This window comes from Agrobacterium salinitolerans (genome assembly GCF_027498475.1).
In the GTDB taxonomy this organism is placed as follows: Bacteria; Pseudomonadota; Alphaproteobacteria; order Rhizobiales; family Rhizobiaceae; genus Agrobacterium; species Agrobacterium salinitolerans.
Window position 1 is genome coordinate 283,876 of record NZ_JAPZLN010000003.1, and the last position, 113,844, is coordinate 397,719.

Genomic DNA, 113,844 nt, shown 5'->3' on the forward strand with positions numbered 1-113,844 from the left:
GCCAATTCGCTGCTGAAACATAAGATGCTGTTCGGATCGGACTGGCCGGCGATGACGCCGGAGCGCTGGCTCAACGATTTCGCCAATATTCCGATAAAAGACGAGGTTCGTCCGCTGATCCTCAAGGAAAACGCAAAAAGGCTGCTGAAGCTCTAGACCTTAAGGACTACTGTCATTTTATGGGCCTCGGTTTTGAACCGGGGCTATCGTTTGCACGAATAAGCGCTCGGAAGGCGTCGGCAATCATCGCCAAAAGACAAAGGCCCACCGTTTCCGGCAGGCCTTCTTCATGAGCTCAAGCGTTTCCAACGAAAAAACTGGAAGCCTCACGGCTCCATCTCTTTGTCCGCGTCCTCGGGCTGCAAAAGCCACTGACGCGCGTTTACCGGCCCTTCGCCGGGTCCCGCCGCGTCATCTGCACGGCGCAACCCGAACCTGTCAGGACGCTTTTTTGGTACGCCAGCTGTCCGCGTAATTGTCACGTGCTTCGGCCGCATAAGGCGTCGGCGAGACGCGGACACGGATTTCTTTCTGCTTGTGGCGCTCCGTCGAGGTCTTGCCAGAACCGCCGTTCGGCTCTCCCCATACAAGGGTGAGAACGTCGCCGACCTGAATATCGTTATCGACGATACCAAGCGAGAGCATGCAGCGCTCATTATACGAGTAGCCGGTGAACATCGACATGCCGACCTGCTTGCCCCCCTTCAAGATGATATCTGCTCCGGTCGAAGCGTAATTGGCCTGCGGGAAGTCGATCCATTTGTAATGGTCTTCGCCCGGACGGAACGCGGATGCGATGACATCCACCACATCTTCGGCGTTCCACTCGAAGGTGACCTTCTTTCGCTGCGTCTTACCTTTCATGACCTCCAGCGCCGACTTGCCGATGAAGTCGTCTTTTTTCCAACCAATATAGAAGTCGTAACCCAGCTCGAACGGGTTAACGTAATAATCCTCGATATTATCGGAAACGAAGCTGCCGCCGATCGCACCCGTCGCCTCATAGCTGTCGGCGCCCAGCCAGTCGCGATAGTCCTTCAACATGCCGTCGCCGGTGTAGATGCCCGGCAGTGGCGACGGGATCCAGCCCGATTCAAGCGTGTTGGTGGAATAGGCGCGGCTGCCGCAACGCACGAGATTGACGCCGGCTTCGTTGGCCGCGGCCAGAATGCAGGAGAGGATGTAGCTCTTGTCCTCATAGGGTCCCCAGACCTCGAGGCCTGGCGCGCCAGACATGCCGTGGCGCAACGCCTGCACCTTCTTGGAGCCGATATTGATCCAGTCGACGTGGAAGAACTTGATGTCCGGGATAGGGCCGCGGTTCAATTTCTCGAAAACTTTCGGCGCATCGGGGCCCTGTATCTGATAGCGGTAATGGGTGCGCAGCACGCGCTCGCCTTCCGGCCGCGACGGGGACCTAGGATCGTGTTTGATGCGAACGTTCCACTTGCCATAGGCCGCGCAGAACATCAGCCAGCTGGAGGTCGGCGCACGGCCAACGAGAATGAACTTATCCTGGCGCTCACGGAAAATGATGTGGTCGCCGATGACGTGGCCATCAGGCGTGACCGGCACGAAGTGCTTGGCGCGATTGAGATCGAAATTCGAGAAAGAGTTGATGCCGTGATGGGCGAGAAATTTTTCGGCGTCGGGGCCTTCGACGATCAGCTCATCCATATGATGGGACTGGTCAAACAGGACCGCGCCATCGCGCCAGGCAGCCTGCTCGGAGCGCCAGTTGCTGAACTCTCCGGCAACGACAGGGTATACATACATGCCAATTTTTGAGTTTCGAAGCATTTCAACCGGGTTCGAATATTGCTTCAAAACCTCGGTCAGACTGGAATTCGCCATTCTAATCTCCTCCCTGGAAATCACGCCGATGTATACATGAAACGCCGGGCATTGATAAATTGCAAGCGGAAAATTTCGTCCTTTACGAGCGCATCGGCAAAAATAAAGGCGGCTCCGCAAGGGGCCGCCCTCATAATTCCCGCGCTCTCCGGGGCTTAGTCGCTGATCAGCGCCAGACCCGGCATCTGCGCGATCAATTCAGGCGCTTCGCGGATCATGTATTCAAGATTGGTGCGCGCTGTGCGGGAATGCTCCCGCGCGATCGCCTCCGCACGTGCGCCCTCCCGCGCAGCAATGGCCGCCACGATTGCCTTGTGCTGCTCCTGCGCACCCCTTAGCGAACGGCGAAACGCGCCGATATTCGCCTTGTCGGGGAGAAAAGCGGAGGGGGAAGCAAAAGGCAGCGAACTTGCCCGTTCCACCTCACGGCGAATCATCTCGCTGCCGCAGAGCGCCGCAAGCTGATGGTGAAACACCTGATTGAGCGCGGAATAGCGATCGAAATCGACGTCATCGACACGGTCGCCGAAGCACAGATCCAGCTCGCGTATCGTGTGGCCAATCTCCTCAAGTGCCCCCCTGGAGGCGCCACGTTCCGCAGCCAGCCGGGCCGCCGTGCCCTCCATAACACCTCGAATTTCAATGGCATCCACGACGTCCGCAAAACCGAACCGACGCACGACAAACCCGCCGCCCGGCAGACGGTTGAGCAACCCTTCCTCCGTCAGGCGTGAAAGCGCTTCGCGTACGGGCGTGCGGGAAATATCCAGAAGTTCGGCGGTCGGCACCTCAAAGAGCCGCATACCTCCTGGAAGCTCGCCACTCAGGATCTTCTCCCTGAGTTCGATCACCGCCCGACCGCCATGTGTTGCCGCATCGCCCTGCTTCATGCCACCCCTCCAACCTGCCGCCATCGCGTCGCAGCACCTGTTCTGCGATGTATACACCGCCTCCCGATCGTTGCGAGACACAATCTTCGCCATGGGTCTCAATCAAACAGGACAGCACAAGGTTTTCATTAAGCGATTGGAATCCCGCTACAGACCCGATAAGTGTATTCATTTACAATAATCAACGAAGCGGAGAAGATCAATATTTTGGGTATTTGGCAAATTTTCGATTGAAACAGCAAACCTCATGTATACATAATCAGACCTCGCTAAGGGAGAAAGCGATGGGATGGTCAAGTTTCTGGGAGAATCAGGCTTCGGTGGAACACACGGTTACGGCCGGCGACATAGTGAGCGGCTGGTCAATCGAGGTCATGCCACGCACGGCTGCAAAGATCGGCAACTTCAGAGATATTCTGCCTGAGGGAACGCTGGTTTATATCGCCCACATAGAGGGCACGCCGATTGCCGACATGATATCGACCGCAAAACGCCTGCACCATGAAGGCTTTCCGGTCATGCCGCACATTCCGACCCGGGGCATCGGGGGGAAAAGCGATCTGGAGGAATGGCTGAAGCGCTATCGGGGCGAGGCCGGCGTGACGCAGGCCCTGCTGCTCGGCGGCGGCCAGAAAGAAGCGATCGGAAGCTTCTCGAGCTCGATCGACATGATCGAAACCGGCCTTTTTGACGAGATGGGCTTCACGCACCTTCATCTGGCCGGTCATCCCGAGGGCAATCGCGACATCGATCCCGACGGCTCATCCCGCGCTGTCGATCAAGCCCTGCTGTGGAAGCAGAATTTTGCCGACCGAACAGACGCCCGGCTCGCTTTGACCACGCAGTTCGCCTTCGATGCCGATGTCGTCACGGAATGGGCGACGCGGATCCGCGCGATGGGCGTCACGATCCCGATCCATGTCGGCGTTGCCGGCCCGACCAAGCTGCAGACGTTGATCAAATTCGCCGTCGCCTGCGGTGTTGGGCCGTCCCTGAAGGTGCTGCAGAAGCGAGCGCTCGATCTTTCGAGGCTTTTCGTTCCCTATGAGCCGACCGATGTCATCGCGGGGCTCGTTGCCCATAAGGCGGCTCATCCGGACAGCCTGATCGAGCAGGTTCATATCTTCCCGCTGGGTGGCATTACACCTGCCGCTGAGTGGATGAAGAAGCATACATCATCAAGGACTTTCGCCCATGTCGCCTGAGAAAACATCTCTTCAGGCGACATTGCCCTGTTGCGACGTGATCGCCCTTTCGAACAGATCAGGCCGTCGCATCCGGCGCTTTCAGCCTCGTAGCACGCTTTTCAAGGAAGGCGCGCAGGCGCTCCTCGGCTTCGGGGCTGGCTGCCGTGAAAGAGGAAATGAAGGATTCCACGAACAATCCGTCTTCCTTGGCCATATCCTGGATACGGGGAAGCGCATTGATTACCGCATAGTTCGACAGCGGCGCATTGGACGCGGCCGCGGTGGCCAGCTGGTGCGCCCTGACTAATGCCTCACCGCGCGGCACCACATATTGCACGAGGTTCCATCGCTCGGCTTCGACAGGCGAGGCAACGCGGCCCGTCAGCATTATGTCGCTCATGCGGGCAACGCCCATCAGTCGGGCGATGCGCACCGACCCGCCGCCTCCGACGAAAATGCCGCGCTGCCCCTCTGGAAGGGCAAAAAAGGCGCTCTCATCGGCAACGCGCAGATGGGTGGAGGCCGCAAGCTCCAGTCCGCCGCCGACCACGGCGCCGTGCAGCGCCGACACCCAGGGAATGGTGCCATGTTCGATCTGCGAGAAGACGGCATGCCAGCGGCGCGAGCCGCGCACACCTTCAATCGGCGTCTTGGAAATATGCTCGCCAAGATCGAGCCCGGCGCAAAAATGATCGCCATGCCCGAAGATAACGGCAGCGCGCGCTTCATTTTCCGCCCTCGCCGCGGCACCGGCAATGGCTTCAACGAAACGGTCGCTGATGGCGTTGCGTTTTTGCGGCCGGTTCAGCCCCACAATGGCGATGTCGCCGCGCAATTCATAGGTGACGAATTCGTTTGTCGTTTTTTCGCTCATGGCGACGTCTCCGATAGTCCAGGCAAATGTACAATTAACTTTCCGCATTTTGTTTACAAGGATATTATTTTCTTGTAATCATTTTTTTGACAAAAGATTATTTGCATGGTCGCGTGAATGACGTCTGGGAGGAGGTCGTGACGATGAAGGTGAAGCTTTGGTCGCCCGATGTCGCATGGGAGAAGCGGCCGAACGGCGAGATCATGATCTGGCGGAACGATCCGCTTGGCCCCTACCCGCGCAAACTCAATGAGCGCCTCATTCACTGGGCGGTGACAACGCCTGATCGCACCTGGATGGCGGATCGACAGGGGCGTGAGCCGTGGCGCGAGGTCAGCTATGCGCAGGCCCTCGACAAGGTCCGCCGTATCGCCCAGTTCCTGCTCGACAAGGATCTCTCGGTCGAAAAGCCGCTTCTGGTGCTTTCGGAAAACTCCATCGAGCATGCGCTGATGGTGCTTGCGGCCCAGCATGTCGGCATTGCCTCGGCGGCGATCACCCCGGCCTATGCAACCTCGTCCGATCTCGGCAAGCTTCACGATATCCGCAGGCAGATCACACCCGGAATGTTTTTTGCCGAGGATGCGGCACCGTTCCACCGCGCGCTGCAAGAGGTGTTCGATGACGGCACGCCGCTCGTCGGCCTCAGCAATCTGCCGGAAGATCGTCCCAACACATTTCGGTTCGACGCGTTGCTCGAGACCGTACCCACGCAGACGGTGGATCACGCCTTCGATTCGGTCGGCCCGGATACCGTCGCCAAATTCCTTTTCACATCAGGCACCACCGGTTCGCCCAAAGCCGTCATCCAGACACAGCGGATGCTGTGCTCCAATCAGGAGATGATTGCCGACTGTTATGCCTATTTTCGCGATGAGCCGCCCGTGGTCGTTGACTGGGCGCCGTGGAACCATACGGCGGCCGGCAACAAGGTTTTCAACCTCGTCATCTATAATGGCGGCACCTATTACATCGACCGCGGCAAGCCGAGCCCTGCCCTGATCGGCCAGACCATCGATAATCTGCACGACGTTTCTCCTACCTGGTATTTCAACGTTCCCGCTGGCCACGAGATGCTGGTTCAGGCGATGCGTAAGGACGAGGCGCTGTGCCGCACCTTCTTTCGTGACCTGAAATTGCTGATGTATGCCGGCGCCGGCATGGCCCAGCACACCTGGGATGCGCTGATCGAGCTTTCGGTTGCGACGGTCGGCCATGCGGTTCCGATGGGTGCCGGCCTCGGCTCGACGGAAACCGCCCCCTTCTCGCTGTTCTGCACCGAACCGCAGGATGAACCCGGCAATATCGGCATCCCGGCGCAGGGCGTGACAATGAAGCTCGTCCCGGTCGATGATCGATATGAGCTGAGGCTGAAAGGCCCCAATATCACGCCGGGTTACTGGCGTAACGCCGAACTGACGGCAGCCGCTTTTGATAAGGAGGGCTTCTACCGCATCGGCGATACCGTGAAGTTCGCAGTTCCTGACGATCCGCGCCGGGGGTTTTATTTCGATGGCCGCATGGCCGAGAATTTCAAGCTACAGACAGGCACCTGGGTTGCGGTCGGGCCTTTGCGTGCTCAATTCGTCAACATGTTTTCGGGCCTCATCCGTGACGCCGTCATAACCGGCGAAAACCGCTCTGAACTGGGGGCGCTCGTCGTTCCCTTCATGCCGGCCTTGCGCGAGCTTGTTCCGGGCTCGCATCAGTTGTCCGATGCAGAGATCATCCAGCATCCCAATGTCAGGATCCAGATTGCCGCAAGGCTTTCCGCTCACCAGAAACAGGCAAGCGGTTCGGCAAGTCGCATCATGCGCCTTCTGGTCATCGAAGACCCGCTTCGCTTCGAAAAGGGTGAGGTGACCGACAAGGGGTCGATCAACCAGCGTGCCGTGCTTCTGCATCGCAGGGATTTGGTCGACGCACTCTACGGCGATACGCCCCAGGTCATCACGGTCAGCAAAGAGGTGGCAGCATGAACATCGAAGGCGCAGGCGCTCTTGTGACAGGCGCGGCATCGGGCCTTGGCGCGGCAGTGGCCAGAATGCTCGCGGCGCGCGGGGCTGCGGTCACCATCTTTGACCGTAACGGCGAAGCCGGCCAGAAACTGGCGACGGAAATCGGCGCTACGGCCGTTCAGGGCGATGTGGCAAGCGATGCCGATGCGCAGCTCGCGATCGACGCGGCAGCCTCCGCCAAGGGCGGGCTTCGCATTCTCGTCAATTGTGCGGGGGTGGGCACGGCCGGCCGCATTCTCGGGCGCGAAGGCCCTCAGACGCTTGGTGATTTCGAAAAGGTTATCCGCGTCAACCTGATCGGTACGTTCAATATGATGCGGCTTGCTGCCGCCCGTATGGCGCAGACCGAGCCGATGGACGGCGCAGACAACGGCGTGATCGTCAATACCGCCTCGGTTGCCGCCTTCGAAGGTCAGGTGGGACAGGCAGCCTATGCGGCATCGAAAGGCGGCATCGTTTCACTGGCCTTGCCCGCGGCGCGTGAACTTGCCCGCTTCCGCATTCGGGTCAACACCGTCGCGCCGGGCATTTTTATGACGCCCCTGCTTCAGGGTTTGCCACAGGAAGTTCAGGAAAGCCTTGCGAGCCAGATACCCCATCCGTCCCGGCTCGGCGATCCCGCCGAATTCGCCGACGCGGTCCGGTTTCTTATCGAAAACGATTACATGAACGGCGAAGTCATCCGTCTGGATGGCGCGATCCGCATGCAGCCGCGGTGATGCGATGAGTTTTTCAACGCAGGCGACAAGCACATTAGAGCTTCTGAAAGCAACGCCGGGCTGGCGTCGTATCCAGTCGATTCGCGGCGATTGTGACGATGCTCTCGTAGAGGCCGTTCTCGATGAAGCGGCGCGCTTTGCTGAAACCGTTCTTGCGCCGCTGAACACAGCGGCTGATCGTCAGGGCTGTACTGTCGTCGATGGCCGCGTTCTTGTTCCCGACGGTTTCGGTGATGCTTTCAGCCAGCATGCAGGCAATGGCTGGCTCGCCATGGACGTGCCGGAACGCTTCGGTGGCCAGGGCCTGCCGCTTTCGATCCAGACCGCCTGTGCACCGCTTTTCGAACGCGGCTGTGTGGCGTTGATGATGGCCTCCGGGTCTACCCGTGCGGCCTGCCATTTGATCGCCGAGGTGGCGGATTATGCCGTTGCGAAGGAATGGGTTCCGTATCTTGCACGCGGCGAATGGGCGGCGACCATCTGCATCTCCGAGCCGGATGCCGGTTCTGATCTCGCGCGGCTGCGCAGCCGCGCTGCCTTGAGAGACGGTGCGTGGCGCATCACCGGTTCGAAAATCTGGATATCTTTCGGCGATCACGACATGGCGACCCGTATCTGCCACTGTCTGCTTGCCCGTACAGGTGAGGAAACCGGGACACGCGGCCTCAGCCTGTTTCTTGTGCCCGATGAAATCGACGGGCAACGTAACGGCATCAGCGTTGACCGCATCGAGGAAAAGATGGGCCTGCACGGCTCGCCCACCTGCGCCCTGCGCTTTGAAGCTGCGCGCGGCATTTTACTCGGCGAGGAGGGACGCGGTCTTGCCCAGCTGTTTGCAATGATCGAGTTGATGCGCCTGCAAACGGGATGTCAGGGGCTGGGACTCGCCTCCGCCGCCATCGACATTGCGGAGACCTACGCGCAGGAGCGTCACCAGGGTGGCGATCCGGCAAAACCGGCCATCCCGATCGCACACCATCCCGATGTCCGCCGCCAGCTCGAAGAGGCACGGCTGCGCACGGAAACCCTGCGTGCTGCAACGCTCGAACTTGCCACCGTCATGGACCTCGCGCGCCTTGAGCCGGACGAGAATTTGCGCGACGATTTGCAGGCGCTGTCGCGCTGGCTCTTGCCGCTCGTCAAGAATTTCGGCGCGGATGCCGGCTTCACAGTCTCCAATCAGGCCATACAGATCTTGGGCGGGGCGGGTTACACGCGGGAATGGCCACTGGAGCAATATCTGCGCGATGCGCGCGTGATGACCATTTACGAAGGCACCACCGGCATGCAGGCCATCGACCTTCTGACCCGCCGGCTGTGGCGAGAAGGCGGAAAAGGCCTCGACGTTTTTCTGAAACGCGCCCGCGAGGATCTCGCCAATTGTCCGGCTGCAACAGCAAGAGCCGCGGAGGCAACGCTTAACGCGTTCGAGGCCGAGAGCCAGCGCACGGCCGCACTCGTGGATCAGCCTGAGGCGGGCCTCTGGCAGGCCAACGCCTATCTGAACGCCGCATGGGACGCTTTCGCCGCCTGGCTGGCTGTTCGGGTGGAGGCCGTTTCAGCGCTGCAGCAATCGACGGCGGGAGAAGCGGCCTGATCTCGACGATATATTGAAATGCATTTTCCGGGCGTTCGTGAACGTCCGCTCATTGGGAGGAGAGACAATGAAAAAGCGTATAATGACATGGGTGGCAACGGCTGTTGCCCTGACGATGACGGCAGGCTCGGCTTTCGCCGATATCACCGTTGGTGTGACCATACCCACGACCGGACCGGGCGCTGCGCTGGGTATACCGCTCAAACAGTCGATCGAATTGTGGCCGTCCGAAATCGACGGTGAAAAGCTGAAGGTCATCCTGCTCGACGATGCCGGTGATCCCTCGGTTGCAACCACCAATGCGCGTCGCTTTGCCAGTGACGACAAGGTGGATGTCATCGTCGGTTCTGCCCTCACGCCGGCCGCGATTGCTGTCGCAGGCGTGGCGAATGAGACGGAAGTGCCGCATTTCGCGCTCTCGCCAATTCCGCCAACGGCCGCGAAGAAATGGAACTTCGTCATGCCGCAGTTCTCAACCGTCCTGGTGAAGAGCATGTTCGCCCGCATGCAGAAGGACGGTATCAAACGTGTCGCCTTTATCGGTTTTGCCGATTCCTACGGCCAGCAGTGGGTCGATGCGCTGAAGACCACGGGTAAGGACTATGGTCTCGAACTGGTTGCGGAGGAGCGTTATGCCCGCGCCGACACCTCTGTTTCCGGCCAGGTACTGAAGTCGCTTGCCGCACGTCCGGATGCCGTCTTCATCGGCGCATCGGGCACGGGTGCTGCCCTGCCCCAGATCGGCGTGCGCGAACGCGGCTTCAAGGGCAAGATTTATGTCGTTTCGGGTGCAGTCACCTTCGATTTCCTGCGGATCGCCGGCAAGGCTGTTGAGAACACCGTGTTTTCCTCTGGCCCGGTCATGGTCGCGGAAGATCAACCGGATAGCTCGCCCACCAAGGAACAGGGCCTTGCCTATCTCAAGGCTCTCGAGGCCAAGTTCGGCGCAAACGCCCGAACCCAGTTCGGCTCGCATGTCTGGGATGTGATGGTGATTCTCAAGAAGGCCGTTCCGGTTGCGCTCAAGAAGGCAAAGCCCGGCACGCCCGAATTCCGCATGGCACTGCGCGATGCCATCGAAACAAACGGGCCGTATAACGCCACGCACGGTGTCTACGAATTCACGGCCGACGATCATTATGGCCTCGACCAGCGGGGCGTCGTGCTGCTGACGGCGAAAGACGGAAAGTTCGTACTGCTGCCCGACGATAAATAATCCGCGGGACTGGAAACACCGTCGGGGAGCCTGTCTCCCCGGCCTACCCCACGAGGGAAAACGCCGCGTGCCGTGGCGAAACCGGCCCCGGATCGCCTGCACTTGAACTATTCGTCACGCCTTACCGAGAGCCAAACCAAAGGGTGCATTTTGGACGCGACTATTGCCACATTCCTGATCCAGGACGGCGTCACCAATGGCGCGATCTACGCGCTGCTGGGGCTCGCTATCGTTCTGGTCTTCGCCGTCACCCGGGTGATCTTCATTCCGCAAGGTGAGTTTGTCGCCCATGGCGCGCTGACGCTGGCGCTGCTCGATGCCGGGCGCGTGCCTGGCACGCTGAAGCTGCTGTTGTGCATGGGCGCTGTGGCCCTCGTTCTCGACCTTTGGGGAATGCGGCGGGGCATGCGCCTTTCGCCGCTGCTGCGCGCGATGGCCATCAACCTTGCGCTCCCGGGTCTGATCTATGGGCTGGTCGCCATTCTGGCACCCATGCAGCTGCCATCGTTCCTGCGCGCTCTCATCACCATCGCCATCATCGCCCCGATGGGATATTACGTCTATCGTATCGCCTACCGACCGCTTGCCGACGCCTCCGTGCTTGTGCTTCTCATCGCTTCCGTTGGCGTGCATCTGGCGCTGATGGGCCTCGGGCTTGCTTTTTTTGGTCCGGAGGGGCTGCGTGCAGCGCCATTGAGCGATGCCGGTTTCACGCTTGGACCGATGCTCGTCAGCGCGCAAAGCATCTTCATCTATCTCGCGACGATCCTCGTGATGGTCGGCCTCTACTTCTTCTTCGAAAAGACGTTGCTTGGCAAGGCCCTGAAAGCGACGGCCATTAACCGGCTCGGCGCGCGACTTGTCGGTGTTCGAACGGAACTGACCGGTGTCACCGCCTTTGTGCTTGCCGCCGCAATCGCGGCCATATCAGGCGTGCTGATCGGTCCAATCACCACCATCTTCTACGACACGGGCTTCCTGATCGGCCTCAAGGGCTTCGTTGCTGCCATTCTCGGTGGCATGGCGAGCTTTCCCGTTACTGCCATTGCCGCGATCGGCGTCGGGCTGATTGAGGCCTTCGCGTCCTTCTTCGCCAGCGATTTCAAGGAAATCATCGTGTTCGGTCTCATCGTGCCGGTGCTGATCTGGCTTTCCTTCGGCGCCAGCCATCATGAGGAAGAGTGATATGACCCTCGGCAGACACCTTTATCCCGCCATTGCCGCGCTTCTTCTCGTCGCCGCCTTCCCGCTGCTGCCGGTTCCACCATTCTGGGTGACGCTCGCCAACAATATTGGGCTTGCATCTCTGGTCGCCATCGGGCTCGTGCTGTTGACCGGCGTTGGTGGCATGACCTCCTTCGGCCAGGCGGCCTTTTGCGGTTTCGGCGCCTATACGACGGCGGTTCTGACCACGGCCTACGGCTTTTCACCCTGGCTCACGCTACCGCTGTCTCTCGTTGTCGGCGTCATCGTGGCCCTGCCGCTAGGGCTGATGACAGTCAGGCTTTCCGGACACTACCTGCCGCTCGGCACCATCGCCTGGGGGCTTGCGATCTATTACCTTTTCGGTCGCATCGAGCTCCTCGGCCGGTATGACGGGATCTCCGGCATTCCACCACTCTCGGTCGGCAACGAACCGCTGATGAGCAGCAGCTCGATCTATTACGTGATCTGGATATTCGTCGTTGCCGTGGCGATCGGCGCGCAGAACCTGCTCGACAGCCGTGTCGGGCGCGGCATTCGCGCCCTGCGTGGCGGCTCGCAGGCAGCGGAGGCGTTCGGCGTGAATATCGAGCGGGCCAAACTGACCGTCTTCGTCTTCGCAGCCGTTGTAGCAGCGCTGTCCGGCTGGCTTTACGCCCATATGCAGCGGTCGATAAACCCGACGCCTTTCGGGCTCGACATGGGCATCACCTATATGCTGATGGCCGTCGTCGGTGGTTCGGGCCGGGTTGTGGGCGCCATCTTCGGCGCAGCCGTGGTGCTGGTGTTGAAAGAGGTGCTGCAACGGGTCCTGCCCGGCCTTGTCGGCACCTCGGTGAATGTAGAAATGATCGTGTTCGGCGTGCTGCTCGTCCTGATCCTGCAGCTCTCCCGAGACGGTCTTTGGCCACTTCTGGAAAAATACCTGCCTGCCCGGCCGCCGCGCGCCATCCGCCGCGACGGCGCCAGTCTTGAAACGCGGGACATGCCTGCGCCCGGCAGTCCGCTGGTCGGGGTCGATCGGGTGCGGAAGACATTTGGCGGACTGACGGCGGTCAACGATGTCAGCTTCGATATCAAGGCCGGGCAGATCGTCGGCCTGATCGGCCCGAACGGCGCCGGCAAGAGCACGACTTTCAATCTCATCACCGGCATCCTCGGCCTTTCCGGCGGCAACGTCACCTATCAGGGACAGAAGCTCTCAGGCCTCAATCCCCGGCTGATCGCCAAACGCGGCATCGCCAGAACCTTTCAGCATGCCAAGGTCCTTCCAACCATGTCGGTGCTCGAAAATGTCGCTCTCGGCGCGCATCTGCGTGGCAATGCCGGCGTTTTCCGGAGCTTCTTACGGCTGGAGCGAAAACAGGAGCGGGCGCTGCTTGCCGAAGCCGCCCATCAGCTCGATCGCGTCGGTCTCGGTGCTCATCGCGACCGTCCCGCCGGCGACCTCGCTCTCGGGCAGATCCGAATTCTGGAAATTGCCCGCGCGCTCTGCCTCAACCCGACGCTTCTGCTGCTCGACGAACCGGCGGCCGGTCTGCGCCACGGCGAAAAGCAGGAGCTCGCCACACTGCTGAAAAAACTGCGGGCCGAGGGCGTGAGCGTGCTGCTCGTCGAGCATGACATGGGTTTCGTCATGGGGCTGGTCGATCACATCGTCGTCCTCGATTTTGGCACCCTGATCGCCGAAGGCAAGCCGGCTGAAATCAGGCAACATCCAGCCGTGATCGCGGCTTATCTTGGGGGTGCAGCGTGAGCGGACATCTACTCGACATCAAAGACATCCACGTTGCCTATGGCCGGGCGGAGGTGGTGCATGGCATCTCGCTTTCCATGACGTCCGGCAGCATCGTCACGGTCATCGGCGCAAACGGGGCGGGCAAGACCACGCTGCTCAACGCCATCATGGGCGTCGTGCCTTCGCGCGGGACCATTCTTTACGACGGCGCGCCAGTGCCCGATACCATCGAGGCCCGGGTTGCCGCTGGCCTTTGCCTTGTGCCGGAAAGGCGCGAATTGTTCGGGTCGATGACCGTCGAGGATAATATCGAGCTCGGCGGATTCCTGCGCTCACGCCAGGAGCGCAACGAAACCCGTGAGGAAATACACGCACTCTTTCCACGCCTTCGCGAGCGCAGCAAGCAGCTTGCCGGAACGCTTTCCGGCGGCGAAAGGCAGATGCTGGCGCTCGCCCGGGCACTAATGAGCCGGCCGAGGCTTTTGCTGCTGGATGAGCCTAGTCTCGGGCTTGCGCCGTTGATCGTCGCCGAAATCCTGCGCATCGTTGCCGAACTGCGTCGTACCGGTGTCTCCATCCTGCTCGTCGAACAGAACGCCCGCGCCGCGCTTGAAATCGCCGACGAGGCCTACCTCGTCGAACTCGGCGAGGTCCGCCGCTCAGGCCCGGCCGCCGAACTCGCCGTCGATCCGGCACTGATGGCGAGCTATCTCGGACCGGGCGAACACGCCCTCTAAGAAAATCCTCGTAACGGATATGAGCGATTTGCCGTCTTAGACGGACGGATCGTCGTACCGGATGCCTGAAACACAGAGCTGCCTTCAATTGCCCACTTCAGACAGCAGTTCCTCCGATTATCAAAATAGTCACCAACCCTACCGGCTCTCGGCAGTTCACGCTTTCGAATATCAAATCACGATCTGAGATGCACCCTTCACGAAATTTTAGGGGATTGCGGAACACATATGGAACATATAGTGTTCGTTCTGTATTTGTTTCGCGACTTCAACGACGATTCTCAAGGGTGTTTTCCTCATGCTCACGCGCAAACAGCAGGAATTGCTTCTCTTCATTCATGAAAGAATGAAAGAGTCCGGCGTGCCGCCCTCCTTCGATGAAATGAAGGACGCACTCGATCTTGCTTCCAAATCCGGCATTCACCGGCTGATTACCGCACTCGAAGAGCGCGGGTTTATTCGCCGGCTACCCAACAGGGCGCGAGCGCTGGAAGTGATAAAATTACCTGAGGCCTATACGCCGGGCGCAAGGCCGCAGCGTGGTTTCTCACCGAGCGTCATCGAAGGCAGCCTGGGCAAGCCGAAGGCGCCGGAGCCGGCCGCGACCCCCAAGGCGCCTGCCAATGATCTCGGCGGTGCCGTCACCGTGCCGGTCATGGGCCGCATCGCCGCCGGTGTGCCGATTTCCGCCATCCAGAACAACACCCATGATGTGGCTGTGCCAGTGGATATGCTGGGTTCGGGCGAACATTACGCTCTGGAGGTCAAGGGTGATTCGATGATCGAGGCCGGCATTTTTGATGGCGATACCGTCATCATCCGCAACGGCAATACGGCCAATCCGGGTGATATCATCGTCGCGCTGGTGGATGATGAAGAAGCGACCCTGAAGCGTTTCCGCCGCAAGGGAGCCTCCATCGCGCTGGAAGCTGCAAACCCGGCCTATGAGACCCGAATTTTCGGGCCTGATCGGGTGAAGATACAGGGCAAGCTGGTTGGGTTGATCCGCAGATATCATTGATGCCGCCGCCGGTTTGGATAAGCCGAAACAGTTAAACGGCGGCATATCTGGCCTGCAAGATGAAGGGCGCGTCATTTCGTTGAATTGATGCGCCTTTTCTTTTTTAAGTGGCAAACGCGCTCGTCGTTGCGAAAATGCGGTTGTGCACGATGGCCCATCCATCAATTGGCGTTATGGGAGCCATGGATTCTTTGCGATATTCCAAGACCATTCGCAGATATAGAAATGCGCATCCTATCGGGGGAAAAACGCCATGTACGATCTTTATATTGCCAACAAGAACTATTCCTCATGGTCGCTGCGGCCCTGGGTTTTGATGCGCACGCTCGGCATCGCCTTTGATGAAAAACTCGTTCCCTTTGGCGAAGGTGTTGCCTTCTCCAGCTTTTCGCCGACGGGCAAGGTGCCGTGCCTTGTTGATGAGGGCGTGACGGTTTGGGAATCGCTGTCGATTGCCGAATATCTGGCCGAGAGACATCAGGGTGTCTGGGCAAGTGACAAGCAGGCACGGGCCTGGTCACGCTCGGCGGCAAGTGAAATGCATGCGGGCTTCTCTTCGCTGCGCAATCTCTATCCCATGTCGGTCGGTATCCGCGTAAAACCGAAGGGCGGCGATGCCGGGCTTGCGGCCGACATAAAACGCATTGATGCGCTGTGGAGCGAAGGCCTCGCAAAATTCGGCGGACCGTTTCTCGCCGGTCAAAAATTCACGGCGGTCGATGCCTTCTTCTGCCCGGTGGCGTTCCGTTTCCAGACCTATGGCGCCGATCTTTCGCCAGCGGCGAAGGCCTATTGTGACAGGCTGCTTGCCCTGCCCGCCATGCGCGAATGGTATGAGGCCGGACTGAAGGAAATCTGGCGCGATCTGCCGCATGAAGAAGAGATCGGCAGCATTGGCGAATTGACCGCGGATCTGCGCGCCAAGGCCTGACAAAACATGCTGACGGCACTCACTGCGATGCCGTCAGCACCTGAGTGACGGCTTCTGGCACATCACGGTCAAAGCGGCCACTCTTCCAGTCGTAATAGCGATGTTCGCTCCACGGCCTGTCGGTGCTGGCGGTTGCCGCGCGCATCCGCCCCACCACCCCCGCCTGTTCGCTGCCGGCGAAATTTATCTCTACCGAGCCGATGCGTCTTAATGTGTCGCGATTGAGCAGCAGGGCGCCCGAGCGGCATTGCGCAAACGAGGTTCTGCGGGAGACGATGACGATATCGGCGATATCACAGGCTTTTCCTGCAAACCGGCCGTCTTCCAGAACTATGATAAATTCGCCGCTTCCCGCGCGCGCCGCACACCAGATGCCTGTTCTGCAGGTGAAGACACCGGGTGCGGCATCTCTCAGCGTCGTTATCATCTCCCGCGCCACGGCCTTCATGTCCTCCGGCGCCAGCTTGGATTTGGTGGTGAGAGCAACGGTTGTTGTCGGAGCCCCCATCTTGAGAAGGACCGGTGGGAGCGGTTTGTCAGGCAACAGCAGCGCCCTCTGCCATTGCTCATAGATGAAGCCCTGCGGCCGCGTTTTTGTGGTGTAGACCCTGCCCTCGTCCAGAAGCGCCACCAGCTTGCCTTCCTCATGGACAAGCAGATCAGGCAGACCGCGTTGGGCGACGGCTCCAGAGAGGCCGAAGGCCAATATCAGAGGTGGCAAACCGAGTAGCGCCAAACGGGTGCGCAGCAATGTCAGCAGCAGAAAACCCACAGAGGCAATGCCGATGAAAGCGCCATGCGGTCTCCCGGTCGCCGCGCTGCCACCCCAGGACGCCACCTCGTCCGCAACCTCGATAACGAGCGCCATGCCGTAACCCATGACCTTCAGGAACGGCGCATCGAGCCCGAAGGGCATCAACAGCATGGCGATGAGGCCGAAGGGCATGACGACCAGCGACATCAGCGGCATGGCTGCCAGATTGGCGAAAAGTCCATAGGTGGTGACACGCTGGAAATGCTCGGCGGAATAGATCGCCGTCGAAAGCCCGCCGATCAGCGATGTGGTGACAACACCGCCGATGACGGCGCCTGCCGTTCCCGCCACCGTCATCCACGCCGGTTTGCGGCCTGTGAACAGACGCTCCCGGTCGCCGCGCCAGCGGCTCCAGGCGGCATAAGCGGCAACAAGCGCGATTGTCGCGGCAAAGGACATCTGGAAGCTCGGCCCCATGATTTCCGAAGGAGAGAGAACAAGGATGACCAGAGCGGACAGCGCAACATTCCTGAGGCTAAGCGACGGCTGATCGAACAGCACCGCGATCAGCATCACCGACATCATCAGCCAGGCGCGTTCGGCAGAGACGGCAAAACCTGATATCAGGTAATAGGCGAGCGTCATCAGCAGCGCCGCAAAAGCGGATATTTTCTTCACCGGCCAGCGCTGGGCAAAGGCCGGAAACAGGCTGAAGGCAAGCCTCAGCCCCACGAAGAATATGCCTGATGCCAACGCCATGTTGAGCCCGGATATGGCAACGATATGGGCAAGGCCGGAAAGCCGCAGGGCTTCCATTGTTTCCGCCGATATGGCCTGTCTCTCATCGGTGACGATAGAGGCGGCAAACGCACCGGCGTCGCCGCCAATGGTGCTGCGGATGCGCTCGGCAATGGCGGTGCGCAGGCCGTAGAGCCGCATATCGGCCCATTCCAGCCAATCATCCTTTGCGTCGATATCAGGGGCAGTGATCGTCTGCGGCGGCTTGTAAAAAAAGCCGGTCGCGCCTATGCCCCTGAAATAGGACGCGAAGGCGAAATCGTTGAGACCGGGCAAAGCCGGACCGGATGGCGGCGAAAGCCGCGCCTTGCCGCGAATTGTCGCACCGAGTGCCACCGGCTTTCCGCCGCCGCGGGCCAGCAGCGAAACCTTTCCAGGCAGGCGTGACAACGCCGGCGCTTCTGTCGCAGCCAGCTGCACCACATAACGCCAATCGCCGCGGGCATCGACCTCTCGGCGCATCACCGTGCCGGTAATAGTGGTGGTAACGGGCGTATCCAGCACCACCGTCCCTGCCCTCCGCGTTTCAAATTCGGCGAAAAGCATGCCCAGCAACAGCAGTGCGACGAGGCTGCACGCCGTGGCCACCAGAGTCGCGTGATATCGGGTGGCGAATGCCAGGCCGGCGGCGAGGAAAAATAGAACAACAAGAAGCGGCAATGAGGGTGCTGCATCAAGGGAAAACCAGAGGATCGCCCCACAGCCGATGAAGACCGGCACGAAAAGAAAATCATGACCGAATGCACGTTCCTCGGCGAGGCAGGTGGTGATTTTCTGGAGAATGGCAGTTTGCGTTTGCGGCTTGTCGGCAAGGGCCGGCAGACCATATGTCGCCAGATCGCCGGTACGGCGCTGCGGAGACAGCATCTCCGTCGTGCGGGGCAATCCGCCCTGCATCGTTTCGGCATATCCGAAATGCTGTTTTTCCCCTTGATCAAGCAATCTGCGCCGCGCCCCTGCCGCACCGGAAACAGGTTTGCAGGTGGACGCGCGGGATTGCAATGCTTTCCTTTAACCCTGCGTTGACCGAGATTGAGTTGCCATGATCGATAAAGCGAAAAGCAACGCAATTGCGTTTGCCGCAATGCACAATTTGACCTTTGGATAGCTTGGCATCTGCGCAAGGATCATATAGCTAATCGGTAGACGCTTAACCGCGGGGTGTGTCTCAACGCCCCCACCCGCATGTTTTCGGAGGATCAGTATGACGGAAAAAAGCGCTACAGTGACACTTGGCGAAAAGCAGGTGGAACTCCCGGTCAGGGAGGGCACGATTGGACCAAGCGTCGTCGATATCGCCACGCTCTACAAGCACACGGGCTCCTTCACCTACGACCCGGGTTTCACGTCGACGGCCTCCTGCGAATCCAAGATCACCTATATCGACGGTGACGAGGGCGTTCTCCTGCACCGTGGTTTCCCCATCGAGCAGCTCGCCGAACAGGGCGACTTCCTGGAAACCTGCTATCTGCTGCTCTACGGTGAGCTGCCAACGGCTGCGCAGAAGAAGGACTTCGACACCCGCGTCACGCGCCACACCATGGTGCATGAGCAGATGAGCCGCTTCTTCACCGGCTATCGTCGCGATGCGCATCCGATGGCCGTCATGTGCGGCACGGTCGGCGCTCTCTCGGCCTTCTACCACGACTCGACCGACATCACCGATCCGCACCAGCGCATGGTCGCTTCGCTGCGCATGATCGCGAAGATGCCGACGATTGCAGCCATGGCCTACAAGTACCATATCGGCCAGCCCTTCGTTTATCCGAAGAACGATCTGGATTACGCCTCCAACTTCCTGCACATGTGTTTTGCCGTGCCTTGCGAGGACTATAAGGTGGATCCGGTTCTGGCCCGCGCCATGGATCGCATCTTCATCCTGCATGCCGATCACGAGCAGAACGCCTCCACCTCCACGGTGCGTCTTGCCGGTTCGTCGGGTGCAAATCCGTTCGCCTGTATCGCGGCTGGTATCGCCTGCCTCTGGGGCCCGGCTCACGGCGGCGCCAACGAAGCGGCGCTCAACATGCTCAACGAAATCGGCACGGTTGACCGTATTCCGGAATATATCGCCCGCGCCAAGGACAAGAACGATCCGTTCCGCCTGATGGGCTTTGGCCACCGCGTCTACAAGAACTACGACCCGCGCGCCAAGATCATGCAGAAGACGATGTACGAAGTGCTGGAAGCCACCGGCAATTCCGACGATCCTATCATGCAGGTCGCGCTGGAACTGGAAAAGATCGCCCTTTCCGACCCCTACTTCGTCGAAAAGAAGCTTTACCCGAATGTCGACTTCTATTCCGGCATCACGCTGAAGGCGCTGGGCTTCCCCACGACCATGTTTACCGTTCTTTTCGCTCTTGCCCGCACCGTCGGCTGGATCGCACAGTGGAACGAGATGATCGAAGATCCGCAGCAGCGTATCGGCCGTCCGCGCCAGCTCTATACGGGCGCCGGCAAGCGCGACTACGTCCCGGTTTCCAAGCGCTAAGCCGCGAAACCCTGTAAAATCAAAGGCCGGCAGGTTTTCACCCGCCGGCCTTTTTTTGTTGTTGGTCCTGATGGTTCTCAGTGGCGCGCCGCAACGCCCAGAAACTGCTTGAGCTCGGGTGTGGAGGGATTAGAGAACACCTCCTCCGGTGGGCCGATTTCATGCACCCTGCCCTCATGCATGAAAACGACGCGTGAGCAGACGTCGCGCGCAAACTTCATCTCATGCGTCACCATCAGCAGCGTCATGCCTTCGCCGGCGAGTTCCCGCACCACCGCCAGCACCTCCGAGACCAGCTCGGGATCGAGCGCCGAGGTGATCTCGTCGCAAAGAAGTGCAATGGGCTGCATCGCGAGTGCGCGGGCAATGGCGACGCGCTGCTGCTGGCCACCGGATAATTCGTCCGGATAGGCGTCGAACTTATGCGCCAGCCCCACCCGCTCAAGCATCTTGCGGGCAACAGCTTCCGCGTCCGGCTTCGGTGTCTTCTTCACCACGGTCTGAGACAGCATGACGTTGCCGCCAACCGTCTGGTGCGGGAAGAGGTTGAACTGCTGGAAGATCATGCCGACCTTCAGCCGCAGGGCTTTCAGATGCAGATCATCGTCGAGAAGCTGCGCGCCGGCAACCGATATGGAACCGGCAGAAATCGTCTCCAGCCCGTTGATGCAGCGAAGCAGCGTCGATTTTCCCGATCCGCTCTTGCCGATGATGGCGATGACCTCACCGGGCTCCACATCGAGATTGATGCCCTTCAGAACCTCGTTGCTGCCATAGCTTTTACGGACTTCAGTGATTTCGATGAGCGACATTGAGCTTCCTTTCGAGGATCTGGCTGCTCTTCGACAGAGGCCAGCACAGCGCGAAATAGATGAGGGCGACGAGGCCATAAACGGTGAAGGGCTGGAAGGTGGCGTTGGTGACGACCGTGCCGGCCTTGGACAGTTCTACGAAGCCGATGATTGAGGTCACCGCCGTTCCCTTGATGACCTGCACGAAGAAACCAACGGTTGGCGGAATGGCGACCCGCATGGCCTGCGGCAGGATGACGTAGCGCATCTGTTGCAGGCGTCCCATGGCAAGGCTTGCCGACGCTTCCCATTGGCCTTTCGCAACGGATTCGACGCATCCACGCCAGATTTCGGTGAGAAAGGCGGCCGCCCAGAGGATCAGCGTCAAGCCCGCCGCCAACCAGGCCGGCACATCGATGCCGACCAGGCCGAGGCCGAAAAAGGCGATGAAAAGCTGCATCAAAAGCGGCGTTCCCTGGAAAAGCTCGACATAATAGCGTGCGAAAGCCCGCATCGATTTTTTGCGGGAAATGCGCATGAACAGCAGAAGCAGCGCCACCAGACCACCGCCGGCAAAGGAGACGAGCGACAGCAGAACGGTCCAGCGCGTGGCGAGCAGCAGGTTTCTGAGAATATCCCAGGTGGAGAATTCAATCATCGGACACTCCTGCGGGGAAAGATGAGGTTGCCGCCCATGACAAGCACCTGCCTCAACAGAATGGCCAGCACGAGATAAATGACGGTGGAGACCATGTAGGCTTCAAAGGCGCGGAAGGTGCGCGACTGAATGAAGTTGGCCGCAAAAGTCAGGTCCTCGGCGGCGATCTGCGACACGACCGACGAGCCGAGCATGACGATTACCACCTGCGAAGATAGCGCTGGCCAGATGCGTTGCAGTGAGGGCACCAGCACCACATGCCGGAAGGTTTCGAAACGGGTCATGGCAAGGCTTGCCCCGGCCTCGAACTGGCCCTTGGGCGTCGCCTGAATGCCGGCACGGATGATCTCGCAGCTATAGGCTCCGAGATTGACCACCATGGCGATATTGGCCGCGCTCAATTCCGACAGTTGCAGGCCAAGCGACGGCAGGCCGAAGAAGATAAAAAACAATTGTATGAGAAATGGCGTATTGCGAATGAGCTCTACATAGGTCGCAACCGGCGGCCTCAGCCATTTGGGGCCAAGCGCGCGTACCCAGGCGCAGAATATGCCGAGCGCAATGCCAAGAACGCCGCCGACGGCGATCAATTCCAGCGTGATGGCAATGCCCTTGGCGATCTGCGGGTAATAATCGAGAAGCCATCCAAAATCGAATGTGTATTTCACCCGATATTTCCTTTCGGGGAGGACAAACCATGCGCCGGGCCGCGATCAGACACGGCCGGCGCATGGATTTGCCAGGTTGGTCAGAGATCCTTCGGAAGATCGGTTTTCAGCCATTTCTGCGCGATCGTGTTCAGCGAACCATCGGTCTTTGCGGTGGCGATAATGGCATTGACCTTTTCAAGAAGGGCCGGCTGTTCCTTGTTCAGGCCGATATAGCAGGGGGAATTCTTGATCAGGAACTTCAGTTCGGGGCGCTTAGGCGGATTCTTCGCAAGAATCGCGGCGGCGACGACATTGCCGGTGGCCACGGCTTCCACCTGGCCCGCGAGGAAGGCGGAGATCGTGCCGTTATTGTCCTCATAACGCTTGATGGTGGTGTCGGCCGGCGCAACCTTGGTCAGCTCCAGATCCTCGACCGCGCCACGGGTGACGCCAACGGTCTTACCGGCCAAATCTTCCGCCTTGGTGACGGCAACCGAATCCGGTGCAAAGACGCCGTTGAAGAAGGGCGCATAGGCGGTCGAGAAGTCGATGACCTTTTCACGGTCCGGGTTCTTGCCGAGGCTCGAGATGACGAGATCGACCTTGTTGGTCTGAAGATAGGGAACGCGGTTGGCACTTGTCACCGGCACGAGTTCAACCTTCACGCCGAGCTTCTCGCCGATCAGATTGGCGACATCAATATCGTAACCCTGCGGCGCCATATCCGTGCCGACGCTGCCGAATGGCGGGAAATCCTGTGGAACCGCAACGCGGATCGTGCCGCGGGACGTGATATCACCGAGCGCATCGGCAAAGGCTGCCGGCGAAAAACCGAGTGTTGCGGAAATTGCGGCGATGGCAAGCAATGAACGTCTGGAAAACATTGGGAATTACTCCTTGAGGCTTGAGGAAAGGGGCTGCATTGAAAGGGAATTGCGAAGCTCGTAGAGCGGGTCCGGCCTGCGGGTGAGATCGAGACCCGTTTCAACTTCGTCGAGATGGCGGATGGCGAGTTCGGCGGCGCCATGGAAATCGGCCGCCTTGATCGCTTCGAAGATACGGCAATGTCCGTCGTGCGACTGCTGCGCATGGAAATCGGACTGGTAGAGCATGGAGATGAGGATGGTTCTGGCGGTCAGGTCGCGCAGCGTTTCGACGATGATATCGTTTCCGGCGATTTCGGCGATACGGATGTGAAAATCACCCATTAGGCAGGTCAGGCGCTGGCGATCGCCCTTGGCAATTGCCGCCTTCTCCTCATCGAGATGATTGGCGAGGATTGCGATGCCTTGCGCGCTGACGCCGGAAAGATTGCGCAACAGTCCGTATTCTATGATTCGCCGCGCCTCATAGACCTTGATGGATTCTTCGGCAGAAGGCTCCACCACGAACCAGCCGCGGCGCGGACTGACTGTGACGATGCCACGCGTCTCCAGCCGCATCATCGCCTCGCGGATGCGCGTGCGTGACACGCCGAAAAGGCTGGCGAGCTGGTTCTCGCTGAGGCGGGTGCCCGGGCGGATGCGCGCGGAAAGAATGCCGGAGATGATGGCGTCTTCCACCGCGCTCTGGGCGCTTTCTGATGTATGGCTATCTTGCATACAAGATTGAAAGCAAGAGGTGTGCCAGATGGAAATTTATGGGCCGGGAGACCTCCGGTGGTCAGCCGTTTGCCGTCCTAACGATCAAATGCAGTAAAATCGCCCCCTCTCCTGCCTGCATCGGCGGCAGGACATCAACCGGTGGAGCGAGAGGGCTATGATTATTGTGAGGGACGAGTTTTGCTCTTCAGGACATCCAGAAGAATGCGCGCGCCGGTTTCCCCCGGCGGCACATCCGTGTGCAAGCGTTGCTGTACAAGTGCATAACCTTCGAGCATCGCCTGCCGCTCGGTGGTGTCGGAAGACAGACGCTCTGCCCAGCGCAGCATCGAACCTGCCCTTACCACCTCGTTGAAATATTCCGGCACGACGGCGTAATCGGCAATCAGGTTCGGCAGCGCGCCCGTCCACGTCTTGACACGCTTGCTCAGCATGGTGAAAATCCAGTCGGTCTTGTAGACCGAGATGGTCGGCACGCCCGCGAGCGCGAGTTCCAGAATGACCGTGCCGGAAGCGGCTATGGCCGCATCGGCTTCAGCAAACGCATTCCATTTGAAGGCGGAATCGATACCGATTTCGGGCCTGATATCCTCCGGCCACGACGCTGCCAGTTCGCGAATGCGTTTTTCCTGACGCGGTACAGTGGGCAACAGGAACCGCGTCGGACCGTTGCGCTCGACAAAAGCTCTCGCCGCCGCCTGAAACGGCTCCATCAGCCGCGTCGTTTCAGTGGAACGAGACCCTGGCAGGAGAAGAATGGCCTTCGGTTCGCCATCCGCCGGCAGAGAGCGTTCCGCTCGCTTCTGTCGCACTGACAGCACATCGGGGTCGACGCTCAGTCGATGACCGACAAAACTTGTCGGCGGGCCGCCGAGACGGCGCATTGCTTCCGGCTCGAAGGGCAGAAGAGCCAGCACATGATCGACATAGGATAGCATCGCGGTGGCGCGATATTCCTTCCAGGCCCAGACACTGGGGCAGACGTAATTGACGACCGGCAGATGCGGTAATTGTTTGCGGACTTTTTTCGCAACGCGATGGGTGAAATCCGGGCTGTCGATGATCAGCAGAATATCGGGCTTTGCGGCAGCGATTGCCTGAGCGGTCTGGTTGATCCGCGCAATGAGCTTCGGCAGTTTTTTCAGAACCTGCGTGAAGCCCATGATGGAGAGCTCGGAATAGTCGAACAGGGAAACCAGTCCCTGCGCTTCCAGCGTTTCGCCGCCCACACCCACCAGCTCGACAGGCCCCGCATATTGGGCCTTGAGCGAGCGAATCAGATCCGCGCCTAAAAGATCGCCGGATACCTCCCCGGCTATGACCGCCACTTTTAATGCCGCCGTCATCCGATCAGGCCTCCCCCATCATATCTCCGCCAAGTGACGTATCGATGCCGCAGACGAATATGCCCGCCTCATCGGCCGCTTTCAACATCGCCTCGCGATCGAGTACCAGCGCCCGCCCGGCTTCGACGGCGATACCTGCCAGCCCGGCCTTTCGCGCATTCTCCACCGTTTCCACACCGATTGTCGGCAGGTCAGCGCGCACATCCTGCTGCGGCTTGCACAGCTTTACGAGCACGCCCTTGCGGCGCGGGGATATCCGTCCCTCCGCACGCAATGCCGCGACGCGCGCCAGCATGGCATCCGTTCCCTCAACGCCTTCCAGCGCGACGATACGGCCACCGACGGCGACCGCGCCCTGCCCCACATCGAGCTTGCCAAGCGCGAGCGCAGCCTCAGCTGCCTTGCGTATATCGCGCAGATCATCCTCGGCAGGTTTTTGCGTACCGAAAGGGCCTATCGCGGCCAGCAGGCCGGGTGCGATTTCGTGGGCGCCGATGACTTTTGCGCCGAGCGTGCCGATGATCTTGATAACCATCTGAAGAACGGCGTCGTCGCCGCTCGACAGCAGCGTCCTGACAATGGACGGCAGTTTGAGCAGGATGCCGACTGTGGGTCGAATCTCCCGCCATTCCGGACGCCGCGCCACGGCGCCGGATAGCACGACACGGTCTACCCGGTTTTCACGGAGCAGACGGCCAAGCCCGGCGACATCGCCGACACTGATCACGGCATTGTCGAAACCGCTCCAGTCGAAACGGGAATCATCGCGCAGGCGCACGATGAAAGGGTTCTCGCCCATCTCACGGGCGGCAGCCGCCACATATAGCGGCAGCTGGCCGCTGCCGGCCACAATGGCGAGACGCCCGCCGCCTGTCACGGCTCACTTGCCCCGGTTGGGCGAGGAGATTGCGCGGTCGCTATCCGCACCGATGAAATCGATGACTTCAAGCGCCTGCGGGCAATCCAGATAGTCGTTACGGTCAATGGCTGCGGCATTGCCGCGGATCGTGCCTTCGGCCTCGAAAATCGCCTTGTAGACGCGTCTGACCTTGTGGATGTCGGCGCGCTCAATGCCGGCACGGGTCATGCCGACGACGTTCAGACCGCCAAGAATGCCGGGATTGCCATTCAGCATGCCATAAGGAATGACATCGTAATTGACCGCCGACAGCCCGCCGATGAAGGCCTGGCGGCCGATGCGCGTGAACTGGTGCACGGCGCAGCCGCCGCCCAGAATCGCGCGGTCCTCGATGGTGACATGGCCCGCCAGCATCACATTGTTCGACAAGATGATATGGCTGCCGAGGCGGCAATCATGCGCCACATGCGAATTGGCGAGGAAAAGATTATCGTCGCCGATAACGGTCTTGCCGCTGCCATCGGAACTGCCGGCGTTCATCGTCACGCCTTCACGCATGATGCAGCGCTCACCGATCTCGAGCGTCGTTTCCGAACCGTCGTGGCGAACCGCCTGCGGCGCGCCGCCGATGACCGCCATGGGATGGACAACCGAGCCACGGCCGATCACGGTCAGGCCGGAAACAACGGCGTGATTGTGCAGCTGGACATCGTCATGCAGCGTGACTTTTGCACCGACATAGCTCAGCGCACCGATGACGACGTTTTCACCGATCACCGCACCGTTTTCGATCACGGCGCTTGGATGAATTCTGGCCGAGGCGGCAATCGTGCTCATTGCTGATCCTCGGGGATCATCATGGCGCCGACATCAGCCTCCGCCACCAGCGCGCCGTCCACCTTCGCTTCGCAATGGAATTTGAAGACATTGCCGCGCTGGCGCTGCTTGACGACGTGAATTTCCAGACGATCACCGGGGACCACGGGTTTGCGGAAACGCGCATTGTCGATTGTCATGAAATAGACTAGGTGACCGCCCTCACCCTGGCTGCGAGCACAGATCGCACCCGCCGTCTGGGCCATGGCCTCAACGATCAGAACGCCGGGCATGATCGGCCGGTCCGGGAAATGACCGGTGAAATGCGGTTCGTTGACAGTAACGTTCTTGATGCCGATCGCCGAATTGTTACCATCGATCTCAATGATCTTGTCGATCAGCAGGAACGGGTAACGATGCGGCAGAAGCTTCATGACTTCCAGAATGTCAGCCGCGCCGAGCGCCGTCTTCGTTTCTTCAGTCATTTTTTTTCTCTCCTGTTTTTTTATCACGCCCTTCAGCGCGCGCCAGAATTTCGGCCATGTCGCGCAGGAAATATTTCATCGGACGCGCAGGCGTGCCGCCATAACGGGCGCCTGCCGGCACGTCCGCCACAACACCGCTCATGGCCGCGATCTGTACGCCGTCGCCAATGTTGATATGGCCATTGATTCCGGCCGCACCGCCAATCATCACACCGTCGCCTATGCGGGTGCTGCCCGCGATGCCGACCTTGCTGACGATGCCGCAATGGCGGCCGATGCGCACGTTGTGGCCGATCTGGACCTGATTGTCGATCTTGGTGCCTTCGCCGATGACCGTGTCATCCATGGTGCCGCGATCGATCGTAGTGTTGGCGCCAATCTCGACATTGTCCTGAATGATGACCCGGCCGATCTGCACGATCTTCAGCATGCCGCGCGGACCGGGCGCATAACCGAAACCATCCTGACCGATGCGCGCGCCGTTATGGATAATCACATTATTACCGATGAGGGCCGCAAGAACGCTTGCGCCGCCGGCAATGGTGCAATCGCGCCCGATCTGCACATCCTGCCCGATGATGACCCCAGGACCGATGCGCGTACCCGCGCCAATATGGGCGCCAGCTCCAATCACGGCGAGCGACTCGACGATGACGCCCGCCTCCAGCTTCGCGGATGGATCGACATGCGCAGCATGGGAAATTTCAGCGTCCATACGCGCAATCGGACCAGGACGCATGGCGGAAGGATGCAGCAAGGCACCAACCTGCGCAAACAGCGTGTGCGGGTTTTTCGATATCAGCGCAGGGGTGTGAGACGGAAGCATGTCCACAAGTGCGGCGTCACAAATGACGGCGCCAGCGTCGCAGGTCTGCAGCTCGTCGCGGTTCTTGCGCGAAAGAATATAGCAGAGCTGATCGGGTTTTGCCCGGTAGACCGGCGCGACGGAGCGAATGATCCGCTCCCCCGCCGCGTCATCAGACAGTTCCGCCCCAAGACGGTCTGCGATATCTTTCAATCGCAGTCCCTCGTGGGGCGGAAAAAAGGCGTTGTATTCCATCAGCCGGAAACTCCAGAACGTTCAAAGTTGCAGTTCTGGACTGCCGATATCAGAAAGTGTTGGACATGCCAAACCGGAAACGCTGTTCCTCGTCGTAGTCTTCCTTGGCGAAAGGCACGGCGTAGTCGACACGGATCGGACCGAAGGGCGACGCCCACATCACACCGACACCGGCGGATGCGCGGATGGAGTTGTCGTCCTTCACACCTGCGCTGTTGGCAACCTTGTTGCCATACAGCGTGCCTGCATCCACGAAGCCAGCAAGGCGCAGGCCGAAATCTTCCGGAACCCCAGGCATCGGAGCCGAGACTTCAGCAGAAGCGGCGAAATAGGTCGTGCCGCCGATGGAGTCGGAACCGATGCGCGGACCGATACCATCGTTCTTGAAGCCCCGAACCTGACGACCGCCGAACTTGAACTGATCGAACACAAGCAGATTGTCGCCTGTCGGCACCACGTGACCGGCCTGGCCGGTCAGAGAGCCGATGACATCGTACTCATCGGAAAGCGTGTAGAAGAAGCGAGCCTTGGCGTAAATCTTGTAATATTCGGAATCGCCGCCGAGACCTGCAAATTCGTTCGTCAGAGCAGCCTGCCAGCCTTCGCGCGGCATGTTGCGGTCGTCGAGCGTATTGTAGTTCAGCGTGTTCGAAATGATGGACTGTGTCCAGTCACCGCCACGGATCAGGTCCTTGTAGGGAGCGGCAAGGTTGCTGCCGGTTTCCCAGTCGCCTTCGCCGTCATAATTGAGCTGCTTGTAGGTGTACTTGAACGTCGTTGAGAGGTCTTCGGTGATCGGCGCGGTCACGCGCAGCGAGAAGCCCTGCTCGTCGTAGTCATAATAGTCTTCGCTGCGGCTCTGGCTCTTGAACAGGTCGAAACCTGCGGCAAGACGGTAGCCGAGGAAATAGGGTTCCGTGAAGGACAGCGTATAGCTGCGTGCATCGTCTTCACCCGCACCAGCGGCGAGACGGATGTACTGGCCGCGACCGAGGAAGTTCTTTTCTTCGATGGAAGCTTCGAGCAGAACGCCGTCGTTCTGCGAGTAGCCCGCGCCGATACCGAACGAACCCGTCGACTGATCTTCAACGTCAACCACGATCACGACACGGTCAGGCGCGCTGCCTCCGGCGGTCGAAATATTGACCTTCGAGAAATAGCCGAGCGCTTCGAGACGACGCTTCGCAGCGGTGATGACTGTCTGGTTGAACGCATCGCCTTCGGAAATATCGAATTCGCGACGAATGACATAGTCACGCGTGCGGGTGTTGCCACGGATTTCGATACGCTCGACATAGGCGCGCTCGCCCTGGTCGACGATGTAGGTCACACCGATGGTGTTGCCAGCCATATCGCGGTCGCCGCGCGGCGTTACGCGGGCAAAGGGATAACCCTCGCCGGCCACGCGCTTGGAAATCGCCTCCATGCTCTGCTGAACTTCCTTGGCGCTGTAGCTTGCACCCTGGCGGGTTTCAACGAGACCCTGCAATTCCGCACCATCAACACCCGGAACGGTCGATTCGACAACGACGTTGCCGAAATCGTATTTCTTGCCTTCATCGACCGTGATCGAGATGGTGTATTCGTTCTTGGATTCGTCCAGCACCGCGTCGGACGATACGACCCGGAAGTCGGCATAACCGCGGTTATAGTAGAACTGGCGCAGCGCCTCTTCGTCGGCGCGCAGCTTGTCCTCGTTATAAACGTCCTTACGCGTCAGGAAGGACAGCATGTTGGACTTCTTGGTATTGATGACGGCGGCCAGACGACCATCGCTATAGGCATTGTTGCCGACGAAATCGATGCGACCGATCTTCGTGCGCTCGCCTTCATTGATGACGAAAGCAATGTTCACCCGGCCCTGACCGACGGAAACGGTCTGCGTGGTGATTTCGACATCGCTGCGGCCAATGGCTGCGTAAGCTTCCTTGATACGAGCGATATCCGCCGTCACGATTGCCTGATTGAACGGACCCATCGACTGGGTCTGCACGATGCCGGCGAGCTTGTCGTCCTTGATCTTGCGGTTGCCGTTGAAGACCACCTGATTGACGAGCTGGTTCTCGTCGACCGTCACGACCAGCGTGCTGCCGGAAACGCGCATGGAGACATTCGAGAAATAACCTGTGGCGTAAAGACGCTTCACCGATTCATCGATGTCCGAATTGGAAAAGTTCTTACCCGGCGCAATGGTGATGTTGGAACGCACGGAGTCCGCGCCCGACCTTTCGGCCCCGCGAACATCGATCCTGCTGATGACGGCTGCATGTGCAACGCCAACAGAGGCAAGCACACCAAGGCCCGCAACCGAAGAAACACCGGCAGACAGAGCAACCGCCGACACAGCGTTCAAAAATCTTGAACCAGCCTTCATTTCAATTCTTACCTTTTTACGTTGTCCCTCAGCGGGCGGAACCCGACTCCGGCCATGTGCGTCGTTTTACCTGCTTTTCCCCTACAAGCAAGCGTGAACGTTAAATTCTGTTTACTTCGTGCTTCAGAGTGGCTCATTCGCCACTTCGGCATATAAACACGGTAAACAAGTCACTAACAAAACCGTTAAAACACAATCATCAGCCGATCAAGCTGCTGATATCGTTCCATGTTGCAAAAACCATCAGGCCCAAAATCATCATCATTCCGATACGGAACGCGACTTCCTGCGCGCCCGCACCGAGCGGCCTGCCGCGAATGGCCTCGATGGCGTAGAACACAAGGTGCCCGCCGTCCAGAACCGGCACAGGCATCAGGTTCAAAAGACCGATGGAGACGGAAAGAACGGCGGCAAGCTGGATAACGGCGGAAATACCGAGTGTCGCCATCTGGCCGGACGCCTGCGCCACCCGGACCGGACCACCAAGCTGATCGGCATTCATGCGCCCAGTCACGAGATTGCCGATATAATTGAAGGTGCCGGTGATAACGTGGCCGGTTTCGCGCACACCTTCGGCCAGCGCCTCAGACGGTGAATATTCAATATAGCGAAAGTTACCGCTGGTCTGGTCGGTGACGATGCCGATAATACCCATTTCCAACTTGTTGCCGAACTGGTCCGTTGTCTCCGTGCGGGTCGGAACCATCGGCAGCTTCAGCTCCTCGCCCGCCCTTTCAACCGTTACGGTGATCGGCGTGCCCGGGCGGATGCCGACATAACGGCGGACGTCCTCGAAGGTCATCACTTTTTCGCCATCGATCGCCACCAGCCTGTCACCGGGTTGAACGCCGGCTGCGGCAGCAGCACTGTTTTCGCGGACTTCCGCCACGACCGGATCGGCGATCATCCGGCCATAAATGCCAAAGAGCACCGCAAAGATGAGAATCGCGAGAATGAAATTCGCGATCGGGCCTGCGGCAACCGTGGCCGCCCTCTTCCACAGCTTAGCACCGGAAAGCGTCTGCGCCCTCTCCTCCAGCGACATATGCGACAGGCCGGAACTATCCGGCTTGCTCGCCGCATCCTCATCGCCGAAGAACTTGACGTAACCGCCGAGCGGAATCGCCGAAATTTTCCATCGCGTGCCGCGCTTGTCGGTGAAACCGATCAGCTCCGGGCCGAAACCGATGGAAAACGCGGTGGAGCGGATTCCGCACCAGCGACCAACAAGATAGTGGCCCATCTCATGCACAAAAACGAGCAGCGACAGCACCAGGATGAAGGGCACGATATAGCCGGTCAGAAAACCGGTCGCCGCCATTACTGTGTTCATGACAATCTGCCCTTTGTGTCGTGACCTTTCGCGCCGCTCAGAAACCCGGCAACAGACCGCCGCCCGATCCGGGCACGTCGCCGGTCGCCGCCGCATGCACGAAAGCTATGAGGAATACCGCAAAGCAGGCGAAAACAAGACCGTCAACTCGGTCCATGAAGCCGCCATGGCCTGGAATGAGATGGCTGGAATCCTTGACCTGGAAACGCCGTTTCACGAAGGATTCGAAGAGATCGCCTATCTGGCTGAATACCGAAAGAATAAGAGCGAGCACCAGCACCAGCACGCTGATCCTGCCGTGATAGGCCATAGACACCGCGCCGCCGCCGATCACGGCCGCCACCGCCCCGCCGATGGCGCCAGACCAGGTCTTGCCGGGCGAGATCGAAGGTGCGAGCTTCGGCCCGCCAATGGCGCGCCCTACGAAATAGGCAAGAATATCCGTCGACCAGACGACGGCGAAGATGAACAGGATGGACACGAAGCCCGTCAGCTCGTCACCACGGATAGCCGAGAGCGATATGCCGCTCAGGCCCGCATAAAAAATACCACCCACCAGCCACCAATTTTTGCCGCGCAGGATCGGAAACAGCGCAGCGGTCAGCGTGAAGCCGGATAATAGAGGCAGATCGAGCGAGGATTCGCCGAAGATCGTGTTACCGGCGATGACGGCAACCGCGAACCAGCCCCAGGCGTTGCCTGTCGGGTTCGACTCCGACAGCCGGCTAATCGTCGACCATTCATAATAGATGAGGATCGCCAGAAGGCCCGCAACGATGCGGAACAGAATGCCGCCATACCAGGTCGCGGCCAGAATGACCGCCGCCATGACGATTGCGGACACAATCCGCAGTCTGAGTTCACGGCTCATCAGGCGCCTGCCACGGCAACCTGCTCGGTGAGTGCGCCGAAGCGGCGGTCACGCGTTGCATATTGCTCGATTGCGGAGAAGAATCGCTGGCGGTCGAAGTCCGGCCAATATTCGGGAACGAACAGAAACTCGGAATAAGCAGCCTGCCAGAGAAGGAAGTTCGACAGGCGCTCTTCGCCGCTGGTGCGGATAATGAGATCCGGATCGGGCATACCGGACGTGTCTAGTCTGGCCGAAATCATCTCCGGCGTAATGGATTCGGCATTAATCCTGCCTTCGGCGACATCGCGCGCAATCGCCGCTGTCGCACGCGCAATCTCGTCGCGGCTGCCGTAATTGAAAGCGATCACCAGCGTCAGCTTGGTATTGTCCGCCGTCGTCTGCTCCGCCTCTTCGAGGAGCGCACGTATGTCCTGCTTCAGCCCTTGCCGGTCGCCGATGATCCGCACGCGGACATTTTCGCGGTGCAGTTCCGCAAGATCACGCCGGATGAAGGCTTTCAAAAGCCCCATCAGATCGCTCACCTCGGATTCGGGTCTACGCCAGTTTTCCGAGGAGAAGGCAAAGAGCGTGAGATAGTGTATTCCGCAGTCGCCGGCCGCGCGAACGGTCTCGCGCACGGCCTCCACACCGCGGCGATGCCCCATCACGCGCGGAAGACCGCGCTGCTTTGCCCAGCGTCCATTGCCATCCATGATGATGGCAACGTGCTCGGGAATGGAGGAACGTGTCGTCGTCGGCATATCGATCCAGTAACAGGGCAGCGCGGAATTAAAACGAATAAAATACAGGTCTATCGCGAACGATGTCAGACCTGCATGATTTCCTTTTCCTTCTCGGCAAGCAAGCGGTCAATTTCCGAAATCGTGTCATCGGTCATTTTCTGAACCTTTTCCGACTGTCCACGGCTTTCGTCCTGACCGATGTCACCGTCCTTTTCGGCTTTTTTCAGACCATCCATGCCATCACGACGCACATGGCGAATCGCCACCTTGGACTTTTCGGCATAATCATGGGCGACCTTCACGAGCGATTTGCGGCGCTCCTCGTTGAGTTCAGGCAGAGGAATGCGCAGGTTCTGGCCGTCGACGATGGGGTTGAGGCCGAGATTGGATTCGCGGATCGCACGGTCGACGGCGTTGACCATCGACTTGTCCCAGATGTTGACGCCGAGCATGCGCGGCTCCGGAACTGTGATGTTGGCCACCTGGTTGAGCGGCACACGCGAGCCATAGGCGTCGACGGTGACCGGATCGAGAATATTGGCCGAGGCGCGGCCGGTGCGCAGCGACGCGATATCGCTCTTGAACGCATTGATGGCGCCATCCATACGGCGCTTGATATCGTTGAGGTCAACACCACTCATCTTGATACTCCATCTTGTCGGCCAGCGGCCGTAATCGCCCCTTGAGGCGGCATCGTTTTGATTATTTGTCGTGCACGATGGTCTTGCGGCCGCCGCCGGTCAATATCTGCGCAAAACCGCCCTTCTCGTGGATAGAGAAAACAATGATCGGAATGTGGTTTTCGCGGGCCAGCGCAACGGCGGCGACATCCATAACCGCCAGCCCCTTGCCGAGCACTTCACTGTGGGTCAGTTCGTCGAAACGGGTCGCCGTCGGGTCCTTCTTCGGATCGGCGGAATAGATGCCGTCCACCTGCGTGCCCTTGAAGATCGCTTCGGCGCCCATTTCGGCCGCGCGCAGTGCAGCAGCGGAATCAGTGGTGAAGAACGGGTTGCCCGTACCGCCGGCGAAAATCACCACGCGCCCCTGCGCGAGATGATGGAGCGCCGCACGTTGCGAGAAGCTTTCACAGATTTCAGGCATGGCGATTGCGGAAAGAACGACGGTATCGATGCTAAGCTTGCGTAGCGAGGTTGCGAGCGCCAGCGCGTTGATGACGGTCGCCAGCATGCCCATATGGTCGCCGGTAACGCGGTCGCCGCCCTTGGAGGCCACGGCGACACCGCGGAAAATATTGCCGCCGCCGACGACAACGCCGACTTCGACGCCCATCGCCCTCGCCTGCGCGATATCGGAAGCGATGCGGTCAGCCACCGCCACATCGATACCGAAACCCTGATCGCCCATGAGGGCTTCACCGGAAGCCTTGAGAAGAACACGTTTGTAGATCGGCTTGGAAGACATCATGACTCCTCGGAAATGTAACCGAAACGCGGATACACGAAGGGCACCGCGTTGTCACGCGATGCCCTCCCGTTTTCCCAAGATTGGGTAAATATAATCAGCCCTTGGCGACGGCTGCGACTTCTGCTGCGAAATCGCTTTCTTCCTTCTCGACGCCTTCGCCGAGAAGCAGGCGAACCATACCCGTCACTTCGATGGAAGCGCCGGCTTCCTTTTCGGCTGCCTTGACGGCGTCGCCGACGGTCAGGTCAGGGTTGATGACGAAAGCCTGCGACAGAAGGGCGACTTCTTCGAAGAACTTGCGCATGCGGCCATCAACCATCTTTTCGATGATGGCTTCCGGCTTGCCGGATTCGCGGGCCTGTTCGATGAAGACGTTGCGCTCGCGCTCGGCAACAGCGGCGTCAACTTCTTCAGCGCGGATGGCGAGCGGGTTGGTCGCAGCGATGTGCATGGCAACCTGACGGCCGATGGAGTTCAGAACGGCCTTGTCGCCTTCCGACTTCAGGGCAACGAGAACGCCGAGCTTGCCGATTCCGTCGCCGGCAGCGTTGTGAATGTAGGTCGCAACAACGCCGTGCGGCACTTCGAGTGCAGCCGAGCGGCGCAGCGTCATGTTCTCACCGATGGTGGCGATTGCGTCCTTGATGCTGTCGGCAACGGACTTGCCGGTTGCCGGGTAGGTGGCGGCGGAAACGGCGTCAACGGTGCCATCGGTGGTGAGGGCGACCTGGGCGATACCGCGGATGAGGTCCTGAAACGCATCGTTGCGGGCAACGAAGTCGGTTTCGGAGTTCAGCTCAACGACAACAGCCTTGTGACCCATGGTGGCGACACCGACCAGACCTTCGGCAGCCGTGCGGCCGGACTTCTTGTCGGCCTTTGCGATGCCCTTGGCGCGCAGCCAGTCGATTGCCGCTTCCATGTCGCCATTGGTCTCAGCAAGAGCCTTCTTGCAGTCCATCATGCCTGCGCCAGACTTTTCGCGCAGTTCCTTCACCATTGCGGCTGTGATTTCGGTCATTGTGTGCCTCTATATCGGTTCGATCGGTCAGCCGGCTGAATTCGCCGTGCCGAAGTTCTGGGTGATGACTGTACCCGGCCGCACACCCTTTGAAACCCGGAAGTCCGGCAAGGGGCATGCGCATTCCCAAGTGCTGCGGCGTCGCCAAACATCGAAATGATGGGTGCCGCTCTAGTGTGACAGCGTTATGAAGACTGCCTGCCGTTCCAACCACATCGGACGCCTGCGGTTTTTAAAAACCCATGGCGGAGCGGTTAGAAACGAACAAAGCCGTCAACCCATTGAAGGTCTTTGACGGCCTTGTCATATCCTGGTCGAGGAGACGGCGATTAAGAAATCGCCGCCAGACAGGGCCTAGATCAGGCGCCAGCCTCGTCTTCGAGAGCGGGCTCGATCGGAGCTTCTTCGGAAGCGCCGATGTCGCGGCCGGAAGCGCCCTGCTGACGTGCGATACCGTCGATGGCGGCGCGGGCGATCAGGTCGCAGTAAAGCGAGATGGCGCGCGAAGCATCGTCGTTACCCGGGATCGGGTAGTCGATATGGTCAGGGTCGCAGTTGCTGTCGATGATCGCAACGACCGGAATGCCAAGACGCTTGGCTTCTTCGATCGCGATCTTTTCCTTGTTGGTGTCGATGATGAACATCAGGTCAGGTACGCCGCCCATATCGCGGATACCGCCGAGAGCCTTTTCGAGCTTTTCGCGCTCGCGCTCAAGGTTCAGGCGTTCCTTCTTGGAGTAGCCGGAAGCTTCCGAGTTCAGGATCTCGTCGACCTTGCGCAGGCGCTGGATCGAGTTGGAGATGGTCTTCCAGTTGGTCATCATGCCGCCGAGCCAGCGGGAGTTGACGTAGTACTGGGCCGAACGCTTTGCGCTGTCGGCAATGATTTCGGACGCCTGGCGCTTGGTGCCGACGAACAGAACGCGGCCGCCACGAGCGACGGTGTCGGACACGACCTGAAGGGCGCGCGACAGCATCGGAACGGTCTGAGCCAGGTCGATGATGTGGATGTTATTACGGTCGCCGAAGATGTACGGCTTCATCTTCGGGTTCCAGCGGTGCGTCTGGTGGCCGAAGTGAACACCAGCTTCCAGAAGCTGGCGCATAGAAAAATCGGGCAATGCCATGCCTTGTTACTCCTTTTCCGGTTTAACCCCCGCGAAGCGAACAGCGCCGATTTTCATCGACACCACCGGGCGGAACGAACCGGATTTCTCCCGGAACATCCCAAGCTTCGCGTGTGGAATGGTGAGCCGCATACAGTTGCCCGCATGAAAATGCAAGCATTTATGCGAAAAAACCGCGAGAACGGCCCGCGTTTCAGCGAACCGGCTTGTTTTCGCAGGTTTCTGGCTTGAGAATATCGAGCTTCGTAAGCTTTCCCGTCAGAACGAAATCGCCGTAATCCATCGTCAGATCGCGGGTGATTCCGTTTTCGTAAAGCTTGAACGACATGCGGTAAATCGGCAGGGCGTCGGTGCCGGTCTTGTCGTTATAATAGGCGATGGTCACCGGCCAGAATGCCGCTTTGGCGAATTCGCCAGCCTTGCCGGCATCGGCATCGCCATCCTTCGGCATCTGCGACTTGCCGACCAGGGTGGACGTGATCAGGCTTTCATCGCCATCATCGGAACCGTCGAAAATGCGGGATTCGAAGATGCGTTTTCCCTGCTTTGCGTGTTCGATGACCTGAAACATGTGCTGCGTCGGGAATTCGCTGGCGACGAGGCTGACCTGGCGGGCATCCGGCCGGGTCAGATCGACCTTCACGCCGTCAGTGCCGTCGATCGCCGCCCCCTGCACTTCCTTGTCCAGCTTGTCGTCGGTGTAGGACTTGGTCTCGAAGGTAAATTTCTTGGCCGCGAGATCTTCGAAGGTGGTGGTCTGCTGGTCGGTCATGCGGACGGCGTCGCCAGTGTTGATCTGCGTCACGAAACGGAAATCCGTCTTGTAACCCTGACAGGCAGAGCCGGTGAATTCATAGACCATGCGGCCGGTCATGCCCTCGATGCCGGAACGGTCAGACGCATCCTTGAGTTCGAGATCGTAGACGGCGCGGTGCGATACGAGATCAGGAACCGCGACGGGCAAGGCATTGGCAGCGTTTGACAGGCCGGTCATCAGCCCTGTTGCGGCAACGAAACCCAGCGTCCTGACAAACATGCAATATCTCCTGTTGGACTCGCTGCTCATATTGTACAAGCAACCACCCGGCTTTTGGATCAACATCTTCTGAATGCCGGATTCTTGAAGGATTTACAACAAAACCGGAGACGAAAATGTCTGACGTCATCGAAGGCCGCCTCAAGGAACTCGGCTTTACGCTTCCTGTCGCCGCAGCACCAGCCGCAAACTACGTTCCGTTCACCATCAGCGGCAATCTTCTTTATGTATCAGGTCAACTGCCGATGGAATCGGGCAAGATTGCGGTGACGGGCCTTGTTGGCCGTGATGTCGACGTTGCCAGCGCCCAGCGCGCGGCAGAATTATGCGCCGTCAACATTCTCGCACAGGTCAAGGCCGCTTTGAATGGCGATCTCTCGAAAATCCGTCGTGTCATCAAGCTGAATGGCTTTGTCGCGTCGGTTCCGGAGTTCGTGGAGCAGCACCTTGTCATCAACGGCGCTTCCAATCTCATTGCCAATGTTCTCGGTGAGCCCGGCAAACACGCCCGCGCCGCCGTCGGCATGGCTTGCCTGCCCTTCAATGCCGCTGTCGAAATCGACGCCATCGTGGAAATCGACGTATGACGCTGAAACTCTCCTGGTTGACGGCTCAGCCCGTCGCCCATCGCGGTTATCATGATCTCAACAAGGCGGTCTGGGAAAACACGCTTTCCGCCTTTTCCCGCGCCATCGAAGCCGGTTTCGCCATAGAATGCGACGTTCAGCTGGCAGCGGACAGCGTGCCGGTGGTTTTCCATGACCACGACCTGGAGAGGCTGACCGGCATCAAAGGCGATGTGCGTGAACGCACCTCGGCGGAGCTGGCGATGCTTTCCGTTGGGCAAACCAAAGATCGCGTCCCTACCCTCAAGCAACTTCTGGCGCTCTGCGCCGGCAAGGTGCCGCTCGTCATCGAGCTGAAGGGCCGCGAAGGCGAAGGCGTCGACGACGGTTTTGCCGAGGCGGTGCTGGAAGACCTCGAGGGCTATAAGGGCCACGTCGCGCTGATGAGCTTCGACCACCATCTGCTGAGAGATCTGAAGGCGGCCGGCTCGCCCTGGCCGCTCGGGCTCACGGCCGAAGGCGACAAGCCGGAGGACTTCTTTAAACATGACGAAGCGATGCAGATGGGGCTCGATTTCATTTCCTATCATTGGGGTCATCTGCCCAACAGCTTCATCGAAGCGCAAAGAAAACTCGGGGTTCCGGTGATTACCTGGACGGTCAGGGATGAAAATGCGCGCGCGACTACTTATAAATATGCGGACCAGATGACATTCGAAGGTTTCGACCCGAGAGAGAACCCATCCGCTACGGCATGACAGAAGACTATTCCATCAGCATTGCGCAATCCTTCAGGGATATCGATCCGGAAAGCTGGAAACGGCTTTCCGGAACCTCGCGCAATATGTCAGGAAAAATATACAACCCCTTTATTTCCCATGAATTTTTATCATCCATGGAAGAGTCTGGGTCGGCGACTGGCAAAACCGGCTGGCTCGGGCATCATCTGCTTCTCGAAAACGCCTCCGGTGTTCTCGTCGGCGCGGTGCCGGCCTATCTGAAGAACCACAGCAAGGGCGAATATGTCTTTGACCACGGCTGGGCGGATGCTTTCGAACGCGCGGGCGGGCATTATTACCCTAAACTGCAATGTTCAGTGCCCTTCACACCCGCAACCGGGCCACGTCTGCTCGTTTCAGAAATCGAGGACGAGACCCGATTCAAGACGTTACTGGCCTCCGGTCTTGCCCAGGTGACGGAGAAGATCGGCGTCTCCTCGGCACATGTCACATTTCTGGAAGAGGGCGATCTGTCCGCCCTTCTGCCGCGCGATTTCCTGCACAGGACTGACCAGCAGTTCCACTTCATCAATGACGGTTATCGCGACCATGATGATTTTCTTGACGCCCTTTCCTCACGCAAGCGCAAGGGGTTGAAAAAGGAACGCCGCGCGGCGCTGGAAAGCGGCATCGAGATCGACTGGCTGACTGGGAGCGACCTGACCGAGGATATCTGGGACCAGTTCTTCGCCTTCTATATGGATACCGGCAGCCGCAAATGGGGCCGGCCATATCTGACCCGGGAGTTTTATTCGCTGATCGGCGAACGCATGGCCGATGATGTGCTGCTGGTAATGGCGAAACGCGAGGGGCGCTATATTGCCGGTGCGATCAATTTCATCGGCTCGGACGCGCTTTACGGCCGCCACTGGGGCTGCATCGAGGATCATCCCTTCCTGCATTTCGAGGTCTGTTATCATCAGGCAATCGATTTCGCGCTGGCGAAGGGATTGAAACGGGTGGAAGCCGGTGCCCAGGGCGAACATAAGTTGGCGCGCGGTTATATGCCGGTCACCACCCACTCGGCACATTTCATTGTCCATCCGGGCCTGCGCCGCGCCATTGCCGATTATCTTCAGCGTGAGCGTGAGGAAGTCGAGCATATCGGCGATTATCTCGATGAACACACGCCCTTCCGCAAGGGCGAGAGACAGGAACCGGACGTATAAGTCCGCCATGAGGAGAGATCACGATGACGGCCAGCGCCTATGACGACAACAATATCTTCGCAAAAATACTGCGCGGCGAAATTCCGTGTCACAAGCTTTACGAGGACGAGCATACACTTGCTTTCATGGATGTGATGCCGCAGGCCCCCGGCCATCTGCTCGTTGTTCCCAAGATCGGCTCCCGCAACCTGCTCGATGCCGACCCGGAAGTGCTGGCGAGGACCATTCCCGTCGTTCAGAAACTGGCGGTTGCGGCAAAGGAAGCCTTCGATGCCGATGGCGTCTTCATCGCGCAGTTCAACGAGCCGGCGGCTGGCCAGACCGTTTTCCATCTGCATTTCCACGTTATTCCGCGCAAGGAAGGCGAGCCGCTGAAGCCGCATTCCGGCGTGATGGCCGATGGCGACATATTGAAGGCCCACGCGGAGAAGATAAAGGCCGCGCTTGCTTCGTGATGGTTGCCTGGTCGACTTTATCCTCGGCCTTGCGCCGAGGACCCAACCTCGTATCGAAAATCAATCGGTTGCAAATGCTCGGGACAGGCCCGAGCATGACGCAGGAGCGGTTTTCGGACTGATCATTCCGGAGAGCGGTAAGCATTCCTCTCCGGCCACGGCCAGCCTTCAAGCGCCGTCATATCGGGCCGGAATATTTCCACCTTCAGCGGATAACAGGCCGCCGTATCGCTCGAATGCGTGGCGCTGCAATCACCGCCCGGACAGGCGGAAAGCGCGCCGATAAGATCGATCTCGGCGAAAAGCTCCAGATAATCACCCGGACGCACCGGGCTCGCCTTCATGAAATATTGGTGTGTGTCGCGGGTGAAACCCGTGCACATGAAGACATTGAGGACGTCATGCACATGCGGTTCCGCCTGCCGGAATGACAGGCCCCTTGAGGAGGCCAGCGCATTGGTCAGATTGGAATGACAGCAATGGTGGTAATCGCCGCCGCTCAGGAGCTTGTTGGTATAGGGATCGCAGCGTGTGCCGATTACGTCATGCACACCGCCGCCGTCTTCATCGAAACCGTACCACGATAGCGTGTCATGGGTGATCGTCGCCATCGGCCGCAGGGACGGCAGGTTGCTCCACAGCCGGTTGCCGACCGAAACATGGGTGGCGTGCAGGGCGCGGGTCTTGCCGCTGAAAAACCGCTCGGTCAGATCATGGGCGTTCCAGAGGTTCAGGTCTCCGACCTGCGGACCTTCAACGCTTACGATGCGAAAAAAATGCCCCTTCGGAACGTTGAAGGTGCGGCCGTCACGCGGCGGCACGATGACCTCATCGATCTTTTCCATGCTTCGTTTGGCTTCTTCCAGACCTGCAAGGTCCGGCATTTCAAGCGTCCCGTTCGGATAAACGACAACAGGACGGACGGCGCGGCGTTCAGCGGCGTCGACGGGTTCGGTGGCGGGCAAGGGGGTCATGAAATCCTCAGGCAATCAAAATCTCGAGGCGAAATTGCGCCATGTGTGCGCGCCTGACAAGACGGGTTTTTCTTGCGCTCAGACCAAGTCTTACTTACCCTTGAGACACCATGAAATTACCGCCGCTCACCACCCTCCGGGCATTCGAAGCCGCAGCCAGAAGAACGAGTTTTTCTCTGGCTGCGCAGGAACTCGGCATGACGGCAACTGCCGTCAGCCAGCATGTGCGCAATCTGGAGGCATGGCTCGGTGTAGCGCTGTTCGAACGGCATGCGAGGGGTGTAAGGCTTACCCCGGCCGGAAAGGAATTCGGCACGACGGTTTCGACTGCCCTACGCCAGATTGCCTCTGGCGCCGCGCGGATCCGTCAGGGCCGTGACCGCATGACCGTTCGCCTTGCCAGCCTGCCCTCAGTCGCCGCGCATTTTCTGACGCCCCGCCTGCCTCGCTTTCGGGCGCTTTACCCCGATATACAGGTATCCATCAGCTATTCCGGTGCGCATCAAGCAATACCGGCCGATCTCACCATAGGGCATGGCGTCGCGTCCGGGGAAAATGCGGTCGCGCTTTTCAGCGCAGAGACGCGACCGACATGCGCGCCGGGCTATGTCGCTAAATTCGGTCCTTTCGACAATATTGACAGCCTCTTAGGAGCGGAATTGCTGCATGACGACACCGAGGCGGCTTGGCAGAACTGGTTCGCAGCCGGGGGAATATCCCTGCCCGATAACGCCGGTCCGGTTTTTGCGGATTTCAATCTGCTCGTGACCGCGCTCAAAGCCGGTCAAGGCATTGGCCTCTGCCCGACGGCGCTGTTTCACAAAGAGATCGCCGAAGGTCAACTGATCGTGCTCTTCGATCGGGCGACGGATACGGAGAAATATTACTGGCTGATGGAAGCAGACGAGATGACCGCACCGGCTAGACTCCTTGCGGATTGGCTTGTTGCGGAAGCCCGACGGAGCGGTCTCTGACGTAAACCAATCTCAGAAACCGAGCGCGAACAACCCACCCGCCAGAAGCAGGATCGGCACCGCTACACCGACGATGACCCGCTGGCCTGCCATCAGAAATGCGATGAAACCGAGTGCGGCAGCGCCGATGCGCAGCCACAGGGGGGATGCTTCCAGCGTTCCGGTTGGAAAGACGATCAGCTTGGCGGTGACGGCCATGACGAGCGCCGTGGCGACCGCCCTCACCCAGTGCAGCGCTTCGGAATCCTCCTTCAGGCGGTTACCGGCGAGAACGCCGAGCCACCGCCAGAGATCGGTCGCCAGCCAGCCGGCAATCGCGATGAAGAGATAGGGCGCCCACCAATGTTCGGTCATCATGGTTCGCTCTCCGGTGAGACGGGTTTTATCCGGCGGCGGAACACGAGGCGGTCGATCAGATAGGCAGCCGTGCCCCCGCCTATCCCGGCATAGAGAATATCGAATTCCGGTGCGATGACCGCGAAGGCGGGCCCGGCGATGACGCCGATGACGAAGGCGACCTTGACGACGGAATGACGGGCCGAAGCCCAGATCGATGCCACGAAATAGACCGGTGTGAGAAAAAACAGCACGCCGGCGACGAGTGGTGGAAAGGCGGCGACGACGCCGTAACACAGGCCGACGATGATGGCATTGACCACGGTGAGCGTCATGCCAAAACCAGCGAACCAGGCGGCGCGGGCTTCACGCGGCACCCTGGAGAGGTTCTGCGTAGCAAAGACCCAGGCCGTGATCGCAACGAAATGCGACAGAAACAGCAAAATCCATGTCGGCGTCTTCGCGCCGCGCATTTCCGGAACGATGGAGGCGACCATCGGCATCATCCGGACCGACGACAGCGTCACCGCCAGAAAGCAGGCAGCAAGATTGGCGCCGCCGACCATGGAGCCGATCAGGATCATCTTGGCCGGCAGGGCCCAGATCATCAGCGTCATGAAGACGGCTTCGCCGCGCGCAACACCCGATTCCAGCGCGAAGGCGCTGAAACCGACAAAAGATGTCATAAGAATGAACGACGGCAGCGAAAATATGCCCCGCATTCCCCGGAAAAACCAGCCACTCAGGGGGATGGTATCGCTGTCGGCAGTCTGCATTGCTGACCCACTTGTGCATATCACCCGAAACTGTGCCGCAGCTTCGGGGTAACGTCATGCATAAAATAAAAAAGAGCGTCGCAGGCATCAGGGAAAAACGCGACGCGCTTCATACATGAAAATGCCGGGCTTTCGCCCGGCATCGGTTTATCGGTCGAAGACCTTGATCATTTCTTCTTCGGCACTTTCGGCACCGCATTGGTCTTGCGCCGCGGCTTGCTGTCATCGTCCGACTTGTCGGCCTCGGCAACAAGAACATCCGCCTCTTCATTGGCCTTAGCCGCCTTGGAAGCAGGTTTCGTCTTGGCCTTTGCCTTGCCGGGCGATTTGGCCGCCTTCAACTCGGCCTCCGGCTGCGGCTTCACGGGTGCGGTCTCCGGCAGAACCTCGAGTATGAGACCTTCGGAGCCGTCATCCTTCTTACCGACGGTGACGCTGACGACGCCGCCCTTCTTGAGCTTGCCGAAGAGGATTTCATTGGCAAGCGGCTTCTTGATGTTTTCCTGGATCACACGCGACAGCGGGCGGGCGCCCATCTTCTCGTCGTAACCCTTCTCCGCCAGCCAGGAGATCGCATCTTCATGCAGATCGAAGGTGACGTTGCGCTCAGACAGCTGGGTTTCCAGCTGCATGACGAACTTCTGCACGACCTTGTGGATAACGGCGGTCGGCAGCGGCGAGAACGGAATGATCGCATCCAGACGGTTGCGGAACTCCGGCGTGAACAGGCGGTTGATCGCCTCTTCGTCCTCTCCCGTGCGGCGCGAAGAGCCGAAACCGATCGCCGATTTCGCCATCTCGGATGCACCCGCATTGGTCGTCATGATCAGGATGACGTTGCGGAAGTCGATCTTCTTGCCGTTATGGTCGGTCAGCGAGCCATGGTCCATCACCTGCAACAGGATGTTGTAGATATCAGGGTGCGCCTTTTCGATTTCGTCCAGCAGTACCACGGAATGTGGATGCTGATCGACGCCATCGGTCAGGAGACCGCCCTGATCGAAGCCGACATAACCGGGAGGCGCACCGAGCAGGCGCGAAACGGTATGACGCTCCATGTACTCCGACATGTCGAAGCGCAGCATCTCGACGCCGAGCGAAGCGGCAAGCTGCTTGGCCACTTCCGTCTTGCCCACGCCCGTCGGGCCGGAAAAGACATAGGAGCCGATTGGCTTGTTCGGTTCTCGCAGGCCCGCACGCGCCAGCTTGATGGCCGTGGCGAGCGCCTCAATGGCGATGTCCTGACCATAAACGACCGAGCGCAGTTCTTTTTCAAGATTGGCGAGGACCATCTCGTCATCCTTGGAAACCGTCTTCGCGGGAATACGGGCCATCGTCGCGATGGTGGCCTCGATTTCCCGTTCGGTGATCAGCTTGCGACGCTTGGAAACAGGCAGCAACATCTGTGCGGCACCGGTCTCGTCGATCACGTCAATCGCCTTATCCGGCAGCTTGCGGTCCGAAATATAGCGGGCCGACAATTCGACGGCAGCCTTGATCGCCTCGTTGGAATATCTGAGGTGGTGGTAGTCCTCGAAATAGGGTTTCAGGCCCTTCATGATGGCGATTGCGTCATCGATCGACGGCTCGTTGACGTCGATTTTCTGAAAACGACGAACGAGCGCACGGTCCTTTTCGAAGAACTGGCGATATTCCTTATAAGTGGTCGAACCGATGCAGCGGATCGCGCCAGAAGACAAAGCGGGCTTCAAGAGGTTCGATGCATCCATCGCGCCGCCGGAAGTGGCGCCGGCACCGATGACGGTGTGGATTTCATCGATGAACAGAACCGCGCCCGGAAACTCCTCGAGTTCCTTGACGACCTGCTTCAGCCGCTCCTCGAAATCACCGCGATAGCGGGTGCCGGCCAGCAGCGTGCCCATGTCGAGAGAGAAGATGGTGTCATTGGCAAGCGCTTCCGGCACCTTGCCTTCGACGATACGCTTGGCCAAGCCTTCGGCAATCGCCGTCTTGCCCACGCCCGGATCACCCACATAAAGCGGGTTGTTCTTGGAGCGGCGGCAGAGGATCTGGATCGTGCGGTTGACCTCGTCGTGTCGGCCGATCAACGGGTCGATCTTGCCGTTCTTGGCCTTCTCGTTGAGATTGACGCAATAAGCCTTCAGAGCATCCTGCTGCTTTTTGGCGGACGAACCGTCCTCTTCCGGATTGCTTCGGTTCGGCTTGTTCTCGCTTTCCGGCTCATCGGCGCCGCGCGGCGGGCGCGTCTGCGACGTGCCGGGGCGCTTACCAATGCCGTGGGAGATGTAGTTGACCGCGTCGTAACGGGTCATTTCCTGTTCCTGCAGGAAATAGGCGGCATGGCTTTCGCGCTCGGCAAAAATGGCCACAAGCACGTTCGCGCCCGTCACTTCCTCGCGGCCGGACGATTGAACATGGATGACGGCCCGCTGGATGACACGCTGGAAGCCGGATGTGGGCTTGGAATCCTCGTCATAACCGGTGACGAGGTTGGTCAATTCATTGTCGACGTAATCGCTGACAGTCTTGCGAAGAGCATCCAGATCGACATTGCAGGCGCCCATGACGGCTGCGGCATCCGCGTCGTCGATCAGCGCCAGAAGGAGATGTTCGAGCGTCGCATATTCGTGGTGACGCTCATTTGCAAAGGTCAGTGCCTGGTGCAGCGCCTTCTCGAGACTCGGGGAAAAAGTTGGCACGTTGCGATCCTCATTTCTTTTCCATGACGCACTGCAGCGGGTGCTGGTGCTGTCGGGCGAAATCCATGACCTGGCTTACTTTCGTCTCTGCGACCTCATATGTAAACACCCCACATTCGCCCACGCCGTGCTGGTGCACGTGCAGCATGATGCGGGTTGCCGCCTCGCGATCCTTCTGGAAAAACCGTTCCAGAATATGGATGACGAATTCCATGGGAGTGTAATCGTCATTCAGTAAAAGAACACGGTACAAATTCGGTCTTTTCGTTTTCGGCTTGACGCGGGTGATAACAGACGTTCCGCGATTGGTGCCGCCGCCGTCTTCTCCTTCGCCCTCGCCCTGCATGTAGATCGGCTTAGCGATCATCTTTCATCATTCTCCAAACTGTTCTCAAACCGACAGCTGATTGCCAGGAGGGAGAACTTCGCCTCTCCATATCTAGGTCGTTGAGATGCGATTTTAAGCCCCTTGCGCAACGGTGCAATCACTATTGCGTTTGCGAAGAGGCAAACCTCGGGAAAAGTGCGAATATGGGGGCAGCGAGGACGCAGGAAAAAACGAACCTGTCGTCGAGGTGCATTTTTCAAGCCCGATGCCAATGGATGCGACAGGTCGCGGCGCAGCCGAATCCGGTTCGCCGCCGCGGACCTTATTCCTTTTCGTCGAGCATTTCTCGAACTGCGATGGCCAGTTGCTTGAGCGAGAAGGGCTTCGGCAGGAAACCGAACTTGGCGTCGGCAGGCAGGTTCTTTGCGAAGGCATCTTCGGCATAACCCGAAACAAAGATGAATTTTAGGTCCGGATAGGATTTGCGCAGTTCTCGCAACAGCGACGGACCGTCCATTTCCGGCATCACGACGTCGGAAACGACGATATCGACCTTGCCTTCCAACTCCTCCATCACCTCCAGAGCTTCGGTGCCGGAGCCGGCCTCGTGCACGGTATAGCCGCGGGTTTCCAGCATGCGCTTGCCGCCGCGCCGCACCGCTTCCTCATCCTCCACCAGAAGCACGACGGCGGATTTGCCGGTGAGGTCCAGCGGCTCTTCCTTCACCGGCTCGGCTGCGATGGCCGGAGCAAGCGCCGCTGCGCCGGGCTGCTGCCCGTTGTTCTGAACGGCCTCCACCACATGGCGCGGCAGGTAGATGCGGAAGGCGGTGCCCTTGCCCACCTCCGATTCGGGATAGATGTAACCGCCCGACTGTTTGACGATGCCATAGACCATGGACAGGCCAAGGCCGGTGCCTTTGCCGACTTCCTTGGTGGTGAAGAAGGGCTCGAAAATCTTGTCCATGATCTCCGGCGGAATGCCCGTACCGTTATCGGCGACTTCCACCATCACCATGTCCTCGGCCGGGAATTCCGGACGGCCAAGCGCTGCTATTTCCTTCGCGTCGACGTTACGCGTCCGGATGGTGATCTTGCCGCCGTCGGGCATGGCGTCGCGCGCATTGACGCAGAGATTGATGAGCACCTGCTCAAATTGCGAGAGATCCGTCTTCACGGGCCAGAGATCACGGCCATAATCGACCTCCAGCTTGACATTCGTGCCGGAAATAAGCCTGTCCACCAGCATGCGCAGATCGCCGATCACATCCGTCAGGTTGAGGATGGCCGGACGCATGGTCTGCTTGCGCGAGAACGCCAGAAGCTGGCGCACCAGCACGGCCGCGCGGTTGGCGTTGCGCTTGATCTCCATGAGGTCGGCGAAGCTCGGATCGGCAGGCCGCGCCTGTAGCAGAAGATGGTCCGACGACAGCAGGATGGCGGTCAACACGTTGTTGAAATCGTGGGCGATACCGCCGGCGAGTGTGCCAACGGCATTCATCTTCTGCGTCTGCGCCATCTGTGTCTCGAGCGCCTTCTGCTCCGTCACCTCGATGGCATAGACGATCGCCACTTCTTCCGGCGCTTCATCGTCCTGATCGATGACAGCGTTGACGTAGAATCGGAAATGCCGGCCTTCGTCGCTCGGGTGACGGGAATCGAAGGGGGCAATATCGCCCTGGCGGTCCTTTGCCTCGGCCAGCGCCTGCTCGAGCCTCGGCTTCTCATTGTCGTGAAGAATGGTCTCAAGCGCCACGCCGCGGTCGATATCATCGCGTCCGACGACGCCGGAAAACAATTTCAGGAAGGGCGCGTTGATCCGCAGGATACGGCCTTCGCCGTCAAGCGAGGCGATCGCCATCGGCGTATTGTTGAAAAAGCGGGTGAAACGCATGGCGGAGGAGGATTCCGTATCCTCCTGCCCCTTGGGGCGCTTCAGGACGATGGTGCGGCTCTCACCGGGCGCGCCATCCTTAGAGGTGACCTGATGCACGAGGCGAGCCGGCATGCTCTGCCCGTTCACCCGTCGCATGTCGAGGTCGAGGATTTCAGTGCGCTTCGCCGTGCCCTGCGGATGCACCGATTCGATAAGCGCCATGCCCTCGCCGGCGACGATATCGGAAACGGTCATGGAACCGGGTGAAAACTGTGCGAGATCGATGCCGAGCCATTCCGACAGGGTGGCGTTCAGATAAACGATCTCGCCCTTGCGTCCGGCGGAAAAGAAACCGGCCGGGGCGTGATCGAGGTAATCGATGGCGTTCTGCAATTCGCGGAAAAAGCGCTCCTGATCCTCGCGCTCCGGCGTGATATCGGCGATCTGGAAGACGTGCAGCCCCTCGCCGCCCGCATCCTTCAGCACCCGGCCCTTCAGCCTGTACCAGTGCGGACCCGCATTGGAATCCTCGCCCAGCGGCTTCAGCAACCGGAACTCTTCGTAGCCTTCGCGGCCTTCGCGCAGCACGTTGATGAGCCGGTAGAGCGCTTCGGTCGATTCCCGGCTGCGCGACAGGAGCGTTTCGAGACTCTGGATATCGCTCGCCTTGGTGGTGCCGCTCATCCGGCAATAGGTGGCGTTGGCGTAGACCATATGCCCCTTGGCGTCGGTGATGAGCGTGCCTTCCGGGTGCGCCGAGAGAAACCGGCGGGCAAGGCCGTCCGATTGCGACTGCGGCATGACCTCGATGAAACCGATGATTGACGAGACCAGAAAGAAAATGCCCATCATGGCCAGCACGCCGAGTATGCCGAGCACGATTTCGTTTTCCAGCTGATCCCTGAAATAGACGAAGGCGGCGGCGGCGGCGATCAGAACCAGCGCCAGAAGCAGAATGCGCAAGACGGTGCCGGAACGGGCGCGCCTGTCCACCAGCGGAAGGTCGTTGTCGCTTGTATCGCGCACCCGTGTCATCTTGGCCTCGCAGTCGTGCAGGTCGTCATTCGGTCAGCCCTATTCCCTTGACGGAATCGGACACTAAAATTTCTTGTAGCAACTCGCTTGACCGGCAAAAAGCTCCGCCAGGACACAAAGGCTTAAAAACGCACAGCGAAAACGGCCTGAAAGGTGTATAAAAGCCTTAAAAGACTACGGCCTGGTACAGGTCAACGCCTTTACCTGACATTGAATGCGTGGCGCGGAACAGACGATCTTGCCATCGGTGACGGTGCAAACCGAGCATCCGTCCGTGAAGTCGACACAGGAAGGATTGTCGCGCACGAACTCCGCCATGGTCGCTGCGCTATCCGGCGCCTTGTCTTCGGCCCACGCCATCGAAGATAGAAACGCGTAAAACGATGGCAACAGAAAAACAATACGCATCAAACGCAGCGCTAGGGAGCTATCGATGCGTAATGACTGGAACATCCCGGAACGCTCCTTCGGCAAAAGAATTGCAACTTTCACTGTCTTTCAGCATTGAAGGACGAGATCTGGCGCGTTGGTGGCGTCGTTACGGTTGAGGCGGCAATCCTGTGGGCGAAATCAATAAACCTTGTATCGGGCCTAAAAAAATCGTCTTTTCCTGCTTGATGTTCACATTATAAGAACCACGGCAATATTAATTGCCCAAGAAACGAAAAAGCCAAAAAATCTGAAGGGATGATCTCCATGATGGAAGATTTTATCGGCGCTTATGGAAACCGTCTCATCGTCGCCGTTGTTGGAGTGGGTGTGGCCCTGCTCATTCTGGCGATTGCGCTGTGGCTTCTGCGCAGACGCAGCGGTTCGGCCCCTTTCATTCGAGGCGGCCGCAACCGGCAGCCGCGCCTGCAGGTCCTCGATGCGACAGCCGTGGACGCACGCCGCCGTCTGGTGCTGGTGCGCCGTGACAATGTCGAGCATCTCGTCATGATCGGCGGCCCTACAGATATCGTCATCGAGAGCGGTATAGGCGCGATCCCCATTGTCAGGGACGTGCAGGAGCCGGAATTGAAGGCGCTCCCGCGCCAGGAAAGCGAGCAGAAGAGAGCCGAGCCGGCGATCCAGCAGGAACGTCGCCCCGCCCTGCCGCAACAGCAGCCCGTTGCGGCTGCGGCTCCCGTTTCCGTGCCTGAGGAACCCGTGAAGCAAGCACAGCGGCCGGAGCCGTCGGCACCTGCGCCGTCCCCGCGTCCAGCACCCGTTGCGGCGGCCGCCGCTCAGCTTCCTCCACGCCCATCGACCCAGCCGCAGCCCGTACGCACGCCTGCACCGGCGCGCGAAACCGCGCCGCCGGCACGACAGGCGGCACCCGAGCGGGAGACCGCGCGCGCCACACCGCCGCCGATACCGGTTGCAACGGCTCCGGTCGCTGCCGTCTTGCCGATGGCGGCGGCATCGCTCGACATGGCGGCGGCCCGAACGGAACCAAGGCGAGCCGAGCCCGTCGTGCAGGCTCCGGCGCCGGTCGCACCGCCGATACCTGCACCGGCGCCCGTCGAGGCAAAGGCGGAAGAACGGACTGCGGAACTCGCCCCGCCGGTCTTTGCCGCGCGAGAGCCGGTGATCGACCAGTCCATCGCCGCCGATTTTCTCGACGCTGCGCGGGAGCGCGTCCTTCCAGACCTGAAGCCGGGACAGACGACGCCGCCCGCACCTTTCCCGCCCAAGCCTGAAAATCCGGCAGTGGCTTCGAACGACGCCGAGCCGAAATTTTCCGATGAGCTCGCCAGCGATTTCGAAAGCTTCCTTGAGGCGGAGATCGCCAAGAGCAAGGCGGATAACGAACCGTCCATCGCCCCTGTCGGGGAAAAGCAGATCAAGCCGCAGCCAGCTTCCCCGCCTGTCACCGGCGCTTCACCGGATGGAGACATGCAGAAGGAAATGGCGCGTATCTTCGGGGAACTTTCCGTGACCCGCGACCGCTGACGGGCGCAGGTCTTCCGGTCAGAAATTTGAAATAGAAAAAGGGCACGGAAGCGATTTCCGTGCCCTTAATTTATTTGTCATGCGATTCGCCGACCTGCCGGCCGCAGCGCCTTATTCGTCGCGATAGACTTTTTCGCGACGCTCGTGACGCTCCTGCGCCTCGATGGAAAGCGTTGCAATCGGGCGGGCGTCCAGACGCTTGAGGCCGATAGGCTCACCCGTTTCCTCGCAGTAACCGTAAGTGCCGTCTTCGATCCGCTGAAGAGCCGCATCGATCTTGGAAATCAGCTTGCGCTGACGGTCACGGGCGCGAAGTTCAATCGCACGGTCCGTTTCGGAAGAAGCCCGATCGGCGAGATCAGGGTGGTTGGCGCTTTCTTCGGCGAGATGTCCGAGGGTCTCGCGCGCTTCTCTCAGGATGTCATTTTTCCAGGCGACCAGCTTCGCGCGGAAGTAAGCCCGCTGGCTGGCATTCATGAACTCATCGTCTTCCGAGAGCACATATTTGCTAAGATCGATCTTCTCACTCAACGCGATTCTCCTCGAAGAACATCTCAATGCGGCGGTGTATACTCCAATGATAGTCAACGATTCAAGTCTGCAGATCAGTTTTCAGGCATTTTTAAAACTGACACAAAAATCATCTAAATGACTATTTTTTATCCTTTATTCGTATTGAAGCGAACTCTTCTTCAATCACTTCAACGCGACTTACCAACAGGAAAGAGGACTTGCGGTCCTGCAACCCTATCCTGTAGCATTCAACCCGTGCCCTGACATTCGAACGCCGGTCCCCGCCCTTGACAGCATCTTCCCCGAGCCGAGTTTACCTTCTGCGTCACGCCAAGGCCGCTTGGGCGGCGCCGGGAGAGCGGGATTTCGACCGGGGATTGAACGAAGCGGGTTTTGCCGAGGCGGAGGTTATCGCCGACCTTGCCGCCGACCGGCGCTACCGTCCCGATCTGCTTCTGTCATCCACCGCCGCGCGCTGCCGGCAGACTACGCAGGCCTGGCAGCGTGCCTTCAACGAAGCCGTAAACATCTTCTACGTCGATGAGATGTATAATGCCCGCAGCGAGACCTATCTGTCGCTCATCGCCGCGCAGACGGAGGTGCAGTCGGTGATGCTGGTGGGGCACAACCCCACCATGGAAGCAACGCTGGAAGCCATGATCGGCGAGGATCTGCTGCATGCCGCCCTGCCCTCGGGTTTTCCCACATCGGGTCTTGCGGTTCTGGATCAGGACGACAGCGCTGCAAGCGGGAAAAACCGCTGGCGACTGATCGATTTCCTCGCACCGGGTAAATAGCTGCCGCCGCGGGCAACAGCGGCGCCGGCAGGCATCGCTGCCGAAAACCCGCTGGAGCGCTTCTTTTTTGGCCAGCCGCAACTTCCTATATGAAGCCGTGACCGTGAAAAACAGCCAGGAAACTGCCATTGCCGCCTTCCCTTACGTCCCTGACAGACAGCGCGTTGATCGCTCTCGACAATCTGGCCGACCGTGCGAGCAACCTCACCCATCCGACATTGCGGCTTGGCGTCACCGGCCTTTCGCGGGCGGGCAAGACGGTTTTCATCTCCTCCCTCGTCCATAACCTCCTGAATGGCGGCCGGTTGCCGCTGTTCGAGGCCATGCGATCCGGGCGCGTCTCGAATGTTCGCCTCGAGCCGCAACCGGACGACGCCATACCCCGCTTCCAGTATGAAGACCACATCCAGGCGCTGGTACGCGACAGGCTCTGGCCGGATTCGACACGGGCGATCTCGGAATTGCGGATAACGCTGGATTATCAGAGCGCCAGCGGTTGGGGCCGATGGTTTTCGGCCGGCAAGCTCTCCATCGATATCGTCGATTATCCCGGCGAATGGCTGCTCGATCTACCGCTTCTGTCGCAGGACTATAAACAGTTCAGCGACGCGACGGTCGCCCTTGCCGGGAGCGGCATCCGCGCCGAACTGGCGCAAGAATGGCTGGCTATCGCCTCCTCGCTCGACATCAACGCGCCCGCCGATGAAATGACGGCCCGTCGTCTGGCCGAAAGCTTCGCGGCCTATCTGAAGGCCTGCAAATCCGACGAGAGGTCGCTTTCCACCTTGCCGCCCGGCCGTTTCCTGATGCCCGGCGACCTGGAGGGATCGCCGGCGCTGACCTTCGCACCGCTTCCGGGCCTGACAGACGAAAAAGCGCCCAAGGGCTCGCTGCGCGCCATGATGGAACGGCGCTACGATGCCTATAAGTCGATTGTGGTCAAACCCTTCTTCCGCGAGCATTTCGCCCGCCTCGACCGGCAGATCGTGTTGATCGACACGCTGCAGGCCGTCAATCGCGGACCGGAAGCTGTTCAGGATCTGGAACGGGCGCTCGGCGATGTTCTTGCCTGTTTCCGCCCCGGCACCAACAGCCTGCTGTCATCGCTGATCGGCCGACGCATCGACAAGGTGCTGATCGCCGCCACCAAAGCCGATCACCTGCATCACGAAAGCCATGACCGGTTGGAGCGCCTGACCCGACGTCTGGTGGACCGCGCCATCACCACTATAGGAATGAATGGCGCCGGCATCGAGGTCATGGCGCTTGCCTCCGTGCGCGCCACCCGTGAGGCAAGCGTGCGGCAGGACGGCCACGAGCTTCCCGTCATCGTCGGCACGCCGATGGCGGGTGAAACCATCAATGGCGAGACGTTCGACGGCAATCGCAAGACGGCGATCTTCCCGGGCGACCTGCCCGACGATCCGGAACCGCTGTTCCGCAGCATCGACCAGGATGGCGACAAGGCGACACTGCCTGACGTCAATGTCGTGCGTTTTCGCCCGCCCAACATTGACGAGCCGGGCAGTGGCGGCATCCGGCTTTCCGTTCCCCATATCAGGCTCGACCGCGCCATGCAGTTCCTGTTCGGAGACAAGCTCGCATGAAGGTTCCCACACAAAACGATCCGCAGACACGCCGTCCCGCCGCTTTCTCGCTCGAGACCGAGGAGACGGCACGGCCGGCCGCCACACAAAAACGCGCGCCGCGCAGCTTCGACGCCGAGATTTCGCTGACGCCCGACGAGGACGATCCGTTTCTGGCGCCTGAGGAGATTGATGCGGCCACGCTGCCGGTGGCGTCTCCGAAGAAAAGCCGATTCTCCTTCGGCAAGCTTGCGCTCGGCGCGCTTGGCGTCCTGTTCTCGCTCGCCTTCGGGCTTTGGGCGGATCAACTCATCCGCAACCTGTTCTCCCGTTCCGACTGGCTGGGTTACACAGCCACTATCGCTCTTATTGTGGCGCTTTTCGCCGTTCTCGCCCTTGTCGGCCGCGAGGTCTTCGGCATCATGCGGCTCAACGCCGTGCAATCCTTGAAGGCCGATGCCGAGACGGCGACACTCGACAAGAGCCCGAAACCCGCACGCGCCATCGTCACCCGCCTGAATGCCGTCCTCTCCCACCGGGCTGAAACGGCAAAGGGACGTGCGGCGCTGAAGGAAACGGAAAACGACGTGATCGACGGCCCGCATCTGATCGAGCTTGCCGAACGTGAATTGCTCGTTCCGCTCGACCGGCAGGCCCGCGCCCTCATTCTCAATTCGTCCAAGCGCGTCTCCGTCGTCACCGCCGTCAGCCCGCGCGCGGTGGTCGATCTCGCTTATGTGCTGTTTGAAGTGACGCGGCTGGTGCGCGCCATGGCGGAGCTTTATGGCGGCCGTCCCGGCACGCTCGGCATGTTGAAGCTCCTGCGCGATGTCGTCGCCCATCTTGCCGTCACCGGCTCGATCGCCGTTGGCGACGGGCTTGCCCAGCAGGTTCTCGGCCATGGCCTTGCCTCGAAACTCTCCGCCCGCCTCGGCGAAGGCGTCATCAATGGCCTGATGACGGCGCGAATCGGTATTGCCGCCATGGACCTTTGCCGTCCGCTTCCGTTCAGGGCGGTGAAGCGGCCGGGCATCGGCGATTTCATGTCCGACCTTACACCTGATTTAAGCGGTGGAAAAAACACTGAAAGAGCCTGATCCGCCGGGCATTCGCGGTTCAAAAGGTTACGGATGAAGCCGTAAATGAGAGCGAAATAAACCAAGCATTAACCATTCCACCGGTAGATTGCAGCCTATCGAACAGGCTTCTTCGCCGGGGAAAGTATCATGTATTCGCGCTTCTTTTCGCTTGTGGGCGGGCTTGCCGCCATTTTGTCCGTCAGCGGCGGTTTCGGCATGTCTGATGTGCAGGCAGCATCGCGCGATCGCGACGACGTGTTCTTCCGCTCGGTCGCCGGTGTCTGGAAAGGCCCGGGCGAAATCGTCGCCGGCAAATACAAGGGGACGAAGTTCACCTGCGATCTGACGGGCGAACCGCTCGACGACAAGCAGACCGGCATCAAGCTCGGCGGCACCTGCCGCGTCGGCGTCTTCAGCCAGCCCATGTCGGCCGTTATCAGCCAGAAGGGCAATTCTTACGAGGGCAAGTTCCTCGACGGCGCCGAAGGCAAGGGACTGGACATCACCTCAGGTCAGGTCAGCGGCGACAAGGTCGTCGTCGGCATCAATCGCGCCAAGCTGAATGGCGCGATGGTCGCACGCGTCTCCAAAGACAATTCGATGAATATCACAATTTCCGTCAAGGTCGCCGATCAGATGATTCCGGTCATCGGTGTGACGCTGGCGCGCGATATAGACCAGCTCGCCGTCGGTTCGATCAAGCCCTAAAAGCCCTACTCTTCTCAGCCATCGCCAAGCTGGAGTGTCCACCACTCCCGTTTTTCGTTTGCGCTGACAATGCCGGTCTTGTCCGCCTGCTGAAGCCATTCCCGCACGGGCTTACCTTTTACCTCGAGGTCGGGCGCGATATCGGCAAGCGGCATCAGCACGAAAGCGCGCTCCGCCATGCGCGGATGCGGCACTTCGATGCTCTCTGTAACGATAATATCATTCCCATAGGTCAACACATCGATATCGATGGTACGCGGTCCCCAGCGTTCCGTTCGCACCCGCTTCATGCCCCTTTCGATATCGAGGCAGAGTTGCAGCAGCGCCGGCGCAGTCAGCGACGTTTCTACGAGGGCGCAGCAATTGAAGAAATCCGCCTGATCGGTCTTTCCCCAGGGCGGCGTGCGGTAGAGGCCGGAAACAGCTTGTACCCGGCAATCATCATGCGCGTCGAGTTCGCGCAGCGCCCGCGCCATGGCGGCAGTGGGATCGCCGATATTGCCGCCGAGGCCCAGTGCGGCGACGGTCATCTTTTCAGGCACGGTGTTCAACACTCACCTGCGCATAGTCGAGAATTCCGGGAACCGGCGCCGAGGGTTTACGCACCGTGATCTTGAGCCAGACGATCTGCGGATAACGGGCGCGCAGCGCCTTGGCGATATCGTTCGCCAAAGCCTCGATGAGATAACGACGCTGCCCGACGACGATTTTTTCGATGACGGCGAAGGCCACCCCATAATCGACGGTATTTTCGATATCATCGGTTTCCAGCGCATCACCTGCTTCGACCTCCATCTCGGCATCGACGAAAAAGCGCTGGCCCAGCACCTCCTCCTGCTCGAGAAGGCCATGACGGGCGAAAAAGGAACAGTTTTTCAGGATGATGGTATAGCGGCTCATCGCATCGCCTCCATGGCAGGATTGTTCACCTGAAAGCCGCGCATCTTCGGACACGGCATTCCGGCACTCATTAATCTACGCATCGGCCTTTGCCGACGATTTGGCAAGAACCGCATCGGCAATAGCCAATGCATCGCGGGTAGCGGCGACATTATGCACGCGAAAAATCGAAGCACCCGCAAGCCTCAGGATCGCGGTGGTCGCAGCCGTTCCGATATCGCGTTCTTCCGCCACATCCCTGCCAGTCAGCGACCCGATGAAACGCTTGCGCGACGTGCCGGCAAGAACCGGCAGGCCAAAAGCGGCAAGTTCCGCGAAACGGGCCATCAGCGCGACATTTTCGCTTTCATCCTTGGCAAACCCGAAACCGGGATCGAGCACCACGGCGTCGCGGGCAATGCCTGCATCCTCGGCTATCTCGAGAGAGCGATTGAGGAATTCGAACTGGTCGGCGATGACATCGGCAAGCTTCTGCCGGTCGCGGCCGGTATGCATGATGCAGACACCGGCGCGGGTGGCAGCAACCACGCCCGCCATGTCAGGGTCCTTCTGCAGGCCGAAGACGTCATTGACGATATGTGCGCCCGCTCCAATTGCCAGCCTTGCCGTCGACGCACGATAGGTATCGACGGAAATCAGCACATGGGTCTCGCGGCGCAATTTCTCGATGACCGGCAGCACCCGGTCCTGTTCCTCTGCCTCCGTGACAGCGGCAGCACCCGGCCGCGTGGATTCGCCGCCGATATCGATGATGTCAGCCCCCTCTTCCACGCAGGTCAGCGCATGGGAAAAAGCCGCATCGACGGCGAGATAACGGCCGCCATCGGAAAAGGAATCAGGCGTTGCGTTGACGATGGCCATAATACGGCCACGCCCATCAAGTTTCAGGGAGCGACCATGGGCCGCTTGCCACGCGTTGCTGCCGACTGTTATCACGTAACACGCGCCTTTCGGGACTAACGGAGTGTTATGCCAATTGTTATAAGTTCCGCTCCGCCTATGCAGCAAACCTTTTTCGAGTTCAACCGGAAGGCCGGGTCATGACCAAATCATCACGTGCTCTTTGCGCCGCTTTAGCGGCCGCACTGGCGCTTTCCCTGCCCGGATCGGCTTCTTCCGAAACAATCGTCCGCAAGACCTATTCCTATTTTTCGATCAGCGGCAAAACCGCCGCCGATCTCGACCAGCAGCTTTCCAGACATGGTCCGCTGACGCGCAATACCGGCGCGCGCCATCCTGGCGCCACCGAAATCAAATTCGGCGGCGAGCTCACTTATGTGGAAAAAAACGGCCTTTGCAGCGTCGGAACCGCCAAAGTAGTGTTGAACACTCGCATTCTCCTGCCGAAATGGAAAAACCGCCGCCGCACCACGGCGGAACTGGCCTTCATCTGGGATACGCTGCTTGCCGATATCAAACGCCACGAGGAGCGCCACGCGGAAATCGCCCGCACCCATGCTCGCTCGCTTGAAAGGCAGCTGACGGGGCTTCGGCCGCAGAAAAGCTGCGAGACGCTGCAGAAAATGGTCGGTAAGATCACCCAGACGGTGATGGACGAACACGACCGCGATCAGTTGCGCTTCGATGTGGTGGAATCAAAAAATTTCGATGCCCGCATGACCCGGCTTTTGAAGAACCGGCTCGAACAGGGTCAGAACCGCCGCTGATCGGTCTCACACCCTATGCCATTCGCTTCACATCGAGCACGGACATGACGTTACGTCATGTCCGATATCACCCGTGAATTCTCGTCATGGTGCCGTCGCCAAGACTCATTGTACGTTCTTCGTACGGTATGGGATCATTCGGCCAAGCGGCTTGAGGCTCCAGCCGTCTCCGGTTCTCCCGGTGCGCACTTGAGGGCTCGCAGGTGTTTCCTCCCTCGCCTGCATGCTGCGTACCCGCCTCGCCCCGCTCCCCGCTACCAGGTGAGCGGGGCTTTTTCTGCGTTTAGCAATGACGAAATATTTCAGCCCTGACGTTCGGGAACATGGACGACGAGACCATCAAGCTCGTCGTTCATCTTGATCTGACAGGAAAGGCGCGAGGTTGGGCGCACGTCGAAAGCAAAGTCCAGCATGTCCTCTTCCATCGGTTCCGGTCCGCCGACGCGCTCAGCCCAGGCGTCGTCGACATAGACATGACAGGTCGCACAAGCGCAGGCACCGCCGCATTCCGCATCGATGCCGGGAATGGAGTTGCGCACCGCATTCTCCATGACGGTGGAGCCGTTGCTCACGTCGAGTTCATGGGGCGTGCCGTCAAAGGCAACGATGGTCAGTTTTGTCATGCCGGAAATCCAAAATGTGATCTAAGAACTGTTCTAAACACATAGAAAGGCCGGTCCGCCTTGGCAACCCGCTTCAAGGGCGCGCAGACGCAACCGGCCTTGCAAAATGACAAATTTGATGTGTTACGCCTCAGCGGCAAAGCTTGAGGATGAAATTTTCAGCTTCGACAATGGCCGCCGCAAGTTTTGCAATCGCCGCGCTGTCATTGCCCTTGTCCTCCACCACGGCCGCGGCCGCGGAAACGGCGGAAGCGCCGACGGCCTGGGCCGACCCTTTAAGACGGTGCGCTGTTGCCATGACGGCCTTGTCATCGGCGTCCGCCATGTCATGCAGGGCGGCGCGGGCGTTGCGGCTGAAAAGTTGCAGCACCTCGATCTCCAGATCCTTGTCGCCCATTGTCTGGCGGGCAAGATGATCGAAATCGATAGGTTTTTTACCGGCGGCGGGTGCGCCGCCGCAATTGTCGGGAGCTTCGAAAGCAATACTGACCGCTGCCATGAATGAAATTCCTGTCTCGCCGTTTCCTGTTTCGTGTCACATCTGTGTCGTATTCACGCATCCGGACCGCTGCTATCGGCTTAAATTACGGCGTGACGCAGGCGAAAATCTTCTGCTATGGTTAATTTATGTTAAACTTATGCGAAACAAGGCGTTCAGCGTGAAACTCAGGTTTAAAAACTGTTAAAAAGCCGACACTTCGCCGCCGTCGCAAATCCGCATTAATTGTTTCGAACACCTAAATGTGTCACTACGGTACTGCCGTTCTCACAGGGCTTAAGCTCAAGCTTTGTTATTACGGCACAGTGATGTAATTTCGCCCGAAAGCTGGACCACCAGCAATTCGGGATTTGGTAAGTGGCGGAACTGCCCTCTCTTGAGGGAAAGTTTCGTTGGCATGATGGCGGCAGTCCGCTTGCGGAACGCAAGTGGTCAACGGCATGAAGCCGGGCGTATGTGTAACGAGGCGTAACCGCATGGCGAATAACAAGATCAGCGACTCTGTCGACGAGACTGCATTTCAGGCATTGGAAGATGCCTTGCAGCTTGGCGCTTTCGAAGAAAAGCCGGAGACGCAGAAAACTGCAAAGCCGAAGCAGCCGGAGGCCAGAGTGAAGGAAGCAAGCAGACAGACCCCTGCTCCCGAGGCCGCCCGCGCGCCTGCCGAACAGACGCCCAGATCCCCCAATCTCGAAGCCGCCAATGACGGCTCCAAGCGCAGCCCGGCGATGATCCTGAAATCGCTGGAAGGCGGCTCCATCGGCGGCGCATTGCGCAACGCCACGATCATGTCGGTCATCTGGGCGCTTGGCGGCCTTGGCATCGCCCATCTTCTTTACGGCAATGCGCTTTGGAACATCGGATCGGTCGCCGATCTCACCGCGATCCCCGGACTGATGGCGATCGTCGTCGGCATTCTCGTTCCCGTCATGCTGTTCTTTGCCTTTGCGATCATGATGGCGCGCGCCCGCGATCTGCGAAATGCCGCCCGATCCATGGCCGAAGTCGCCCTTCGCCTCGCGGAACCGGAAACGGTCGCGTCCGACCGCATCATGTCCGTCGGCCAGGCGGTTCGCCGCGAAGTTTCGGCCATGAATGACGGTATCGAGCGCACCATTGCGCGAGCGACGGAACTCGAAACCCTCGTTCATTCCGAAGTCAATGCGCTTGAGCGCAGCTACGCCGACAACGAACTGCGCGTGCGCAGCCTCGTCCAGGAACTGACCGCCGAGCGCGACGCTATCGTCAACCATGCCGAGCGCATCCGCTCCTCCATCGTCGGCGCGCAGGAACAGATCAAGGAAGAATTGTCCATCGTCGGCGAAGAGCTTTCGATGCGGATCGCCACGACCGGCGAGGCCTTTGCCTCGATGATCGACACGCGCTCGGCCGCGCTGCTCGAAAAATCGCGCGCTTCGACCGAAGCGATGGGCAGCCTGATCGCCGCCAAGACCGAAAATCTGTTGCAGGCGTTGAACTCCTCCGGCTCGACGATATCAAACGAATTCGACATGCGTCTTCATAACCTCACCTCGACGCTGGACGAGCGCGGTGAAGTGCTGCTGGAGCGTTTCGCGATCCATGCATCGACGCTGGATAGCGGCGTGGAAAGCCTCAACAGCGCGCTTGAGGAGCGCACCCGTCAGCTCAACGAGACGCTGTCGACGCGCACACTGGAACTCAACCGCAATATCGAACGCGGCCAGCAGGTCATCGGCGGCTCGCTGGATACGGTTCTCGACAAGCTGTCCACGACGCTTGAGGAAAAGGGCCTGTCCTTCCGCCAGAGCCTGCAGAGCACCGCCGACGATGCTATCATGGATCTCGATCTTCGTTCCGGCCTCTATGAAGAGCGCATGCAGGCGACGGTCGGCCAGGTCAATTCGGCCTTCGACGAGCATGTGGCGCAGTTTGCCAGCGCCTTCGACCAGCGCGCCGGCAGCCTCGACAGCAAGTTGATGGAAAGCCTCGCCCGCATCAACGAAACCGTTGCCGGCGGCTCCGAAGCGCTTGACACCATGCTGAATGTCGGTCTTGAGCGGATCGGCACCACCATGACCGACCAGTCGCTGGCGCTCGCAACCGCGCTGGGCACGGGTCAGGAAATGCTGGAAAGCGCGCTTGACAGCCGGACCCAGGCCTTCAGCGATGCCATCGGCCAGCGCACTGCCGAAATCACCGATGCCTTCGCCAATTCGCATGCGAAGATCGACACCGTTCTGGCGGAACGCAGCAACGCCCTGTTCGGCGCGCTTTCGGCCAGCCAGGACCGTTTCGACGAAGCGCTCGCCAGCCGCTCCCTCGCCATTACCGGCGCGGTTTCCGGCACGGCCGAACACCTCGCCGCGATGCTCGACGAACGCGCCGCTGCGATCAACAGCGTTGTTGCCGATGTGGAACGCCGTCTTGCCGAAACGCTCGAAACCCGGGCAGCAGCCATCACCGGCGCGGTTTCCGGCATAGAAGACCGCATCTCCGACACGCTGGAAAGCCGCACAGCTGCGCTGCATGACGTCGTCTCCGGCGCGGAAAGCCGTATCGCCGAGACGCTCGACGGCCGCACCGCCGCTCTTTCCAGCGCGATTTCCGGTGTCGAGGAGCGTATTGCCGACACGATGGACAGCCGCACGCTGTCGCTCGACATGACCTTCGCCAATGTCGAAGAACGGCTTTCGGAAACGCTCGACAACCGCACGTCTGCCCTCACCGGCATTGTCGCGAGCGCTGAGGAAAAAATTGCCGGCGCGCTCGACAGCCGCACGGCCACCTTCGGAGACGTGGTAGCGGGTGCGGAAACCCGTATCGCGGAAACGCTGGACGGTCGCACAGCCGCTCTCAACGCCGTTGTTTCGGGTGCCGAGGAACGCATCGCCGATGCGCTCGACAGCCGTACCATGGCTCTTGACATGACATTCTCCGGCGCGGAAGAAAAAATCACCGAAGCGCTCGACACGCGCACTGCGGCCCTTGGCGAACTCGTGGCCGGTGCCGAGATCCGGATTGCCGGCGCGCTCGACAGCCGCACAGAGTCGCTGAAGACTGTCGTGTCCGGCGCCGAAGAGCGGATCACAGATGTGCTCGACAGCCGCACCATGGCGCTCGATATGAGCTTCTCCGGTGTCGAAGAAAAGATCGCCGATATTCTCGATGGTCGCACAGCCGCTCTCAATAACGCCGTTGCCGGTGTTGAGGACCGCATCGCCGGCGCTCTGGACACGCGTACTGCTGCACTTTCCGGCATTGTTTCCGGTGCCGAGGAACGCATCGCCGATGCGCTCGACAGCCGTACCATCGCGCTCGACATGACGATTTCCGGTGTCGAAGAGCGGATCGCCGAAGCCATGGATGCGAGAGCGTCGTCGCTCTCGCTTGCGGCGGCCGGCGTTGGCCAGCGTCTGGAAGCCACCGCATTCACGCTTGAAAACGCGCTGGCCAGCGGCCACGATCGCCTGGAAACCATGCTCGGCTCGCAGGCCGAGCGCATTGCCGGTTCGCTGGAGCGCAATAGCGGCCTGATCGAACAGAGCGTCTCGGGCGCGGCCGACCGCATCGAAAGTGTCGTCGAAGACGGCAGCAGCCGCTTTGCCCAGACAGTGGAAGAAGGCGTCTCGCGTCTCGAAAGCAATCTGTCGCAATCGCATGAGAATATTCGCACCGCGCTCGACCAGCGTCAGGCGGACCTTGCCGCGACGCTCAACTCCGCCACGGCCCAGATGGGCGACATGCTTTCCGAGCAGGCGATGATGATCGGCACCACTGTCGCCTCCAGCGCCAGCATGCTGGAACTGTCGCTCGAAACCCAGCAGGAAGCGCTGCAGAAGACGATTGACGGCAGTGCTGCGACGCTGGAAGAACGTCTTCGCAACAGCGCCGGCGATATCGCCGTCAAGATCGGCGAAGCAGCCCGCGAAATCGGCGGGGCCACCGACGCCCTCTCCAACCGCATCGAAACCTCAATCGGCAATGTCAACACCCGTCTCGACGAGACCGGCGCACGCATCGAGACCTCGCTCGATACGTTGCAGGCACGCGTCGGTGGCGATCTGGCCAATGTGAACACCTCAATCGAGGATGCCGGTCGCCGCTTTGCCGAAGCGCTGGAAGACAAAACGGCCGTGTTCGCCCGCACCAGCGACGAGGCAGCCGAGCGCATCACCGGCATTCTGGACGAGCAGACCACGCGCGTCGCAGACACGTTCGAAAGCCGCACCAGCCGTCTGGCGGAAACCTTCGATAGCGGCACGGCCCGCATCGATGAGCGCCTCGGCACTATGGACCGGGCGCTGACCATCGGTCTCGAAAATGTCAACCGCACCATTGAAGGCAAGGCGACTGATCTAGCGCTGAGCCTGCGCGGCGCGGTCACCTCGGCCACCCAAAGCATCGGCGACGAAGCGGCCCGCTCCTCCGCCCTGCTCTCGAAATCCGGCTCGGAGTTTGCAGAACAGGTGCAGGCGCAGAACGAAGCCTTCACCAAGGCCATCGAAGAGCGCTCCGGCGAGATCGTCAACCGCATTTCCGATGCGCAGACCCGTCTCTCCGGCCAGGCCGCCGCCGTCGCCCAGACCTTCTCCGAAGCGGGCAACATCATCGTCAACAAGGTTGCCGAGGCTGAAGCCGTCGTCCGCTCTCAGGTCGGCGTCATCTCCGAAACGCTGACGGGCGTTGAATCCGCCCTCGACGCGCGTGGCGAATCCATTCGCTCGGCGCTTGATAACCGCACCCGCGAACTCAACTCGATGCTGGCTAGCCGCTCCGCCGAACTTTCGCGCCTGATCGAAGAGAAGGCGAAGCCCGTCGTCGACGAATATGCCACCATCGGTCGCGAAGCCGCCGAGAAGATCGTTTCCGCAGCCCAGCAAAGCGCAGATCTTCTGTCGCAGAGCAACAGCGGCATGGTCGGCATGGTGGAACAGGCGATCAGCGATTACGCCGCTGCCGGAACGGATGCGGCCAGCAAGCTGGTCGCCGCCACCCGCCAGAGCACCGACATGCTGTCGGAAACCCATACGGCCATGGCGGACGCCGTCGAACAGGGCATCGACAAATATGCCCGCGCCGGCAGCGATGCGGCCAACAAGCTGGTTGCCGCCACCCGCCAGAGCACGGATATGCTGTCGCAGACCCATAACAGCATGGCGGAAATCGTCGAACAGTCGGCAAGCAACTTCAACTCCGCTGTCGAGCGCGCCGCACAGGGCTTCGGCGCGGCAGATGAAGCGCTGAACGCCTCGGCGACCCGCTTCTCGGAATCCGCCTCGCAGGCCGCCGACATGGTCTCCAGCTCCAGCCGTCTGCTCGAAGGAAAAATCGACCGCCTGTCGAATATTTCCGGCCAGACACTGGCGCAAGTCGCCGGCATCGTCGGCCGCTTCGAGGAACATTCGAAGGTGCTGAGCCAGGCTTCCGAGCTTCTCAATGCGGCACAGTCGAGCCTCGTCGGCACGCTGGAAGAACGTCAGGATGCGCTTCGCAGCCTGTCCGTCGGCCTCGTCAAGCGCTCCGAGGAAATCGAAAGCGCCATGCGTAACGTCGTCGGCGTGGTGGAAAACACCCTCAACGAGGCCGAGGAGCGTTCGCAGAATGTCGCCGGCAATCTGCGTGACAATCTGCAGGCGTCCTTCTCCGATATCGGCCGTTCGCTTGATGAAACGGAACAGCGCGCCCGTTCGGCGGCCCAGACAATGCGGGGCGCCCTGCTGTCGGCCGGTCAGGATGCCAGCCGTTCGATCGAAAGCACGCTCTCCGACGCGCAGAAATATTCCGACGAGCTGGTCAACCGCCTGCGTGGTGGTGTCGAATCCTCGCTGTCGGAAGTCGACAATCTTCTGGGCACCGCTTCGGAAAAATCGAATGCCGCCGCAGCCAACCTCAAGGAAACATTGCGTCAGGCCGTCGAGGACGCTGTCAGCCGCTTTGCCGGCGCGACGGACGAAATCCGCCGCTCCAGCCACGATATCCGCCGCGAGCTGGATGCGACCCGCGCCGAACTGAAGCGTGGCGCTTTCGACCTGCCGGAAGAAGCCAAGGAAAGTGCGGCCGCCATGCGCCGCGCCGTTTCCGAACAGATCAAGGCGCTTCAGGATATTTCGCAGCTCGTCGGTCGTTCGACCCACCAGATGGAAGTCTCCGAACCGGTCGCCCGCGCCATTGCTGCGACCCAGCCGGCAACCGAGCGCCGTGTCGAGACGCGTCCGCAACCGGCAGCCCCGGCTCCCGTTCAGCAGCGCCCGGCCCAGCCGCAACCGGCCCCCACCTTGCGTGGCGCGCTGCCGCTCGAAAACCGTCAGGCACCCGCCCCGGCACAGCCGGTCGCAACTAACCCTGCCGGACGCCGTGAAGAAGGCGGCGGCTGGATCAGCGATTTGTTGCGCGGCGCATCACAGGAAACGCCAGCGGCGTCCGCACCTCGCGCCGGCGCAGAACAGCAGCCCACCCGTGCGGCCGACACCCGCAATCCGCGCCACATGGTGGAATCGCTGAACTCGCTCTCGGTCGACATCGCCCGCGCCATCGATCACGACGCCTCCGTGGAGCTGTGGCGTCGCTACCAGCGCGGCGAGCGTGACGTCTTCACCCGTCGCCTCTACACGCTGAAGGGTCAGACGACCTTCGACGAAATCAAGCGCAAATATGAGCGGGAAGCGGAATTCCGCACCGCCGTGGACCGCTACATTACCGATTTCGAGAAGCTGCTCGCCGACGTGGCTCGCACAGACCGCGACCGTACAGTCACGCAGTCCTACCTCACCTCCGATACCGGCAAGGTCTATACGATGCTTGCCCACGCGGCGGGCCGGTTCAATTGACGAAGGGGAACGCGGAGATGGATACCTCTCCGCGTGCCTATACAGCCTTACTAAAGCGTGGCGCGTTTAATCCGATTCATGCGACACGCTTTGGATTTTTGTTTTTAAGCATGTCTTGCTCCCGAAAACGCTGCACGCTTTTGGGAGATATGCTTTAACAAATGACCGTCGCGGACTAAGCGGCGGTCATTCTGCATTTCGGCCTATGCGCAGTAGATAGTCCCGCTCGTTGAACGGATCGGAACCTGAGCGCCGGCGCGGAGGTGGGGGATTGTCAGTTCGCGCATAGTGGTCGAACGATGTTTCCATCACGCCCATGCCGCTGGTCAGTTCCGGCAGCCGCTGTTGGATACCCCGAACCGCCGCAGACGCAATTGTCCCCTCAAGCCTTGCCACGCCCCCGGAGATAACAGAGTTTCCAGGGGCCGCCCCTGCCTTGGCAAGCAGGGCGATCAACCGCGTCATGGCTGCGGCGGGTGCTTCGAGATGAAAGTGGTCGAACGGCTCGCAAACGAAGGTTCGCGCTTCCTTGAGCGCCGTTGCCAACACCCACGGCGTCAGTTGCCGGAAATCCGCAGCAGTGCTCGATGGAGAGGTATGCCGCGCAGCCGTCATTGCGACGTGACAATCCTGCACCTGCCAGCCGAAGACACCCTGTTTCAGCGTTTCGAATACGGTTTCCTCCACCGCACGATAGAAGCTTGCCGGCATCTGGCCGATTTCCACCTCCAATGCAAAGCTGTTGCCGGTGCCAGCCGCGCGGGGCTCGACGCGAAGCCCCACGGTTGCGAGAAACGGGTTGGGTTCCTTAAACAGGATTTGAAGCCCCTGCCCGATGCCGGAAAGCCTTTGCACGCAGATAACCGTGCTGTCTTCAAAATCGGCCTTGATACCGAAACCTGTCGACAACTCAGACTGAATGATCTCCTTTTGCACCTCACCGTAGAGCGATACGAAAACATCGTTTGTCTCATCGTTCCTTCGCAAACCTATCAGCGGATCCTGCTCGGCCAATTGGTTGAGCGCCAGCCACAGGGCCGCGTGTCCGGACGGCTGCCGAGAAACGACGCGCGTCTCGAGTGTAGGCGGCGCAAAATGAAATGCGCCACCGGCAACGACGTTCACACCCACCCGGTCGCCAACCCTCGCTCCGGCAAGACCGGTGACGCGGGCAATTCGCCCAGCGCAGAGACTTGTCGTATTTTGAACGCGACCGTCCTTGAAGAGTTGTATTACCGTGATCCTCGCCAACCCCCGCGGCATAGGCAGATAATGCCGAAGCCGGATCGTTCCCGATTCAAGGTACAGATAGGACAGTTTTTCACCGCCCCATCCGCGCTCGATCTTGAAGATTTTTCCTACGACCTCACCGTCGGGATCGGGGTTACGAGCGGGCAGCATGTCGGTAATAGCCGAAATCAAAGCCGGCAAACCGGCCCCCGTCATTGCCGCACCGGCAAAAGCCGGATGCACCAACCCGCGGGCAGTCTGCTGCCTGAGCGATCGCGAAAGTTTTTCGAGGTCCGCCCAGTCTGGCGTCAAAAGATAGTCATGCAGCAACTCCTCATCGTTGTCCGCAAGCGTTTCACAGAGACCGGTGAAAAATGGTTCGCTCCCCATATCGGTTGCCGCCACCCGCGCGCGCTTTCCGCCCGCATCGGTGACTGTCGACATAGCGACCGGGCGCACCCGCAACTGACTGGCGAGGTCGTTCACAACCTCGTCATAACGCGCACCGACTCGGTCGACCTTGTTGATGAAGAACAGGAACGGCAGGCCAAGACGTTGCAGCGCCCGCACCAATACACGCGTCTGGGCCTGCACGCCCTCCACGGCGGAAACGACGACCACTGCTGCATCGGGCAGACCCAGCACCCGCTCCACCTCCGCGATAAAGTCGGGGTGGCCGGGCGTATCAATGAGATTGACGTTAGTATCGCCGATCAGGAAAGAGACGACGGCGGCCCTAATCGTGATGCCGCGTTGCCGTTCCAGTTCGAGACTGTCTGTCTGCGTATTGCCGGTATCGACGCTGCCCAGCTTGTCGATCACACCGGCGTCAAAAAGGAGACGCTCCGTAAGGCTAGTCTTACCTGCGTCCACATGGGCGAGGATGCCCAGATTCAAAGTGCGCATGAACCCTCAACTTCTCAAAAACTCCAAGGTGATTTTTTTGAGAAGGGACTCGGCGCATTGGGACCTCTATGTGCGGAAACCGTGAGTTATTAAGCGCATCTCCAACAGTTTGCGGAGAGGCTGAGGAATTTAGAACCTGGGTCGCGATAGATGTCAAGCATGACAGGATCGGCACCTCTACCGGCGCAAACAGGGTGAGGCCACCGTAAAATTCCGCGCCCCCCGGAATGCTGCGCCATTATGCCGATGTCAAATCTCGAACGTGCCCGATGCCACCCGCACCGCGTGGCCGCCGATACGGGCGCGGGCGATTTCGCCGTCCTTGATGTCCATACGCAAATGGATATGAGACGGTCGTTCCATCTCCACGCCCTGTTCGATGAGCAGCGGATAATGGCCGTCGGTCAGGCCGTCGAAATGGTGGATGGCGCCGGAGAGAGCGGCCGCGGCTGAACCGGTGGCAGGGTCTTCCGAAATGCCCATATCCGGAGAGAACATGCGGGCGTGGAACTTTGCCGCGTGATTGACGCCGCCGCGACAGTAGATATAGGCCGCCGTCAGGCGTCCTTCCACCAGCGGCGCGGTGCGCAACCACAGATTAGCATCGAAATCCATCTCCCTGATGGCGGCGATATTGTGCAGGGGTACGAGCAGGAACGGCACACCGGCGGTCCAGATCGACGGCACGTGATTCTCAAAGCCGAGATGTCCTTCGCTAACGCCCAACGCATCGGCAAGCGCCGTGTGATCGAGCGGCAACTCGACGCGGGACGATTTGCGCGGCAGGTCGAATTCGGCGAAGCTGACCGCACCGGGGCGCATCTTCACCGCACAACGCACCGGACCCACCTGCTCTTCCAGTACGCAGACCATATCGATGTCGTCATCGCCCACGCCGCGATTTCGCTCGGCGATGGCCACCGCCGCGCCGACTGTCGGATGGCCGGCAAAGGGTAACTCGCCCGAGGGCGTGAAGATGCGCAGCGAGGCCGCATGGGCCGGATTGCTGGACCGGTTGACGAAAACCGTTTCGGAAAGGTTCATTTCCCGCGCGATCGCCTGCATCGTGGCCTGGGGAAGATCATCGGCGTCATACATGACCGCCAGCGGGTTCCCCGCCATTTTCGTTTCGGTAAAGACATCGTAGATATCGTAGTTCAGCGCCACATCCATCTCCTGCCACTCGTCATTCCGACTGCCTTAGGCAAACTGCATCAGGCCGCCCCGCATCGCAACCCTTGTCCGTGAGTGGAAATCAAGAAGCTGTGGACCGGATCGGTGCGGTCCGCCGTCCGGGAACGCCTGCGCCTGTGAAAGGCCTTGTCGCCAGCCGCCGTCTTCATGTACCAAGGGTGCGTCTGGCGGTTTGTCATCGACCTCCCTGTCGAGGTTTCAAGATTTCGAGCCGCTTCAACGGTTTACAGCGCCTTGCGTGGACGGTTTCCGGTCTGCGCCTTGTCGAGGGAAGCGGATGTCGCATTCTACCTATTCACTGTCCTTCGTCGCCTCCGCAACCGAAGAGGCGCAGGCCGCGCTGAAAGAGCTGAAAGGCATTTACGGCGATACACCTTTCGAAGAGGCTGAAGTGATCGTCGCGCTCGGCGGCGACGGCTTCATGCTGCAAATTCTCAACGAGACGATGAATTCGGGCAAGCGGGTCTATGGCATGAACCGGGGGTCCGTCGGTTTCCTGATGAATGACTACCGGGTGGACGGCCTGCTGGAGCGAATCGCGGTGGCGAGCGGCAATGATTTCCATCCCCTGCGGATGACGACGACGGATTCCGACGGCGACGAGTTTACGGCGCTTGCCATGAACGAGGTCAGCCTGTTTCGCCAGTCCCACCAGGCCGCCAAGCTGCGTGTGGAGGTGGACGGCAAGGTGCGGTTGGAAGAATTGATCTGCGACGGCATGATGGTTGCGACGCCGGCAGGCTCCACAGCCTACAATTTCTCCGCCCATGGACCGATCCTGCCGCTGGAATCGCCGCTGCTGGCGCTCACCCCCGTCAGTGCTTTCCGCCCACGGCGCTGGCGCGGCGCGCTTTTGCCGAATAAGGTGACGGTCGATATTCATGTTCTGGAACGCGACAAGCGCCCGGTGAACGCGGTGGCCGACCACACCGAGGTGAAATCCGTTCGTCATGTTCGGATTGCACAATCGCAGGACCGGACGGCAAGGATTCTCTCGGATCCGGACCGTTCATGGTCGGACCGCGTTCTCGCGGAACAGTTCAACAATTGACGCTCGCAATCGACAATGGCCATGCAACTGACAAGACCAATCCTCGCTGCCCTCCTTTTTGCCGCCGCCCTGCTTCCCGCGCGCGCGCAGACGGAAGCGATCGACGCGCTGCCGGTTTCGGCAATCTTCGTCGTCAGCAGCGGCATGTGGGAAGACCGGAATCTTGAGCCGGTGAAAGGCCCCGACGGGCAATTGCGGCCGCCGCCTGCCTCGCCCACGCGCGGCTACTACAAGGTCATCGCCATCCGCCAGGGCGACGGCACGGCAAAAATCTACCTGCAGCGAATCGTCTTTACCGCAGAAGGGCCGAATCTTCTGGAAAATATCGAACTGGAAGAATTCAGCCAGATGAAATCCTATGTCACGGATATTCGTCCCGAAAGTTCGAATGGCGCGCCCGCCTCGCCCGGCTTGTTCGTGACTGTCTACCTGAAAACGGACCCGATGAGCAAGGAAGCTGAAAGCTGGACGATCCTGATCGACGAGCTGGGCGAGATGAAGGTCGAGAAAGCGTCAAACTGATCGGCCCGATGCGCGGGCCGGGAAAGATTACGCTTGCAGCGCCTCCGGGCCGCCAAGAACCGCACCGAAATGATGTTTCCATAATCTCGCCCCGAGTTCACCGCTGCGGTCGAGACTGGAGCCCACCGTAAGCCACGGCAACAGCGTGGGATGCAGCCCCGCATCGAAGAGGGCAAAACCGGCGGCCAGCACGCAGGTATCGGCCTGAATGCCGCAGACCAGCACCCTGTCGAGTTTCAGCGACAGAAGATGGTCGATGACCTCCCGGGGTGGCGCATAACCGTGTTTGATGAATATGCGATCTGCCGCAACAAGCGACTCGTCGTCCCTGCCCGGTTTCCAGCCGAGTTGCCGCTCAAAGGGTGTTACGCTTTCGTCATGGCGCTCGACGGTGGCGATACTGGGCATTGTCAGGGCGAGAGCGGATATTTCCGCCACCAGCGCAGCCGGCGGATTGAAGCTCGACTGGACGTCGACGATATAGAGCGCCTGTTTCATGCTTGTTCTCCAACGAAAAAACCCTCGCAATGGGTTTGCGAGGGTAATCTTCTTCAATCGACGCACTTGAAGCGTCAGTCGATATCCGCGACTTCCACATCCGCGCCGCCGCTGATGCGGTGCGCGAGAGCGGCTTCCATGAACTCGTTCAGATCGCCGTCCAGCACGTTGCCGGGTGCAGTGCTTTCCACACCAGTGCGCAGATCCTTGACCAGCTGGTAAGGCTGCAGAACATAGGAACGGATCTGGTGGCCCCAGCCGATATCGGTCTTGGAAGCGGCCTGCGCATTGGCTGCCTCTTCCCGCTTCTGTAACTCCACCTCGTAGAGGCGGGCGCGCAGCATGTCCCACGCCTTGGCGCGGTTCTTGTGCTGGGAGCGCTCCTGCTGGCAGGCAACGGCAATACCGGTCGGAATGTGCGTGATCCGCACGGCCGAGTCGGTGGTGTTGACGTGCTGGCCGCCTGCGCCGGATGAACGATAGGTATCGATGCGGCAATCGCTTTCGTTGACGTCGATCTGGATCGAATCGTCGACCACCGGGTAAACCCAGACGGAAGAGAACGACGTATGGCGACGCGCATTGCTGTCATAGGGCGAAATACGAACGAGACGATGCACGCCCGATTCCGTCTTCAGCCAGCCGAAGGCATTGTGGCCCTTGACGAGGATCGTCGCGGACTTGATGCCGGCTTCTTCGCCGTCGTGAACTTCGAGCACCTCGACCTTGAAACCTTCACGGTCGGCCCAGCGGGTATACATGCGCAGCAGCATGTTGGCCCAATCCTGGCTTTCGGTACCACCGGCGCCGGAATGCACTTCGAGATAGGTATCGTTGGCATCGGCTTCGCCTGACAGCATGGCTTCCACCTGACGGCGGTTCGCTTCGCTTCTCAGTGCCTTCAACGCGTCTTCGGCATCCTTGACGATCTCGTCGTCGCCTTCCATCTCGCCGAGTTCGATCAGCTCGATATTGTCCTTGAGCTGCTGCTCGAGCGCCCTGACGCCATTGATGCTGTCATCCAGCTGCTGGCGCTCGCGCATCAGCTTCTGAGCCTCAGCGGCATCGTTCCAGAGGGTCGGGTCCTCTGCCTTGTTATTCAACCAGTCCAGTCGTCTTATCGCCTGGTCCCAGTCAAAGATGCCTCCTCAGCAGGCTTATGGCCTGCTTGATTTCGTCGACTACGTTCACGATTTCATTGCGCATTTCGCTGGTTCTTCACCTTCATTGAAACTCGTTGCTCAAATAAATGCGGGGGGCGCGGATGTAAAGACCCGCGCCCCCGCCAAACGTCAGGAGTGATATCAATAAAGACCGCCGCCACCGCCGGTGATGGCCTGCTGCGCCTGCGGCGAGGTCTTCAGAATGTCTTCCTGCGACATGTATCCGTCATCGCCGATGACAGAGAAGGTGGAAGCGGGACCGGTGCCGGGCTTGAAGGCTTCCATGATGGTGTCCGGCTCGCCCTCGACCGCCGCCATGCCGGTCTTGCGGTTAACGGCGACGAAGTTCATGCCAGCAGGCACGATGAACTTACTCGGCTCCATGTGCTTGGCCGCATCGGCGATGAATTCGCCGAAGATCGGCGCCGACAACGAGCCGCCCGTGCCGCCGCGGCCGAGAGGCGCCGGCGAATCGAAGCCGATATAGAGGCCGGCGACCATGTCCGGCGTATAACCGACGAACCAGGCGTCCTTTTCATCGTTGGTCGTGCCCGTCTTGCCGGCAACCGGCAGATCGACCTTGATCTTGCCGGCCGCCGTGCCGCGCTGCACGACGCCTTCCAGCATTGAGGTCGTCTGATAGGCGGTCATCGGGTCGAGAACCTGTTCGCGATTGTCGACGATCACAGGCTCGTCCTGGTTCTGCCAGCTTGTCGCGTTGCAGCCTTCGCAGGCGCGTTCCTCATGCCGGAAGATCGTCTTGCCGTAGCGGTCCTGAATACGGTCGATCAGCGTCGGTTTGATCTGCTTGCCGCCATTGGCGAGAACCGAATAGGCAGAGACCATACGCATGACGGTCGTTTCACCGGAACCGAGCGACATGGCCAGAAGCGGCGGCATCTTGTCGTAGATGCCGAAACGTTCCGCATATTCCGCGACCAGATTCATGCCCATGTCCTGCGCCAGACGCACGGTCATGAGATTGCGGGATTTCTCGATGCCGAGACGCAGGGTCGACGGACCCGCAGATCCTCCGCCGTAATTCTGCGGCTTCCAGACCTGACCGCCGGAAACGACCTCAATCGGCGCATCGAGTATGACCGATGCCGGCGTATAACCATTGTCGAGCGCCGCCGCATAGATGAACGGCTTGAAGGAGGAACCCGGCTGGCGCATCGCCTGCGTCGAGCGGTTAAATTCCGACTGCGCATACGAGAAGCCGCCGACCATGGCCAGAACACGTCCGGTATGCGGATCCATCACCACCATGCCGCCCTGCACTTTCGGCGGTTGGCGCAGGCGATATTCATTACCGGCCTTGGCAAGCGGCTGCGCATAAATCACATCGCCGACGGCCAGAACGCCGACCGGGGACTTGGTGGTCGCCTTTTTACCCGTCGCGTCGCGAAAGGCCCAACGCATATTTTCTGCGGCGATATGGCCACGCGTACGCTTGTCGCCCTCTTCCGTTTCCGCATCCGCCTGCACGCCTATATCGACTCCATCGGCCGCAACCGCGAGGACCACGGCGATTTTCCACTCCGGAACGTCGCGCAAACCCTTGACCTTGGCGAGCGCCGCCGTCCAGTCGCCCGTTGTATCGATCTGCTCTACGGGGCCGCGAAAACCGCGACGCTCGTCATATTGAACCAGACCGTCCTGGAGAGCCTTGCGCGCCTCCATCTGGATCTGCGGATCGAACGAGGTACGGACCGATAGCCCGCCTTCGAGAAGCGCTTCCTCGCCGTATTTCTCGACGATTTGGCGCCGGACTTCCTCGGCAAAATAATCGGATGCGAAAATGTGGGCGCCGCCGCGACGCAGATTGACGCCAAGCGGCTGCTTTTTGGCGTCCGTCGCGTCGTCCACAGTGATATAGCCATTCTCGGCCATACGGTCGATCACCCAGTTACGACGCTCGAGAGCAGCCTTTTCGCGACGGATCGGGTGGTAGTTGGCCGGGCCCTTCGGCAGCGACGCGAGATAGGCAGTTTCCGCAATCGTCAGTTCCGTCACGGACTTGTTGAAATAGGTGAGCGCCGCACCGGCAATGCCGTAGGAGTTCAGGCCGAAGAAAATCTCGTTGAGATAAAGCTCGAGAATCTTGTCCTTGGAATAGGTCTGCTCGATGCGGAAGGACAGAATGGCTTCCTTGAGCTTGCGGTCGATGGTCTGGTCGTTGGTCAGAAGGAAGTTCTTCGCCACCTGTTGGGTGATGGTGGAGGCGCCGACCGGACGGCGGCCGGAGCCGAGATTCTGGATGTTGACGAGAATGGCGCGGCCGAGGCCGAAGACATCCACACCCGGATGATTGTAGAAATTCTTGTCTTCCGCCGAAAGGAAAGCGGCCTTCACGCGGTCGGGAATGGCCTGAATCGGCAGGAAAAGGCGTTTTTCATGCGCATATTCCGCCATCAGCGCGCCGTTGCCGGCATGCACGCGGGTCGTCACCGGCGGCTCATAGGTGCTCAGAACTGCGTAATCCGGCAGGTCCTTTGTCACGCCGTGCAAATAAATTGCACCGGCGGCGGCTGCGCACAGAAAAAGCACGCTGGCCAAGCCGAAAAAATATCCAATCAGTCTGATCATACTAAGCTACCGATAATTCGAATCGTAACCATCAACGCCCGACGATATACGGGCGCATCCTTGCATATCGCGTGCCGTTTTGCACACCATACCTTCTATGACAAGCCGGATACGGCAGCATTCGCTGATATGTTACCGGGCGGCAGTCCGCAATCGCGCTCAGGACGCTTTGCCGATTGCCACCGAATCCGCATTCCGAGTAACGCGGCGAATGTGAGTAAAATAGGGCTTCGCCTTCGCAATCGTCCGCAAGACCCAAGAATTGAACAGGTTTTCAGCGGTCAATGGCAGGTCTGCAACAGCATTGCCGCTTCGCAGGCAGCCCTCTCAGCCGCCATTTGCCATGGCCTTGGCGCGGTATCGCCCAATGGCGGTTGCGAGCGTATCGGCCACCTTCTTGCGCCACTCCCCATCGAGAAGCAACTTTTCGTCTTCCGGATTGGAGAGGAAACCGAGTTCCAGCAGCACCGACGGCACATCATGGGCGCGCAACACCATGAAACCGGCGTAACGGTGCGGGTTGTTGATGAGCCCCACCTGCCCCTCGAAGGAGGAGACGATGTTTTCGGCCAGCGTCACAGAAAAGGCCTGGGTTTCGCGGCGGGTGAAATCGAGAAGAATATCGGCGACCTCAGGCGGCTCGCTGGAGGCGGCAACACCCGCGATCTGGTCGGACTTGTTTTCGCGCTCCGCCAGTTCCTGCGCCTGCCGGTCCGACGCCCGGTCCGACAACGTATAGACCGTCGCGCCACGGATGCCCTTTTGTCTCAACGTATCTGCATGAAGGGAAATAAAGAGATTGGCGTTGTTCTGACGGGCGATGGTCACCCGTTCGGACAAGGCGAGAAAAGTATCGGAATCGCGCGTGAGGAACGCCTTTATACCAGGTTCGCGGTTCAACCGCTCGGCAAGTTCCTTGGCGAAAGTCAGCGTGATGACCTTTTCCTCGGTGCCGGTAGTGCCGCCGCTGGCGCCGGCATCGATGCCGCCATGGCCGGCATCGACCGCGATGACGAATTCCGCCGGCCGCGACGTCTTGCCGTCGGGCGCGATCGCTGCAGTCGTCACCGGCGCTGGTGTCCGCCACTGCTGATGCTTCACCAGCTCCGCGAACTTGCCCTTGGTGGTGATTTCCGTATCGAGCACGAAATGGAAAGATTGGCCGCCATCAGCTTTCTTGGTTTCGGCAACCGCCACCTGAACCGGCTTTTTCGCCGTCAGCACGATCCGGGCGCTGTTCTGCCCCATGGTGCCGAAACGGATATCTGAAAAAAGACCGGTCGGCTTCAGCTCGGATGCGGGGAAGCTGAAATTCACCGCCGGAAAGTCGACAACGATGCGGGCGGGCGAATCGAGATAGTGAACATCGAATTCCGGCTCCTCGGCGAAGTCTAGAACGATGCGCGTGCGCGCCTCATCGCCGATGATCCGCGCCTGATGGACAACGAGCGGCTCCACGGCATGGGCCGACGGCGCGACGGAGAAAGAAGCGGCGACGGAAAATGCCAGAGCCGACGCAAGCCGCGCGATTCGCGCGCCAAGCCGCCCTCTCCCACCGAATATCGCTGCGTTGCGCGTGAAATTCATGGCCTTCAAGAAATTCCGTATTTCAGTCATTTTCGATAAACAGCGAGGAAAAACGCCGGTAACAGCGCCATTTCAACCACGCCGTACGATAGTTTGCGCGTTTGCGCCCCACAATCGCAGGCCTTGGTGAACCAATTGTTAACCCGGAAATTCCACCAATAATATGGCATATTTAGCCAGCCTATTGCTATTGTGACAGAGAAAACATACAACACGGATGAGGGTTAAAAGTGTTGACGGGATAGATGCCCGCCGGCTGCCAATCGAAAAAGACGCTGGCGCTGCAAATCGGGCAATCATCTGCCGTCGTTACATTTATCCTGAAACTCGATCAATTCCGGCCGTGGCCGGAGACCTACCCGGTGGCGCTGCCACCGCCGCTCTGAGGAGAGCAAATTCATCGGATCCCAAGGGGTCTATATATTATTGTCGTTCCGCCTGGCCAATGATGTCGCAGCAGTTTTCACATGAACCGGATACCAGGAGCAGGCCAAGCGCCTCGCCGTCGGTCCGGATGCTGCCAGTTTACAGACGCCCGGCAGGAGACTTCATTTCCGGCACATCCTTGCACTCATATGAAAGGCTCGTCCGTGTGGCGGGCCTGTTCTCGTATAAAACAAGGCTGCGCCGAGGAGCACAGCTTACATGGCAGACAAAATGCTTATCGACGCCTCCCACGAAGAGGAGACACGCGTAGTCGTTGTCCGTGGGAACCGGATCGAGGAATTCGATTTCGAATCGGAGCACAAGAAACAGATCCGCGGCAATATCTATCTTGCCAAGGTCACCCGCGTTGAGCCCTCGCTTCAGGCGGCCTTCGTCGATTACGGTGGAAATCGCCACGGCTTTCTCGCCTTTGCGGAAATACACCCGGATTATTACCAGATCCCGCTCGCTGACCGACAGGCCCTGCTGAAAGCAGAAGCCGAGGATCATCGCCGCAGCGACGATTTCGAATCTGCAGACGCCCCCGAGCCCGGTGCGCCCATGATCGACCTTTCGCAGGTGGATCAGCCGGATGTCGGCATTGTTTCCGCAAGCGAAACCACCGAGACCGTTGTCACGGAAGAAGCTGCACCCGTTGTGGAAGCGGTTACCGAAGAAGCAGCCGTCGAGGTCGTCGCGGAAGAAACACCCGCTGAGGAAGAAAAGCCGAAGAAACGCACCCGCCGCCCCCGCGCCAAGAAGAAGACGGCGGAAGAAGAAGCCGCTGCGGCCGAGGCCGCCGAAGCGTCTTCCGAAGACGAGGGCAGCACCGGCGGCGAAATGGCCGCCATGGTCGATACCGACACGATTTCCGAGGAAGTCGAGGGTCTTCGCCGCGGCAATGACGACGATGACGACGACGATGACGATCATCACGAGAAGGAAGTGATCGAATCCGTCGGCGCCGAAGACGCCATGGAAGAGGTTCCGGACCGCGTCGCCCGCAAGCCGCGCAAGCAGTATCGCATCCAGGAAGTCATCAAGCGCCGTCAGATTCTTCTTGTGCAGGTTGCCAAGGAAGAACGCGGCAACAAGGGTGCGGCGCTGACCACTTACCTGTCGCTTGCCGGCCGTTACTCCGTTCTGATGCCGAATACGGCGCGTGGCGGCGGTATTTCCCGCAAGATCACCCAGCCGGCCGACCGCAAGCGCCTGAAGGAAATCGCGCGCGATCTGGACGTGCCGCAGGGCATGGGCGTCATCCTGCGCACCGCCGGCGCCAACCGCACCCGCGTCGAAATCAAGCGCGACTTCGAATATCTGATGCGTCTGTGGGAAAATGTCCGCACGCTGACGCTGAACTCCACGGCTCCCTGCCTTGTTTACGAGGAAGGCTCGCTGATCAAGCGTTCGATCCGCGATCTCTACAACAAGGATATCGGCGAGATCATCGTTTCGGGCGAAGAAGGCTATCGTGAAGCGAAAGACTTCATGAAGATGCTGATGCCGAGCCACGCCAAGGTGGTTCAGCCTTACCGCGACATTCACCCGATCTTCTCGCGCTCCGGTATCGAGGCCCAGCTCGACCGCATGCTGCAGCCGCAGGTGACGCTGAAGTCGGGCGGTTACCTCATCATCAACCAGACGGAAGCGCTGGTTTCCATCGACGTCAACTCAGGCCGTTCGACCCGCGAGCATTCCATCGAGGAAACCGCGCTGACGACGAACCTCGAGGCGGCGGAAGAAGTGGCGCGCCAGCTTCGCCTGCGCGACCTTGCCGGTCTTGTCGTCATCGACTTCATCGACATGGAAGAAAAGCGCAACAACCGCGCTGTCGAGAAGAAGCTCAAGGATTGCCTGAAGAACGACCGGGCACGCATCCAGGTCGGCCGCATCTCGCATTTCGGCCTTCTGGAAATGTCGCGCCAGCGCATCCGCGCTTCGGTGCTGGAATCGACCACGCAGGTCTGCCAGCATTGCGGCGGCACGGGCCATGTGCGCTCCGAATCTTCCATCGCGCTGCATGTTCTGCGTGGCGTCGAGGAATATCTGCTGCGCAACACCACCCACAACATCACCGTGCGCTGCACGCCGGAAACGGCGCTTTACCTGCTCAACCACAAGCGCGGCACGATCGTCGATTATGAAGGCCGCTTCGGTGTGTCCATCATCATCGCTGCCGACGCCGGTGTCGGTGCGCAGCATTTCGCCATCGATCGCGGTGAAGCCGTCGAAAATCCGGTGAAGATCGAAAGCCTCATCCAGATGCTGCCGAACTTCGTGGAAGAGGAAGACGATTTCGTCGCAGAGGTGGAAGAGGACGAAGACGAGGAAGAAATCGTCAAGGCCCAGCCCTCCGAGCCGCGCCAGCAGCAGGGCGACAATGGCGAGGAAGGCAAGCGCAAGCGCAAGCGCCGCCGCCGTCGTCGCGGTAAGGGCGGTCAGAACGACCAGAACGGCGCGCTTGACGCCCAGTCCGAAGGCGACGATGCCGAAGGTGACGACGACGGCGTCGAAACCGATGAGGCCGATGCTGAAAACGAAAATGGTACAGCGGAAGCACTGACGTCCGATGAGGATGGCAAGCGCAAGCGCCGCCGTCGCGGCAAGCGTGGCGGCCGCCGCAACCGTGCGGAAGACGAGGCACTCGACGCCGCGGACGGCGAGGAAGGCGAAAGCGAAGAGGTTTCCGCCGAAGCATCCGTGAATGAAGAACCGACCGCCGCCGAAGTGGTGGAAGGTGTGGTTGCCGACGTCGTTGAGGTTGAAGCACCGAAAAAGCCGCGCCGCACCCGCAAGGCGAAAGTAAAGACTGAAACCGAAGAAGCACCGAAGGCAGAAGCCGTTGAAACGGTAGAGCCGGTGATCGTCAAGGAAACCGTTGTCGACGTCGCCATCGAAGAAGCAGGTGAAGCCTCGGCCGATCTCGCTCCGGAAGCGGAAGCAACGGCGAACGAAGAAAAGGTCCGCGCGAACCGAGGCAGTAATGTCTCGCATTCCGAGCCGGTGGTGACCTCTTCCGGCTCACCCGCAACGCCTGAAGGCGATGAACCAAAGCCGCGCAAGGGCGGCTGGTGGCAGCGCAAAGGCTTCTTCTGAGAGAAGCCACATCTTGGATAAAAGACGCCCGTAACGATGTTGCGGGCGTTTTCTTTTATCGGTGCAAAGAACTTTTTTTCGAACCGCTCACAATTCCTGCGACAGGCACGGGATGAGGAATGGGAAAGGTCAGCCCGTCAAACGGACCGCGTCAACCCGCCATCAACGCGGATATTCTGACCGGTAATATATCCCGCCCCCTCAGAGGCAAGGAATGCCACGGTAGCGGCGATTTCCTCGCTCTTGCCGTAACGCTGCATTGGCACGCTCTCTCGGCGCTCCTCCGTTGCCGGCAGGCTGTCGATCCAGCCGGGCAGCACATTGTTCATGCGCACATTGTCGGCCGCATAGGTATCGGCGAAAATCTTGGTATAGGAGGCAAGGCCGGCGCGGAACACGGCGGATGTCGGGAACATGCTGCTCGGTTCGAAAGCCCAGGCAGTCGAAATGTTGACGATGGCGCCCGCTTTCTGTTTCACCATGATGGGGGCGACGATCCGTGTCGGGCGGATGACGTTCATCAGATAGACATCGAGACCCGTATGCCATTGCTCATCGGTGATATCGAGGATGGAGGCGCGCGGACCATGGCCGGCGCTGTTGACCAGCATATCGATGCGGCCGAATTTTTCGAGCGTCAAATCCGTTAGCCGCTGGAGATCGTCATTGGACTGGTTGGAGCCGGTGGCGCCGATGCCGCCCAGTTCCTGCGCCAGCGCCTCTCCCTTGCCGGAAGAGGACAGGATCGCGAGTTTGTAGCCATCCGCGGCCAGACGTTTCGCCACGGCAGCTCCCATGCCGCTGCCGCCTGCCGTTACAATCGCTACCTTCTCCGCCGACATCGCTTTTCTCCTTGTCCAATTCTAGGGGTGCCCCGCACCATATTGGCCCATCTATAACGGGTTTCAAAGGCGAGTTCGAACCAGAAAGCCTTGCAGCGGCATGCAGAAAAACTGATGCTGAAAAAGTCAGCCTAGCCATTTCCCGCTGCCGGATGGACTTGCCGGCTGTCGGCTGGCGCTTCCTCCCGTTCCTCCAGGCCGTAGTCGCGGATCACCTGCGCGATACGCAGCCGGTAATCGGAAAAAACGCCGGACCGGCCAAGCGACTGCGCGGCGCGATGCGGCAGGGTGTTGCGCCACGCCCTCACCGCCTCCTCATCCCGGAAGAAGGACAGAGAGAGCATCTTGTCCGGATTGCCGATACTTTGAAACCGCTCGACGGACAGAAAACCGTCGACGGTCTCCAGTTCAGCCCGCAGGCCTGCCGCGATGTCGAGATAATGCTGCTTCTCGCCTTCAGCCGGCCAGACCTCGAAAATAACGGCAATCATTGTCCGCCTCCGGCGTGCGGAGCGGAGGCGAGACGCAGGAAAAGCCGGTCCTCTCTGCGAATGAACTGTTCGCGGCGGGCGAATTCGTAGTTTTCCCGCCCCGCGGGATCGGCGGCGAGCCGTGCCCTGTAGGCTTCGTAGGCGGCCAGATTTTCGATGTTGTAGACACCGTAGGCAATGGTGCTCGATCCCTCCTTCGGCGCATAATAACCGATCAGATCGGCCCCGCAGCGCGGTACCGCCTCACCCCATGTGCGGGCATATCGCTCAAAAGCATCGACCTTGAAAGGATCGATCTCGTAGCGGATGAAACAGGTCAGCATCGTTTGTCTCCTCGTATTTTGTCTCTCTCTTTTACGCCATTGCTTTGCATTAATGCTTCGGCTAGAATCGAAGCATGAAAGACGGCCCCCTGATCGCCAATGTCGCCGCGCTGATCGGCGACCCTGCCCGCGCCAACATCCTGACGGCGCTGATGGACGGACGTGCGCTCACCGCAAGCGAGCTTGCCGAAGCCGCCGGCGTGACCCTGCAGACCGCCAGCGGTCATCTGTCGAAGCTCTCCGAGGCGCAACTCTTGAAAGCGGAAAAACAGGGACGTCACCGCTATTTCCGTCTTTCCGACGAGGATGTGGCGCATGTTCTGGAAGCGTTGATGGGTCTTGCCCAGCGCACGGGCGCAGTCCGCGTCCGCACGGGACCGAAGGACAAGGCGCTGCGGGAAGCGCGCATCTGCTACGATCATCTGGCCGGGGAAAGCGGCGTGGCGCTGCTAGCCGCCATCACCGCAAAGGGGCTCGTGACGTTAGGTGATGATCCTGCCTTAACGGAGAGCGGACGCGAGTTCTTCTCAAGCTTCGGCATAGACCTTTCACCGCTCGAGAAGGCCCGTCGCCCGGTCTGCCTGCATTGCCTGGACTGGAGTGAGCGCCGCCATCATCTCGGCGGTGGGCTCGGCGCATCGCTGCTTGAAGCCATGCAGCAACGGGACTGGCTGCGGCGCGGAAACGGAAGGGTACTGACCTTCACGACAAAGGGCGAAAAGGCTTTCAACAGCACCTTCAGCTGCACGCCCACCTGAGCACCACGAACGGATGATCCCGGCTTATTTCAACCAGCCGGCAATACGTCCAACGGCCTCGGCAATGTCAGACACGGAACCCGCATAGGAAATGCGCAGCGCCCTGTGGCCTTCCTCTGGATCAAAATCCATGCCTGGAGTCGTCGCCACATCGATTTCCGCCAGCATGCGCCTGGCGAAATCCATACTGTCGTTGGAAAAGCGGCTGGTATCGACATAGGCGTAAAATGCGCCATCCATCGGGGACGCCAGCGGCAGGCCTATCTCCGGCAGGCGCGCCATCAGGAAATCGCGGTTGGTGCGATAGCTTTCCCGGTAGACATCCAGTTCCTCCGCCGCCGAAAAGGCTGCCGTCGCCGCGAGCTGCGACAGTTCAGGCGCGGAAATATAAAGGCTCTGGGCCAGACATTCGACGGGACGGACCAGATTTTCGGGCAGCACCATCCAGCCGATGCGCCAGCCGGTCATGCAATAATATTTGGAGAAGGAGTTGATGATCACGGCATTGTCGGTGATTTCGAGCGCGCTCGTCTCCTCGCCGACAAAAGTAAGGCCGTGATAGATCTCGTCGGAAATGAAAGCCATGTCGCGGCTTTGGCAATAGCTGGCCAGCCGCTTCAAAGCCTCGCGGCCGGTCACCGTGCCGGTCGGATTGGCCGGACTTGCCAGAAGCACGCCCTTCAGCTTGCAGCCGGCCTTTGTCTCCGCCCGCTCCAGACTTGCCGGCGTCAGCGTATAACCCGTTTCGGCCGTGACCGGCACTTCCACGACGTTGAGGCCGAGAGCTTTCAAAATATTGCGATAGGCCGGATAGCCGGGCCTTGCGATAGCGACATAATCGCCCGCATCGAAAAGGCTGAGGAAAGCGAGATTGAAGGCGGCAGATGAGCCAGTGGTCACGGCGATGCGGGCCGGATCGATGGCGACCTGGTGGCGTAACCGGTAATGGCCGGCGATCGCCTCCCGCAACTCACGCAGGCCGAGCGCATCGGTATAACCGATCCGCCCATGCTTCAGCGCAACCTCAGCCGCCGCAAGCGAGGCTTTCGGTGCAGGATGGGAGGGCTGACCGACCGCCATGGAAATGACGGGGCGGCCCGCCTGCCTGCGCCTGTTCGCTTCCGCCAGAATGTCCATGGCGTGAAAGGGTTCGACGGCGCTCCGCTTCGAGATCGTTATCAAGGGCATGCTCTTTCCTGAACCGTATTTCAGAGACTTGCCGCAGAATCACAATCTTCACAATCATGCGATCATAATGCGGACAAGTATTTTTGCCGTATGGCATTTGGCTTAAAGTAAGGTAATTGCCTTCATAAGATTTCAAGAGGCTCCGGCCGCACAGAATGAGGACCGATATGGCGCATTTTCTCCGTTCCACCCTTCTTGCCAGCGTGACGGCCCTTTCGACGGTATTCGCCTCCCTGCCCGCCCATGCGCTCGACGAGCAGCAGAAGAAGGAAATGGGCGAGTTCATCAAGCAATATCTGATCGAGAACCCGGAAATCATGCTCGAGGTTCAGGATGCGCTTGAGCGCAAACAATATGCGGCGCGCAACGCCAAGGCGGCGGAAGCCGTTGCCGACAACAAGAAGACCATCTTCGAATCAAAATACGATCTGGCGCTCGGCAACCCGGATGGCGATGTGACGCTGGTCGAGTTCTTCGACTATAATTGCGGTTACTGCAAACGCGCCATGGGCGATATGGACGCGATTTTGGAGGGCGACAAGAAGGTGCGCGTCGTCCTCAAGGAATTCCCTATCCTCGGACCGGAATCGGTTGCGGCCCACCGAGTCTCCAACGCCGTGAAGCTGCTTGCTCCGGCAAAATACGCAGAATTCCAGCGCACCCTGCTTGGTGGTCGCGGACGGGCGAATGAGGACAGCGCCATGGAAGTCGCGACCTCGCTCGGCCTCAAGGAAGCAGACATCCGCAAGTCGATGGCGGAAAACCCGAATGATGCGCAGGTGCAGGAAACCTACAAGCTGGCCAACAGCCTCGGCATCACCGGAACGCCGTCCTATATCGTCGGCGACGAGGCGGTTTTCGGTGCGGTCGGCGCCGACCCTCTGAAGGAAAAAATCGCCAATATGCGCAGCTGTGGAAAAGCCACCTGCTCCTGATTGCTAAAAAAGCCACTGCATTCCCTGTGAGATGCCTGCCCAGCGGCCGGTTTAGGGCTTGCGGGGGCTTTTCCTTGACGGCTGCGCAGTCTATAGGTGTCGCTGATTTTCTTATGGAAACGTGAATGAGCAACATCATCATCGTCATCAACGGCCCCAATCTCAACATGCTGGGAAAAAGGGAACCGGGTATCTATGGTGGCAAGACGCTGAAGGACATCGAGAATGATTGCCTTCAAGCCGGTGCCGATCTCGGTTTCGCAGTGGAATTCCGCCAGTCGAACCACGAAGGCGTGCTGGTGGACTGGTTGCAGGAGGCGGGTGAGCGGGCGGCTGGCGTCGTGATCAATCCCGGCGCCTACAGCCACACATCCATCGCGTTGCATGACGCCATTCGCGCGATTTCCACGCCCGTCGTGGAAGTGCACATTTCCAACATCCACGCCCGCGAAGAGTTCCGTCACAAATCGATGGTATCACCCGCGGCTAAGGGCATGGTCTGCGGTTTCGGACCATATGGATACATCATGGCGCTTCACGCGCTGAAAAACATCACGGCATAAAAAGAAACAAAGAATAGGGTTTGTCATGTCTGAAAAGAAACAGGGTATCGACAAGGAACTGATCCGCGAACTCGCGAATATCCTCAACGATACCGACCTTTCGGAAATCGAAGTGGAGCAGGACGACCTGCGCATCCGCGTTTCCCGCGCCGCTCCCGCCGCCACGGTCTATGCCGCAGCGCCTGCTCCTTATGCGCCCGCGCCGGCGGCAGCCCCCGTTGCTGCGCCGGCCGCAGCCGCGCCGGCAGCCTCTGCGTCCTCCGCAGCACCTGCCCGCAACCCGGCCAACACCGTGTCCTCGCCGATGGTCGGCACGGTCTATCTTTCGCCTGCCCCGGGCGCACGTCCCTTCATCGAAGTGGGTGCAACGGTCAAGGAAGGCCAGACCATCCTCATCGTCGAAGCCATGAAGACCATGAACCAGATTCCGGCTCCCAAGTCCGGCAAGGTCGTGGAAATCATCGTCAACGACGCTCAGCCCGTGGAGTATGGCGAAGCCCTCGTGGTCATCGAATAAAGGCGGTTCAGCATGGTTTCGAAGATCCTCATAGCCAACCGCGGCGAGATTGCGCTACGTGTCCTGCGCGCCGCCAAGGAGCTTGGCATTCCGACGGTGGCCGTGCATTCCACGGCCGACGCGGATGCCATGCATGTGCGCCTTGCCGACGAGAGCGTCTGCATCGGCCCGCCGCCTTCGCGTGACAGCTACCTCAACATCCACCAGATCGTTGCGGCCTGCGAAATCACCGGGGCGGACGCCGTTCATCCCGGTTACGGCTTCCTGTCGGAAAATGCAAAGTTCGCCGATATTCTCGACGCGCACGGCATCACCTTCATCGGACCGACCGCCGAACATATCCGCATCATGGGCGACAAGATCACCGCCAAGCAGACGGCGATGGAGCTTGGTATTCCCGTTGTTCCCGGTTCCGATGGCGAAGTGAAGCCTGAAAACGCGCTTGAGATCGCCCGCGAAATCGGCTTTCCCGTCCTCATCAAGGCGACGGCGGGCGGCGGCGGTCGCGGCATGAAGGTGGCGAAGACCGAAGCCGATCTGGAAGAGGCCGTTGCGACGGCCCGCTCCGAAGCGGCGGCAGCCTTCGGCAACGACGCGGTCTACATGGAAAAATACCTCGGCAAGCCGCGCCATATCGAAGTGCAGGTGTTCGGCGATGGCGAAGGTAATGCCGTTCACCTTGGCGAACGCGATTGCTCGTTGCAGCGCCGTCACCAGAAGGTGCTGGAAGAAGCCAATTCGCCGGCTCTGACCGTCGAACAGCGCATGAAGATCGGCGAAATTTGCGCGAGCGCCATGCGCAAGCTGAAATATCGCGGCGCCGGCACCATCGAGTTCCTGTATGAAAACGGCGAGTTCTATTTCATCGAAATGAATACCCGTCTGCAGGTGGAGCATCCGGTAACGGAAGCGATTACCGGCATGGATCTCGTGCAGGAACAGATCAGGGTCGCTTCAGGCCAGGGCCTGTCGGTCACGCAGGCGGATATCGAATTCCATGGCCACGCCATCGAATGCCGAATCAATGCCGAAGACCCGCGCACCTTCGTTCCCTCACCGGGCACGCTGACCTATTTCCACACGCCGGGCGGTCTTGGTGTTCGCGTCGATTCCGGTGCATATCAGGGCTACAAGATCCCGCCCTATTACGACAGCATGATCGGCAAGCTCATCGTTCACGGCCGCGACCGTGACGAGTGCATTCGCCGCCTGCGTCGCGCGCTGGATGAGTTCGTCGTCGACGGCATCAAGACAACACTGCCGCTTTTCCAGGATCTTCTGCAGAACGAAGATATTCTGAACGGCGATTACGATATTCACTGGCTGGAAAAATATCTGGCCGGTGACGCGTCTCACTAAGACGATATGGCTGGGCGGCGCAGCAGAAATAACGACATAACGGTCGATATTCTGCTGCGCGCCTATTCAGCCGGCCTGTTTCCCATGGCCGATTCGGCCGATGATCCGGAACTGTTTTGGGTCGAGCCGGAAATTCGCGGCATCATTCCCCTCAATAGTTTTCACGTTTCCAAAAGCCTCGCCAAAGCGATGCGCAGGAAGCCGTTCGAGATTCGCTTTAACACCGCTTTCGAAGCGGTGATGGCTGGATGCGCGGCGGAAGCGCCGGACAGACCGAGCACCTGGATCAACGCCGTCATCCGCAGGCTCTATAGCGAGTTGCACCAGATCGGCCACGCCCATAGTGTCGAAGCGTGGGAAGGCGAGGAACTTGTCGGCGGGCTTTACGGCGTCTCGCTGGGCGCCGCCTTCTTCGGCGAGAGCATGTTTTCCCGCCGCACCAATGCATCGAAGATTTGCCTCGTGCATCTGGTGGAGCGCTTGCGACAGCAGGGTTTCACCCTGCTCGACACGCAATTTACGACAGAGCACCTCAAGACGTTCGGCGCGATTGACGTACCGAAGCAGGATTATACGAAAATGCTCGACCTTGCCGTCAACCGGCCCAGTCTGCAATTTTGAAGACTTTACGTAAGGTTATTTGCTTGCCGTAGAGGGAGCAGGAACGTCAGAATCCTGCTTGCAGCCCGTCAGCCACACGTCGTAGATCGGATGTTCCACAGCGTTGAGGCCGGGACTGTCGGCGAACATCCAGCCCGTAAAAATTCGCTTGATCTTGCGGTCGAGCGTGATTTCATCGACCTCGACAAAAGCGTCGATCTTCTGGGCTTCCGTCTGGTCGCGGGAATAACAGACTTTCGGCGTCACCTGAAGCGCGCCGAACTGCACGGTCTCATCGATATAGACATCGAAAGACGTGATGCGGCCGGTGATCTTGTCGATGCCGGAAAACACCGCCACACGGTTTTCGAGACGGGCGGCGGAGACGGGTGATACGAGGAGAACAGCAGAGACCGCTGCAAACAGCGAGACTGTCAGCGCACGCAAAGAACGATCCCGCGTGATTTTCCTCATACGATATGTCTCCAAATATTTGCCTGTGTCGAACCGCCGACCGGATCAACGCCTAAGGGCGGAATGTGGCAAAAACCGGTGAGAGCGAAAGCAAGCGCGATGTTTTGCACAACACCGCGCATCACAAGATGCTTAGTTGCCGGGGGTCCAGGCGTCGTAGTCGCCGGTTACGCGCGGGCGCTCGCCGGCCACAGCCAGCGACCCCTGCGGGCGATAGGCATTGGACGAACCGGTGAGGTTGGGCTGGTGCGGCTTTTGCCAGTCACGCGCAACGTAGCTTTCCTGGCTCGGCGGCACGTCGGTGCGGTAATGCATCCAGCCATGCCAGCCGGGCGGAATGGCCGAGGCCTCAGCATAACCATTGTAGATCACCCAGCGGCGCGGCATGCCCCAGGAGGTGGTGCCGCCTTCGTAGTAGGTATTGCCCAACTCGTCCTGTCCTACCTTCTTGCCGAAGCGCCAGGTGTGAAACCGCGTTCCGATCGTCTGGCCGTTCCACCAGGTGAAGATTTGCGTCAGGAGAGTCTTCATTCTACGTTCCTCGGGCTTGAATGCGCCGCAGCGATTTTCCGTGCACGGCACAAGACATGCTTATGCCGCCCCTCACGGCAATTGTCCAGCATTTCGAGATATATCCGCGCTATTTCAGCTTCATCCTGAAGCCCAGATGCCGCTTCTCGAAACCGAGCCGCTCGTAAAAGCGATGCGCGTCTAGCCGGGCCATGTTGGAGGTGAGCTGCGCGGCTTTCAGACCCTGACGGCGGGCTTCTTCCAGGCAAAAATTGATCATTACCGCACCGATGCCGCGACCGCGCATATCGGTCCGCGTCTGCACTGCCTCGATCACCATGGACTTCGCCCCTCGCCCGACGAGCTTGGTGAGGATCGCCGTCTGGAAGGTGCCGACCACCTCGCCATCCAGTTCAGCGACATAAAGCGTTTCGCTCGGCGACGCCTTGATGGCCCGGAAGGCGGCGAGATAATCGGGCTGCGCCGATTCGTCTGCCGTATCGCCGTGGCCCCCGATCTCGTCGGCGGCAAATATGGCGGCAAGCGCCGGCACATCGTTTTCGCTCGCCGTTCGAATTACAAGATTTTCCAAGGTCGCATTCATCGGGTCAGGCTCTTTTCCATAACGATGCCGGGCAGCCCCTCGATGCCAGCCATGCGCTCGATTCGGTCCACCTCGACAAATCCGACGCCTTCATAAAAGGCGATTGCGACAGTATTTTTAGGTTCGACTTCCAGCCGCATGATTTCCGCATCCGGAAAGCAGGTTTCAAGCTCCGCGAAGAGGTCGCGGCCGACACCCTGCCGCTGAAGATCGGGCGCCACGTAAAGCTGGTGCAGCAGGGCGGTCTTCGCCATTTTGGTGGACATCGAGCCATAGGCCATGCCGCCGATCCGCTTGCCGTCATCAGCCACCAGAAACTCGCCGCCCTTTTTCTCGACCCGGTCCTTCATGGCCTGCGGCGAATGCCATGCGGCAATCAGCTCGTTCACCTTGTCCGCGCCGTAGATCGCGTCATAGGTGGCGTGCCATGTCGTGGCCAGCAACGTGCGTAGGGGCTCGATATCTCGCAGACCTGCCGTGCGGATGAAAAACATGATTTGGCTCCGTCTCAGAATAGAAAAAGCCGGGCGTTGATCCCGGCAGCAAGATATGTCAGCCCCCAATCTCGACGTAATCCTCGGGCTTGTCCCGAGGATCCAATAACGTTTGATCTTGTGGGTCGTTAGATCCTCGGGACAAGCCCGAGGATGACGACGGAGAGGTCTACAGTCTCTCTCCACCTTTTCTGAGGGCCACTCCGGCCCGCAGTTCCTATTCGTCCTCAATGCCAAGCTTGGCCTTGACCAGCGCCTGCACCGCCTGCGGGTTGGCCTTGCCGCCCGTCGCCTTCATGACCTGACCGACGAACCAGCCGGCGAGCGTTGGCTTCGCCTTGACCTTCTCGACCTGGTCCGGGTTAGCGGCGATGATTTCATCGACGGCCTTTTCGATGGCGCCGGTATCGGTCACCTGCTTCATGCCGCGGGCTTCGACGATCTCAGCCGGATTGCCGCCCTCGTTCCAGACGATCTCGAACAGGTCCTTGGCGATCTTGCCAGAAATGGTCTCGGCCTTGATGAGATCGATGATACCGCCGAGCTGTTCTGGCGAAACCGGGGTCGTCTCGATATCCTTGCCCGATTTGTTCAGTGCACCGAGCAGATCGTTGATGACCCAGTTGGCAGCGGCCTTCGCATCGCGACCGGCAGCAACCGCCTCGTAATAATCGGCAATTGCCTTTTCCGAAACGAGGATCGAGGCGTCATAGACCGACAGGCCGAGATCGGCCACGAAACGTGCCTTTTTGTCGTCAGGAAGCTCCGGCAGATCGACCTTCAGCGCCTCAACGAAAGCATCGTCGAATTCAAGCGGCAGCAGATCAGGGTCCGGGAAATAGCGATAATCATGCGCGTCTTCCTTGGAGCGCATGGACCGCGTCTCGCCCTTGCCGGGATCGAACAGGCGGGTTTCCTGATCGATCACGCCGCCATCTTCCAGAATGGCGATCTGGCGACGCGCCTCATATTCAATGGCCTGACCGACGAAGCGGATGGAGTTGACGTTCTTGATTTCGCAGCGCGTACCGAAACCTTCGCCCGGACGGCGCACGGAGACGTTGACGTCGGCGCGCATGGAGCCTTCATCCATGTTGCCGTCGCAGGTGCCGAGATAACGCACGATGGAGCGCAGCTTGGTGAGATAGGCCTTCGCCTCATCCGACGAGCGCATGTCCGGCTTGGAGACGATTTCCATCAGCGCCACGCCCGAACGGTTGAGGTCCACGAAGGACATGGTCGGGTGCTGGTCGTGCATCGACTTGCCAGCGTCCTGCTCCAGATGCAGGCGCTCGATGCCGATCTCGATGTCCTCGAAATTGCCCTGACGGTCTGGACCGAGCGAAATGGTGATGGTGCCTTCACCGACGATCGGGTCCTTGAACTGCGAAATCTGGTAGCCCTGCGGCAAATCCGGATAGAAGTAATTCTTGCGGTCGAAGATCGAACGGTTGTTGATCTTTGCCTTCAGGCCGAGACCGGTACGTACCGCCTGCTTGACGCACTCCTCGTTGATGACGGGCAGCATGCCGGGCATGGCGGCATCGACCAGCGACACGTTGGAGTTCGGCGCATTGCCGAAGGTGGTGGAGGCACCGGAGAACAGCTTGGAATTGGAGAGAACCTGCGCATGCACCTCCATGCCGATCACGATTTCCCAATCGCCGGTGGCGCCGGGAATGAAGCGTTTCGGGTCGGGGGTGCGCACGTCTACAAGGGTCATCTGAAGCTCACGATATACGGGTTCTTTGGCCTTGGTGGGTAGAACAAATGCAGCGCGGGCGCAAGACATGTTGCGCCCTCTCGCCACTGGCCTACGATTTTCGCCAATGCCGGACACGCCTTTTTTACGCTTGCCGGTTTCAAATCACGCTATGGACACGATGACCTTCTGCCTCATCGCCTATATCGGCTTCAATCTCTACGTTTTCCTTGTCTATTGGTGGGACAAGGAAGCCGCAAGACAGGGCGGATGGCGTATCCGGGAAAGCACGCTGCTCCTGCTTGCTCTCGTCGGCGGCAGCCTGGGGGCCGTGTCGGCCCAACATCTGTTGCGGCACAAAACACGCAAGGAGCCGTTCCGCAGTATCCTGCTGTCCATCGTGATATTGCAGAGTGGCCTTTTCGCATCGCTCGCCATCATGCCGGACTGGCCGGTGCGGTTGGCGGTTGCGCTGAAAACGCTGTTTCAGAACCCGGGTCCGTAAAGGCCACTCTCGATCTCGGCCAACTGTTTTTGCAGCCCCACCGATTGCACCTCGCGGTCCAGCTTCGGCGCATAAGAAACGGAAAGCCAGCGCACGCTATAGCCATGGTGGCGGAAAAAGGCGACTGCCGGTTCGTTCTGGGCATGTGTCTCAAGCCGGATGGTCTCGAAGCCCTTGTCCTCTATCAGTCTTTCAATATCTGCAAGCAGACGGCTGCCGACGCCCCTCCGTTGAAAATCGGGATCGACCCAGAAGTCGGAAATAACCTCGTCAAAATGCTCCCGCGCGGCCCACCCTGCAACCGAGCCTCCAAGTTCCGCGACGCGGATGGCAAGCCATGATGAGCGGGTGAAATTGGAAAAGGCGCTCGCCGCATTGTCGTAAAGCGTGGGTGTTATGCCAAGAGCCGCAGTTGCCTGCCGCCATGCCCTGATGCCGATGGCCGCAAGGACTTCCGCTTCCCGCTCATGCGCATTGCGAATGACGATCAAACCGCGCCCTCCTTGGCCGTAAAAATTAAACCATTGCGAGTGTGATTCGGCCAGCGTGCTTTTGCTGGGCAAGCCACCGGCTTGACCCTGCTGGACTTGCCCGCTATCCAAAAGAAGCAAGAACGGAGTTTTTATGTTCGCTCAATCGGAGTCCCGGTAAAGGCCCTGCCCGCAAGTTTCTTGCGCGCCGGGCCAGATGAAACCGAGCCGGCCGCCTTAACGGCACCCGGGTTTGCTTTCACGCGTCCATGTGACGCCGACCGGACTTCCGAAAAATGGACATTTCCCGCGCCGAACAGCGCATTCTTCACCTGCTCGCCCAGGGCGGCAGAATTGAACTCGTTCGAGACGATGCCCGTAAAATCGAAAAAATCTCGCTCTTCACGCGCGAGGGCTGGATTTTCAGCGGCCTCGATCTCCTCACCTTCCGCAAGCTGAAACGGAAGAGAGCGATCGCCTCTTCCGGCGGCAAGCCCTACCGCATCACCACGCGCGGGCTGGAGCTCGTGCGCGGTGAGTTGGACAATCGCTGAAAACAAAACGGGCGGCACTTGATGCCGCCCGTTCTTGTACAAAACTTGGTGGATGGATTCACCACCACTTGGCGGGGATAAACTTGCCGGCAGCCTGCTCGATGGCATGGGCCGTCTTGAACAATGTCTCTTCCTCGAAAGGCTTGCCGATGAGTTGCAGGCCGAGCGGCAGGCCCTTGCCGTCGAGACCGGCAGGCACCGAGAGGCCCGGAAGGCCGGCCATGTTGACGGTGATGGTGAAAACGTCCTGCAGGTACATCTTCACCGGATCGGAGGCGAGTTCCTCGTCACCCACTGCGAAAGCAGAAGATGGGGTGATGGGCGCTAGGATCGCGTCAACGCCCTCATGGAAGACGTTTTCGAAGTCGCGCTTAATGAGCGTGCGGACCTTCTGCGCCTTCAGGTAATAGGCGTCGTAATAACCGGCCGACAGCACATAGGTGCCGACCATGATGCGGCGCTGCACTTCCTTGCCGAAACCGGCAGCACGGCTTTTTTCGTACATGTCGGCAATGTCCTTGCCATCGACGCGCAGGCCGTAGCGGACGCCGTCATAACGGGCAAGGTTGGACGAGGCTTCCGCCGGTGCGACGATGTAATAGGCGGGAAGCGCGTATTTGGTGTGCGGCAGCGAGATATCGACCACCTCGGCACCGGCATCACGCAGCCATTCGACACCCTTGGCCCAGAGCTTTTCGATTTCGTCCGGCATGCCGTCAACGCGGTATTCCCTGGGGATACCGATCTTCAGGCCCTTTAGCGACTGGCCGATGGCCTTTTCGTAGTCCGGCACCGGTAGATCGACGGAGGTGGTGTCTTTCGCATCCACGCTCGCCATGGTCTTCAATAGGATCGCGGCATCACGCACGTCACGGGCGATCGGGCCGGCCTGATCGAGCGAGGAGGCGTAAGCGACGATACCGAAACGCGAGCAGCGGCCATAGGTTGGCTTGATGCCGACGGTGCCGGTAAAGGCCGCCGGCTGGCGAATGGAGCCGCCGGTGTCGGTTGCGGTTGCGCCGGCGCACAGATGCGCGGCCACGGCTGCGGCGGAACCGCCAGAAGAGCCGCCGGGCACCAGCTTCTGCTCGGAGCCATTGGCGCGCCAGGGGTTGATGGCGGGGCCGTACCAGGAACTTTCGTTCGACGAGCCCATGGCGAATTCGTCCATGTTGAGCTTGCCGAGCATGACGGCGCCCTGATCCCAGAGGTTCTGGGTGACGGTGGATTCATACTTCGGCTTGAAGCCGTCGAGGATGTGCGAGCAGGCCTGCGTGTGAATGTCGCGCGTGGCAAAAAGGTCCTTCACGCCGAGCGGAACGCCTTCCAGCTCGCCCGCGGCACCGGAGGCGATACGGCCATCAGAGGCCTTTGCCATGTCGCGCGCCTTTTCCGGCGTCGTTGCCACATAGGCGTTCAGCGCGCCGTTGGCCGCATCGATGGCGGAGAGATAGGCGTCGGTCAGCTCTAGGGCGGAGAATTCTTTGCCTTTCAGCTTTGCGCGGGCTTCGGCAATGGTCAGGCTCGTCAGGTCGGTCATGGTCGGCAACGGCTTTCGAAAATCTCGGAAAAATCAGGCGGCAAACGGCGGTCGGGTTATTCGACCACTTTCGGGACCATAAAGAAGTCCCGGTCGGTCGCAGGCGCATTGGCGACAATGTCTTCCGCCTTGTTGCCGTCGGTCACCACGTCGGCGCGCTTTTTCATCTCCACCGGGGTGACTGACGTCATCGGCTCGACGCCGTCGACATTCACTTCCGAAAGCTGCTCCACGAAACCGAGTATGCCGTTCAACTGGCCGAGCATATTCTGCGCTTCATCTTCGGTGACAGCGATACGGGCAAGGCGCGCAACGCGCTTTACGGTGGCGAGATCGACGGACATGGTTTTACTCCGGTAGGAATTTTCCTACCCGCTATAATCACCATGTCCGTCCTTCGCAACGGTAGAAAGCATGTCGTGTCGAACTGCAGAGCGGTTTTGCGGCAACGACATGCTCTCACGCAGCTTCAGAAGGACAGCGTATCGCCGGCCTTCGGCGTTTGGACACGCGCTTGCGCCCCTTCCATGCCGGCCACGAACTTTTCCGGCGTCTGGTCGATGATCGGGAAGGAACCGTAGTGGCAGGGAATGACATTGCCGAAATTGAAGAAGCGCTGGCAGGCGAGCGCCGCCACAGCACCGCCCATGGTGAAGCGGTCACCGATCGGCACGAGGCCGATATCCGGCTGGTGCAGTTCGTTGATCAGTTTCATGTCGGAGAAGATGTCGGTATCACCCATGTGGTAGACGGCCGGGCCGTCCTCGAAATGCAGCATCAGGCCATTGGCATTGCCCAGCGAATGGGAGACGCCATCTTCGGTGATCTGGGCGGAGGAATGCAGTGCATTGGTGAAGGTGACGGAAAAGCCGTCGAAATGGACCGTGCCGCCGGTATTGCCCATATCGACCTTGGCGACGCCCTTTGCGGACAGCCAGGCGGCAAGATCGGCATTGGCCAGCACGGTCGCGCCCGTTTCGCGGGCAAGCTGCACGGTATCGCCGACATGGTCGCCATGGCCGTGGGTCAGGAGAATATGGGTGATGCCTTCGGCTGCCGACTTTCCATCCTGCCCGGCAAAACCGGGATTGCCGGTGAAGAACGGATCGATGAGGATCTTCGCGCTGCCGTTTTCAAGGCGGAAGGCGGAATGGCCGAGCCAGGTGATTTTCATGGGAAGTTCTCCTTTGTATTGCCGGTATAGTATGACATAGGACGGCCTGAACAACCGCACTACCGATAATTAAGAGAGGCGACAATGTCCGCTGACAATGACGATTATGTGTATGACGAAGCCACAGGCGAATGGCGGCCGGCTTCGGAACTGGCTGCAGAAGCGGCGCGTGCGAATGAAGTACGCGATGCGGCGGGCAATGTGCTTGAAGATGGCGATTCCGTCACCCTGATCAAGGATTTGAAGGTCAAGGGCACCAGCACCGTCATCAAGCAGGGCACCGTCATCAAGTCGATCCGCCTGACCGACAATCCCGAAGAGATCGATTGCAGGCATGATGCGGTCAAGGGTCTGGTGCTGCGCACCGAATTCGTCCGGAAGCGGTAAGGACAGCGCGAGACATGGCGACACTCACCATTGAGGAACTGGCGCAGGTGCTTCAGCCCGGCCAGGCTATTGCCGGCCTAGACCTCGGTACGAAGACAATAGGGCTTGCCATGTCTGATCTGTCGCGGCGTTTCGCGACGCCGCGTCCGGTGATCAAGAGGGTGAAATTCACGCAGGATGCGCAGATGCTTCTGGCTTTTGCGGAAAAGGAAAAAGTAGCGGCTTTCGTCATAGGCCTTCCCATGAACATGGACGGTTCCGCAGGGCCACGCGTGCAGGCCACGCGCGCCTTCGTGCGCACTATGGGAGAAAAAACCGACCTGCCCTTCATTTATTGGGATGAGCGGCTTTCAACCGTCGCCGCAGAACGCGCATTGCTGGAAATGGATGTCTCTCGTGCCAAACGCGCCGAACGCATCGATTCGGCGGCGGCGAGCTTCATTCTTCAGGGTGCGCTGGACAGGCTTTACGCACTCACCCGCCCGGCGGACTGACGGGCCTGCCACCAGGCAGCAATCTGCTTTCTTTTGCGAAATGCGAGAATTGCAAAAACGATCAGGCTGTCGACCGCGATGGCGCGCGCCACCAGCGGCGGCAGGCTTTCCGGCGGAAGACCGAGAATATTGCCGTAAATCTCGAAGACGAGATCATGGGTCTGACGCGTCAGCATGTAGAAGCCGAAGCTCATGTCGTAATAGGAGAGCCAGTACCAGCTGCCCAGCAATGCGACGGGACCGGCCCATAGGATAAGAAACCACTTCATGCCGCCTGCCCCCGTATAAACATCGTATCGGGAAAGCCGGCAAGCACCGCCCAGCGCACCGCAGCCATCAGGCAGAGGTTCAGCGCCGGCGCGTCGATATCCAACGGCAGCATCACAAAAAACGTCATCATGACGCCTAAAGCTGTCCAGCGGCTCACTTGCGGCTCCCTTATGCGCAGTCATTGCGCATGGTTAACATTTCGTTAATCCACACTGGACCGGCAGCCAGGGCGAGGCAAATGAAAGCTGGTATTATGGTTAATGGCGGTCGGGCGAGTTGTGGAAAAGAATGTGTTCCTGTGAACGGACGGAAGCACCGGGCGGTTGCGCGCCCGGTGAAAACATGGCTGATTTTTCGTTAATTTCGGGCTTGCCTCGGCTGTTCCCAGCAGCTCCGGCAACGCGTGTCAGCCGTAAACGCCGCGCACCAGTCTTTTGACGGCGGTGGTGATCTTGTCCCAGTCCCGGTCTGATTTGAGCGGCACGCCAGCGAACTGACCGCTGGTGGCAGCAGAAATGACGAGGTGCTGAATTGCGGCGAACAGGACAGCATTGACGGCGGCGGTATCCACACCCTTCGGCGCAGCGAGCGAGCCTCGCATGCGCTCCAGCCATTTGCCCAGCGACTTGGCGCGGGCTTCGGCCAGTTGACGCACCTGCGGTGACCCGTCAGACACTTCCCAGGCTATGATCTTGCAAACGAGAGGATCGCTGCGCAGCGCATCCATGAAATAAAGCGCCAGCTTTTCCATGAGATCGCCATAGGTCAGCAGAAACATGCCGCCAGTGTCTTCGGGAATGCGATCTTTCACCCAGGAACCGAGATCCTCGCCGATCGCCTCGATCAGACCATCAAGGCCGCCGAAATACCGATAGATGAGCTGCTTGTCGCAGCCGGCGCGGCGGGCAACGGCGTTGATGCCGAAGCCTTGAAACCCCTCTTCGGCAAGCAGCGACCGTGCCGCATTAAAAATCGCCTTCTCGGTCTGAGCGCGATCCTTGATGCGCTTTTCCGGTCTGTCGGCTGAAATCGCCTCTGCGGTCGCCAGCATGATTCCCTACCCGTTTTCTGAAAGGCCTCTCTCAACGGGTTAACAAAGCGTGTACGGAAGAACAACGTGGCGGGATGGATGGTGAGAAGGTTCCTGTGGATGACGAGTCCGCCATACCGTTTTCGGCACAGGACAGGGACGCCTCCAGACATTCTTAGGAAGTATCACCATAGTCGGCCGGAAGATGACGTTCGATTTCCATCGAATCATGAAGAACGCGACCGACGCCCACCAAACCGGGTCGTAGTGCACGATAAAGTAAAAAATGTCTCGGGGTTTTAACGAGACCTGTTTCGCTTTTTGCCCGCTCACGACTATAACGAAGGTGATAACTGCGCACGTCATCACCAAGTTCAGCGCGAATAGTCGTGCCGGCACGCAGGGGATCGCGAGCAACATCACGCAACGCAGTTGCTAGCAACTTTTCGTAGCGTTTTCTCGCTGCAACTCCAAATGTCGCGTGGGTCCATCCGAGGATTTCGATGATGTCCGATTGTGCGGCGGCGGACAGACGATATGTCGTCATCCGTCGTCGGACTTGCCGAGCTGCACTTCAGCCTCGCGCCCAAAAGCGGAAATAAAATCGTCAAGGTCATCATCCGAAACATCAGTATAACGTCCCTGGTCGAGGTCGGCGAATCCCTGTTGCGCCGCTACCTTCAAGGCCTCCACTCTGGCTGCCTCGAGGCGCTCCCGCCTCTCAATTAACCGCAAGCCTTCACGTAGCACTTCACTGGCGTTTTGATAGCGGCCGGATTTGACGAGCTCGTCTATAATCTCTTCGTGATGCTGTGTCAGGACGACGTTACGCGTTGGCATCGGAGACTCCACCGGACTTCATTTATGCCTATCCATACCATCGATTGGCATAATCTGCCAATCTCACTCCAGCGCCATCCCAAACCAGACACTACCCGGCGTTTCGTGGCTTTCGAGGCGTTTGAACCCGCGGGTTTCCCAGAAGCGCATGCCCGCATGGTTGCGTTCGCTGGCGCCGAGGTGGATGCCGTAGACGTTGTTCTGTCTAGCCATATCGAGCCAGCGCGACAGAAGCCGGGTGCCGCCGCCCTTGCCCTGTGTACGCGGCAGGAGGTTCATGTGGATATGCGCCGGAAACGGATCGGTGAGCCAGGCGGGCGTGCGGCGCGGATGGTGGATGAACTGGGCGCGACGCTGGTCGGCGTCCCATGTCCGCTGGTCGCCGCCGGGATCGGGGTAAAGGCTGCGCAGATGCGGCCACCATTCCCGCTCCAGCCGCTCTTCGTGCACCGCCGTATCGAGTGCGCCGACGATATAACCGCACACACCGTCCTCATCCTCCGCCACGAAAACGGCATCGGGCCAGAGATGCAGATAGGGCACGGAGTAGATATGCCCGACCATGCGGCCATCCTGGTAAAGGGCGGCGGCGTCCTGCCCGGCATCGCCGGTGGCGAGGCTTATGGCGTAGAGCGCGTCTTCATCCTCGGCGCGGGCGGAACGGAAGGTCAGCATTGGCAGCCGCCTTCCCTTGCCGCGCATCGACGCGCGAGGACATCATGACAGATAAGAACACGCCTCACGCCATTGCTATTTTTCAAATCCGAGACCCCTCCCGCCGGGACTGCAAAACCTTCATCCGCATGCATCGGTCAAGATGCAGGCGGATAAAGAAGATCGATTATATAATTCGGATCGAAGCGGGAATCGAGCATGCCGTAAGTGTGCCGCCAGCCGCCAGCCAGGCGGGTCTCGAGGAAGGCATCGGCGATCTTGCCGGCGCCAAGGCGGCAAAGCTCGGCGGCAGCCGCCGCGAGTGCAAACTGCTCCACCAGCAGGCGGGCCGCACCCTCGTCACGCTCGGCAAGGGCGATCGCGGCGCGCAGCACGTCGGTGGTCTTTTTGCCGGCCGCTCCGAGATCGCGCTCCAGCGTCTGGAAGACGAGATCGAACAGGTCCTTGCCGCGCTGGAGAACCCGCAGCACATCCAGCGCCATGACGTTGCCGGAACCTTCCCAGATGGCGTTGACGGGCGCTTCGCGGTAGTGGCGGGCAATCGGCCGCTCTTCCACGTAACCATTGCCGCCAAGGCACTCCATGGCCTCATAGATGAGCGCCGGCGCGATCTTGCAGCACCAATATTTGACGATGGGAGTCATGACCCGTGCATAAGCGGCTTCTGCCGGATTGTTCCGGGCGGCGTCAAAGGCCGTTGCCAGCCGGAAGGAGAGCGCAGTCGCAGCCGCCACATCCAACGCCATGTCGGCAAGAACGCGGGTCATGATCGGTTGGCTGACCAGCATTTTTCCGAACACTGAACGGCCCCGGGCATAGTGCACGGCTTCGGCAAGCGAGGCGCGCATCATGCCGGCCGATGCGAGCGCGCAGTCGAGCCGCGTCAGCGTCACCATGTCGAGAATGGTGCGAATACCACTGCCGGGATCGCCCAGCAGATAACCGAAGGCATCGGTGAATTCGACTTCGGCGGAGGCGTTGGAGCGGTTGCCGAGCTTGTCCTTCAGGCGCTGGAAATGCAGGCCGTTCTTCGAACCGTCTTCGAGATAACGCGGCACGAGGAAGCAGCCCATGCCGTCGCCCATCTGGGCGAGCATGACGAAACCGTCGCTCATCGGCGCAGAAAGGAACCATTTGTGACCGGACAGGCGATAGATTCCCTCGCCCACCCGCTCCGCCGTGGTGCGGTTGGCGCGCACATCCGTGCCGCCCTGCTTTTCCGTCATGCCCATGCCAATGGTGACGGCGGTTTTCTGCAGGGCCGGCTTCTGCGAGCTGTCATATTTGCGCGAGAGTATCTTCGGCGCCCATTCCTTCTGCACGCGCGGCGAGGCCATGATGGCGGCGACGGAAGCGCTGGTCATGGTCAGCGGGCAGAGATGCCCCGCCTCCAGCTGCGAGGTCAGATAGAATTTCGTGGCGCGGGCCTTGTGCTCATTGCCGCGCGTATCGGGAGAATTTTCCCAGACGCTGGAATGCAGGCCGGACGACATGGAACGGCGCATCAGCGCGTGCCAGGCGGGGTGGAATTCCACCTGATCCAGACGCTCGCCGCGCGGACCGTGTGTATGCAGCTGCGGCACGCCCTGATTGGCCATGCGCGCCAGTTCCTGCGCCTCATGCGACGTGACATAGCGGCCGAGCTGGTCGTACTCGTCCCTCAGATTGCGCGACAGGCCGGAGGTGAGGTCGACGATCAGCGGATCGGAACGATAGGCGTTGATACCGGACCAGAGGTTTGGCTGGTTCAGTTCGGCGAGCGTTTCTTCTATCCGGGAATTCTGGGTCATCCGCTGCTTCTAGCTGTTTTGTACTGGCGTTGCATAGTGGGGTGATATTGCATAATTCCACCCGCAGGAAGCGATTGGGACGATTAAACCGCCGCTATTAGCAATTTTCGGGAATGACCCTGATCTAGGTATCCGACCCGACGAATGCCAGACACGTTTCCGGCAAGACCGGCGGCAACGTCCGAAACAGCCCTGAGCGGCGGCGCGCAGAGATTGCGGCCACGACTGACGTGGCATGACAGATAAAGCATTCCCCAAAATCCGCAGCCAGATGTGGAACCCACGACGGGCTTTTTCGGTTGGCGACTTGATGAACGGCTGCACAGGGAGGGAACCATGGAGGCCAGCGCAAGAAAGCTTTTCGAGCGATATGAGCGATTTTTCAACAAGTCTCTTGAGGGTGACATGGATGTGGAGGAGATAGCGGAGCTCTACGCCTCCGACTTCATCGCCGCATCCCCCGCCGGGGTGATGACCGGAAAGAACGATGACCACTTAAAGCAGGTCATGATGAAGGGTTACGAGCGCTATCGGATGATCGGAACGAAGGAGATGCGGATACGCAATCTCCGTATCTCGCCCATCGATGAACATCATTGTGTGGCACATGTCGCCTGGACTGCGACCTTTGCCCGTAAGCGGCAACCGGATGTCGCAATCGATTTCGATGTTCACTACTTCGTCCAGAGGCTGGATGGAACACCGAAGGTTTTCGGTTGGGCGTCAGGCGACGAACAGGCTCTTTTGAAAGAACACGGCATCGTCTGATGTCTGTTCCTTCCGTCTTAGGACCCTTTGCCCTCGAGGATTGGGGAAATATCGCCATGTTTTCATTTCAGGAGTTGCGGGCGCTTGCCCCGCGACCATGCAGTCTCTATAGAGCGCAGGACCGAATTCCGCCGCACTCCTGAGGCGTGTTCACAGCGAAGGGGAGCGCGCGGATCAGCATTCGGGTGTTCCGGGCATTTTCACGGGAAAATGCGACGCCCGTCAGGAGGCAAACCGCATGGTCTTCTTCCCCCATCGCCATCTCCTCGGCATCAAGGGGCTTTCCCATCAGGATATCACCCTGCTTCTCGACAAGGCCGACGAGGCGGTAAAAATCAGCCGCCAGCGCGAGAAGAAGACCTCGACGCTCCGGGGGCTGACGCAGATCAACCTGTTCTTCGAAGCCTCGACGCGGACACAATCTTCCTTCGAGCTGGCCGGAAAGCGCCTCGGCGCCGATGTGATGAACATGTCGGTCGGCAATTCCTCGGTAAAGAAGGGCGAAACGCTGATCGATACGGCGATGACGCTGAATGCGATGCGCCCGGATGTGCTGGTCGTGCGCCATTCGTCGGCCGGTGCGGCCGCGCTTCTCGCGCAAAAGGTCGCCTGCTCCGTGGTCAATGCCGGAGACGGCCAGCATGAGCACCCGACACAGGCGCTTCTCGACGCGCTGACCATCCGCCGCGCCAAGGGCGAGCTTTCGGGTATCACAGTGGCAATCTGCGGCGATGTGCTGCATTCGCGCGTTGCCCGCTCCAACATCATCCTGCTCAACCAGATGGGTGCGCGTGTGCGCGTCGTCGCTCCCGCCACGCTTCTTCCCTCCGGCATTCGCGACATGAGCGTGGAGGTTTTCCACGACATGAAGGAAGGATTGAAGGACGCCGATGTGGTGATGATGCTGCGCCTTCAGCGCGAGCGTATGTCCGGCTCCTTCGTCCCTTCGGTGCGCGAATATTTCCACTATTACGGTCTGGATGCCGAGAAGCTGAAGGCAGCGAAGGAAGATGCGCTGGTCATGCATCCCGGCCCGATGAACCGCGGCGTGGAAATCGCCTCCGAAGTGGCAGATGGTCCGCAGAGCGTCATTGAAAGCCAGGTGGAAATGGGGGTTGCCGTGCGCATGGCCGTCATGGAAACACTGCTTCTCTCGCAAAACCAGGGTGAGCGCGTATGAGTGCCGTTACCGTTCTCAAGAACCTCCGCATCGTCGATCCTTCCCGCAATCTCGACGAGACCGGCAGCATCGTCATCGGCGCCGATGGCACCATTCTGGCGGCTGGCAAGGACGCACATAATCAGGGCGCTCCGGAAGGGGCGACGGTTCGCGACTACAAGGGTATGCTGGCCGTTCCCGGTTTGGTGGATGCCCGCGTCTTTGTCGGCGAACCCGGCGCCGAGCACCGCGAAACCATCGAATCCGCCTCACGCGCGGCAGCGGCCGGCGGCGTCACCAGCATCATCATGATGCCGGATACCGATCCTGTGATCGATGACATCGCGCTTGTCGAATATGTGAAGAAGACGGCGCGCGACAAGGCAATCGTCAATGTCCATCCCGCAGCCGCTTTGACCAAGGGCCTGCGGGGCGAGGAAATGACCGAGTTCGGCATGTTGAAGGAAGCCGGTGCGGTGGCCTTCACCAATGGCCGCAAGGCGCTTTCCGACACGCTGGTGCTGCGCCGCGCCATGACCTATGCCCGTGAACTCGGCGCGGTGATCGCGCTCGAGACGCGCGACAAATATATCGGTGGCGGCGACATGAACGAGGGGCTTTTCGCGAGCTGGCTCGGCCTGTCAGGCGTTCCCAAGGAAGCCGAGATCATTCCGCTGGAGCGCGACCTGCGCATTGCTGGACTGACGCAGGCGATCTACCACGCCGCCAAGATTTCCGTTCCGGAATCGGCAGAAGCGATCCGCGTTGCGCGGCAGCGGGGCGTGAAGGCCACCTGCGGCATCTCGATCAATCACCTCACGCTCAATGAGAACGATATCGGCGAATACCGCACCTTCTTCAAGCTCTCGCCACCGCTGCGCGCTGAAGACGACCGCAAGGCGATGGTGGAAGCGCTGAAGGACGGCACGATCGATATCATCGTCTCATCGCATGATCCGCAGGATGTCGACACCAAGCGTCTGCCGTTTTCGGATGCGGCGAGCGGCGCGGTGGGGCTCGAAACCATGCTGGCGGCGGCGTTGCGCCTCCATCACAGCGGCGACGTTCCGCTGATGCGGCTGATCGATGCGCTCTCCACCCGCCCAGCCAAGATTTTCGGACTGGATGCAGGAACGCTCAAAGCCGGTGCGAAGGCAGATATCACGCTGATCGACCTCGATGAGCCGTGGCTCGTGGCGAAGGACCAGCTGGTCTCGAAATCCAAGAACACGCCGTTCGAGGATGCCCGTTTCAGCGGCCGCGCTGTCGCCACTTATGTGGCTGGCAAAGCCGTTCATTCCTTGGCATAAGATCACGAACAGAGATCACGCTGACGGCGGGACAGAGGGGACATTGGAATGAGTGCTTTGACTGAGTGGCAGACCGCGCCTGCCCTTCTCGCGCTGGCGGCGCTGATCGGCTATCTATTGGGCTCCATTCCGTTCGGCCTCCTTCTTACCCGCATGGCCGGTCTGGGCGACGTGCGCAAGATCGGCTCCGGCAATATCGGCGCCACCAACGTGCTGCGTACCGGCAACAAGAAGCTCGCCGCCGCAACCCTTTTGCTCGACGCGCTGAAGGGCACGGCGGCGGTTCTGGTCGCCAATGCGCTCTGGGGTTACGAAGCCTCGCTGGTCGCCGGTTTCTTCGCCTTTCTCGGCCACCTGTTTCCCGTGTGGCTGGGCTTCAAGGGCGGCAAGGGTGTGGCCACCTATATCGGCGTTCTTCTAGGCGCGGCTCCCCTCATGATGCTTGCCTTTGCGCTCATCTGGATCGCGACCGCCTTTATCACCCGTTATTCGTCGCTCTCGGCGCTGGTGGCAATGGTGATCATCCCCGTAGCGCTTTGGGTGCTCGGACCCGAGAAGACGGCGCTTCTCGTGACGCTGCTCAGTGTGATTTCCTGGTTGAAACACCACGAAAATATCAGACGTCTGATTGCGGGCACGGAAAGCAGGATCGGACAGAAGAGCTAAGGTTCACCTTGGGGACATGTCATGCCGAATAAGGAAAATACACGGCAAGGCATAGAGCTTTCCGCGCGGCAGCGGGTGGCGTGGCTACGGTTGATCCGCAGCGATAATATCGGTCCCGTGACCTTTCGCGAACTTATCAATCATTTCGGCAGTGCTGAAAAGGCGCTTGATGCCCTGCCCGAACTGTCGCGCCGTGGCGGTTCTTCGCGCAGTCCGCGCATTGCCACCCAGGCGGAAGCGGAAGGCGAGATCGAAACCGCCGATAAATTCGGCGCGCGTTTCGTCGGCATTGGCGAACCGGATTATCCGCCAGCCCTGCGGCAGATGGATGGGGCGCCGCCGCTGATCGCCATGAAGGGATCGGCGGATGCGGCGACAAGAGCCTGCGTCGGCATCGTCGGTTCACGCAACGCCTCCATCAACGGCGCGAAATTCGCCGCCATGCTGGCACGCGACTGTGGACGGGCCGGTTATACGATTGCATCGGGACTGGCGCGGGGCATCGATGCGGCCGCGCACAGGGCAAGTCTTGCAACCGGCACAGTGGCTATGCTGGCCGGCGGTCTCGACCGCCCCTACCCGCAGGAAAATTTCGGACTTTTGCAGGAAATATACGATCAGGGCGGCGCGACAATCAGCGAAATGCCGTTTGGCTGGGAGCCTCGCGCGCGGGATTTCCCGCGCCGCAATCGGCTGATCGCGGGCGTCTCGCTCGGCGTCGTCATCGTGGAAGCGGCGGAACGTTCGGGTTCATTGATTACGGCGCGGCTTGCAGGTGAAGCCGGACGGCTTGTTTTCGCCGTGCCCGGCTCGCCGCTCGACGCGCGCTGTGAAGGCACCAACCGGCTGATCAAGGAAGGCGCCATGCTGACCACGGGTGCAGCCGATATCCTCGACGCACTGCGACCGCTAATGGAGCCGCAATTGCCCTATGACCGCAAGATCGAGGAACCGAGATCCGACACCGAGATGTCACCACCGGGGGACGACGAGCGTAGCATCATCGCCGCCGCTCTCGGTCCCTCGCCTGTGGAAACGGACGATATCATCCGTCACACGGGTTTCTCCGCTGCCACCGTTCACCTGGTGCTGCTGGAGCTTGATATTGCCGGACGTCTAAACCGGCATGCCGGGGGGCGTGTTTCGCTCTTCATCGCGGATTGACAGCTTGCGCCGTCCGCTCTGGATATCGCCGACTTCGACATAGGCCATCTCGATCAGATAACACAGCATGTCGGCGCCTTCCCGGTGCGCTACCTGCCGCAGTTCCGCCAGCATCTGGCGGATGTATGCCAAGCTCTCTCTGGTCCCTTCATTTTCGGCATTATTGTTTGTCGCGTTCGGGACCATATATTTATCCTGGAAATTCAGCCTGAAACGGGAAGCATTAAGTCTGTTCAAATGATGTTGCCCATCATAACCAATTTACCAAAGATTGCAATACAACAATAGATTATCCATAGGTTGCACTCATCTTGAAGCGAGAAAATCGGGCTTGCCTCTTGACCAGCGGGCATTACCTGTCCATGTCGAATTATAAAGAAGGCCAATTGCGGCACCACGCTGCAACCGGGGCCACGTTAACGGACCAGTTCCAGAGAAGAACAATATGAATGTCGTCGTCGTAGAATCTCCTGCCAAAGCCAAGACGATCAATAAGTATCTTGGCTCGGGCTATAAGGTTCTTGCATCCTTTGGCCACGTCAGAGACCTTCCTGCCAAGGACGGATCGGTGCTGCCCGATCAGGATTTCGAAATGTCCTGGGAGGTCGATAGCGCGTCCGCCAAGCGCATGAAGGATATTGCCGATGCGGTAAAATCCTCCGACGGCCTTTTTCTCGCAACCGACCCGGATCGCGAAGGCGAAGCCATTTCCTGGCACGTTCTCGATCTCCTGAAGAAGAAGCGTGTGCTTGGCGACAAGCCGGTGAAGCGCGTGGTCTTCAACGCCATCACCAAGAAGGCGGTTCTGGACGCCATGGCCAACCCGCGCGACATCGATGTGCCGCTGGTCGACGCCTATCTCGCCCGCCGTGCACTCGATTATCTCGTCGGTTTTAATCTCTCTCCGGTTCTGTGGCGCAAGCTGCCGGGCGCGCGTTCCGCCGGTCGTGTTCAGTCTGTGGCGCTGCGTCTCGTCTGCGACCGCGAAGCCGAGATCGAGCGTTTCGTCTCCGAAGAATACTGGAACATCAGCGCGCTGTTGAAGACACCGCGCGGTGACGAGTTCGAGGCCAAGCTGGTTTCGGCCGATGGCAAGCGGTTGCAGAACCGCGCGATCAAGACCGGCGACGATGCAAGCCGGCTGAAGACACTGCTGGAAGGCGCGACCTATGTCGTGGATACGGTCGAGGCGAAACCCGTCAAGCGCAATCCCGGCCCGCCCTTCACCACCTCGACGCTGCAGCAGGCCGCGTCTTCGCGCATGGGCTTTGGCGCCTCGCGCACCATGCAGGTGGCGCAGAAGCTTTATGAAGGTATCGATATCGGCGGCGAGACCGTCGGTCTGATCACCTATATGCGTACCGACGGCGTACAGATGGCCCCGGAAGCGATCGATGCCGCCCGAAAGGCCATTGGCGAGCAGTTCGGCGACCGTTATGTGCCGGAAAAGGCGCGCTTTTACTCCACCAAGGCAAAAAACGCCCAGGAAGCGCACGAAGCAATCCGCCCGACCGATTTCAACCGCACGCCGGATCAGGTGAAGCGTTACCTCGATGCCGATCAGTTGCGTCTTTACGATCTGATCTGGAAGCGCGGTATCGCCAGCCAGATGGCGTCGGCAGAAATCGAGCGTACCACAGTGGAAATCCTTGCCACCAATGGCGGCGAGAAGGCTGGCCTGCGCGCCGTTGGCTCTGTCATCCGCTTCGACGGCTTTATCGCCGCCTATACCGACCAGAAGGAAGATGGCGAGCAGAGCGACGATGGTGACGATGAAGGCCGTCTGCCGCCGATCAATGAGCGCGAGAACCTCGCCAAGCAGAAGATCAACGCCAGCCAGCACTTCACCGAACCGCCGCCGCGTTATTCGGAAGCCTCGCTTATCAAGAAGATGGAAGAACTCGGCATCGGCCGTCCTTCCACCTATGCGGCAACGCTGAAGACGCTGAGCGACCGCGAATATATCGTCGTCGACAAGCGCAAGCTGATCCCGCATTCGCGCGGCCGGCTTGTGACCGCTTTCCTCGAAAGCTTCTTTACCAAATACGTCGAATATGATTTCACCGCCGCCCTTGAAGAAAAGCTCGACCGCATCTCCGCCGGCGAGTTGGACTGGAAGCAGGTTCTGCGTGATTTCTGGAAGGATTTCTTCGCCCAGATCGAAGACACCAAGGAACTGCGTGTCACCAACGTTCTGGATGCGCTGAACGAGGTTCTGGCGCCGCTGGTCTTCCCCAAGCGCGAGGATGGCTCCGATCCGCGCATCTGTCAGGTTTGCGGCACCGGCAATCTTTCGCTGAAGCTCGGCAAATACGGCGCTTTCGTCGGTTGCTCCAATTATCCGGAGTGCAACTTTACCCGCCAGCTCACCTCCGATGGCTCGGAAGCCGAAGCTTCCGTGTCCAACGAGCCGAAAGCACTCGGTGCCGATCCGATGACCGGCGAGGAGTTGACGCTTCGGTCTGGCCGTTTCGGACCCTATATCCAGCGCGGCGACGGCAAGGAAGCCAAGCGCTCGTCGCTGCCCAAGGGCTGGAAGCCTGAAGATATCGACCACGAAAAGGCCTTGGCGCTCATCAATCTGCCCCGCGATATCGGCAAGCACCCGGAGACGGCCAAGATGATCTCCGCCGGCCTCGGCCGCTATGGGCCGTTCCTGCTGCATGATGGTTCCTATGCGAACCTTGAAAGCATCGAGGACGTGTTCTCGATCGGTCTCAACCGAGCCGTGACCGTTATTGCCGAAAAGCAGAGCAAGGGACCAGGACGCGGCCGCAGCGGCACGCCGGCTGCTCTCAAGGAACTGGGCGACCATCCCGATGGCGGCGCCATCACCGTCCGCGACGGGCGGTATGGCGCTTACGTCAACTGGGGCAAGGTCAATGCCACCATTCCGAAGGGGCAGGATCCGGCTTCCGTGACGCTGGACGAGGCGCTGGTGCTGATTGCCGAGCGCATTGCCAAGACCGGCACGGGCGGCAAGCCTGCCAAGGCGAAGAAAACCACCGCCAAGAAGGCCGATGGTGAGACAGCGGCAAAGCCGAAAACCACCAAGGCCAAGGCGGCAACCAAGAGCAAGGCGGCCGCCAAGCCGAAGGCAGCGGCCAAACCCAAGAAGGCAGCAGAGTGAGCAAGGCGCCACGTCAGAGACAGGGTTCCGCCAGTGACGGTTTCGGACGCACCGGGCGCGGCAAGCGGGTGAGCGAAGGTGCAGGCATCATCCATGGCGAGGTGCCTTCCCGCGAAGTGCTTCTGAAATTCATCGCGGACCATCCGCAGCAGGCCTCCAAACGCGAAATCGCCAAGGCTTTCGGGCTGAAGGGCGAAAACCGCATCGTTCTGAAAGCCCTGCTGAAGGAACTCGAAGTCGATGGCATGGTGCACAAGAGCCGCAAGTCGCTGACGCGACCGGGCGGCCTGCCGCCCGTGACGGTTCTCGACATCACCACCCGCGACAAGGACGGCGAATTGATCGGCCGCCCGGCGGAATGGCCCGAGGATCTGGGCGCAGCGCCGGCCGTGCTCATCCGCCAGTCCTCGCAGGACCGCGGCAAGAAGGCCCCGGTAGCCGGTCTCGGTGACCGTATTCTGGCGAAAATCTTCCCCTCCAAGGAAAACTCCGGCCCGGCCTATACGGCCCGCGTCGTGAAGCTCATCGACCGTCGCCAGAACGCGCTGCTCGGCGTCTTCAAGGAAGCGCCCGGTGGCGGTGGACGGCTGATGCCGATCGATCGCCGCGGCGAAGAAATGGTGATCGATCCCGATGGCGTCGGCGATGCCAAGGATGGCGATCTGATCGAGGTTGAAACCTCGCGCAACAGCGGCCGTTATGGCCTGACCCGCGCCAAGGTGCTGTCGGTCATCGGCTCGGTGGCCTCGGAAAAGGCGATCTCGATGATCGCGATCCATGCGCACGGCATCCCGCATATCTTCCCGCCGAATGTTCTGGCGGAAGCGGATGCGGCCAAGGCAGCGACCATGTCGCACCGCGAGGACTGGCGCGACCTGCCGCTCATCACCATCGATCCGGCCGACGCCAAGGACCATGACGACGCAGTTTATGCCGAACCTGACCACTCGCCCGACAATCCTGACGGTGTCATCGTCACCGTCGCCATTGCCGATGTCTCCTGGTATGTGCGGCCCGGCGCGCCACTCGACCGCGAGGCGCTGAAGCGCGGCAACTCCGTCTATTTCCCCGACCGTGTCGTGCCGATGCTGCCGGAGCGCATTTCCAACGATCTCTGCTCGCTGAAGGAAGGCGTCGATCGCCCTGCCCTTGCGGTGCGCATGACGTTTTCAAAGGAAGGCCGCAAGGCGAGCCACACTTTCCATCGCATCATGATGAAAAGTGCCGCCAAGCTGTCTTACCAGCAGGCGCAAGCCGCAATCGACGGTACGCCTGACGACAAGACCGGCCCGCTGCTGGAACCGATCCTGAAGCCGCTGTGGCACGCCTATGAGGTGATGAAGCGTGGGCGCGACCGCCGCCAACCGCTGGAACTCGATATGCCAGAGCGCAAGATCCAGCTCAGGCCCGACGGCACGGTAGACAAGGTCGTCATTCCCGAACGTCTCGATGCGCACAAGCTGATCGAGGAAATGATGATCCAGGCGAATGTCGCCGCCGCCGAGACGCTCGAAAAGAAGAAGCAGCCGCTGGTCTATCGCGTCCACGATGCGCCCACACTTTCCAAGCAGGAAGTGCTGCGCGAATTCCTCGGCACCATCGGCATTTCCATGGCCAAGGGTGCGGCCATGCGCGCCAATTCCTTCAACGGCATTCTGGCGCGCGCCATCGATACGCCGCACCAGATCATGGTCAACGAGATGGTGCTGCGCAGCCAGAGCCAGGCGATCTACAGCCCCGAAAATATCGGCCATTTCGGCCTCAACCTGATGAAATACGCCCATTTCACCTCTCCGATCCGCCGTTATGCCGACCTCATCGTGCATCGCGCGCTGGTGGGCTCGCTTGGCCTCGGTGAAGGCGGCATCACGCCGCAGGAAGAGGCGACGCTGGACGATATCGCCGCCGAAATCTCGACCTTCGAGCGCCGCGCCATGGCGGCGGAGCGAGACACGGTCAATCGTCTCATCGCGCATCACCTTTCCGAAAGGGTCGGCGAGGAATTCGAGGGCCGGGTCGGCGGTGTCACCAAGGCGGGACTATTTGTCGCGCTTCCGCAGTTTGGTGCTGATGGATTCGTTCCTATATCTACGCTTGGAACCGATTATTTCCTGTACGACGAAGCCCATCAGGCCCTCACGGGGGAAAAGACCGGTCTCGGTTATCAGCTTGGTGACACGGTGCAGGTGAGGCTCGCGGAAGCGGTGCCGCTGGCGGGTGCGCTGAGATTCGATATGCTGAGTCCGGGGCGCAAGATGCCGATGGGCGTACGCTCGTTCCATAAGGCCGGACGGCGGACAGCACGGGCTGCCGCCAAGCCCGGAACACGGCCGCCGAGAAGGCGACGATAACAAGGCCGCCTCGGCGGTTGAACGGACGGGAAGGACTTAAGGATGAGTGCACACCGGGGCTCGGAGACCGTTACCTTCGGAGACGACAGCGCCGAACGGCCGCTTGGCCGGTCCATCATGCGCGGCATGGCAAACCGTTGCCCGGCCTGTGGCAGCGGTCGCCTCTTCCGTGCCTGGCTAAAGCCGGTGGATGCCTGCGCGGCCTGCGGCGAGGAAATGCACCATCACCGCTCGGACGACCTGCCACCCTATATCTCTATCGTCATCATCGGCCATATCGCGGTCGGCGGCTTCATGATGACCGACATGGTCCTCAACATTCCCATGTGGGCCCATTTCGCCATCTGGGTGCCGATCACCATTCTGGCAGCGCTTCTGACGCTGCAACCGATCAAGGGCGGTGTCATCGGCTTGCAATGGGCGCTGAAGATGCACGGATTCGACCGAAAACAACAGAAAGTGCAGATCGACGGCTCTTCTCACTGACGGCGGACGGGACCTTGCACGTGCCTCCGCCTCCCCGGCGCGCCGAAACGACGAACACGCCCATGCGGCCGCGCGACGCCGCCTCCATGATTTTGTTCGACCGGTCCGGCTCGCAACTCAGGGTGTTGATGGGCCGGCGCAGCAGCGCCCATGTCTTCATGCCGGGCGCTTATGTGTTT

At 59.8% G+C, this 113,844-nt stretch carries 109 protein-coding genes (2 of these 109 cut by a window edge); 46 read left to right on the forward strand and 63 right to left on the reverse strand.

Annotation, left to right across the window (positions count from 1 at the left end; translation table 11 throughout):
• Positions 1-156 carry the 3' end of an amidohydrolase family protein gene (locus tag O9X91_RS13380; protein WP_077982354.1) on the forward strand. 720 nt of this gene lie to the left of the window's left edge, so 156 of the gene's 876 nt are visible here — the last part of the coding sequence; its start codon lies off the left edge, out of view; it ends in the stop codon at positions 154-156.
• Between the two features lie 282 nt (positions 157-438).
• Here O9X91_RS13380 and ligM read toward each other — a convergent pair whose 3' ends face one another.
• The gene (ligM, locus tag O9X91_RS13385) at positions 439-1,854 is read right to left on the reverse strand and encodes a vanillate/3-O-methylgallate O-demethylase (protein WP_269833247.1); all 1,416 of its coding nucleotides are present in this window, start codon (positions 1,852-1,854) and stop codon (positions 439-441) included.
• 155 nt (positions 1,855-2,009) lie between these two features.
• On the reverse strand, positions 2,010-2,744 hold the full coding sequence (locus tag O9X91_RS13390; protein WP_077982356.1) for a GntR family transcriptional regulator: 735 nt from the start codon (positions 2,742-2,744) through the stop codon (positions 2,010-2,012).
• 284 nt (positions 2,745-3,028) lie between these two features.
• On the opposite strand from O9X91_RS13390, the gene O9X91_RS13395 reads away from it, so the two are divergent.
• Complete coding sequence (locus O9X91_RS13395; RefSeq protein ID WP_269833246.1) at positions 3,029-3,949, forward strand: methylenetetrahydrofolate reductase; 921 nt, start codon at positions 3,029-3,031, stop codon at positions 3,947-3,949.
• Between the two features lie 58 nt (positions 3,950-4,007).
• Here the strand turns inward: O9X91_RS13395 and O9X91_RS13400 are convergent, their stop codons facing one another.
• Positions 4,008-4,805 carry a crotonase/enoyl-CoA hydratase family protein gene (locus tag O9X91_RS13400; RefSeq protein WP_269833245.1) on the reverse strand — a complete coding sequence of 266 codons (798 nt, stop codon included), beginning with the start codon at positions 4,803-4,805 and terminating at the stop codon, positions 4,008-4,010.
• Between the two features lie 143 nt (positions 4,806-4,948).
• On the opposite strand from O9X91_RS13400, the gene O9X91_RS13405 reads away from it, so the two are divergent.
• From O9X91_RS13405 to O9X91_RS13445, 9 genes are all read left to right on the forward strand, one after another.
• Positions 4,949-6,784 carry a feruloyl-CoA synthase gene (locus tag O9X91_RS13405; protein ID WP_269833244.1) on the forward strand — a complete coding sequence of 612 codons (1,836 nt, stop codon included), beginning with the start codon at positions 4,949-4,951 and terminating at the stop codon, positions 6,782-6,784.
• Complete coding sequence (locus O9X91_RS13410; RefSeq protein ID WP_077982359.1) at positions 6,781-7,542, forward strand: SDR family oxidoreductase; 762 nt, start codon at positions 6,781-6,783, stop codon at positions 7,540-7,542. The genes O9X91_RS13405 and O9X91_RS13410 overlap by 4 nt, the downstream gene beginning before the upstream one ends.
• A 4-nt stretch (positions 7,543-7,546) precedes the next feature.
• Positions 7,547-9,139: an acyl-CoA dehydrogenase family protein gene (locus O9X91_RS13415; protein WP_269834314.1), complete on the forward strand. Its 1,593-nt coding sequence runs from the start codon at positions 7,547-7,549 to the stop codon at positions 9,137-9,139.
• A 67-nt stretch (positions 9,140-9,206) separates the two neighbouring features.
• Complete coding sequence (locus tag O9X91_RS13420; protein ID WP_269833243.1) at positions 9,207-10,355, forward strand: ABC transporter substrate-binding protein; 1,149 nt, start codon at positions 9,207-9,209, stop codon at positions 10,353-10,355.
• 150 nt (positions 10,356-10,505) lie between these two features.
• Positions 10,506-11,540, forward strand: a complete 1,035-nt coding sequence (locus O9X91_RS13425; protein ID WP_269833242.1) for a branched-chain amino acid ABC transporter permease — start codon at positions 10,506-10,508, stop codon at positions 11,538-11,540.
• Between the two features lies 1 nt (position 11,541).
• Positions 11,542-13,314 (forward strand): branched-chain amino acid ABC transporter ATP-binding protein/permease, encoded by a 1,773-nt coding sequence (locus O9X91_RS13430; protein ID WP_269833241.1) that lies wholly within the window; start codon positions 11,542-11,544, stop codon positions 13,312-13,314.
• Complete coding sequence (locus O9X91_RS13435) at positions 13,311-14,033, forward strand: ABC transporter ATP-binding protein (protein ID WP_077982363.1); 723 nt, start codon at positions 13,311-13,313, stop codon at positions 14,031-14,033. Before O9X91_RS13430 ends, O9X91_RS13435 begins: the two co-directional genes overlap by 4 nt.
• A gap of 298 nt (positions 14,034-14,331) precedes the next feature.
• Positions 14,332-15,054: a transcriptional repressor LexA gene (gene lexA, locus O9X91_RS13440; RefSeq protein WP_077982364.1), complete on the forward strand. Its 723-nt coding sequence runs from the start codon at positions 14,332-14,334 to the stop codon at positions 15,052-15,054.
• 253 nt (positions 15,055-15,307) lie between these two features.
• A complete protein-coding gene (locus O9X91_RS13445) occupies positions 15,308-15,985 on the forward strand; it encodes a glutathione S-transferase family protein (protein WP_142912172.1) in 678 nt (225 codons plus the stop codon).
• A gap of 19 nt (positions 15,986-16,004) precedes the next feature.
• Here O9X91_RS13445 and O9X91_RS13450 read toward each other — a convergent pair whose 3' ends face one another.
• The gene (locus O9X91_RS13450; protein ID WP_269834322.1) at positions 16,005-18,434 is read right to left on the reverse strand and encodes a ComEC/Rec2 family competence protein; all 2,430 of its coding nucleotides are present in this window, start codon (positions 18,432-18,434) and stop codon (positions 16,005-16,007) included.
• 307 nt (positions 18,435-18,741) lie between these two features.
• On the opposite strand from O9X91_RS13450, the gene gltA reads away from it, so the two are divergent.
• Positions 18,742-20,031, forward strand: a complete 1,290-nt coding sequence (gene gltA / locus O9X91_RS13455; protein ID WP_003502585.1) for a citrate synthase — start codon at positions 18,742-18,744, stop codon at positions 20,029-20,031.
• Between the two features lie 77 nt (positions 20,032-20,108).
• Here gltA and O9X91_RS13460 read toward each other — a convergent pair whose 3' ends face one another.
• The 19 genes from O9X91_RS13460 to O9X91_RS13550 all read right to left on the reverse strand — a co-directional run bounded on the left by O9X91_RS13460 (position 20,109) and on the right by O9X91_RS13550 (position 38,212).
• Positions 20,109-20,843, reverse strand: a complete 735-nt coding sequence (locus O9X91_RS13460; protein ID WP_269823982.1) for an amino acid ABC transporter ATP-binding protein — start codon at positions 20,841-20,843, stop codon at positions 20,109-20,111.
• A complete protein-coding gene (locus O9X91_RS13465) occupies positions 20,821-21,480 on the reverse strand; it encodes an amino acid ABC transporter permease (RefSeq protein WP_142912170.1) in 660 nt (219 codons plus the stop codon). The genes O9X91_RS13460 and O9X91_RS13465 overlap by 23 nt, the downstream gene beginning before the upstream one ends.
• Entirely contained in the window at positions 21,477-22,148 is a 672-nt protein-coding gene (locus O9X91_RS13470) for an amino acid ABC transporter permease (RefSeq protein WP_077982368.1), read from the reverse strand. Before O9X91_RS13470 ends, O9X91_RS13465 begins: the two co-directional genes overlap by 4 nt.
• An 80-nt stretch (positions 22,149-22,228) precedes the next feature.
• Complete coding sequence (locus tag O9X91_RS13475) at positions 22,229-23,014, reverse strand: transporter substrate-binding domain-containing protein (protein ID WP_142912169.1); 786 nt, start codon at positions 23,012-23,014, stop codon at positions 22,229-22,231.
• Between the two features lie 6 nt (positions 23,015-23,020).
• Entirely contained in the window at positions 23,021-23,731 is a 711-nt protein-coding gene (locus O9X91_RS13480) for a GntR family transcriptional regulator (RefSeq protein WP_077982370.1), read from the reverse strand.
• A gap of 161 nt (positions 23,732-23,892) precedes the next feature.
• A complete protein-coding gene (gene lpxB, locus O9X91_RS13485; protein WP_077982371.1) occupies positions 23,893-25,077 on the reverse strand; it encodes a lipid-A-disaccharide synthase in 1,185 nt (394 codons plus the stop codon).
• 4 nt (positions 25,078-25,081) lie between these two features.
• Positions 25,082-25,954 (reverse strand): LpxI family protein, encoded by an 873-nt coding sequence (locus tag O9X91_RS13490; protein WP_161596350.1) that lies wholly within the window; start codon positions 25,952-25,954, stop codon positions 25,082-25,084.
• Positions 25,955-25,957: 3 nt separating this feature from the next.
• Positions 25,958-26,773 (reverse strand): acyl-ACP--UDP-N-acetylglucosamine O-acyltransferase, encoded by an 816-nt coding sequence (lpxA, locus tag O9X91_RS13495; RefSeq protein ID WP_142912168.1) that lies wholly within the window; start codon positions 26,771-26,773, stop codon positions 25,958-25,960.
• Positions 26,770-27,237: a 3-hydroxyacyl-ACP dehydratase FabZ gene (gene fabZ / locus O9X91_RS13500; RefSeq protein ID WP_065653924.1), complete on the reverse strand. Its 468-nt coding sequence runs from the start codon at positions 27,235-27,237 to the stop codon at positions 26,770-26,772. The genes lpxA and fabZ overlap by 4 nt, the downstream gene beginning before the upstream one ends.
• Complete coding sequence (gene lpxD / locus O9X91_RS13505) at positions 27,230-28,297, reverse strand: UDP-3-O-(3-hydroxymyristoyl)glucosamine N-acyltransferase (RefSeq protein WP_077982373.1); 1,068 nt, start codon at positions 28,295-28,297, stop codon at positions 27,230-27,232. The genes fabZ and lpxD overlap by 8 nt, the downstream gene beginning before the upstream one ends.
• Before the next feature lie 49 nt (positions 28,298-28,346).
• The gene (gene bamA / locus O9X91_RS13510; protein WP_077982374.1) at positions 28,347-30,671 is read right to left on the reverse strand and encodes an outer membrane protein assembly factor BamA; all 2,325 of its coding nucleotides are present in this window, start codon (positions 30,669-30,671) and stop codon (positions 28,347-28,349) included.
• Between the two features lie 199 nt (positions 30,672-30,870).
• Positions 30,871-31,992: an RIP metalloprotease RseP gene (gene rseP / locus O9X91_RS13515; RefSeq protein WP_269833260.1), complete on the reverse strand. Its 1,122-nt coding sequence runs from the start codon at positions 31,990-31,992 to the stop codon at positions 30,871-30,873.
• A 49-nt stretch (positions 31,993-32,041) separates the two neighbouring features.
• The gene (locus O9X91_RS13520; RefSeq protein WP_077982376.1) at positions 32,042-32,875 is read right to left on the reverse strand and encodes a phosphatidate cytidylyltransferase; all 834 of its coding nucleotides are present in this window, start codon (positions 32,873-32,875) and stop codon (positions 32,042-32,044) included.
• Positions 32,875-33,618, reverse strand: coding sequence for an isoprenyl transferase (locus tag O9X91_RS13525; RefSeq protein ID WP_142912166.1), 744 nt, complete (start codon positions 33,616-33,618; stop codon positions 32,875-32,877). Before O9X91_RS13525 ends, O9X91_RS13520 begins: the two co-directional genes overlap by 1 nt.
• A gap of 65 nt (positions 33,619-33,683) precedes the next feature.
• The gene (gene frr / locus O9X91_RS13530) at positions 33,684-34,241 is read right to left on the reverse strand and encodes a ribosome recycling factor (RefSeq protein ID WP_004441558.1); all 558 of its coding nucleotides are present in this window, start codon (positions 34,239-34,241) and stop codon (positions 33,684-33,686) included.
• Between the two features lie 61 nt (positions 34,242-34,302).
• Positions 34,303-35,025: a UMP kinase gene (gene pyrH / locus O9X91_RS13535; protein ID WP_077982942.1), complete on the reverse strand. Its 723-nt coding sequence runs from the start codon at positions 35,023-35,025 to the stop codon at positions 34,303-34,305.
• Positions 35,026-35,122: 97 nt separating this feature from the next.
• Positions 35,123-36,049: a translation elongation factor Ts gene (gene tsf / locus O9X91_RS13540; RefSeq protein ID WP_077982378.1), complete on the reverse strand. Its 927-nt coding sequence runs from the start codon at positions 36,047-36,049 to the stop codon at positions 35,123-35,125.
• A 359-nt stretch (positions 36,050-36,408) separates the two neighbouring features.
• Complete coding sequence (gene rpsB, locus O9X91_RS13545; RefSeq protein ID WP_003496241.1) at positions 36,409-37,176, reverse strand: 30S ribosomal protein S2; 768 nt, start codon at positions 37,174-37,176, stop codon at positions 36,409-36,411.
• A gap of 193 nt (positions 37,177-37,369) precedes the next feature.
• On the reverse strand, positions 37,370-38,212 hold the full coding sequence (locus O9X91_RS13550; RefSeq protein ID WP_142912165.1) for a cell envelope integrity EipB family protein: 843 nt from the start codon (positions 38,210-38,212) through the stop codon (positions 37,370-37,372).
• Between the two features lie 116 nt (positions 38,213-38,328).
• Between O9X91_RS13550 and O9X91_RS13555 the strand changes: the two genes are divergently transcribed.
• Genes O9X91_RS13555 through O9X91_RS13570 form a run of 4 tightly spaced genes read left to right on the forward strand, consistent with a single transcriptional unit; the run spans position 38,329 to position 41,181 of the window.
• Complete coding sequence (locus O9X91_RS13555; protein WP_137410241.1) at positions 38,329-38,799, forward strand: RidA family protein; 471 nt, start codon at positions 38,329-38,331, stop codon at positions 38,797-38,799.
• Positions 38,796-39,536 carry a glycerophosphodiester phosphodiesterase gene (locus O9X91_RS13560; RefSeq protein ID WP_162520369.1) on the forward strand — a complete coding sequence of 247 codons (741 nt, stop codon included), beginning with the start codon at positions 38,796-38,798 and terminating at the stop codon, positions 39,534-39,536. Before O9X91_RS13555 ends, O9X91_RS13560 begins: the two co-directional genes overlap by 4 nt.
• Entirely contained in the window at positions 39,533-40,726 is a 1,194-nt protein-coding gene (locus tag O9X91_RS13565; RefSeq protein WP_269833240.1) for a GNAT family N-acetyltransferase, read from the forward strand. The genes O9X91_RS13560 and O9X91_RS13565 overlap by 4 nt, the downstream gene beginning before the upstream one ends.
• 23 nt (positions 40,727-40,749) lie before the next feature.
• Complete coding sequence (locus tag O9X91_RS13570; protein WP_142912163.1) at positions 40,750-41,181, forward strand: HIT family protein; 432 nt, start codon at positions 40,750-40,752, stop codon at positions 41,179-41,181.
• A gap of 122 nt (positions 41,182-41,303) precedes the next feature.
• On the opposite strand, the gene O9X91_RS13575 is transcribed toward O9X91_RS13570, so the two are convergent.
• Positions 41,304-42,155 (reverse strand): urea carboxylase-associated family protein, encoded by an 852-nt coding sequence (locus O9X91_RS13575; RefSeq protein ID WP_269833239.1) that lies wholly within the window; start codon positions 42,153-42,155, stop codon positions 41,304-41,306.
• Between the two features lie 110 nt (positions 42,156-42,265).
• Between O9X91_RS13575 and O9X91_RS13580 the strand changes: the two genes are divergently transcribed.
• Positions 42,266-43,129, forward strand: a complete 864-nt coding sequence (locus O9X91_RS13580) for a LysR substrate-binding domain-containing protein (protein ID WP_269833238.1) — start codon at positions 42,266-42,268, stop codon at positions 43,127-43,129.
• 12 nt (positions 43,130-43,141) lie between these two features.
• Here the strand turns inward: O9X91_RS13580 and O9X91_RS13585 are convergent, their stop codons facing one another.
• The 6 genes from O9X91_RS13585 to O9X91_RS13610 form a co-directional block, all read right to left on the reverse strand.
• Positions 43,142-43,486 (reverse strand): AzlD domain-containing protein, encoded by a 345-nt coding sequence (locus O9X91_RS13585; RefSeq protein ID WP_020810566.1) that lies wholly within the window; start codon positions 43,484-43,486, stop codon positions 43,142-43,144.
• Complete coding sequence (locus tag O9X91_RS13590) at positions 43,483-44,241, reverse strand: AzlC family ABC transporter permease (protein ID WP_142912161.1); 759 nt, start codon at positions 44,239-44,241, stop codon at positions 43,483-43,485. The genes O9X91_RS13585 and O9X91_RS13590 overlap by 4 nt, the downstream gene beginning before the upstream one ends.
• A gap of 167 nt (positions 44,242-44,408) precedes the next feature.
• Positions 44,409-46,922: an ATP-dependent Clp protease ATP-binding subunit ClpA gene (gene clpA / locus O9X91_RS13595; RefSeq protein ID WP_142912160.1), complete on the reverse strand. Its 2,514-nt coding sequence runs from the start codon at positions 46,920-46,922 to the stop codon at positions 44,409-44,411.
• Between the two features lie 10 nt (positions 46,923-46,932).
• Complete coding sequence (clpS, locus tag O9X91_RS13600) at positions 46,933-47,289, reverse strand: ATP-dependent Clp protease adapter ClpS (protein WP_003502541.1); 357 nt, start codon at positions 47,287-47,289, stop codon at positions 46,933-46,935.
• A 283-nt stretch (positions 47,290-47,572) separates the two neighbouring features.
• A complete protein-coding gene (gene cckA / locus O9X91_RS13605) occupies positions 47,573-50,161 on the reverse strand; it encodes a cell cycle histidine kinase CckA (protein WP_142912159.1) in 2,589 nt (862 codons plus the stop codon).
• 174 nt (positions 50,162-50,335) lie between these two features.
• Positions 50,336-50,653, reverse strand: coding sequence for a hypothetical protein (locus O9X91_RS13610; protein ID WP_244614229.1), 318 nt, complete (start codon positions 50,651-50,653; stop codon positions 50,336-50,338).
• Between the two features lie 195 nt (positions 50,654-50,848).
• Here O9X91_RS13610 and O9X91_RS13615 point away from each other — a divergent pair, with 195 nt between their 5' ends.
• The gene (locus O9X91_RS13615; RefSeq protein ID WP_162520367.1) at positions 50,849-52,096 is read left to right on the forward strand and encodes a flagellar biosynthetic protein FliO; all 1,248 of its coding nucleotides are present in this window, start codon (positions 50,849-50,851) and stop codon (positions 52,094-52,096) included.
• Positions 52,097-52,207: 111 nt separating this feature from the next.
• On the opposite strand, the gene dksA is transcribed toward O9X91_RS13615, so the two are convergent.
• On the reverse strand, positions 52,208-52,627 hold the full coding sequence (gene dksA, locus O9X91_RS13620) for an RNA polymerase-binding protein DksA (RefSeq protein WP_003496274.1): 420 nt from the start codon (positions 52,625-52,627) through the stop codon (positions 52,208-52,210).
• Between the two features lie 302 nt (positions 52,628-52,929).
• On the opposite strand from dksA, the gene O9X91_RS13625 reads away from it, so the two are divergent.
• From O9X91_RS13625 to O9X91_RS13640, 4 genes are all read left to right on the forward strand, one after another.
• Entirely contained in the window at positions 52,930-53,406 is a 477-nt protein-coding gene (locus O9X91_RS13625) for a SixA phosphatase family protein (protein WP_244614236.1), read from the forward strand.
• 128 nt (positions 53,407-53,534) lie between these two features.
• Complete coding sequence (locus O9X91_RS13630) at positions 53,535-55,013, forward strand: YcjX family GTP-binding protein (protein ID WP_142912157.1); 1,479 nt, start codon at positions 53,535-53,537, stop codon at positions 55,011-55,013.
• Positions 55,010-56,089 (forward strand): YcjF family protein, encoded by a 1,080-nt coding sequence (locus O9X91_RS13635; RefSeq protein WP_142912156.1) that lies wholly within the window; start codon positions 55,010-55,012, stop codon positions 56,087-56,089. The genes O9X91_RS13630 and O9X91_RS13635 overlap by 4 nt, the downstream gene beginning before the upstream one ends.
• A 129-nt stretch (positions 56,090-56,218) precedes the next feature.
• Positions 56,219-56,779 (forward strand): hypothetical protein, encoded by a 561-nt coding sequence (locus O9X91_RS13640; RefSeq protein WP_077982391.1) that lies wholly within the window; start codon positions 56,219-56,221, stop codon positions 56,777-56,779.
• A 14-nt stretch (positions 56,780-56,793) separates the two neighbouring features.
• On the opposite strand, the gene folK is transcribed toward O9X91_RS13640, so the two are convergent.
• The 3 genes from folK to folP form a co-directional block, all read right to left on the reverse strand.
• Positions 56,794-57,309 (reverse strand): 2-amino-4-hydroxy-6-hydroxymethyldihydropteridine diphosphokinase, encoded by a 516-nt coding sequence (gene folK / locus O9X91_RS13645; protein WP_193559314.1) that lies wholly within the window; start codon positions 57,307-57,309, stop codon positions 56,794-56,796.
• A gap of 4 nt (positions 57,310-57,313) precedes the next feature.
• The gene (gene folB / locus O9X91_RS13650; RefSeq protein ID WP_063951134.1) at positions 57,314-57,679 is read right to left on the reverse strand and encodes a dihydroneopterin aldolase; all 366 of its coding nucleotides are present in this window, start codon (positions 57,677-57,679) and stop codon (positions 57,314-57,316) included.
• A 75-nt stretch (positions 57,680-57,754) separates the two neighbouring features.
• Positions 57,755-58,540, reverse strand: coding sequence for a dihydropteroate synthase (gene folP, locus O9X91_RS13655; protein ID WP_142912155.1), 786 nt, complete (start codon positions 58,538-58,540; stop codon positions 57,755-57,757).
• 179 nt (positions 58,541-58,719) lie between these two features.
• On the opposite strand from folP, the gene O9X91_RS13660 reads away from it, so the two are divergent.
• Positions 58,720-59,346, forward strand: coding sequence for a DUF922 domain-containing Zn-dependent protease (locus O9X91_RS13660; RefSeq protein ID WP_137410232.1), 627 nt, complete (start codon positions 58,720-58,722; stop codon positions 59,344-59,346).
• 302 nt (positions 59,347-59,648) lie between these two features.
• Here O9X91_RS13660 and O9X91_RS13665 read toward each other — a convergent pair whose 3' ends face one another.
• Complete coding sequence (locus O9X91_RS13665; RefSeq protein WP_003502527.1) at positions 59,649-59,969, reverse strand: 2Fe-2S iron-sulfur cluster-binding protein; 321 nt, start codon at positions 59,967-59,969, stop codon at positions 59,649-59,651.
• A gap of 130 nt (positions 59,970-60,099) precedes the next feature.
• A complete protein-coding gene (locus tag O9X91_RS13670; RefSeq protein WP_142912154.1) occupies positions 60,100-60,468 on the reverse strand; it encodes an Hpt domain-containing protein in 369 nt (122 codons plus the stop codon).
• A gap of 476 nt (positions 60,469-60,944) precedes the next feature.
• Here O9X91_RS13670 and O9X91_RS13675 point away from each other — a divergent pair, with 476 nt between their 5' ends.
• Entirely contained in the window at positions 60,945-67,277 is a 6,333-nt protein-coding gene (locus tag O9X91_RS13675; protein WP_142912153.1) for an apolipoprotein A-IV repeat region-like domain-containing protein, read from the forward strand.
• Positions 67,278-67,463: 186 nt separating this feature from the next.
• Here the strand turns inward: O9X91_RS13675 and O9X91_RS13680 are convergent, their stop codons facing one another.
• Together O9X91_RS13680 and O9X91_RS13685 are read right to left on the reverse strand one after the other, a co-directional pair.
• The gene (locus tag O9X91_RS13680) at positions 67,464-69,413 is read right to left on the reverse strand and encodes an elongation factor G (RefSeq protein ID WP_142912152.1); all 1,950 of its coding nucleotides are present in this window, start codon (positions 69,411-69,413) and stop codon (positions 67,464-67,466) included.
• Between the two features lie 249 nt (positions 69,414-69,662).
• Positions 69,663-70,580 (reverse strand): PhzF family phenazine biosynthesis protein, encoded by a 918-nt coding sequence (locus O9X91_RS13685; RefSeq protein ID WP_137410229.1) that lies wholly within the window; start codon positions 70,578-70,580, stop codon positions 69,663-69,665.
• 304 nt (positions 70,581-70,884) lie between these two features.
• Here O9X91_RS13685 and O9X91_RS13690 point away from each other — a divergent pair, with 304 nt between their 5' ends.
• Together O9X91_RS13690 and O9X91_RS13695 are read left to right on the forward strand one after the other, a co-directional pair.
• Positions 70,885-71,658 carry an NAD kinase gene (locus tag O9X91_RS13690; RefSeq protein ID WP_077982398.1) on the forward strand — a complete coding sequence of 258 codons (774 nt, stop codon included), beginning with the start codon at positions 70,885-70,887 and terminating at the stop codon, positions 71,656-71,658.
• A gap of 21 nt (positions 71,659-71,679) precedes the next feature.
• The gene (locus tag O9X91_RS13695; RefSeq protein WP_142912151.1) at positions 71,680-72,180 is read left to right on the forward strand and encodes a hypothetical protein; all 501 of its coding nucleotides are present in this window, start codon (positions 71,680-71,682) and stop codon (positions 72,178-72,180) included.
• 27 nt (positions 72,181-72,207) lie between these two features.
• Here O9X91_RS13695 and O9X91_RS13700 read toward each other — a convergent pair whose 3' ends face one another.
• The 4 genes from O9X91_RS13700 to O9X91_RS13715 all read right to left on the reverse strand — a co-directional run bounded on the left by O9X91_RS13700 (position 72,208) and on the right by O9X91_RS13715 (position 78,017).
• Positions 72,208-72,678, reverse strand: a complete 471-nt coding sequence (locus O9X91_RS13700) for a cysteine hydrolase family protein (protein ID WP_077982399.1) — start codon at positions 72,676-72,678, stop codon at positions 72,208-72,210.
• 74 nt (positions 72,679-72,752) lie between these two features.
• Positions 72,753-73,884 (reverse strand): peptide chain release factor 2 gene (prfB, locus tag O9X91_RS13705; RefSeq protein ID WP_162520364.1). Its coding sequence is split into 2 segments (ribosomal slippage): positions 72,753-73,814 and positions 73,816-73,884, totalling 1,131 coding nucleotides; the frame shifts between segments, so codons are not numbered across the junction.
• A gap of 98 nt (positions 73,885-73,982) precedes the next feature.
• Entirely contained in the window at positions 73,983-76,430 is a 2,448-nt protein-coding gene (locus O9X91_RS13710) for a penicillin-binding protein 1A (protein WP_142912150.1), read from the reverse strand.
• 327 nt (positions 76,431-76,757) lie between these two features.
• Positions 76,758-78,017 (reverse strand): N-acetylmuramoyl-L-alanine amidase, encoded by a 1,260-nt coding sequence (locus O9X91_RS13715; protein WP_142912149.1) that lies wholly within the window; start codon positions 78,015-78,017, stop codon positions 76,758-76,760.
• A gap of 645 nt (positions 78,018-78,662) precedes the next feature.
• On the opposite strand from O9X91_RS13715, the gene O9X91_RS13720 reads away from it, so the two are divergent.
• Positions 78,663-81,542 carry an Rne/Rng family ribonuclease gene (locus tag O9X91_RS13720; RefSeq protein WP_269833237.1) on the forward strand — a complete coding sequence of 960 codons (2,880 nt, stop codon included), beginning with the start codon at positions 78,663-78,665 and terminating at the stop codon, positions 81,540-81,542.
• A gap of 137 nt (positions 81,543-81,679) precedes the next feature.
• Here O9X91_RS13720 and O9X91_RS13725 read toward each other — a convergent pair whose 3' ends face one another.
• The 3 genes from O9X91_RS13725 to O9X91_RS13735 form a co-directional block, all read right to left on the reverse strand.
• Entirely contained in the window at positions 81,680-82,384 is a 705-nt protein-coding gene (locus O9X91_RS13725) for an SDR family oxidoreductase (protein ID WP_269833236.1), read from the reverse strand.
• Between the two features lie 131 nt (positions 82,385-82,515).
• Complete coding sequence (locus O9X91_RS13730) at positions 82,516-82,875, reverse strand: antibiotic biosynthesis monooxygenase family protein (RefSeq protein WP_269833235.1); 360 nt, start codon at positions 82,873-82,875, stop codon at positions 82,516-82,518.
• Positions 82,872-83,198, reverse strand: a complete 327-nt coding sequence (locus O9X91_RS13735; RefSeq protein ID WP_269833234.1) for an NIPSNAP family protein — start codon at positions 83,196-83,198, stop codon at positions 82,872-82,874. The genes O9X91_RS13730 and O9X91_RS13735 overlap by 4 nt, the downstream gene beginning before the upstream one ends.
• Before the next feature lie 74 nt (positions 83,199-83,272).
• Between O9X91_RS13735 and O9X91_RS13740 the strand changes: the two genes are divergently transcribed.
• A complete protein-coding gene (locus O9X91_RS13740) occupies positions 83,273-83,956 on the forward strand; it encodes an ArsR/SmtB family transcription factor (protein WP_137410222.1) in 684 nt (227 codons plus the stop codon).
• A 24-nt stretch (positions 83,957-83,980) separates the two neighbouring features.
• Here O9X91_RS13740 and O9X91_RS13745 read toward each other — a convergent pair whose 3' ends face one another.
• Complete coding sequence (locus O9X91_RS13745; RefSeq protein ID WP_165691201.1) at positions 83,981-85,138, reverse strand: pyridoxal phosphate-dependent aminotransferase; 1,158 nt, start codon at positions 85,136-85,138, stop codon at positions 83,981-83,983.
• 173 nt (positions 85,139-85,311) lie between these two features.
• On the opposite strand from O9X91_RS13745, the gene O9X91_RS13750 reads away from it, so the two are divergent.
• The 5 genes from O9X91_RS13750 (at position 85,312) to aat (ending at position 89,139) form a co-directional block, all read left to right on the forward strand.
• The gene (locus tag O9X91_RS13750) at positions 85,312-86,079 is read left to right on the forward strand and encodes a DsbA family protein (protein WP_077982407.1); all 768 of its coding nucleotides are present in this window, start codon (positions 85,312-85,314) and stop codon (positions 86,077-86,079) included.
• Between the two features lie 125 nt (positions 86,080-86,204).
• Entirely contained in the window at positions 86,205-86,642 is a 438-nt protein-coding gene (gene aroQ / locus O9X91_RS13755; protein ID WP_077982408.1) for a type II 3-dehydroquinate dehydratase, read from the forward strand.
• A 25-nt stretch (positions 86,643-86,667) separates the two neighbouring features.
• Positions 86,668-87,159: an acetyl-CoA carboxylase biotin carboxyl carrier protein gene (accB, locus tag O9X91_RS13760; protein ID WP_077982409.1), complete on the forward strand. Its 492-nt coding sequence runs from the start codon at positions 86,668-86,670 to the stop codon at positions 87,157-87,159.
• Positions 87,160-87,171: 12 nt separating this feature from the next.
• Positions 87,172-88,518: an acetyl-CoA carboxylase biotin carboxylase subunit gene (accC, locus tag O9X91_RS13765; RefSeq protein ID WP_077982410.1), complete on the forward strand. Its 1,347-nt coding sequence runs from the start codon at positions 87,172-87,174 to the stop codon at positions 88,516-88,518.
• Positions 88,519-88,524: 6 nt separating this feature from the next.
• A complete protein-coding gene (gene aat, locus O9X91_RS13770) occupies positions 88,525-89,139 on the forward strand; it encodes a leucyl/phenylalanyl-tRNA--protein transferase (RefSeq protein ID WP_077982411.1) in 615 nt (204 codons plus the stop codon).
• Between the two features lie 15 nt (positions 89,140-89,154).
• Here aat and O9X91_RS13775 read toward each other — a convergent pair whose 3' ends face one another.
• The 5 genes from O9X91_RS13775 to gatB form a co-directional block, all read right to left on the reverse strand.
• Positions 89,155-89,592, reverse strand: a complete 438-nt coding sequence (locus O9X91_RS13775; RefSeq protein ID WP_077982412.1) for a DUF2155 domain-containing protein — start codon at positions 89,590-89,592, stop codon at positions 89,155-89,157.
• Positions 89,593-89,724: 132 nt separating this feature from the next.
• Positions 89,725-90,123 carry an NADH:ubiquinone oxidoreductase subunit NDUFA12 gene (locus O9X91_RS13780; RefSeq protein ID WP_077982413.1) on the reverse strand — a complete coding sequence of 133 codons (399 nt, stop codon included), beginning with the start codon at positions 90,121-90,123 and terminating at the stop codon, positions 89,725-89,727.
• 109 nt (positions 90,124-90,232) lie between these two features.
• Positions 90,233-90,706, reverse strand: a complete 474-nt coding sequence (locus O9X91_RS13785) for a GNAT family N-acetyltransferase (protein WP_269833233.1) — start codon at positions 90,704-90,706, stop codon at positions 90,233-90,235.
• Positions 90,703-91,200: a GNAT family N-acetyltransferase gene (locus tag O9X91_RS13790; protein WP_142912144.1), complete on the reverse strand. Its 498-nt coding sequence runs from the start codon at positions 91,198-91,200 to the stop codon at positions 90,703-90,705. The genes O9X91_RS13785 and O9X91_RS13790 overlap by 4 nt, the downstream gene beginning before the upstream one ends.
• Before the next feature lie 217 nt (positions 91,201-91,417).
• Positions 91,418-92,923, reverse strand: coding sequence for an Asp-tRNA(Asn)/Glu-tRNA(Gln) amidotransferase subunit GatB (gene gatB / locus O9X91_RS13795; protein WP_077982416.1), 1,506 nt, complete (start codon positions 92,921-92,923; stop codon positions 91,418-91,420).
• A gap of 151 nt (positions 92,924-93,074) precedes the next feature.
• On the opposite strand from gatB, the gene O9X91_RS13800 reads away from it, so the two are divergent.
• Positions 93,075-93,407 (forward strand): DUF1294 domain-containing protein, encoded by a 333-nt coding sequence (locus O9X91_RS13800; protein WP_269833232.1) that lies wholly within the window; start codon positions 93,075-93,077, stop codon positions 93,405-93,407.
• Here the strand turns inward: O9X91_RS13800 and O9X91_RS13805 are convergent.
• On the reverse strand, positions 93,389-93,898 hold the full coding sequence (locus O9X91_RS13805) for a GNAT family N-acetyltransferase (RefSeq protein WP_269833231.1): 510 nt from the start codon (positions 93,896-93,898) through the stop codon (positions 93,389-93,391). The two genes, O9X91_RS13800 and O9X91_RS13805, sit on opposite strands and share 19 nt — an antisense overlap.
• 275 nt (positions 93,899-94,173) lie before the next feature.
• On the opposite strand from O9X91_RS13805, the gene O9X91_RS13810 reads away from it, so the two are divergent.
• Positions 94,174-94,431 carry a YjhX family toxin gene (locus O9X91_RS13810; RefSeq protein WP_142912140.1) on the forward strand — a complete coding sequence of 86 codons (258 nt, stop codon included), beginning with the start codon at positions 94,174-94,176 and terminating at the stop codon, positions 94,429-94,431.
• Between the two features lie 58 nt (positions 94,432-94,489).
• Here the strand turns inward: O9X91_RS13810 and gatA are convergent, their stop codons facing one another.
• From gatA to O9X91_RS13825, 3 genes are all read right to left on the reverse strand, one after another.
• On the reverse strand, positions 94,490-95,971 hold the full coding sequence (gatA, locus tag O9X91_RS13815; RefSeq protein ID WP_269833230.1) for an Asp-tRNA(Asn)/Glu-tRNA(Gln) amidotransferase subunit GatA: 1,482 nt from the start codon (positions 95,969-95,971) through the stop codon (positions 94,490-94,492).
• A gap of 56 nt (positions 95,972-96,027) precedes the next feature.
• A complete protein-coding gene (gene gatC, locus O9X91_RS13820) occupies positions 96,028-96,315 on the reverse strand; it encodes an Asp-tRNA(Asn)/Glu-tRNA(Gln) amidotransferase subunit GatC (protein WP_077982421.1) in 288 nt (95 codons plus the stop codon).
• A 125-nt stretch (positions 96,316-96,440) separates the two neighbouring features.
• Complete coding sequence (locus O9X91_RS13825; RefSeq protein WP_142912138.1) at positions 96,441-97,145, reverse strand: metal-dependent hydrolase; 705 nt, start codon at positions 97,143-97,145, stop codon at positions 96,441-96,443.
• Positions 97,146-97,229: 84 nt separating this feature from the next.
• Between O9X91_RS13825 and O9X91_RS13830 the strand changes: the two genes are divergently transcribed.
• Both O9X91_RS13830 and ruvX read left to right on the forward strand, forming a co-directional pair.
• On the forward strand, positions 97,230-97,532 hold the full coding sequence (locus O9X91_RS13830; RefSeq protein ID WP_142912137.1) for an alkylphosphonate utilization protein: 303 nt from the start codon (positions 97,230-97,232) through the stop codon (positions 97,530-97,532).
• Positions 97,533-97,546: 14 nt separating this feature from the next.
• Positions 97,547-98,026 carry a Holliday junction resolvase RuvX gene (ruvX, locus tag O9X91_RS13835; RefSeq protein ID WP_142912136.1) on the forward strand — a complete coding sequence of 160 codons (480 nt, stop codon included), beginning with the start codon at positions 97,547-97,549 and terminating at the stop codon, positions 98,024-98,026.
• Here ruvX and O9X91_RS13840 read toward each other — a convergent pair.
• The 7 genes from O9X91_RS13840 to O9X91_RS13870 all read right to left on the reverse strand — a co-directional run bounded on the left by O9X91_RS13840 (position 97,999) and on the right by O9X91_RS13870 (position 102,631).
• The gene (locus O9X91_RS13840; protein ID WP_142912135.1) at positions 97,999-98,295 is read right to left on the reverse strand and encodes a DUF6105 family protein; all 297 of its coding nucleotides are present in this window, start codon (positions 98,293-98,295) and stop codon (positions 97,999-98,001) included. The two genes, ruvX and O9X91_RS13840, sit on opposite strands and share 28 nt — an antisense overlap.
• Positions 98,292-98,426, reverse strand: coding sequence for a hypothetical protein (locus tag O9X91_RS13845; RefSeq protein WP_269834315.1), 135 nt, complete (start codon positions 98,424-98,426; stop codon positions 98,292-98,294). Before O9X91_RS13845 ends, O9X91_RS13840 begins: the two co-directional genes overlap by 4 nt.
• 276 nt (positions 98,427-98,702) lie before the next feature.
• Positions 98,703-99,347, reverse strand: coding sequence for a TetR/AcrR family transcriptional regulator (locus tag O9X91_RS13850; protein WP_020012359.1), 645 nt, complete (start codon positions 99,345-99,347; stop codon positions 98,703-98,705).
• Positions 99,348-99,501: 154 nt separating this feature from the next.
• The gene (locus tag O9X91_RS13855) at positions 99,502-99,873 is read right to left on the reverse strand and encodes a type II toxin-antitoxin system RelE/ParE family toxin (protein WP_142912134.1); all 372 of its coding nucleotides are present in this window, start codon (positions 99,871-99,873) and stop codon (positions 99,502-99,504) included.
• A complete protein-coding gene (locus O9X91_RS13860; protein WP_137410213.1) occupies positions 99,870-100,166 on the reverse strand; it encodes a type II toxin-antitoxin system ParD family antitoxin in 297 nt (98 codons plus the stop codon). The genes O9X91_RS13855 and O9X91_RS13860 overlap by 4 nt, the downstream gene beginning before the upstream one ends.
• A gap of 63 nt (positions 100,167-100,229) precedes the next feature.
• On the reverse strand, positions 100,230-100,841 hold the full coding sequence (locus O9X91_RS13865; RefSeq protein ID WP_077982951.1) for a GNAT family N-acetyltransferase: 612 nt from the start codon (positions 100,839-100,841) through the stop codon (positions 100,230-100,232).
• Between the two features lie 137 nt (positions 100,842-100,978).
• Positions 100,979-102,631: an acyl-CoA dehydrogenase family protein gene (locus O9X91_RS13870; RefSeq protein WP_269833229.1), complete on the reverse strand. Its 1,653-nt coding sequence runs from the start codon at positions 102,629-102,631 to the stop codon at positions 100,979-100,981.
• 336 nt (positions 102,632-102,967) lie between these two features.
• On the opposite strand from O9X91_RS13870, the gene O9X91_RS13875 reads away from it, so the two are divergent.
• From O9X91_RS13875 to dprA, 5 genes are all read left to right on the forward strand, one after another.
• Positions 102,968-103,399 (forward strand): DUF4440 domain-containing protein, encoded by a 432-nt coding sequence (locus O9X91_RS13875; protein ID WP_077982426.1) that lies wholly within the window; start codon positions 102,968-102,970, stop codon positions 103,397-103,399.
• A gap of 238 nt (positions 103,400-103,637) precedes the next feature.
• Positions 103,638-104,579 (forward strand): aspartate carbamoyltransferase catalytic subunit, encoded by a 942-nt coding sequence (locus tag O9X91_RS13880; protein ID WP_142912132.1) that lies wholly within the window; start codon positions 103,638-103,640, stop codon positions 104,577-104,579.
• Positions 104,576-105,868 (forward strand): dihydroorotase, encoded by a 1,293-nt coding sequence (locus tag O9X91_RS13885; protein ID WP_142912131.1) that lies wholly within the window; start codon positions 104,576-104,578, stop codon positions 105,866-105,868. The genes O9X91_RS13880 and O9X91_RS13885 overlap by 4 nt, the downstream gene beginning before the upstream one ends.
• Before the next feature lie 48 nt (positions 105,869-105,916).
• The gene (plsY, locus tag O9X91_RS13890) at positions 105,917-106,534 is read left to right on the forward strand and encodes a glycerol-3-phosphate 1-O-acyltransferase PlsY (RefSeq protein WP_162520362.1); all 618 of its coding nucleotides are present in this window, start codon (positions 105,917-105,919) and stop codon (positions 106,532-106,534) included.
• 21 nt (positions 106,535-106,555) lie between these two features.
• Entirely contained in the window at positions 106,556-107,698 is a 1,143-nt protein-coding gene (dprA, locus tag O9X91_RS13895; RefSeq protein ID WP_269833228.1) for a DNA-processing protein DprA, read from the forward strand.
• On the opposite strand, the gene O9X91_RS13900 is transcribed toward dprA, so the two are convergent.
• On the reverse strand, positions 107,651-107,884 hold the full coding sequence (locus O9X91_RS13900) for a hypothetical protein (protein WP_142912129.1): 234 nt from the start codon (positions 107,882-107,884) through the stop codon (positions 107,651-107,653). The two genes, dprA and O9X91_RS13900, sit on opposite strands and share 48 nt — an antisense overlap.
• Positions 107,885-108,143: 259 nt before the next feature.
• Between O9X91_RS13900 and topA the strand changes: the two genes are divergently transcribed.
• From topA to O9X91_RS13920, 4 genes are all read left to right on the forward strand, one after another.
• Positions 108,144-110,828, forward strand: coding sequence for a type I DNA topoisomerase (gene topA / locus O9X91_RS13905; protein ID WP_269833227.1), 2,685 nt, complete (start codon positions 108,144-108,146; stop codon positions 110,826-110,828).
• Positions 110,825-113,179, forward strand: a complete 2,355-nt coding sequence (gene rnr, locus O9X91_RS13910) for a ribonuclease R (RefSeq protein WP_269833226.1) — start codon at positions 110,825-110,827, stop codon at positions 113,177-113,179. Before topA ends, rnr begins: the two co-directional genes overlap by 4 nt.
• Before the next feature lie 42 nt (positions 113,180-113,221).
• The gene (locus tag O9X91_RS13915; RefSeq protein ID WP_142912126.1) at positions 113,222-113,665 is read left to right on the forward strand and encodes a DUF983 domain-containing protein; all 444 of its coding nucleotides are present in this window, start codon (positions 113,222-113,224) and stop codon (positions 113,663-113,665) included.
• 62 nt (positions 113,666-113,727) lie between these two features.
• Positions 113,728-113,844, forward strand: the beginning of a protein-coding gene (locus tag O9X91_RS13920) for an NUDIX hydrolase (protein ID WP_191217653.1). Its footprint extends 510 nt past the window's final position; the window shows 117 of its 627 coding nt (coding positions 1-117); it begins with the start codon at positions 113,728-113,730; its stop codon lies off the right edge, out of view.

Excerpts from the sequence above, each read along its gene's own strand:
- O9X91_RS13785 (WP_269833233.1), bottom strand. The coding sequence starts at position 90,706 with ATGAATGCGACCTTGGAAAATCTTGTAATTCGAACGGCGAGCGAAAAC.
- accC (WP_077982410.1), top strand. The coding sequence starts at position 87,172 with ATGGTTTCGAAGATCCTCATAGCCAACCGCGGCGAGATTGCGCTACGT.
- O9X91_RS13730 (WP_269833235.1), bottom strand. The coding sequence starts at position 82,875 with ATGATTGCCGTTATTTTCGAGGTCTGGCCGGCTGAAGGCGAGAAGCAG.
- O9X91_RS13570 (WP_142912163.1), top strand. The coding sequence starts at position 40,750 with ATGACGGCCAGCGCCTATGACGACAACAATATCTTCGCAAAAATACTG.
- O9X91_RS13735 (WP_269833234.1), bottom strand. The coding sequence starts at position 83,198 with ATGCTGACCTGTTTCATCCGCTACGAGATCGATCCTTTCAAGGTCGAT.
- folB (WP_063951134.1), bottom strand. The coding sequence starts at position 57,679 with ATGAGCCGCTATACCATCATCCTGAAAAACTGTTCCTTTTTCGCCCGT.
- O9X91_RS13810 (WP_142912140.1), top strand. The coding sequence starts at position 94,174 with ATGGACATTTCCCGCGCCGAACAGCGCATTCTTCACCTGCTCGCCCAG.
- gltA (WP_003502585.1), top strand. The coding sequence starts at position 18,742 with ATGACGGAAAAAAGCGCTACAGTGACACTTGGCGAAAAGCAGGTGGAA.
- lpxA (WP_142912168.1), bottom strand. The coding sequence starts at position 26,773 with ATGAGCACGATTGCCGCCTCGGCCAGAATTCATCCAAGCGCCGTGATC.
- lpxB (WP_077982371.1), bottom strand. The coding sequence starts at position 25,077 with ATGACGGCGGCATTAAAAGTGGCGGTCATAGCCGGGGAGGTATCCGGC.
- aat (WP_077982411.1), top strand. The coding sequence starts at position 88,525 with ATGGCTGGGCGGCGCAGCAGAAATAACGACATAACGGTCGATATTCTG.
- O9X91_RS13450 (WP_269834322.1), bottom strand. The coding sequence starts at position 18,434 with ATGCAGGGCGGATTGCCCCGCACGACGGAGATGCTGTCTCCGCAGCGC.
- O9X91_RS13915 (WP_142912126.1), top strand. The coding sequence starts at position 113,222 with ATGAGTGCACACCGGGGCTCGGAGACCGTTACCTTCGGAGACGACAGC.
- ligM (WP_269833247.1), bottom strand. The coding sequence starts at position 1,854 with ATGGCGAATTCCAGTCTGACCGAGGTTTTGAAGCAATATTCGAACCCG.
- O9X91_RS13710 (WP_142912150.1), bottom strand. The coding sequence starts at position 76,430 with ATGATCAGACTGATTGGATATTTTTTCGGCTTGGCCAGCGTGCTTTTT.
- O9X91_RS13575 (WP_269833239.1), bottom strand. The coding sequence starts at position 42,155 with ATGACCCCCTTGCCCGCCACCGAACCCGTCGACGCCGCTGAACGCCGC.
- rpsB (WP_003496241.1), bottom strand. The coding sequence starts at position 37,176 with ATGGCATTGCCCGATTTTTCTATGCGCCAGCTTCTGGAAGCTGGTGTT.
- O9X91_RS13675 (WP_142912153.1), top strand. The coding sequence starts at position 60,945 with ATGGCGAATAACAAGATCAGCGACTCTGTCGACGAGACTGCATTTCAG.
- fabZ (WP_065653924.1), bottom strand. The coding sequence starts at position 27,237 with ATGACTGAAGAAACGAAGACGGCGCTCGGCGCGGCTGACATTCTGGAA.
- O9X91_RS13465 (WP_142912170.1), bottom strand. The coding sequence starts at position 21,480 with ATGATTGAATTCTCCACCTGGGATATTCTCAGAAACCTGCTGCTCGCC.
- O9X91_RS13695 (WP_142912151.1), top strand. The coding sequence starts at position 71,680 with ATGCAACTGACAAGACCAATCCTCGCTGCCCTCCTTTTTGCCGCCGCC.
- O9X91_RS13850 (WP_020012359.1), bottom strand. The coding sequence starts at position 99,347 with ATGCTGGCGACCGCAGAGGCGATTTCAGCCGACAGACCGGAAAAGCGC.
- lexA (WP_077982364.1), top strand. The coding sequence starts at position 14,332 with ATGCTCACGCGCAAACAGCAGGAATTGCTTCTCTTCATTCATGAAAGA.
- O9X91_RS13460 (WP_269823982.1), bottom strand. The coding sequence starts at position 20,843 with ATGTCGCTCATCGAAATCACTGAAGTCCGTAAAAGCTATGGCAGCAAC.
- O9X91_RS13875 (WP_077982426.1), top strand. The coding sequence starts at position 102,968 with ATGGAGGCCAGCGCAAGAAAGCTTTTCGAGCGATATGAGCGATTTTTC.
- O9X91_RS13405 (WP_269833244.1), top strand. The coding sequence starts at position 4,949 with ATGAAGGTGAAGCTTTGGTCGCCCGATGTCGCATGGGAGAAGCGGCCG.
- O9X91_RS13550 (WP_142912165.1), bottom strand. The coding sequence starts at position 38,212 with ATGTTTGTCAGGACGCTGGGTTTCGTTGCCGCAACAGGGCTGATGACC.
- O9X91_RS13420 (WP_269833243.1), top strand. The coding sequence starts at position 9,207 with ATGAAAAAGCGTATAATGACATGGGTGGCAACGGCTGTTGCCCTGACG.
- O9X91_RS13615 (WP_162520367.1), top strand. The coding sequence starts at position 50,849 with ATGATCTCCATGATGGAAGATTTTATCGGCGCTTATGGAAACCGTCTC.
- O9X91_RS13445 (WP_142912172.1), top strand. The coding sequence starts at position 15,308 with ATGTACGATCTTTATATTGCCAACAAGAACTATTCCTCATGGTCGCTG.
- O9X91_RS13480 (WP_077982370.1), bottom strand. The coding sequence starts at position 23,731 with ATGCAAGATAGCCATACATCAGAAAGCGCCCAGAGCGCGGTGGAAGAC.
- O9X91_RS13840 (WP_142912135.1), bottom strand. The coding sequence starts at position 98,295 with ATGAAGTGGTTTCTTATCCTATGGGCCGGTCCCGTCGCATTGCTGGGC.
- O9X91_RS13860 (WP_137410213.1), bottom strand. The coding sequence starts at position 100,166 with ATGCCAACGCGTAACGTCGTCCTGACACAGCATCACGAAGAGATTATA.
- O9X91_RS13565 (WP_269833240.1), top strand. The coding sequence starts at position 39,533 with ATGACAGAAGACTATTCCATCAGCATTGCGCAATCCTTCAGGGATATC.
- clpS (WP_003502541.1), bottom strand. The coding sequence starts at position 47,289 with ATGATCGCTAAGCCGATCTACATGCAGGGCGAGGGCGAAGGAGAAGAC.
- O9X91_RS13690 (WP_077982398.1), top strand. The coding sequence starts at position 70,885 with ATGTCGCATTCTACCTATTCACTGTCCTTCGTCGCCTCCGCAACCGAA.
- O9X91_RS13715 (WP_142912149.1), bottom strand. The coding sequence starts at position 78,017 with ATGAATTTCACGCGCAACGCAGCGATATTCGGTGGGAGAGGGCGGCTT.
- pyrH (WP_077982942.1), bottom strand. The coding sequence starts at position 35,025 with ATGTCTTCCAAGCCGATCTACAAACGTGTTCTTCTCAAGGCTTCCGGT.
- frr (WP_004441558.1), bottom strand. The coding sequence starts at position 34,241 with ATGAGTGGTGTTGACCTCAACGATATCAAGCGCCGTATGGATGGCGCC.
- O9X91_RS13580 (WP_269833238.1), top strand. The coding sequence starts at position 42,266 with ATGAAATTACCGCCGCTCACCACCCTCCGGGCATTCGAAGCCGCAGCC.
- O9X91_RS13740 (WP_137410222.1), top strand. The coding sequence starts at position 83,273 with ATGAAAGACGGCCCCCTGATCGCCAATGTCGCCGCGCTGATCGGCGAC.
- O9X91_RS13885 (WP_142912131.1), top strand. The coding sequence starts at position 104,576 with ATGAGTGCCGTTACCGTTCTCAAGAACCTCCGCATCGTCGATCCTTCC.
- folP (WP_142912155.1), bottom strand. The coding sequence starts at position 58,540 with ATGGCCATCGTCAACGCAACGCCTGATTCCTTTTCCGATGGCGGCCGT.
- O9X91_RS13800 (WP_269833232.1), top strand. The coding sequence starts at position 93,075 with ATGGACACGATGACCTTCTGCCTCATCGCCTATATCGGCTTCAATCTC.
- aroQ (WP_077982408.1), top strand. The coding sequence starts at position 86,205 with ATGAGCAACATCATCATCGTCATCAACGGCCCCAATCTCAACATGCTG.
- O9X91_RS13865 (WP_077982951.1), bottom strand. The coding sequence starts at position 100,841 with ATGCTGACCTTCCGTTCCGCCCGCGCCGAGGATGAAGACGCGCTCTAC.
- lpxD (WP_077982373.1), bottom strand. The coding sequence starts at position 28,297 with ATGGAATACAACGCCTTTTTTCCGCCCCACGAGGGACTGCGATTGAAA.
- O9X91_RS13870 (WP_269833229.1), bottom strand. The coding sequence starts at position 102,631 with ATGACCCAGAATTCCCGGATAGAAGAAACGCTCGCCGAACTGAACCAG.
- O9X91_RS13395 (WP_269833246.1), top strand. The coding sequence starts at position 3,029 with ATGGGATGGTCAAGTTTCTGGGAGAATCAGGCTTCGGTGGAACACACG.
- O9X91_RS13790 (WP_142912144.1), bottom strand. The coding sequence starts at position 91,200 with ATGTTTTTCATCCGCACGGCAGGTCTGCGAGATATCGAGCCCCTACGC.
- dprA (WP_269833228.1), top strand. The coding sequence starts at position 106,556 with ATGCCGAATAAGGAAAATACACGGCAAGGCATAGAGCTTTCCGCGCGG.
- O9X91_RS13665 (WP_003502527.1), bottom strand. The coding sequence starts at position 59,969 with ATGACAAAACTGACCATCGTTGCCTTTGACGGCACGCCCCATGAACTC.
- O9X91_RS13750 (WP_077982407.1), top strand. The coding sequence starts at position 85,312 with ATGGCGCATTTTCTCCGTTCCACCCTTCTTGCCAGCGTGACGGCCCTT.
- O9X91_RS13410 (WP_077982359.1), top strand. The coding sequence starts at position 6,781 with ATGAACATCGAAGGCGCAGGCGCTCTTGTGACAGGCGCGGCATCGGGC.
- O9X91_RS13590 (WP_142912161.1), bottom strand. The coding sequence starts at position 44,241 with ATGCAGACTGCCGACAGCGATACCATCCCCCTGAGTGGCTGGTTTTTC.
- O9X91_RS13585 (WP_020810566.1), bottom strand. The coding sequence starts at position 43,486 with ATGATGACCGAACATTGGTGGGCGCCCTATCTCTTCATCGCGATTGCC.
- gatA (WP_269833230.1), bottom strand. The coding sequence starts at position 95,971 with ATGACCGACCTGACGAGCCTGACCATTGCCGAAGCCCGCGCAAAGCTG.
- O9X91_RS13475 (WP_142912169.1), bottom strand. The coding sequence starts at position 23,014 with ATGTTTTCCAGACGTTCATTGCTTGCCATCGCCGCAATTTCCGCAACA.
- O9X91_RS13400 (WP_269833245.1), bottom strand. The coding sequence starts at position 4,805 with ATGAGCGAAAAAACGACAAACGAATTCGTCACCTATGAATTGCGCGGC.
- O9X91_RS13415 (WP_269834314.1), top strand. The coding sequence starts at position 7,547 with ATGAGTTTTTCAACGCAGGCGACAAGCACATTAGAGCTTCTGAAAGCA.
- O9X91_RS13680 (WP_142912152.1), bottom strand. The coding sequence starts at position 69,413 with ATGCGCACTTTGAATCTGGGCATCCTCGCCCATGTGGACGCAGGTAAG.
- rseP (WP_269833260.1), bottom strand. The coding sequence starts at position 31,992 with ATGGCGGCGACCGGTTTTCTGACCGGCTATATCGTGCCCTTCATCCTG.
- folK (WP_193559314.1), bottom strand. The coding sequence starts at position 57,309 with ATGACCGTCGCCGCACTGGGCCTCGGCGGCAATATCGGCGATCCCACT.
- O9X91_RS13525 (WP_142912166.1), bottom strand. The coding sequence starts at position 33,618 with ATGCCGACGACGACACGTTCCTCCATTCCCGAGCACGTTGCCATCATC.
- O9X91_RS13825 (WP_142912138.1), bottom strand. The coding sequence starts at position 97,145 with ATGAAAATCACCTGGCTCGGCCATTCCGCCTTCCGCCTTGAAAACGGC.
- plsY (WP_162520362.1), top strand. The coding sequence starts at position 105,917 with ATGAGTGCTTTGACTGAGTGGCAGACCGCGCCTGCCCTTCTCGCGCTG.
- O9X91_RS13900 (WP_142912129.1), bottom strand. The coding sequence starts at position 107,884 with ATGGTCCCGAACGCGACAAACAATAATGCCGAAAATGAAGGGACCAGA.
- O9X91_RS13845 (WP_269834315.1), bottom strand. The coding sequence starts at position 98,426 with ATGATGACGTTTTTTGTGATGCTGCCGTTGGATATCGACGCGCCGGCG.
- O9X91_RS13640 (WP_077982391.1), top strand. The coding sequence starts at position 56,219 with ATGTATTCGCGCTTCTTTTCGCTTGTGGGCGGGCTTGCCGCCATTTTG.
- accB (WP_077982409.1), top strand. The coding sequence starts at position 86,668 with ATGTCTGAAAAGAAACAGGGTATCGACAAGGAACTGATCCGCGAACTC.
- O9X91_RS13775 (WP_077982412.1), bottom strand. The coding sequence starts at position 89,592 with ATGAGGAAAATCACGCGGGATCGTTCTTTGCGTGCGCTGACAGTCTCG.
- O9X91_RS13720 (WP_269833237.1), top strand. The coding sequence starts at position 78,663 with ATGGCAGACAAAATGCTTATCGACGCCTCCCACGAAGAGGAGACACGC.
- topA (WP_269833227.1), top strand. The coding sequence starts at position 108,144 with ATGAATGTCGTCGTCGTAGAATCTCCTGCCAAAGCCAAGACGATCAAT.
- O9X91_RS13430 (WP_269833241.1), top strand. The coding sequence starts at position 11,542 with ATGACCCTCGGCAGACACCTTTATCCCGCCATTGCCGCGCTTCTTCTC.
- gatB (WP_077982416.1), bottom strand. The coding sequence starts at position 92,923 with ATGACCCTTGTAGACGTGCGCACCCCCGACCCGAAACGCTTCATTCCC.
- O9X91_RS13780 (WP_077982413.1), bottom strand. The coding sequence starts at position 90,123 with ATGAAGACTCTCCTGACGCAAATCTTCACCTGGTGGAACGGCCAGACG.
- gatC (WP_077982421.1), bottom strand. The coding sequence starts at position 96,315 with ATGTCCGTCGATCTCGCCACCGTAAAGCGCGTTGCGCGCCTTGCCCGT.
- O9X91_RS13880 (WP_142912132.1), top strand. The coding sequence starts at position 103,638 with ATGGTCTTCTTCCCCCATCGCCATCTCCTCGGCATCAAGGGGCTTTCC.
- O9X91_RS13830 (WP_142912137.1), top strand. The coding sequence starts at position 97,230 with ATGTCCGCTGACAATGACGATTATGTGTATGACGAAGCCACAGGCGAA.
- cckA (WP_142912159.1), bottom strand. The coding sequence starts at position 50,161 with ATGACACGGGTGCGCGATACAAGCGACAACGACCTTCCGCTGGTGGAC.
- bamA (WP_077982374.1), bottom strand. The coding sequence starts at position 30,671 with ATGAAGGCTGGTTCAAGATTTTTGAACGCTGTGTCGGCGGTTGCTCTG.
- O9X91_RS13520 (WP_077982376.1), bottom strand. The coding sequence starts at position 32,875 with ATGAGCCGTGAACTCAGACTGCGGATTGTGTCCGCAATCGTCATGGCG.
- O9X91_RS13855 (WP_142912134.1), bottom strand. The coding sequence starts at position 99,873 with ATGACGACATATCGTCTGTCCGCCGCCGCACAATCGGACATCATCGAA.
- O9X91_RS13725 (WP_269833236.1), bottom strand. The coding sequence starts at position 82,384 with ATGTCGGCGGAGAAGGTAGCGATTGTAACGGCAGGCGGCAGCGGCATG.
- O9X91_RS13390 (WP_077982356.1), bottom strand. The coding sequence starts at position 2,744 with ATGAAGCAGGGCGATGCGGCAACACATGGCGGTCGGGCGGTGATCGAA.
- ruvX (WP_142912136.1), top strand. The coding sequence starts at position 97,547 with ATGGCGACACTCACCATTGAGGAACTGGCGCAGGTGCTTCAGCCCGGC.
- O9X91_RS13635 (WP_142912156.1), top strand. The coding sequence starts at position 55,010 with ATGAAGGTTCCCACACAAAACGATCCGCAGACACGCCGTCCCGCCGCT.
- O9X91_RS13660 (WP_137410232.1), top strand. The coding sequence starts at position 58,720 with ATGACCAAATCATCACGTGCTCTTTGCGCCGCTTTAGCGGCCGCACTG.
- O9X91_RS13670 (WP_142912154.1), bottom strand. The coding sequence starts at position 60,468 with ATGGCAGCGGTCAGTATTGCTTTCGAAGCTCCCGACAATTGCGGCGGC.
- O9X91_RS13560 (WP_162520369.1), top strand. The coding sequence starts at position 38,796 with ATGACGCTGAAACTCTCCTGGTTGACGGCTCAGCCCGTCGCCCATCGC.
- O9X91_RS13555 (WP_137410241.1), top strand. The coding sequence starts at position 38,329 with ATGTCTGACGTCATCGAAGGCCGCCTCAAGGAACTCGGCTTTACGCTT.
- O9X91_RS13700 (WP_077982399.1), bottom strand. The coding sequence starts at position 72,678 with ATGAAACAGGCGCTCTATATCGTCGACGTCCAGTCGAGCTTCAATCCG.
- tsf (WP_077982378.1), bottom strand. The coding sequence starts at position 36,049 with ATGACCGAAATCACAGCCGCAATGGTGAAGGAACTGCGCGAAAAGTCT.